We start from the raw sequence: 115343 nt of genomic DNA on the forward strand, positions 1-115343 counted from the left end.
TTGTATATGTATTAAAGGATAAAACAGAAGAACCTACTTTACGTCGAACTATTTTCTGACGTAGACATCGGAAATAATAAAAACATTATAAACGGTCGTAACCCTATAGGTCATATAGAGTTACGACCGTTTAATTGTTTCAGCAATACCTTCTCCTTTATAATTTTCACCGTCTATAGAAGACGTATTACTAGATCATTTTCTATTCTTTAAAACTTCATCCATTGTGGTATGTAAACCTTCTATTCCCTTTTCTATCCCCTATAATTTTCAACACATAAAATTTGATTCGTCTCGATTTTCTTTCTCAATATTGCATCGAATACATCAATCATGTAGCATTACCGTATCGATGTAATGGTTCATCATCTTAAACCTTTCGACTCATTATTGGAGGTAAAGTGATTTAAATGAATAAACAAGAACAATTAAATGTTATTAAAGAAGATTTTATTGATTGTCAAAAAGTATTAGTGGCAATTGGTGATGAAACACGTCAAGCTATTTTGTTAGTTCTAATGGAAACGGAATGTCAAACAGGATTACGTGTAGGAGAAATCACTAAACAAACACACCTTTCTCGACCAGCAGTATCACATCACCTTAAGATTTTACGAGAAGCCGGTATTATTTTAATGCGAAAAGAAGGTACAAAAAACTTTTATTATATTGATATACGTACAAAATTAGGTTTATTAAAAAATCTTGTATTAGATATTGAGAAGCTATTGCAAAACTTTTATTGAAAAAAGATACGGTATTCGGAGGTATAAGAAATGAAAGCAATGATAATTGATAAATATGAGAAAGTCCCAATGCGTATGACAGAGCTACCTACTCCTGAAATAAATGAGTATGAGGTGCTCGCGGAAATTCATGCAGCTAGTATTAACCCAATTGATTTTAAAATACGCGATGGAAAAGTGAAGATGTTACTTAAATATAAAATGCCTCTAACCCTCGGTAATGACTTTTCCGGTGTCATCGTGAAGGTTGGAGCAAAAGTGAATCGCTTTAAAGTTGGTGATGAAATATATGCACGTCCAAGAAAAGATAAGATCGGTACTTTTGCGGAATATATAGCCATCCATGAGGATGATATAGCCTTAAAACCTAAAAATTTAAGTTTTGAAGAAGCGGCGTCGATTCCACTCGTTGGCTTAACATCATATCAAGCATTACATGACATCATGCACTTACAAAAAGGGCAAAAGATTTTGATTCATGCTGGATCCGGTGGTGTTGGTACTTTCGCAATTCAGTTAGCAAAAATAATGGGTGCCACTGTTGCAACGACTGCTAGTGAAGCTGGTGCGAATTTAGTAAAGTCTCTTGGCACAGATAAAATTATTAATTACAAAACAGAGCAATTTGAAGATATATTAAAAAATTATGATGCGGTATTTGATACACTCGGCGGTACAACACTTGAAAAGTCATTCGATATTATAAAAAACGGAGGAAACATTGTTTCCGTTTCAGGAATACCGAATGCTCGATTCGGTAAAGAATTTGGTTCAGGATTTTTCAAAACACTCTTATTTTCATTAGCAAGCAAAAAACTTACTGCACTTGAAAAAAAGCATAATGCTCAATATTCATTTTTATTTATGAAGCCAAGTGGAGATCAATTACGTATTATTGCAAACTATATTGAATCTGGAAAAATCAAACCTGTAATCGATCGAGTTTTTCCTTTTGAAGATGCTCAAAAAGCAATGGAATATTCAGAGTCTGGAAGAGCAAAAGGAAAAATAATTGTAAAAATCAAATAATAACAAAAGCTCCATTTTAATCAATCTTTTTGAAAAATGGAGTTTTTGTATTTGCTGCTAAATAGACACAATGCACTGAAGTCCTTACAATAGATTTCAAGGGGAAATATCATATTATACTTTTCGTTAACTTTACAAAGAATACATAAGTACAAATACATAATTAAAAAATATAAAAAGGAGGAGATAAGATGACTAAAAATAATGAAGCTGGTTGGAATTTAGAAACTAGTTATGCTACATTACCACAATCATTTTATACAGAAATACCCCCAACTCCTGTAAGCTCACCGGAGTTAATTAAACTAAATCATTCATTAGCAATATCTCTTGGTTTTAATCCTGAGGAACTAAAAAAGGAAGCTGAAATTGCCATTCTCGCTGGTAATGCAATTCCAGAAGGAGCTCATCCACTAGCTCAAGCGTATGCTGGACACCAATTTGGCCATTTCAACATGTTAGGAGATGGTCGTGCTCTTTTAATCGGCGAACAAATTACTCCTTCAGGCGAACGTTTTGATATTCAGTTGAAAGGTTCTGGCCCTACTCCATATTCACGCCGTGGTGATGGCCGTGCTGCGCTCGGTCCTATGCTACGTGAGTATATTATTAGTGAAGCGATGTACGCACTTGATATTCCAACTACTCGCAGTTTAGCAGTAGTCTCAACTGGCGAACTAATCTATCGTGAAACAAAGTTACCTGGGGCGATTTTAACTAGGGTTGCAAGCAGTCATATACGTGTTGGAACATTCCAATACGCAGCAGCTCGCGGCTCAATCAAAGATCTCAAAGCTTTAGCTGATTATACGATAAAAAGACATTATCCAGAAGTTGAATCTCATGAAAATCCATACGTTTCATTATTACAAGAAGTTATTAAAAAACAAGCAAGCCTTATCGCAAAATGGCAGCTCGTCGGCTTCATTCACGGCGTAATGAACACTGACAATATAACGATTAGCGGTGAAACGATTGATTATGGTCCTTGTGCATTTATGGACAGTTATGACCAAGGAACAGTCTTTAGCTCTATTGACACACAAGGCCGCTATGCATATGGAAATCAACCATATATGGCTGCCTGGGATCTCGCTCGTTTAGCTGAATCTTTAATACCGATATTACACGATGATGAAGAAGAAGCACTAAAAATTGCACAAGATGAAATTTCAAAATTTAGCGTGCAGTACGAAAACAATTGGTTCCTCGGCATGAAGAAGAAATTAGGACTATTTAGCAACGAGGAACAAGATCAACCACTTATTGAGAAACTTTTAAAAGCGATGGAAAAATATAAAGCAGATTATACAAATACATTCCGTGCATTAACTGACAACACATTAGAAAATGCACCTTTATTTGAAAGTCCTGAATTTAAAGAGTGGCACGAGCTATGGCAATCTCGATTAGAAAGACAAAAAGAATCAAAAGATGATGCCTACAAGCTGATGAAAAATACCAACCCAGTAATCATCCCTCGAAACCACCGAGTAGAAGAAGCACTAGAAGCAGCCGTTAAAGATGGAGACTATAGCGTAATGGAGAAACTTCTTCAAGCTTTATCAAATCCTTATGAATATTCTCCAGAACACGTGGATTACTGCACGCCTCCAGCACCGACAAATCGCCCTTATCGAACTTTTTGTGGGACGTGATTGTTTAATATGTAAAAAGGTGTGTTCATACAAATTGTGTGAACACACCTTTTTTATACATTCCCCTTTCAAAAAGATGCACTAAAGCATCTTATTTTATCCTTACTATATTTCACTATCCACTTCCTTAAACTAAAAATCAAAACTAACTTTATTCCAATTGGTTTAATAATAAATCCACTAAACAAATGTTGAGAAATATAAAACCTCATTTCTAAATATTGTTATTTTTGATATTGTATTTTATAAGAATATTCAAAAAGCGAGGGGATTTCATGAACGTTCAACTACAAGGTAATGAACAAGTTACAAAACTATTTAATGATTGGTATAGAGCTATATTACAACATCAAACTATCCATGCAACAAAACTAAAAAAAGATATCGAGGATAGAATCTCTAGTTCAGAAGAAGATACAAACCTGCAATTATATTATTCACTTTTTAACTTTAGATATACTGTTTTAACAGATGGTTTAAATATCAATAAAGATGCTTTTAATAAAATTGATTCTTTCCCACTTCCAGAGAAGGGCCTACTTTCTTATTATTATCATTTTTTCAAAGCCATTCACAATACGATTATTGGAGACTATAATACAGCAAAACACCTCTTCGAGAAAGCTAAGAAGCTGTTAATCCACATATCTGACGAATTAGAGAAGGCTGAATTTAACTACCGTTTAGCTTCCTATTATTATCAAACATATCAACCACTAGTAGCAATTCAAACTGTAAATGAAGCTAAAGAGATTTTTTCAAAACATATAAACCATGAAATTAATGTAGCTTTATGTGATAACATTTTTGGTTTATCTTGTATAGATTTAAAACAATTTGAACAAGCAGAAATTAGACTCGATTCAGCATTAAATATTCTACAGAAATATTCAGAAGAGACTTTATCATTGAGAGTGAGACACAATTTAGCTTGGTTATATGCAAGTCAAAATCTTTCAGAGTTAGCAATGCGACATATTTCAGAGGTTACAACAAAAAAACCAAATCATTTTAAAGCACTTTTTATTGAAGCGCGTGAATACTACAAACTAGGAGAATATGCCCAAGCTAAAGGATTTATAGAAAAAGGATTAAGTATCTCTAATAAATTAGAAAACAAAGAATTTCAACATCGTTTCATGATTTTACAAGCATTAAATAATAAAACTCCTATTAATGATTTAGAAATGATAATTTTGGAAGGAATTTCTTACTTTAAAATAGAAAACCTTTGGGAGTGTATACAAGAATACACCGATGTTCTAGCAAATATATTTTATGAAAATGAAGACCATATAAAAGCTAGTAAATATTTTCACATGGCCAATCAAGCAAGAAAAAAACATGAAGAAAAAGGAGCTTTGCTATAATGAAAAAAATCAAATTGAGCATCATAGGCTTAGCTGTTATGGGCATCTCAACTCTTGGGTTAGGTTATACTTCCGAAATACCAATAACACAGCAAGGATATGTTGCATTGAATATTGGGGACACCCCCGCACCACAACGGCCTGATTTTTTCAAATCCGTTGACGTAAGTAAAGACTACAACTCAACAACAACTGAAAAATCACTTTAAAAAACGAAAGACCTTCAATTAAGAAGGTCTTTTTAAATACGTTCATTTAGTTAATGTAATCGAATATTTTTTCATAGCCAAATGGTAGTACAAATGAAACTAAACAGCCTATCACAATTGAAGCACCGGATAAAAGAATAAATTTCCGAAAAGATATATCATTCCTCTTGTACCCGGTAAAACAAGCTTTTATTATAACAAAAACAGTCATCATTATGATAATAGCTGAAAAAGCGGCGACTAAAAAGACTTCCAGTTTGTACCCCCTTATAGAATATTCTAAACATAACTTTACCGTTTATATGAATAATAAAACAGATAGATATTTTATAATATAAGGTTTTCCATATACCTCCGACAGGGTTCGAACCGGCGCTCTTAGGCATTTTTTATTTCAAATAAAATATATTTCTACAAAATAAAATCATCCCTTTATTTCATATGAAATCCACTTTCTTACTCTATTTCTTTCATCAAATCAGAAATCCCCCTACTCCCCTCATCACCAACCTTCTCAAGTTCTTCTATAACTAGTCCTCGTCTCTCTAGAGAATGATTTTGACTTAACTTCGCTTTTCCTTCTATTTTATTAATCTTTATCTTAAAACCAACTATCCCCCTACTTAATCCTTCCACATAATTCGGATCTACCTCATTCAGCGAGTAGGTGCTCTTTGGATTTTCATATTTATGTACTAAATCTTGAAGAGAATCTATTAATTCTTGTTCATCTTCAACAGTTTCTAATTCACCATATACATGCACCGCAACATAGTTCCATGTTGGTACTGCTTTATTTGTTTCATACCATGACGGAGAAATGTAGCTATGCGGCCCTTGAAATACAGCTAGCACTTGTTGATTCCCACTATCTTTCCACTGCTCATTTTGGCGTGCAAAATGCCCGTATAAAGTAAGTGTTTCCCTATTTAACAATAACGGCAAATGTGTTGCGTATGGTGCTCCGTTATGCTGAGAAAATAAAGTTGCAAAGCTATTTTGTTCAATAATTTCGTACTTCGTCTCTTCATCTTGTATAGCGAAATGCTTAGGTATGTACATAAACTCCCTCTTTTCTTATCTTCTTATTTCCCATTATATTTATGAGATTTATTATTCAACAGGGGCAGATTGTAATTGTTTTATAAGGTCAGTGCTTATAGAGCAAAACCTCTGTTTCAAAAATAATAGGTGGCATAATATGATTTCTGCCACCTTAGTCAACTTTTTTATTGATACAAACTCCTTTATTTAACTATCCTTCTTAGCTTTTTCTAATACACCTTTAATAAATTCCGTCTTACCTAAACTATAACTCGCTCGATCTTTCATAGTTGCTGCTAATTCTCTCTTTAACTGTCCATATTCGATAATAGCATTAGAATTTTCACGAAGATAATCCCGAAACGCTACATGTCTTCTTAACTCTTCACTATCCTTATCGCATACATATAAATGATGTTCCATCCAAATGGCATTCTTTCCATCCCTCGGAACATATTGATCCTTTCTCCCAAAAGCTTCTCTCCCCTTAAAACTCCACTCTTTTTGATGAAAATACCCTATCTTTTCAAGTTTCTTTATTATTTTAGGAAAAACATCATAATTTTCTATTACAACATCGATATCTAATATCGGTTTAGAAGCAAGACCTTTAACAGATGTACTCCCAACGTGCTCTATAGAAAAAATGAGTTCTCCCATTACGTTATTAAGAAACGTCTGTAATTTACAAAATTCACTTTCCCATTGTGTATTATATTTCTCAACAGTAATAAATCGTTTCAATTGCCCCATCCTTCTCAAATCACTTTTATAACCTCTGAATATGAGTGTCCTTAAAATCCGTCTCATACTTCAATCCATACCCAAGCATTCGATCCATCCCAATATGTGCTGTCCATATTAAACCGACCATTAAAATTGAATCCATCTTAAAATAGACCCCTATTAAAACAAGTAATATGGATATGATATATGTGTGAAATAGATTATAAATTTGTGCACCGACACGATTGTTTATAGCGTACGCTATCATTGCTAAATCAGGCGCCAAAAGTAATACGATAAATAATAACCAACTAAATCCACATAATGCATATATATAAATAGCAGCTAATAAAACGACCAATCCTTCAAGATGTATAATTCGTTTCTCCAAATTTCATCATCCCTTATCTTTTAGCTTAAAAACTTTATTTGGATTCAAAATATTTTGCGGATCAAGAGCTTTCTTTATTTTCTCCATTACCAATAATGCCGCACCATGTTCTTCTTCTTGATACTTTAGTTTTCCTATTCCAACGCCATGCTCTCCCGTACACGTTCCACCACGTTTAAGAGCATACAGTACGATACTTTCGTTTATTTCGTCCGCCTTTTTCACTTCATCTTTATCGTTCGGATCAACCATTAAGAGCACGTGAAAATTCCCGTCTCCTACATGGCCAAGAATACCACCAACAAGACTAACTTTATCTAATGTCTCTTTCGCATGTTGTATTGCGCCAGCTAATTCAGAAATTGGTAAACAAACATCCGTACTCATTAGCTTTTTACCAGGATAACTATGAACGTAAGAGTATGCTAAGTTATGTCTTGCATCCCATAATTTATTTCTCGCCGCTGTTTCAGTTTCAAAAGCAACTTCTCTACACTTATGATCAAAAACAATTTCTTTCGTAAATTCAATATCTTGTTTTAGCCCTGCTTCATTGCCATGAAACTCTATAAATAGCGTTGGTTCTTCTCTATAATTTGTTTCGCTGTAATGGTTTACTTGTTTCATAGATAATTCATCAACAAGCTCGATTCTCGCAATTGGAATGCCAGCTTGCAATATATTTATAACAGCTTCTACTGCATCATTTATAGATGGAAACGACGCTCTCGCAGCCATAACATGTTCTGGTATGCCGTATACTTTTAATGTTAGCTCTGTAAAGCATCCAAGCGTGCCTTCCGATCCTACAAAAATACCATTTAAATGATAACCTGATGATGACTTCGCCGCTAAATTTCCAGTATGTATCACTTGTCCATCAGCAAGAACTACTTCTAAATCACGAACTTGATCACGCATAACACCATATTTCACTGCTGTCGTTCCGCTCGCATTCGTAGCAGCCATTCCTCCTAATGTTGCATCTGCTCCAGGATCCACACTAAAAAACAGACCATACTTTTTCAATTCTTTATTAAGCTGAGAACGAGTCACTCCCGGTTGTACTTTCACAAGAAAATCTTTCTCTCTTATTTCAAGTATTTTGTTCATTAATGAAAAATCAACCGTAATCCCCTTTTCATAAGGAATTATATGCCCCTCTAAACTGGAACCTACTCCAAATGGAACGACAGCCTTTCCATGCTGACTCGCTACTTTCATTATCTCTCTAACCTCTTCGGTCGTTTTTGGAAACACAACTACATCAGGTAAACTACTAGCATGGTAAGATTCATCTTTACTATGTAACTCTCTTACTGTCGTATTAACAACTACTCGATCTTCTGGAAGTACATCCTTTAATTCATTTACTAAATGTTCAATTGTTATTTCCATAACGAGCTCCCCTTTTATATTATTTACTTCACAATAATTATACCATTTTTATACATAATAATCAGAATAGTAAGTTTACGTTACTTGTACATAAAAAAGAACTTGCAGCATACGCTACAAGTTCTTTTTTAACTACATTTTAAATGACTTCTTTATTAAAAGCATAAACCAAATTAATGTGAATGCCATCATCGAATGAGAGAATCCTACAATATAAGTTAATCCTTTAAAGTCCGCTCCATTTAGCTGAAGAAGTCCTCTCGCTGCCAGCGAACCTAACATTAAAGTTAATGCGATGTTATGTAAAACAAACCATTTATTAAATCCTTTCACTTCATGAAACGCGAATACTTTTGCTAATCCTAAAGCAATTAAAAAGAAGAAAAAGCCAAGCACAAGCGTGTGTGTGTGCAAAAGATTTAATAGTGTAGATCCTAAAATCCCTTTATATTTTCCATACTCTCTAGCGAATATTCCCGATAGTAAACCTATAATTAAATAAGTAAACGATGCATTATATAATTTCTTCATTATATACCTCCTTAAGTAGAATGTGTAGTGTGTCATATTTAGTAATAATGATAGTTATATAGTAAAAACTCCTAGTTTCCTAGGAGTCATTGTATAAGCATCTCACTCTTTCCAGTTAATTTTAATTATAAAATATCCTTTTATACAAAACAATCGAATTTTATGTGAACAAGTAGAACTCAATTAAAATAACTTGCACTTTTGTTTTGCACAATCCATACTAATTGTTATAACTTTTAAAGGTGGTGCAATAGATTGATAGTTCGTGAAACTGAACGCCTCATTCTTCGCTGGTTCGATGTTAAAGATGCTTCATTTATTTTCGAGTTAGTAAACGATCCTGCATGGATTCAGTTTATCGGTGATAAAGGGGTTAGAAACTTAGAAGATGCAACAAATTATATTTTAAACGGTCCAGTCGATATGTATAACAAAATTGGCTTTGGCCTTTACTTAGTAGAACGAAAAGAAGATCTCACTCCACTTGGTATGTGTGGTCTTATTAAAAGAGATTCACTAGAAGATGTTGATATCGGGTTTGCCTTTTTAGAAAAATTCCGTTCGAAAGGATATGGCTATGAGTCAGCTTCTGCGGTAATGGAATACGGGAAAAATGAGCTGGGTCTTAAACGAATTGTAGCAATTACTTCTATAGATAACGCTGATTCAGGAAAGCTTTTAGAAAAAGTAGGATTGCGATTTGAGAAAATTATTTCAGGATCTGGAGAAGATTTAAAATTATTTGGGTATAACGCGTAATAAAAAGGTCGCCATTCATGGCGACCTTTTTACTATTTCACTTCTACCGTATAATTCCCTGATCCCCCACCATATTGATATACATGAAAATAATACTTCCCTGGATACGTATAATAACTACCTACTAATTTATTTCCTTGCGGCTGAGCATACGTAACATAATTATTTAAATCTGCTTCTGAATAAAGAACCCAGTTTACTCCGATATTATTTTCCTTCGTTACATTAATTTGAAGGTTTTTCGCAGTTTCTATATTTATTTCAAAGTAATCACTTGTATCACCGTTTCCTAAACTAGCGCGTAGCAATTGATTTAACTGTAGTTTGTTCGCTGTTTTAAATGAATTATTTGGCTCTTGTTCTACACTGTTATCTTCTTTCTTTTGAACTGTTACACTCGTTGTAGCACTAGTAGCTGTTCCTTTATCGTCTGTTACTGTTAATTTTGCCGTATATGTTCCTTCTTTTGTATATACGTGAGTTGGATTTTGTTCACTACTTACAGTACCATCGCCAAACTCCCATTTATAAGAAGCAATTTTCCCATCTTCATCTTTTGATCCATCGCTTTTAAACGAGATTGCTTCGTTCACATTTCCGCTATACGGACCATTTATAATCGCAACTGGCGCTTTATTCACTGCACCTTCTTCTGTATTAATGCCGTGGAATACAACATCATATTCAAATTGCCCTGATGCATTCACACGATAATTCACAAAGTAAGCTGTTACTGTTTTATAGCCTGTCCATTCTTTTGCACTTAAACGTTTTAACGTATCATTAACGTTTTGCGTCATTGTTTTCCAGTCTTCATATTCTCCTTTCGCTGCACCTCCTGTATATGTTCCTTGCAGTGTAAATGTATTAAAGAACTGTGATTTATTTTTCTTTACCGATACATTATTTAAATTTGCTTCCGCTGTAATTTCGGCCGCAATATCTGAAACTGGTTTTGGTGCATGAGTCGCTAAATAATCATCTGATACTAATGGAACGTTATATTTCTCACGATTATCTATTAACATTTGCATATAGTCTTGATACTCTTTGTTTAAATTCGCATCTTTACTTAAAGCAGACCGGTATGCATCATATGCTGTAACATCATTTTTCCTAATAAAATCATGAATTTTATCAAACATATCATATCTCTTATTGTACATATACGATTGTAAAGCAAAGGAATAATTATAGAAATCCCACGTTCCATACTTCGCATATAACGTTCGTTCTGCCGTATAACGTTCTGCTGGATTTGAAGATAATCCTCCTATCATGCTCTTTCTCGGTACAACATTATCCGTTCTCGTTGCGCCTGCAAAAAACTCAGCATTCCCTTCTTCAAACCAAGAAAGTCTCTCATTTTCATAAAACTTACCTTGTCCCCAAAGTCCTGGCACTTCATATCTACCTTGTAAATAATGCGTGAACTCATGTCGGAACAATTCTTCTAAACTATATATACTCTCTTGTGGTGTACGTTCATAAGTAAAGAACGTTCCTGTTCCTTCTATATAAATGCCACCATTATTTGTTTCATATCCGTATAATTGACGATTAAATTGATATTCAGCTGGGCTATTATAAATAACCATCGTTAATACATCATCTGGATTCCCTTTTTCTAAAGGTTGGTCACTTTCAACCGTACGATGGAATTGTGCCTTCACTTCTTTTGCTGCCCAATATAAACGTTTTACTTTTTCCTCAGTCACTTTATCCCCAGCTTTTAAAACAATTGCACCATCATCAAACGTATACGTTTTCGGCAAATACTTTTTCTTACCATCTTCTCGTATTTGATCTAAATTAACAACGTTACCATTTGCATCTTTCCCATCATAATTCGTCGTAATTTGCTCCGCCGCCACGAAATATTGCTCACCTAAATACGGATATATTTTCATCGCATCCGTTACTACTTGTAATCCTTTCGTCTCTGTACTATGGAACGTTCCTAGTCTACCTGTATAATAAATTCCATTATTAATAAGCCATCCGTTTTTCGCTGTAACTGTTCCCATTAACGCAAATCTACTTAACTCATTAATATAACTATCTATTTTTTGATACCACATTGTATCTTTCGGTGCTTTATTCGTATCGTACAAATACGATTGAATATCATAATCGACACCTTGCATAATATCGTAAATCGCATTTCCAGCTGAAAGATTATCTACCAAAGTAGAAAAATTATCATTATATTGTTTAAAAATCTTCGCAGCCGATGTTACCGTTTCCACATCACTAGAAGCGTTTCCTATTAATTTTCCGTATGATGATACAACCCTATTTTGTTCTAACGTACCGAGGTTGAAATTCGGGTTGTTTGCAATCGTTTTCAATGCAGGTAAGCACTTATCATGATAGCTTCGTTCATTAAGTTTACTTAATTCTTCATTATAAAAACCTAAATAAAATCCAGAGCGTAATACCTCTACTAACGTTTCAATCCCTTTTGAATCATCCTTCGTATAAGCTTGTCCTTGCTGCTTCAATTTATCAATAATCGCCTGCATCCTACTATCATTTTGATAGAATGCAAGGCTGTCCTTATTAAACTGAAATAGCCCCGTAATTTGCTCCCAATTAATAGTTACAAGCACATCTACTAACTGCTGATTGCTTAATTGATTCAACTCAGCAATTGTATATGTTTTTGCTGCCGCTAATTGCTTACTTTCTTTTTTTACTTCTGGTGGTCTTTGCGATAAATCAGCTAATTGTAGCCTTTTCTCAAACGATTTGTTTTCTAACACTTTGGATGAATGCGCTAACTCTTGCGCCGGCAATTGTACACCAACCGGCTCCATTTTGAGCACATTTCGATAAGAAACTTGCTCTCCCTTAGTATCCTCTGCCAATATGTTCCCTTGAAAACTACCTAACATTAAACTAGCAAAACTTACCCCTACTAACACTTTTTTTGAATAGCCTTTCATACTCTCCCCTACCTTACATTTTTTTGTGTCCCATATAATTATTTTACTATTCTGATTATTTATCCTGCATTGAGAAAAAATAAGAAAACGCTTACAAATGTATCTATCCAAAGTGAAATTTAATCTTGACTTCCCATGCGATTCATGTCAAAAAAGGATAAATAATAGCGAAATTTCTACTATTACTTATCCCTTTTTTGAACGAATTGCTCTTTCAATACCAATCATTGCTCCTAACAAACCAGCAACACCGATTCATATAATAAAATCAATATCTAAACTCACGAGCACTTCCCCCTTTTATTCATTTTAGAGAGATAAAACAAAAATTATCACATGTATCTATCCATCGATATAAAAGCATTTTATTAAAATATATTTAATATTCCAGTTATTTTATGTTAATATTTTAAATATTAACATAAAATAAAAAACAACCTACTTTTTATACGAAAAACTTTAATTTTTAAAGCCAAACTAATTTTCATTTAAAAACGGAATGTGGATTGCATAAAATGAGGTTGAGAAAGTCAGAAAACGCTTTCATTTCATGCCGCAATTTTTGTGAAATAAAGCATAAATAAAAGGAGCTTACTAACAATGAACGTCTCTTTAATTACACCTACTACTGATTTACAAGAAGAATACTTAGAGTTTTATAACGAATGGAAAGATAGCGGTGAAACGATGATTCCATGGGTTATTTCAAAAGACCCTTCTAACTTCCCAGCTATGATTCAAGAATTACTCGATGCACATAACGGAATAAATATTCCTGAAACTTGGGTACCAGATTCTACTTATTGGCTCGTGACAGATGAAAATAGAGTTGTAGGAGTTGTTAATATACGTCATAGTTTAACTGATCATCTATTTAACGCTGGTGGTCATATCGGTTATGGCATTCGCCCTTCTGAAAGAAGAAAAGGTTATGCTACGAAGTTACTAGAGTTATCACTAGAAAAAACGAAAGAATTAGACATCACGAAAGTACTTGTCGTTTGCGACGAAGTGAATACTGCTTCAGAAAAAACGATTTTACATAACGACGGTCTCCGTGATGAAGATTTTACTGAAGAAGATGGAAATGTTGTAAGAAGGTATTGGATTGAGCTATGAATAGTTCATCAAAAAAGAAACCAGAAAGTGATTAAAATACCACTTTCTGGTTTCTTTTATACTACTTCTATTTCAAACTGTACTGTAATACCACTCGGATCTATTACCGTAAATCCATTTGTAGTTTCATTTATTTCATGTTGTTTTTCTATTAATCTTTCTTTCACTTCATCTAAAGCTTCTTTATGCGGTAATACAATCGTATACACCTTTAATCCAGTTGCATGTGCTGGTGGGTGCGGGTTATTTACCCCATTCCACGTATTTGCACCAATATGATGATGATAACCACCTGCCGAAATAAATAAGCAATCATCTTCATGCTGCTGTACTTCAAAACCTACTGTTTCTACATAAAACTCATGTGATTTCTCTACATCAGTTATTCGTAAATGTACGTGTCCAACGACAGTATCAGCAGGTAATCCACCAAACTCATAATCAACGAGCGTTGCCAGTTCTTTTAAGTCAAGCGGCGTACTTCCTCCTGGTCCCTCTCCCCATTGATCTCGCGGACGGTCTGCATAAATCTCGATACCATTCCCCTCTAAATCTTGTAAATAAAACGCCTCACTATACGTATGATCACTTGCGCTATTAAATCTTGAAATTGGTAAAATTTCATTTGAATATGTATAACGCCCTTCTTGTTCAGCTGGACTATCAATTACGTTCTTATTACGAATCACACCAAAAAGCGCTGAAGCAAAAGCTTCACGAGTCGGAACTAAAAAGGCAACGTGATATATACCCGTCGTACGCGGTTCTTGCAGCGCTGCATCTTCCAACTGCTCAAGAACAAGTAACGTATTCTTACCACCTTTTCCTGCTAAATATGCTTTATTCCCCTCTTGCTTAATTACTTCTAACCCTACTACATTCTCATAAAAAGTAATTTGACGCTCTAAATCTTTTACTTTAAATTCGACATGACCAATACGTGTTTTCGGATGAATTTGTACCATGAATAACTTCCTCTCCAGTTCCCCTTTAGTTTTTTATATAAGTTGATAGGCAATAGCCGCATTCAACAAATACACCTTAATTTTGTTTTTTTGTAGCATCAACTTTTAGCCATTTTTTCGATATGTCACTTAATGTTCCATCTTGCTCTAATTCTTTTAACACTTTATTTATATCTTCTAACTTTTCACTCTTTTTTGCAAATGGAAATGCAATCTCTCCCCATTCAAGTGAACTAAATCCAACTTTCACATTATCTAGTTTCGCCTTTGTTATTGTTGTTTCCACTTGAACTTTATCATTATAATAAGCATCGACGCGCCCAAGTCCTACTTCATTCAATTCCGCTGTACGCCATCAAAATTACTATTCTTAATAAACTGTACACAAAAAACCGGCACTTCTAACAAACTTAGAAATACCGGCTTCAAATCTTATATTTTTATAGCTTATGATATTTATTTCATCTTATGTACTTCAGCAACTAACTTTCCACCTTGTATACCCATATAAAGCTTAACAGGAGCATCATTCGTGTTTTCAAATACTAAGTCTAAATATGGATATGCAATTGTAGCATCTCTTCCTTGTGGAACATAACCTACTGTTTTAGAATGTGTAGTTCTCTCTACCATTGTCAAACCAGCTTGATCTGCTGCATTGAATAAAGTAGATGATGTTTGACAAACGCCACCACCATAACCATCTACTAATTTACCATCTACAATTTCTTTTCCTAATTGATATCCTTTATCTGGCGTTGTATCACCGATTAATGCATTAAAAGAGAAACGGTCTCCCTTCGCTAAAACAACCCCATTTACGCTCGCCGCAGATAAACGAATATTTTCAATTCGGCCACCTGTTGAGCCACCTAAATTCGTTTCATATCTACCAACTACAGTACCACTACCTTGCGCATCACTTAGTGTTGCAGTAGGTTTTTTCTCCACAATTGGTAACTGATAAGAAGAATCCCACATACCTACATTTAATAATTTATCTACTAATTCTTTTTCCATTAATTCATACGAAGGCTTTCCTTCTTGCCAAGTTCCATCAGGCGCTATACGTGAAGGAACCATCTTTGTATCGACGCTCTTCCCTACCTCACTAGCAACCTTCATTACCGATTTTTTGAATTTCGCTTCATCTTCAAAATAGCCTAAGCTTGATAAATCTATTTTTTTCACTTCAGTGCCAGTACGACCATCCACTAAGCTAATGCTATCCTGTACTTCTGCCTTAGCTTCTACAACGTTTCCGCCGATATCACTTACTAATGCCACATCACTCACTTTTGCACCACAACCGCTTACTACAGCTATGCATAGCACCCCTACTAATATACCCTTTACTTTACGTAACAATATACTCTCCCCTTTTTCCTAACATCATTTCTTATGTATTATTTCATTTTTATGTATGTTTTGTTACAATCATTTTACAATATATTTAGAAAATGTTACAAGTTATTTTTACTCTATATAAATTACTCTTTTCTTTCCAAAATGTCTATACATATCCACATAAAAAATTTAAGTTCGATAGAATTGTAACCTTTATGTAACCCTTATATCCAGTATATACCATTAACCAAATTAAATACAATTATAAAACCTCCATGTTCTTAATTTTCCATAAATAATGAACCACTGAAACATTTATAGGTATTTGCCGTGCCATTACTCCGCTTTCGCACATACATTATGATGAATTTACCCCACTTTAAAGAAACGGAGGAGTTTATATGTATCCCTACAACCCATATGATCCATATAACCAATATGAATATCAACCTCAATACGATTTACAAGCACAATATCAACAATATATAGATCAAACAGAGCAAGTTAATCCATATGATCCAAATAGACAATTTCAACTTCCAATCTCTTTTCCTGGCACTGGAAACCGTCAACTAGGACGACGAGTAAATGAGCTTGAACAAAGAGTACGTCAACTAGAAAACACAGTTGAGCGACATACTCGTAGACTAAACCGCTTAAATCAGCGTTTACGTACAGTAGAAAATAGACTTAACATTCCATTTTCAGCATTAGAAGACGGCTTTTAATTTCGAAAATAAAAAATATATAAGGAAGGGACTCTCCCTTCCTTATATAAATTGACGAAAGTTTTTTCCATCTCTATACTGATAAGAGTTAACGAAATGAAACAAGGTGATAAATATGGATTTTGAAATAAATTTCCTTTCCTTTTATGTTGTACAAGTGGAAGGAAAAGGAGAAGCAGTTGATAAACGCTATAAGCATTTTCAAACATTAGATGCGGAAGAGTATGAAGATAGCTCTTTGAAAGAATTTTTGAATGGTGAATTATTAAAAATATCGAAACGAAAAGTAGAACGTCATGCAAAAACAGAACAAGCTCCAACAAAGATCGGTCGCTTTATTGTAGAAGAAGGACATGAATTAGATTCCAACCCTCACTACAACCTTTTTAATCGTATTCGTTTTGCAGAAACGAAAGAAAACTTCAAAGATATGAGCGAACCTCTCGTTTATACATATCTAGACACAAGCGCTGTACGTGGTGGTGTATTTTTAATCGCTCAAGCAAAACTACGCAAATATTTTGATGATCCATTCGTATTCGTTATGAAATGTGACTTCGAACCAAAAGTCGCTTCAATTTCTGATAAATCTACACTTATTCGTAACGTTGAAATGGCTATTACAACAAAGAATATGAAATCTATCCAATACCCATACATGCCTGAAGAAGGTATTGTCGAAGTAGGCGAACTAAAAATACACCAAGCATCACATGCCCGCTACTTTGAAGACTTCTTAAAATTCGTCGAGTACGAACGCTCTATGCCTGAAATTATGAAAACACAAGTAATGGACATGGTATACGACCAAATTGAAGATGTATTTGAAGAAGGTACAGAAGAACGCGAACAATTCGACCAAGCGATGGAAGTATGGGCTGCCAGTCCAAAACGTGAAATTATGGAACAATTTTCAACGGAAGAAGTAATGGAAGCTACTGCTCAGATTGTCGAGCACGCCCCTGAAGTGGAATTAAAGCTAAAAGCAGATCATATCTCCGTAAAAGCACTACTTGCTGATTTCGGAGACCTGATTCATATCGCGAAGGTAAATGACAGATATGTACTCATGATTGAAGCAGACACACTTACGTTTGAAAAAGGTTTCTCTCCGATTGAGTTTCTGAAGCCGGATGAGTTGCAAGACGTGATTGAGCGGATTGAGAAAAAGCAGCAGTTTGGGTATGATCCGAGTGGGATTGAATAGAACTCTGAACGATCAACTGGCTTAAAAAATAAATACTAAAAAACTCCTATATCTATACATGGAATAGGAGTTTTTACATTGCTTACTAATAAATTCTTCTCATAAAAAGAGGACTAGACTTAGCTACCTTAATACATTTACGTTACCTTTCCCTCTTCCTGCGCCTTCTCCATCTCAGCCAAATACTTCAACTGCCTTTCCGCTTTTCTCACCGCCGTACGAAAATGTTTTTTCAGAAGTTCTACTGCAGAGTCACTTATATAATACCTTTCCGTTATACTTTCCCACGTGTCACTACTTTCAAATGTACTCCATACAAAAGGGTGCTCTGTATTTTTTCTCATTTCTTTAAATACCCATTTTCGCATCTTTTTTTTCGCTTTTTCTGTTAGTTTTCCGTTCTTTACAAGTTCAAGCTCACCATGTCTCTTGTATCGCTTATTAATATCTCTCTCGTTATATACTTTAAGAAATATATTTGCTGTATTCTCAGCATCTGCTAAAGCACGATGTTGCCTACCTTCCCATGTTAAACCGAGCTGCTCCACTGCAAATTGTAGACTTGGTGTATGTTCAAACAATTCTTCATACGCCTGGAAAACAAATTTCTGCAAATCAAATCTGCTCTCTTTTTCCATACATGGGCATTCTACACCGTGTAATGTACAATCTTGAGATAGAAAACGATAATCTTCTTTTCCCCATGAAATAAATATAGAATCTTCTCCGATGAACTGAATAAATTTCTCTATAATTTGAGTGAATTTCTCTACACCGATTAAATCTCTCTTTGTAATGCCAGTTAATTTTGTTGTATGACGAGTTAATGGAGCACTTGGTTTTACTAACTCTGAAAATTCTCCAATAACCTTCATTGTACTCACATCTATTTTTACAGCTCCAATATCAACTATTTCTGACGGATCCTCTGATTTATATGGCCTGAAATTCCTTTCAATATCGAACACAATGAAATGTGTAGAGTTTATCAATTTGTTTACCTCTTTCTAATTCCTTTTGATGCCAATTCTTAATTAGCAGTTTCACTTTATTTTCAGTATCTATTTATACATACAGTTTATACATTTAATACGCTTGAATACAAATTGAAAATTCAGTCTTATCTTCGAATGTACATAGGAGGACATTCATTCACCAAAAAAACGCAAAAAAAAGAAGGGCAAGCCCTTCTTTTTTCATAATTACTTCTTGTTTACGTTTGTAGCTTGAGGTCCACGGTTACCTTGTTCTACTTCGAAAGTAACTTCTTGACCTTCTTCTAAAGTTTTGAAGCCGTCGCCTTGGATAGCTGAGAAATGAACGAATACGTCTTCTCCGCCTTCAACTTCGATGAAACCGAAACCTTTTTCTGAGTTAAACCATTTTACTTTACCGTTTTGCATGAAAAAAATCCTCCTACAATGTACCTATATGTACATATTCATTTTCAACCACTTTACAATAATACGTCAGACATTAAAAAACTGCAACCCCCGAAGGAGATTTAACATTGCTATCCTCCTCGGAAGTTACAGCTCATTTAAATCTCTATATTATTAAAAGTAAAATGGTTTAAAGTAACTATATCATATCAATATAATAAAAGTAAAGTTTTTTTTAAGCTATACAACTTTTTTCTTCCACTGCATCGCTTTTGATTCACCTGACCCAGCTACAACATAGCCTTCTTTTTCATTAACAATGCGCCAACCATGCCCTTTAACCGAATCACATACTGTAACAATTCCTTCATCAAGGAGCACACGGCAAACTGTGCTAATTCCCGCCTTATTTTGCGTTGACGTTGTATATAACACATGTTGATCTACACTTAAGTCTAAATAGCTACTAGCTTTTTGCTCATTTTGACATGTATGCCAACATATTTTATCACTCTCAGCACTCTCATCTATTTTACAAAAAGAAATATTCCCACTAATCCCCTTACAAGATCCACTTGCTGCTACTAAATAGGAATTGTGTATAATCAACGCAGAAATCATCTGATTCGTCGCTATTTTAATCCTTTTTAATTTACGTGTCTCTAGATTAAAAAGCCAAACACCACCATATTTAGCATGTATTTTTGTACCGATAAATAAGTAATGTTTATATAAAAATAATGAACGAATAGATGGTGCATTACTACCGTAATCAAGAAATGGATGAATAGTTTCCCAGGTGGAACCAAAATTTGTAGAATGGTACAGTGTTTTATCTCCATGAGCAATTACCGTTCCATTCTCATTACTACATACATTCCAGCTTGTTGCTTTCGTCGGGAAGCGCTGGACCGTCCACGTTTCTCCACCATTCGTACTACGAATAAAAACTCCTTCGTCTCCTACTCCGTAAACTACATTACCTTCGCTATGTAAATCTCGAATTCGTTTTTGAAACTCATTTAAAATCTGTTTCCATTCTCCATCTTGTTCAATGAATAAGCCATTATATGTAGTAGCTAACAAAAGTTTTCCATCCCTTAACTTTGTAATAGCCGTTGCACTTAACATTGTTTCCACGTTGACACTCCTATTCTTAGAACTTCTCTGCAAAAGCAATTGCAAAATTACTACATTTTTCAACGTCCTCTTCGTCTTCCGGAGCCAATTCAATTTTCAATCCTTCTTGTACAAGTTCTGCCCCGCATCCTACAAGACGTTCTTCAAAAATCGTTACAGCTTCACAAAATAGTTCGTACGCCGTATCACCTGATCCAAATACAGCTACTTTTTTACCCGATAAATCTATATTTTCTAACTCATCATGGAAGTCTTCCGCTTCAAATGGTAATTCACCATCGCCCCACGTATAAGATCCTAAAATAATTCCATCATAAGCTAACAATTCTTCAGCATCCATACCTTCCATCTCTTGCAATACTACTTCGTGATCAAAGGCATCTAAACTTACTTTAATTAAATCAGCTATACTCTCTGTATTTCCTGACATACTTGCATACGCTATTAAAATTTTCGCCACTTTGGCATCCCCCTCTTACAATAAATGATTCTCATTCTCATTATATTAATAATGAGAATCAATTTCAATTATTATTTTTCATCCGATTTATATCCTTTTCGTTTATGTTAAAAGAAATAGTATATCTGACTATTACCTTTTCATTTTGAGTATTAACATTCATATTCATCTATTGCCAAATCTGGTCTCTCAACTTATTGTATATACATCCTTTCACATTTAATATGTTGCATATATAATGTGAAAGGCCCTTTACACATTTCATTATTTTCAGGTAACAAACAATTTCGATCTTACAAAAAGAGGAGTCTTTATAATGAAAAAATTTTTTATTAGACTTTTAAAAATATCATCCCTTTTGACAGCACTATTATTAACAGTAGGTGCCATTATTCTATTCGGCACTTCATACGGCCATAATTTACGTGTCATCGCAGCGGAAAGTATTTTAACGTCTCAACATCCGCAATACGCAAAAATCACACTACTGTCTGATAATGAGTTAAATGATATTTCTCAATCCATTACAAATCCAAAATGGAAAAATAGCGATTTTGCTAATATTAAACTTTCAAAACAAGAATTAGAGCGAAAGAAAAATTTACCACTAACTGTTTCGATTGAAACAGTTAAGAAAAAATATAGCGACCATTTTTTCGAAGGTAAATTAATGACTATTAGTAATCCATTAAATGTAAAACTCGTTACACAACAAGGTTCACAGGGAAAAGACGTTGGAGAAAAGATATATGTCATGGCAAAGCGAAATCATGCACTTGCTGCTGTAAATGCTAGTGGTTTTTGGGATGAAACGGGACATGGTGGTGGTAAAACAGGCATCGGTATTGTTATTGAAAACGGGAAAGTTATAAACACACCGAAAGACATTAATACCCCTACTCTCGTAAGTGGACTTACAAAATACGGACAAATGGTTTCAGGAGATTTTTCTGCTAATCAACTGTTAAATAAAAATGTCGTTTCCGCTGCTGGCTTTATGCCTCAACTAATTGTAAATGGCGAAAAAATGATTACAAATGATGGCGGATGGGGCTATGGTCCCCGAAGTATTATGGCTCAGAAAAAAGATGGATCAATTATGTTTTTCATTATTGACGGAAGACAACCTCATAGTATCGGAGCTTCTTTAAGAGACTGCCAAGATATTCTTTATGAAAAAGGGGCCGTAAATGCAATGGCAATGGACGGAGGCTCGTCAGCGACATTGTACGCAATGGGAGATATTTTAAACATCCCTTCAACCTTATCTCATAAATCACGCTATTTACCAGACGCCTGGGTTGTTACCGCGAACCCTAAGCAACAAGTTCATGTAACAATAGACGGCAACCCAGCAAGCTCTCAAAAGATTTCCGAAATGACAGGATCTACTGCTGTAGCTATCAATAAATAAAAAAGAACGGATGACTATACAATCATCCGTTCTTTTTTATTACTTTTTAAAAATACCAAATGGCTTTCCAACTGGTAATACAACTTTTCCGAAGTGTGTATTTAACACTGCTGCTGCTGAACCATAGAAAGATAATAATGAAATACATAGTTCAGAATACGCTGCTAAATTATGCATTGCATGCGGCATAACACCTAATGTACTTAATGAAAGACCAATAAATAAGAAATCAATAAGGACGAAAATCATAAATAATACTTTATGTGTTTCCATTGCACCAATTGTCATAAAAATCGTAAAAATCAAGTATCCGATAAAGGCTACACCAAGCTGTTTTGAATCTGCAGTTTGGGCTAATTTTTCACCAAATACTCCAAGTTGAATTAACCAAGACATTCCAACACCTAACCAAAATAGGCCATAAGCACCAAATGCTGTTGTACCGAACGTATTGTTATGCTTTGCATCGTGAATGCATGCAAAGAGTTGTGCAAATCCTCCTAAAAAGATTGCCCATGGTAATACAAGTGAAACGCCATCTGTTAAGCCTAACTTTTGAGATGATGCTACAAGTGTTACCATCGCTAATCCAAATAGACCAATTCCAGATGGATCTGCTGTTGTCATTTTCACATGATGTGTAGTAGTTTGATTGCTCATATAAACCTCCTGATTATAAACATACTCGAATACAATACTTAAATCAGAAGGCTATGTCAATGGTTTTTTTTGTATGTTGTCAGACCTTCTATTCCATAATAATCGAATACACTTTTTGCCACATCATAAGGTTTTATATTTATATTTAACAACTCTTTTATCGGCATCCATACAGGAATATAGCTCCCTCTATCTTTCAACTCGAACTCCTCGCCGTTACCACTTCCGAACACTCCACCAGTAACATAAGCATCATAATAATACTCGGTACATTTATACTCCACCTTTGCGATAAGGTTTTTCACTTGTATATGTATCCCTAATTCTTCGTAAACCTCTCGCTTCGTTGCTTCTTCAGGTGTTTCTCCTTCTTCAATTCCCCCGCCTGGAAAAACAAAATACATCTCACTTTCTCGAACACGTTTTATAAGTGCGATTTTACCTTCCTGTATAATTATAGCTGCACCGCGATTTCTTCTCATATTATTACCTTAATACCAATTGCAACTGTTCCCCACTCTTTCTCTTGTTCTTTCGTATATATTTTGTATGTACTTTCCAACCTTTCCTCTATACTAACGTTTTCACGATCAAATAATTTTCCATCAATTTGTTCATACATTTCTTTAAAGCTCTCGTATCGCTTTATCTCCGTTACCTTTACAGCAATTATTTCCGCCGTCACAAGGTTAGTAAATACAATTTCATCACCTTGTTTTATTTGTTGACGCTTTTTATCATACAATCTAACTTCAAATACTTTTTTCCCAGAACAAATAGATTGAAAAGGTTCATTATATAGTCTCATTTGATGTCTCATATTTTTTCCTCCTTATAATTTAGTTTAACATGCAGCCTGTATTGTACGAGAACTTGTATATTTTTTCTCATGCAAGAATATCCACCTTCCTTCCCACTTGCATATACTGTTCCATATCCGTTACTGTCGTTGTAAATCGGTTCATAAAAGGCACACAATCATCTCATTTCATTTATAGTAAAAAGTGCTCTATACTATAAAATGTAGACAAACTATACAATGTACGTTGTCCAACAAAATTCCACATATATGGAGAGGAGTTTACTAAACTATGCGCTACGTTATCATAACAGGAACTTCACAAGGTTTAGGGGAGGCAATCGCCGCGCAATTGTTAGAAGAAAACACAACAATCATCTCTATTTCTAGAAGAGAGAATAAAGAGCTTACAAAACTCGCAAAGCAAAAAAACAGCCATTGTATTTTCCATTCCTTAGATCTTCAAGATGTACATAATTTAGAAACTTACTTTAACGAAATCTTTTCATCTATTAAAAAAGACACTGTCTCATCTATTCATTTAATTAATAATGCAGGCACAGTTGCACCAATGAAACCCATCGAAAAATCAGAAAGTGAACTTTTAATTACGAACGTACACATTAATTTACTTGCACCGATGATCCTTACTTCCACTTTCATGAAACATACGAAAAATTGGAAAGTAGAAAAACGTGTTATAAATATTTCATCTGGCGCAGGAAAAAATCCTTATTTCGGATGGGGAGCTTATTGCACAACGAAAGCCGGTGTCAATATGTTTACACAGTGCGTAGCTACTGAAGAAGCGGAAAGAGAATTCCCTGTAAAAATCGTCGCTTTTGCACCAGGTGTTGTTGATACAAATATGCAAAAACAAATTCGCGGGGCTAACAAAGAGGATTTCACAAACTTAGATCGATTCACCGCATTAAAAGCAGAAGGAAAGCTACTGTCACCTGAATATGTTGCGAAAGCTATTCATAATTTACTAGAAACTGAGAACTTCCCGCAAGGCGAGGTTATTCGAATTGACGAATAGTAAAAAGGCACGCTCATAGCGCGCCTTTTTATTTTTCAATAAATATAAGTACAGACTCCATAATTTGCTCATAACCAATTTCTTGATAAATTTTATTAGATGTTGGATTCGCTAGATCGGTATATAATGTAGTCGTTTTGTAACCTTCATCTAACATACGTTGACTAAGTGCGGCTACACAATTAGATGCGTACCCTTTTTTCCGTTCTTCTTTCGGCGTATAAACGAAATTGACTGTTATATTATTTGTAGTCGGTCTCGTTTTTGCAGCTATAGAGATTAGTTTACCTCCCACTTCCAGACCGAATAGACGATTGGTGGTTATTAACGTATGTGCAGTTTGTTTTGCTTCTTCTTTCGTAGTAGGGAGCTTCACGTCTTCACAAAATTGATATACCCATTTTTCTATTAATGGAAGTTCATCGCTATTTATTTCTCGAAAAATCCCATTCCCGTTCCACTTCTTCTTTACTCGTTTTAGTTCATACACACCTTGCTCCATCACAACAGTAGTTTTTTTCTGTTCTAATATCGCAATCTCTTCAGCTAATTTCTGTACGATTTTTTTATTACCGATCAATCCAGGAATATTTGAATATACTTTCGTTAACTCCTTTGCAAGTTCCACTATATCCTCTTCCGAAATTTCAGACGTAGCGACGATCATTTGTTTCTCCACTGTTTGAAGAAATACAATCGCCACTTCTTCTCCTTGTTTCGCTGCCGCCATAAATATCGGTTCTTGAACAACTTGTAATACGCCTAATATTAAATTATTTTCCTGCTCATTCTTTTCTAAAAATGGTATAACATCTTCTTTAAAACGAATAACCTCTTCATATACGTGCAATTGAATCATCGACAATCTCTTCCCTCAATTTTTATTTTAATTAAATATTGGCGATTAATTCATTAAATCCTTCTTTTACGATTCGATAATATTGGAAACTAATGTGTTTAAATCATTTTCAGCTCGTAAAATTCTCCGTTTTTCCTTTTCAAATATCTCTTCTTCACTCCGAAATGACTCTTTACGACTTTTAATCATACGCTCCATTTCTTTTTTACTCGGTCCACCGTATACATTTCTTTTTTGAATAAAAGCTTCTGGCGATATAATTTCTTTCCACTCTTCCTCTAATAAATTCACTTTCAAATTTTCTTGTAAGTATACATTTACGTCCTTGAAATTTAATTCATTCAACTCCTTTTTTTGCTCTAATGACATATTCGCTATAGTACTTGCTGCATGATGAGCATGCCGAAATGGAATTTCATAGTTTTTTGTTAAAGTATCTGCGAAATCTGTTATCGTTATTGCATGTTTATAGGAACGACTTTTTAACGTTTCCTCTTCTACTTTCATCGTTCGAATAACTGCATTCATAATACAAAAAACACGAATCGCATTTTCGATTCCTTTATATAAATACGGCTGCAAGTCATCCTCCGTATCAACAATATCACCAAATGGTGTATTATGAATCATTTGAAATACAGTAAATGCTTCACCTAAAGCGCTACTCGTAATAGCACGGGCATGTTCAATTGAAACTGGATTTCGTTTTTGCGGCATAATACTACTAATTTGCACATATGACTTTGCAACAGTAATACCGTCATACTCTTTCGTTGCCAATAATAAGAAGTCATGAATCCACCTACTCGTATTCGTCATAATTACCATAAGTAACGAACTAACTTCTAATAAATAATCCGCTCCAGCAACGGCGTCATATGAGTTTTCAATTACATTTGTAAATCCAAGCAACTGCGCCACTCGTTCTCTCTTAATCGGAAAACTTGTTGTAGAAAGGGCCGCAGCTCCCATTGGAGACTGATTTAAAAGATGGTACGTTCTTTTCATTCGTTCTAGGTCTCTTTGCATCGTATCGTAAATTGCTAAAGAATAATGACCAAATGTTGTCGGTTGCGCTGGTTGTGTATGTGTATACGCAGGCATAATTGTTTCCATATGTTCCTCAGCAAGTTGGAGCATGCTTTCTTGCAGTAATAAATGGTGCTCTATTAACCGCAATACATATTGCCGCAAACTCATACGATACATCGTTACACCCATATCATTTCTGCTTCTACCGATATGCATATTACTTACAAATTCACACTTCGCTTCTTGAACAATTAAATGTTCAACTAAGAAAAAAAGATCTTCGTGCTGTTCCGTATATCGCAATTGATCCTTTGGAATTGCCTCTACCCTTTTAAGTGCTGTTAATATAACTTTAGCTTCTTCTCTTTTCATTAACTTTTCTTCAGTTAACATAGTAATATGTGCCCTATGCACTTGAAACATATCTTTCAATAAATAATTGCGTTGAAAATCAAATACATGTTGTAATACACAATCCACATATGATTTCCCAGGGAAATCAGCGCCTTCACTCTTTATAAACTCTTCTTTACTCTGTTTCATCACCTTTTCCCCTTTCGCCTAAGTATTACTACCCATCATACCCAGCGATAGCGAAAAAGTGCTTGTACACAAAAATAAACTCGGCGCTTATAGCACCGAGTTTATTTAATAACAGTCGCATCATACTTATCACTTTGCAACACTTGGAAATGTAAATTTGCCAAGTGTTTACGTATTTCAGCGCTGTCATCTTCATTTAAATTATTTGCTAAGAAAACAATTTCTGTACAGTTTCCGCGTTTATCCATTGCATAAACTGCTTTAGTTACCGTCCATGGTGTATAGCCATTCTTTTGTCCAGCATGCCTGAATGTTTTACGATATTTCTTTGCACTCATATCTGTTTCAACGATATTCGCCCACACTTTTTCTTCAGCTTCTGTAAGGCCACCTTTATGATTTGCCTTTTGAAGCAATACCATATAATCATTTGCCGATGCGGCAGGTAATCTATCCGACCAAATTTTATCATATCGTTCCTCTAAATACAGGGGAATTTCCTGCTGTAATAATAATGGCCCCTTCTTTTTTAAGCGTTCATGAATAATCATGGCATACTCTCGATATTGCTCTTGAGACATTTCTTTTAACTTCTTCTCTATTTTATATTTCGGAACATGTAATTCTTTATGCAAATATCCTGGAATATATAAAGATGAAACAATTGGAAACAGTGGTTGGTGTGCAGGGAGCGCTAAGCTTTGTAAATTTCGATTAATATTATCTAACCCTAACACTTCCATTAAATATTCAGTATTTGCATTTGAACTGAACTTAACCATTCCTTTTGCAACTTCTTCTAAAGAAACCGCTCCTTCAGTTATCTTCCCCGTTTTCTGCAAATAATTTTGCCACCTGTCTTGTGCACCACCATCTGTATTTGGTACATAATAACGATTCACATCATTAATTGAGACGAAACTAGACGGATCAATTTTCCCCTCTGTAACTTGTTTCGTATATTCAAGCGCCACAATTAACTTCATCGTACTAGCAACTGGCAATACAACATTTGGATTTACAGAATAAACAACTTTATCATTTCTTTTTATTAGAAGTGCACTATTTTTTTCATCTTTATGTTCTTCAATAAAGGATGCTATATATTGCGCATCATCATTATTTGAACTCCAAACTTTTTTCACCAAAAAGTTACCTGATATTAGCAAAACAAAAATACCCACAATCACTGCGCATACTATAGTTTTTTTCAAGTAAAATTCCTCTCCTATTGTGTAGCTCTTCTCTATTTATCTCTTAATAACAAAATAATGAAGATAATTATTTAAATAATCATCTCCATTATTTTAACTTGTATTTTACTATTATGTCTACGTCATAATTTTCACAAAATCCTCAAGAAACTTTTTATAATGTAAAGACCAACCAATTTTCACCCAATTTTTCAATGCTTTCGAATCAGGATGAGGACGAAAATCAGCGATACTTTCTCCTTTTGCAACTCCAATCGTATCTACATCAACACGGCGATAAACGTAATCTAAAAGAGATGGATTTGCTGCTGCCATCATCGTTACTACATCGTGCACTGGGCTCCCTGTTATTTTAGGATTGAGGTTTTTATAAGCTTTATAATAATACGTGAAAATCGGTTCTATTAATTTCTTAAAATTCGTTTTAGAATGTTTCGTAATGTATTTCACCATTTCCGGTGTAATAATCGCTTCTGATGTAACGTTAAGCGGTATTAATGTCACATTTTTTGCATTTTGCATAACTAATTGTGATGCAATTGGGTCCCCATGAAAATTCGCCTCCGCGACTGGTGTAACATTTCCGGGCATTAAAAAAGCACCGCCCATTATATAATATTCCTTCACATACTTCATCATCGGTTTCTCCAAAATAAATGCCGTCGCCAACGTTGTTGACCGGCCGGCATCAACAATAATTAGTTCACCCTTATATTTTTCAATGATATCAAAAAACTCACAAAAAGGTTTTATATTTGGAGAAAAGGCTTTAGGGGGACGAATCGGACCTAAGCCGTCTGCTCCATGAATTTCTGGGTAATACGTTACAAACTCCCCAGACAAAGGTATTTTAGCCCCACTAATAACAGGTATATCTTCCCGGCCCGCTATTTGCAATAAATACGCCGCATTACTCGTCGCCTTTTCCTGCGTTACATTCCCATATCCCGTTACTACTCCAACAATATCAATATTAGGATGCAACAATCCATACATAATTGCTAAAGAGTCATCAATTCCCGGGTCTCCTAAAAATAATATTTTTTTCACAGACCTCAACTCCATCCCATCAATTGTTATTACTTTATGAATACATGACAGCATACAGAATGAAAAAGAAAAATTTTGTTATATACAAAAAACGTAGAAGCTTCCTAGTAGAAGTCCCTACGTTTTTTCAATTTTATCCCGCTACTTTTTTCATCGTAACCATACTACCAATTATATAAGCAATAAAAGCAAAGCAAATCGGGAAAACAACTGTATGTATACCAAATGGATTAGGGAAACAAAGATGAATAAACATATAGGAACCTACTCCAACTAAAATAGAAGCGAGAGCTCCAGTTGCATTTCCCTTTCTCCAATATAAACCTAACACAATCGGCCAAATGAACGCCGCTTCTAAACCACCGAAGGAAAATAAATTTAACCAAATTAAAAAATCTGGTGGCTTAATAGCTGCAGCGTATACGAGTAATCCTACGATACCAGTAATCCATAGACTACCTTTCTTTATCGTACTATCCGCTGCCTCTTTATTTATGTAATTCACATATATATCCTTAATAATTGACGAACTTACAAGTAATAATAATGAGTTTACAGTAGACATTATTGCTGCCATTGGTGCAGCTAAGAAAACTCCAGCTAACCAAGGTGGCAACACTTCCATCGCTAATAGCGGCATTACTTTATCTGGTACCGTTATACCTGGAAGTACTACTCGTGCAAATACACCCGTTAAATGCATACCAATCATAATTGTACCAACCACAACCGTTCCAATGATTAGCGCCTGGTGCATAGCTTTTGAATTTTTATAAGACATAGCACGCACACTAATTTGTGGTAATCCAACGACACCAATTCCAATTAAAATCCAAAATGATGTGACATATGCTTTTGTTAAACTACCGTCCGCACCGAATGGTGTTATTAGCTTTGGATTAATTTGAACGAGTTCATGCATTATCTTTTCAACCCCGCCACCAGCAATGACAGTAGCAATTAAAATGATTGTTGTTCCGACTAACATGATGATTCCTAATAATGTATCTGATAAAGCGACTGCACGAAATCCACCAATTAACACGTACACAAGTACAGAAAATGTAAATAAAAATAGTGCCGTTGTATAGGAAAGTCCTGTTAGTGACTCAATTAATCGTCCGCCACCAACCCACTGAGCTACTGTTGCTGAAAACAAAAAGATTATAATACATAATGCTGAAAGAACAACTACCGCCTTATTATTGTATCTTCCCTTTAAATAATCAATAAGCGTAATTGCCTCCATCTTCCTAGCGATAATAGCAAACTTTTTACCAATAACCGTTAAAACGATATATCCTGTTACAACTTGAATCGCCGATAATAACACCCATCCAAGTCCCATATTGTAAGCAATACCAGGCCCACCAATAAAGCTACTTGCACTACCGTACGTAGCTATCATCGTCATAGCTAATAATAAGCCGCCAAGCTCACGCCCACCAAGAAAATATTCTTGCAAAAATTTATTATTAGCAGTTGCTTGTACACGTCTTGATGCAAATACACCAATTAAAAACACAACGATAAAAGAAATTATCATTGGAATTATTACATACCAATTCATCTATCATTCCTCACTTTTTTCTTCCTCATCGAGTGAAATATCTTGAAATAAAAAACGAACAACTAAAATAAGCAAAATAACTATTACGATAAATCCAACGATACAGCTATAAAAAAACCATGCTGGAAAACCTAATACATATGTATATTCACTCGGATCCTTACTGCCAAGCCCATAAGCAAATCCATACCATATTATAAAATTAATAATAGCTAGTCCAAGACCAATTAACGCTTCTCTATGGGCAATTCGAAAGCGTGGATCATCATGATAATCCTTCATTTTCTCCCTCCTCTCACGAGGTATAATTGTACCACTGTTCTTCTAGTTTTTCCTACTAGAAAACAAAAACGCGCAGGATTTTTTGTAATTATATAGAATACAATGTTTCATTACATATTTTTTACATTTGTAACACAAATGAAATTTGAATTTTCTGTATTTGTTATTTATGATTTTAAGTAGAGGTTTTTCATCTGGTTCCCACATCCTTGATTTCGGAATAAACGCCGTCTCGTACTGCGTTTACATTATATTTTCAAGGGGGTTATACAATGAGTCAACTAGCTGTAAATCTTCATGAAAAGGTAGAGAAATTTCTTCAAGGTACAAAGAAACTATATGTGAACGGAGCGTTTATCGAAAGCGCTTCCGGAAAAACATTTAAAACTCCTAACCCAGCAACCGGTGAAACTCTAGCTGTCGTTTCTGAAGCTGGTCGCGAAGATATTCATAAAGCTGTCGTAGCAGCTCGAATGGCTTTCGACGAAGGTCCTTGGTCACGTATGAGCGCCTCTGAACGAAGTCGTCTTATGTACAAGCTTGCTGATTTAATGGAAGAACATAAAGAAGAGCTTGCACAGCTCGAAACGTTAGATAACGGAAAACCAATCCGTGAAACAATGACAGCAGACGTCCCGCTTGCGATTGAACATATGCGTTATTACGCTGGCTGGGCTACAAAAATCGTTGGGCAAACAATCCCTGTTTCCGGTGAGTACTTTAACTATACACGCCATGAAGCAGTTGGTGTTGTCGGCCAAATTATCCCATGGAACTTCCCACTTCTTATGGCAATGTGGAAAATGGGAGCTGCTCTTGCAACAGGATGTACAATCGTCCTAAAACCTGCTGAACAAACTCCACTATCTGCTCTATACTTAGCTGAATTATTTGAAGAAGCTGGATTCCCGAAAGGCGTTGTCAACATCGTTCCTGGATTCGGGGAAACAGCTGGACAAGCTCTCGTTAATCATCCACTTGTTGATAAAATCGCATTTACAGGCTCCACTCCAGTCGGAAAACAAATTATGAGACAAGCATCTGAATCATTGAAACGCGTTACATTAGAGCTTGGTGGTAAATCACCAAACATTATTTTACCAGACGCTGACTTATCTCGAGCAATTCCAGCTGCACTTTCTGGTGTTATGTTTAACCAAGGACAAGTGTGTTGTGCTGGATCACGCTTATTTATTCCGAAGAAAATGTACGATAATGTCATGGCTGATCTCGTTCTATATTCTAAAAAATTAAATCAAGGCGCTGGATTAAATCCAGAAACTACAATCGGTCCTCTCGTTTCTGAAGAACAGCAAAAACGCGTAATGGGCTATATTGAAAAAGGAATTGAAGAAGGTGCCGAAGTACTTTGCGGAGGAAACAAGCCATTCGATCAAGGATATTTCGTTTCTCCAACAGTATTTGCTGACGTAAATGATGAGATGACAATCGCTAAAGAAGAAATTTTCGGTCCAGTTATTTCTGCATTACCATTCAATGATATTGACGAGGTAATTGAACGTGCGAACAAATCACAATTCGGTTTAGCGGCTGGCGTATGGACAGAAAACGTAAAAACTGCACATTATATCGCAAGTAAAGTTCGTGCAGGTACAGTATGGGTAAACTGTTATAACGTCTTTGATGCAGCATCTCCGTTTGGTGGCTTTAAACAATCTGGCCTTGGCCGTGAAATGGGATCTTATGCGCTAAACAACTATACAGAAGTGAAGAGCGTTTGGATCAACTTAAACTAACGAGAAAGAACCTGACTGGATAAGTCAGGTTCTTTTCATTATGTATTTCATTTAAACTTGCAATCCGCCGCTAACATGTAATACCTCTCCTGTAATGTACGACGCATACTCCGATGCTAAAAAGGCAGCTGCGTTTGCAATATCCTCCGGTGTTCCGATTCTTCCAACCGGAATCGCTCCAACCATTTTCTCTTTTACTTTATCCGGTATTGTTTTGGTCATATTTGTATCCATAAATCCTGGACAAATCGCATTACACGTAATACCAAAACTTCCAACTTCTTTCGCTGCTGTTTTTGTTAAACCTACGACCCCTGCTTTTGTAGCCGCATAATTTGCTTGCCCAATATTTCCTTCCCTACTAATAGAAGAAATATTAATAATCCGTCCATACTGTTGTTGTCTCATATAAAGAAGTGCTGGTTGCATACAATAAAAAACGCCAGTTAAATTAACTTGTAATACTTGTTCCCAAGCAGACTTCTCCATCTTATGTAACATTGCATCTTTTGTAATTCCGGCGTTATTCACTAAAATATGTAATGCACCAAATTTTTGAACCGCATACTCAATTAATGATTTCGCTTCACTTTGATTACTCACATCACATCGATATAAGCTCACTTCATATCCTTCATCCGATAACTCACGTGTCGTTTCTTGTAGCTTCTCTTCATTTACATCACTAATTAATACTTTAGCCCCAAGCTTCGCATAAACTCTTGCGATTTCTTTTCCAATCCCCTGCGCAGCACCTGTTATAACAGCTGTTTTCCCATTTAAAAAGTCCATCCCTATCCCCCATTTCTATTCGTTATACTGTATATTTCGGCTCTTTGCTTTCCAAATCCTCTTTGTATAAAAAAGTCTATTTGTGTCAAACTAACTTTGTAACGCCGTATAAAACACAAGGAGATTGTGTCAAATGAAAAAAAAGAATGTAGATCAAAACAAAGCTTCTGACGGCATTGATGTTGAGTTCTCACGAGAACTCGCTGACCACAATGACTTAGAAGCAAACGCACGTGCAGATGCCGCTGATGCACGTCAAAAACGCCAGTCAACTGAAAAATAAGGCATTACAATGTTCCTTATTCTTTTCAACAGGGACCTACTACCCCAAAAATAAACCGAGGGGCTACTCTCGGTTTATTTTTTATATTTTTTTATATAATGTGCTAAAGCAAGCAACGGGTATATGTGTCCGTAACTATGATAACGAATATAAAATCCCCCCGGTAACCCTGTACCAGTAGGATATTTTTCATTCATAGTAGGCTTCGTGAGCAAATATGAAATTCCTTTTCGAATAATCGGTGTTTCTTTATCATTGTAAGAAATGAGCGCATCAAGTGCCCAGGCCGTTTGTGACGACGTACTAAAGGGCAAAGAAATAAATCTTTTATCTACACTACTTTGACATGATTCTCCCCAACCTCCGTCTGCATGCTGTACATGCTCGAGCCATGATGCTGCTTTTTTTAATGACGCATGAGTCGAAGAAATTCCTAATGCACGTAAGCCTGTCATCGCTGCCCATGTACCATATATATAGCATATCCCCCATTTCCCATACCAGGATCCATTCTGTTCCTGTACATCCATTAGCCATTTTACAGCTTTCTTTTTTTGCTCCTCTGGCAATTCATTCGGCGCGTATGTGCCGAAAAATTCTAACACCCTACCTGTAATATCTGGTGTAGACGGATCTGTTATCATATCACTCGCGTTTTCAATCGGCAAATTTGCTAATATACGGCTCGTTACCCCTCGTTCAAAAGCTCCCCAGCCTCCATCACTGTTTTGTAATCCTTTTACCCATTCTACGCCTCTTCCCCACGCACTATCTACTTTACCATTCCCTCTACTTCGTGCTAATGCTCTAAGAGCAGCTGTTGTATCGTCTACATCAGGAATCGTCGTATTAACATCTGAAAATCCCCAACCGCCAGCTACGAGTGAAGGTGCATGTACGCTCCAATCTACTTTTTTACTATGCTGTCTTTGCAATAAATACTCTGTCGCCCTTTGAATCATCTTATTTTCATTTGTAACATTGGCCTCTTGTAATGAATAGCTGAGTAAAGCGGTATCCCATACGGTAGAAGGAGAATTTTGCAAGTGACTCCCCCTTTCCATCTTACATGCATAAGACTTCAATCCTGTTACAGCCTTCTCAATAACAGGAGCCTGAATAGAGTGTCCTAATGCAAGCAAAGCATAAATCATATAAAACGTAGCACTCGCGTAACTATACAAAGTTCCATTTTCATCAATACGTTCTTTCATAAAGCGCTCTACTTCTTCATATCCTTTATGGTGTAAAGAAAGCGGATATGATATTACCTTTTTCACATCACCTAAAAACGATTGAAACAGCGGAGACCGCTCCTCGCGAAACCATTGTCCACCCCCGCCAGCAATATGATTTAAATTTGGCAATAACTTTTTCTCTATACGAAATCTCTTATTCATACAAATCATCATCGGAATTAAATGTATCCGTGCTGAGCTGCTTAGCTCAAATATACTGAGGGGGGAGTCATCTTGTAAAAATAAGATCGGCGTTGGGAAGTGAAAAAGAGCAGGATAATCATATTCCCCGTGAATCGCTAATAAAAATTTCGTCATAAAATGAGCACGAGAAACTCCACCGCGTTCCTTAATAAACATTTCAGCTCGCCTCATATTCACATCTTCTTTTGAATACTTTCTTGAAGCAAGTAAAGCAACATATGCTTGAATCGTTGCGGATAAATTCCCACCAGGCTCATCTTCATATAATTTCCATGTTCCTTCATTTGTTTGGAAAGATGCTAACCTTTTCACGAATGGTTCTATTTCATCATCTCGCCCTAACAATTTAAGTAAAAAAATCATATGACAATCCGTTAACGGAGCCCCTTCAAAACAAAATCTCCACGTTCCATCTTGCCTTTGCATCGTTTGAAGTGCAGTCGTTCTCCGCTCAATTTCGTCACGCACTTTGTCATATAGTAGCACTCTATTCACCCACCCTTTCTAAGTCCGTATACGATATTCGAAAGGCCAGCTAAATATGTATGAAAATAAAGAAAAGCAGAATGTGTGTAGTACACATTCTGCTTACAAACAATATCCAACCCCGACAACAATTCCTAATAGCGCCCCGACAACAACTTGATACGGTGTATGTCCAACGAGCTCATTTAACTTTTTATAATCTGTTTGCCTACCGTGAAAGAAATCATTCAATATTTTCGCTTGCTTACTTACCGCAAGTCTTACTCCTGAAGCATCATACATAACAATAATGGCAAAAATAGCGGCAACCGCGAACATTGAACTTTCCACCCCTTCTACAACTCCGACACCTGTAGCAAGTGCCGTAACAGTCGAGGCATGTGAACTTGGCATTCCACCTGAAGCGAAAAACTTTGCAAAATCAAACTCGCCAGTTTTTACTAATTTAAAAACAACTTTCGTTAACTGCGCTAAAAACCAAGAAATTATAGCTGCCATAAGCGGATCATTATGTAAAATTGTTTCCATGTTTTTCAGCTCCTCACTGACTATAATGGAACTTCTATATAATTATAAGTATAAAGAAAAATGCGTAGAAAATACTACGCATTATGATACTTTTGCTGATTTATTTTTAACAAATTTCGGTTGTTTCTGTAGTAAAAACTTTGTTTTCGCTATCGAAAAGACAAATAAAGCAACCCATATACAGAAAAATGCAATCATATGAGTAGATGTGAAATGTTCACCAAAAACGAATACACCTAAAATTAAACTAATAGTCGGTGCAATATATTGTAAAAACCCTATCATATAGAGCGGAATAAGCTGTGCCCCTTTAGCGAAATAAAAGAGTGGTAATGCTGTGACAATACCTGCTCCTATTAAAAGAAACGTTGATGTAGCCGAAATGGAACCGAACGAACCAAAGCCATGCACTCCTGTCATAAACAAATAGATAAGCGCAAATGGCGTCACTATCATCGTTTCCATCGTAAGCCCAATTGTCGCGTCGTAATTTAATAATTTTTTTGTTAATCCATATAATCCAAATGAAAAAGCAAGTGAAAGAGAAACCCATGGAATAGATCCGAAACGTACTGTTAAAATAACAACGCCTACTCCGGCTAAACCAACCGCAACATATTGCCAAAAATTAAGCTTCTCTTTTAAAACAACTGTACCAAGTAAAATACTTATAAGTGGATTAATATAATAACCAAGACTTGCTTCTATTACATGGTTATGATTTACGGCCCATATGTATACAAACCAGTTTCCACTAATGAGTACCGAAGCAATTGTTAATGACATTAATAATTTAGGTCGTTTAAAAAGGGTCACTAACTCCCCACCAAACTGACGAAACCTCTTCGTTACTCCTAAAACTAACAACATAAAAACAAATGCCCAAACAATGCGGTGCGCTAAAATTTCGTCTGCCGGAACTTCCTCCACCCATTTCCAATAAATCGGAAGGACTCCCCACATCGTATACGCACCCGCCGCATATATAATCCCCTGCTTTTGTTGTGCTGTTTGACTCCCCATCTTCCTTGTTCTCCTCTTCTCTTTTTTTCTTCATTATAAGGTCTTACATGCTTACTTTACCAATATCCAATCTGCATTTCTTTCGACATTCCTCTTGCCAATCCCTTATATGTATAAAAACATACCAACTGTTACAATAACGAGCACTGGAATACCGAAGACAAATTTACTTTTATGTGTCTTATGATGAAACATATACATACCAATCCAAGCTCCAACCGCTCCTCCAGCTGCAGCTGATAAAAATAACGTACTTTCTGGCGTTCTCCACTGTTTCTTCTTTGCTTTTCGCTTATCAAGCCCCATCATACTAAATGCAATAACATTGATAATTATAAAATAAATCCATTTCATTTCTTTCTCTCCCTAAAAAAATTCGCTTTATGTTAACACGAAAATAAGGTGTACACAATTTAAAAATGGCTATAGGTTAAAAATAAACCTTTTTTAACCTACAACCATAATTTTAATGCTTACACTCTATTTCTAATATGACTATGTTTTTTTGCGTATATAAAATAGATAAAAATACCTACAATAACCCAAATTGCAAAACTGATTAAAGTGGTTTTAGAGAGATTTAATGCTAAATATAAACAACTTACTATCGCAAGTATAGGTAAGAATGGAACGAAAGGAGCACGGAACGGTCTTTTCAGATTAGGATGTGTCTTCCTTAATACAATTACAGCTATAGATACAAATATAAACGCTGTTATCGTTCCCACATTCACTAAATTTGCCAACAAATTCAAGTCCAATAAACCTGCTAATAAAGCCGCAAGAATACCCGTAATCCATGTATTAAAAAATGGTGTTTGAAAACGTTTATGAACACTTGAAAATCTTTTTGGTAGCAAGCCATCTCGGCTCATCGAGTAAGATACTCGAACAAATGCAAACATAGCAACTAACAGCACTGTCGTTAAACCAGCTATCGCTCCAACTGATAATAGACCAGCAATTCTATCCTCTCCCACAATACGCAAAGCATATGCAACTGGATCAGCTACATTCAGATCCGTAAACGGAACCATTCCAGTTAACACGAATGAAACACCAACATAAAGAATTGTACAAATACATAAAGAGACAAGTAATCCAATTGGAACGTTACGTTGTGGGCGTTTCACTTCCTCTGCTGCTGTTGCAACTGCATCGAAACCTAAAAAGGCAAAAAATACAGTAGCGGCCCCTCCAATAACACCATGATATCCAAAAGGAAGAAACGGCTGCCAATTCTCTGGTTTTACATATTTCGCTCCTACAATAATAAATACTAAAATAACAGCCAGTTTAATAATAACCATTATATTATTTATACGTGCACTTTCTTTCACACCACGACTTAACAAAAATGTAACAACTAAAATAATAATAACCGCTGGCAAGTCAATAATTCCGCCATTCCCCATCCCTGGTGCTGAAGCAACGATTGCCGGAATATGAATATTAAACCCTAGTAGCAATGATTGGAAATAGGCTGACCATCCCGCCGCCACTGCAGAAGTAGCTAATAAGTACTCTAGCATTACACACCAGCCAACTATAAAAGCAAAAATCTCACCTAATGTCATATACGTATACGAATACACACTTCCTGAGACCGGGACTGTAGATGCAAATTCAGCATAACAAAAGGCTACACATGCACATACAATTGCAGCTAACATAAAAGATAATACAATTGCTGGACCAGCATGTTTCGCTGCTACAATACCTGTTAAAACGAAAATTCCTGTACCGATAATTGCTCCAATTCCTAAAAGAGTTAGGTCAATTGCTCCTAAAGTTTGATTCAATACTTTTTTCTTTTCTTCATCCATTGCTTTCTTTATTAATAAACTCATTCGTAGAAACCTCTTTTTCAAAATTATCCCTTACTCATTACAATCTTTATTACTGTTGCTATTACACATTAATAATATTCATGCTTTACTATCACTCCCTATATAAACTCCACAAATTACACGCTTTAAAATCAGAAAAATCAATCTTCTAAAAACGAGCTTGTTAACAGGCATGTTTTTAGAAGATTGATTGAATTTATCACACGATTAATTATATTGTCAACAATATAATTAATTCACTTAAATTGAATAATTATAAATGTAATGATATCTCGAAATATAAAATACAATTCATAAACATTGTTATTTTCACACACTTTATATTATTCGAGAATTGATTTTTATACATCAAATTTAATGTAGATATTGCATACAACTACAATTAAAGCAGATGATTCGTTATATTGAAATAATCACCTAGATTTATAGACTGATCAACTTTCCCACGCATTACACACAGTATTTTCACTAAAAAAAATAAAAAAGCGCAGATTTTCATCTGCACTTTTCATTCTTCCACTTTATTTTCTGCATTATTATTTTCGATGTGTTCCTTTTGAGCTTCTTCTTGCATCTCTGCTGAAATCATTCCATAATAAATTTCTGGATATAATCCAAATATTTGATATACACTTCCTAAAAACGGCATCGGAATCCCTCTTTTCTAAAGTTGTATTGCCATTCTTAAGGATTCCCTTTTCATTCATTATACATTCGTTTTTGGCACTTCTTCATCGTGAACGTGTAATAAATTTTGCCATTTTTTATAAGGTGCACTATTTGGATCCACATACCCTTTCGCATACGAACGATCCCACAATTGTTTAATAAACATCTCTTTCTCTTTCTTCGCAACCATATCTGCACCCGTTCCGTAATAATTTTGGAAATACAGCTCAATTTCATCAAGGAATAGCCTTAACAACTCGTCGGATGTTTCTTCTAGCGTCGGGTCATATTTTGCCTCACGGTCATACATTAAAATCATATCTAAAATATTATGGACGTGCTCTTTACGAAGCCATCTTATATCTTGAGCGCCTAATACAAATGCATGTGTATATAAATGTCCACCTTGTATCATAGCTTTTTCTTGTTCTTCTTCAAATCGTGACAAGATGTTTTCATAAATAAACGGATTATGGAGCAATGCTCTGTGCAATTTATAACTTTCGCTTGATATATTTTTCCCCATCGATTGGATTAAAAAGCTACGCCCGACACCGTTATATTGATACACGAACTGTCCATCAACAGCAACTAAACTAATCCAACGATACATATACGCGTATAGAAGAGCACGATTACACTTATCGTAGTCTAACTTCGTTTGTGTTGCATTCAAGTCTGGCATAAATGCTGGTAAGTGCCAATACTTATCTAAATGCGGCGTCAAACTAGACTTTTTACTATTTAATTTGTTCACACGGCGATAATACGATTGAAAGTAGTCACCTTTATCATTCATAAAACCATTTGCAATATGCCCAGATGAAAGCTTAGGAAAATCTTGTAACGATAATCCGTAATGGGCACGATAACAAATCACTTCAAATGGTGAAAATGCCTCGTTTACCGTATCTTTTTCTTTAAACATTTCTTGCAATAACTCTTCTTGCAATTCTTGTTTTAAAGAAGGGTGTACGCCCCAATATTGTAACTCTCTATGATGAGAAACTTTCGGAACGAACGGACTTGCTAAATGGAAAAGATCTTCAATTTTTTCACGAACGTATTCATCACGATCACGTTTCTTGAAATCTGCTTCTTTTCGCAATGCTTCAACGATATTAAGCTCTAATTTGTCACGATAGCGCACTTGAAGTTCGTCATAACAATAACTCAATATATGTTCACGATAGAAGTCTTCAACCTTTTTCGACTGAATTTCTTCAGTTTTTGCATCACGACAATATTCCCCGTACAAACTCATATAAATTTCTGCTGATATATCTTTCGGTAATACACCTAAATTTAAATGTTGCTGCATATCTTGCCAAATCTTTTCTTGCAATTTCTCTTCAGCTAACACATATACATTCGTCGGATTCGTTTTCCCTTCAAATTCTTTACTTCGCTTTTGAATTTCAAACAATAAATTTTCACGTGTTTCTTGTAAATTATCAAAGAATCTTTCCCAATATTGAATCATTTTATTAACCGCTTGATATAGCGATTGGTACACGAGTTCTAACAACATTTCTTTGCGATACTCACTTAATTTGTGTACATATTGCGTTACGATATCTTCAAATTCTTTTTTGAACAAACGCTGCTGATTATAAAACGTTTTCCCAAACCAACCTTGTTGCTGGGCAATTTCAACGCGGCGAACAGCCGTTACAGTTCCATCAATATTACTCACATTAAATTTCTTATCGTAGTTTTGAATTAAATTACGCTTTTGTTCATTATTTTCATGTAGTCGATTCATCTTCTCTACTAACTGCTTACGAATTTCATACAGCATGAAACGTGCTGCTACTGGATGAACAGGATCCGTTTTCTTTAAAAACCATGTATTTAATTGGTAAGACTGTCCCTCTGAGCCACTTGGTGTAAAACGGTCTGATTCGATCATGTCATATAAAAGGGTAGTAACATGCTCATGTACACGGCTCGGAATCGCATAAGCATATAAACGAACCGCATGATCAACTCTCGCTACTTCACCCTTCATTTGTTCCATCATTTTAAGCTTCGCAGCCGATATTTTGCACTCATGCTGCAGGCGGTTTAATTCCTCATCTTTTTGCACTGTACGGTGTACATAACTCTCTACAGCATCTAAAAACAATTTTGATTTTGCAACACCGAGCTTTCCGCCCTCTGCCCCTTCACGCGTTTCATTGTACATTTGTCTATAAAAAATATGAGCTTGTTCTGGACGAGTAGCAAGATGTTCTAAATCTTCTAAATAACTTTTACCACGCTCCGGCTTTTCGCGCTGCATACCACGTTTTACATCTTGATCGTATCTTTGCTTCTTCTCTTGAAACAGTTGATCTAAATGAAGCCACGATTCATCTAAACCTTGCACCGCCCATTTTAATGCACAATATTTCAAAACATGCTCATACGGATAAATAAGTTTTGCCGTTCCTGCTCCGCAATATCTACCTTTCCCACTTGATTCTGCTAATTGCTGGATTTGATTATCTTCTTGTGCAAAATGATTTGTGGACATCGGACTAAATAACTGTAAATAAATCGTGTTTGCCATTTGCTCCATATAATCCGATAAATTGTGCAAATGGTGCCCATGTAAATTTTCATAATCATATAAGAAACAATAATTATACGGTAAATGATGCTGCTTAATCGTATGATTCGTTCTCCCATCTTCATCCACTTGATCAGGACGATATTCTAATTCGATCGTTACACCGCCGCGTTTTGATAATTCCCCAGTAGACCCGAGCGTAATAGCGTGCAGCTCTTTTAAAGATGCATAGCCGTTCGCTTGCACAGTTTCAAACTCTTTCGCACTAACCGTTCTCGTCTTAACTAAAACATCTGGCATTAAAAATGCACCACGTATTAAAATGTTATGATGCTGCAATTTTTTCCGAAGCATTTCACGTAAATATAATGCGATTTGTAAAAACATCCCTGAACCTGTTCCACCAGCTAGTGACGTTACAATAATAACTCGCACACCATATTCCGTCTGATCGCTTGTAACCGGAAAAATCTTCTCAATTTCTTGCCAAAAAGATGTCAGCTTATCTTCTTTCATCGCTGCACGTAGCGCTAACCGAGAGATAACCCGTAACTGCCCTGCTCCTTCTGTTAACGGTTTATCAAGTATAGTTGGGTCCATCGGGAACCATTCCGGAATCGTTGGATCTCCCGCAATATACTCTCTCGGTGTTTTACTCGAACTCGTTTGCGTCTTAAACTTCCGAATATGATCAAATTTACTCAATGTATTCACATCTGTATCAAATACATGCATCGCTACCTTTTTACGACGCTCCTCAGGTAACTTTTCATATATTTGGTGTGTGACAGTACTACCGATTCCACCTAAGCCAATTAAAATTGTTGGAACTTGTAATGTCATGTGAACCACCTTCCTATTCGTGCTTGTTTGAATAGAAGGATTAAGAGAGCCGAGCCTCCACCGCCCCTCTTATACCCCATCTACTATTCACATTCATACCTGTAAATCTCCTTACCATATCCTCTATCAATTATTAAAATTTCATTTGGATACAATGTTTTATGCTCCATTCCCACTTCTTCCTCTGTAATAAACATCCCGTCAATAATCATCCCAACCACTTGCGATTCTTTCGCTACAAATATAGATTTCGATCCTTTTTTCGCTATTAATGTTACAGATTGCACAGTCTTTCTTTCTGCTCGAAATGGAATGCCAAAATAGTGTTTCCACCATTTATTTCTAAGTAACTCAGGTTCAGATTGGTAAAGCCAATCTTTCGCCACTTCTTGATCCCATTCGTAATATAATAATGCTTTCCGGTGAAACCTCGGACGAACAATCCATCCTAAAATAATAATTCCTACTATGAAAAGTAATACCGTGATAGGAATTACACATTTAAAAATGAGCGCATACTTCTCAAAGAACGGCGCATTTTCAATGTGAAGTGAAATTTTTTCTTTTACTTCTTGTAATTTTGAATCATTGATCGTGATGGTAGCTTCTACGGTGCCTGTATCTGTAAAATTGAATGTGTCGGAGTAATAGGGACGAGGATAAACGTAAATTTGATTACCATGCTGTTTTAATTCGTAGTTGATCGATTGATTAGATGTGACACCAGTAGATTTTAATAGTTTCTTTACAGCCTCTTCTGTCATCGGTTTATCATCTAACTGGGGCTGTAAAATAAATGGTTTACTATTTTCTAAATTTGTTACTTTTTCTTCATAATCTTTCGTAACAGTTTGAAGTGATAATTTCTGTTTTTCAGCTGTATCAATTTTGAATTCTTTCGTCTGCCTATAAAATCCCTTTATATTCATATGAACTTTCCCGCGTACTAACTCTTTTCCAACTTTTATTTCGTAATAAAACACATGCCTTTTATCGTCCCACTTCATCGGATACTGCTTCCCGTCTATTTCTACTTCTGCTTCAAAATAAGAAGACTGAATTGGTAGCTCAGTAGGCTTTGCTTCAATAACTGCCGTTACACCTTCGTACATTTTCTCAACAGTTTTTCTATCTTTATCATCTTTGTCATACGTAGAAACAGTATAATTAAGTGCCGGTTCAACAAGTACTTGTAACCCTTCTTTCTCAATGTCTTGATCCACTTCTATTGTATATGTCCCTGGCTTAATCACTTCCTGATTCATCGTACTTACATGCACTATATTTCCGAATAATTTAGCTTCTCCTGGCGCATGTATGGAAAAAGAAGATTGTAGCTGTAACGGTTTAGAGATTTGCACAACTTGATAGTTAGACAAAGAAGGCGATTGTCGTACAAGTGTCATACGCTTTAATGGAAACGGCGTTGTAATCTCCACTTTTTTTCCGGATATTTTCGTTTTCACAATCGATTCAACAGAAGAAAATGGATCGCGATTTGCAACTAATGCTGCAACTTGATTCACACTTTTTACAATACCATCCTCTCCACTAGATGGCATCGTAACACCATTTATCTCTTTCTTCCATATTTCTTTAAAAGTATTTAGCTGCTCTTTTTCTTGCTGTCCTAAATCTTCTTCCATCGTTATTAAGACTGGATGTAAAGAAGTCTTTTTTAAGTCCATTTCTTTCCTAAACTGTGCTAACTTCTGTGTAATTTGTTCTTTTCCGCCAACCTTATCTTTTTCTAAATCATTAAATGCCCCGTCAGTTAATACAATAAGCCAAAATTCACGTTTCCCATCTATATCCGCTTCCTTTTTTATTGATTGCATTGCCGTTTCTACTGCGCTAAACGGAGTATTTAAATACGTTTTCCACGCTCCAATTCCATCAATTTCTGTTTGCCTTTTATCCTTTGTTAAAGCAATATTTAGCGGATCGTTCGGTCGGCTCATTGGAACGTAAGAAAATTTATCTTTCTCGTCTAATAGTGCAACTAAACTTTGCAAAGCATAATTGGCATACTTCCAGCGATCGTTATTTCTCATGCTGCCCGAATCATCATATACAAGTGAAACGACCCTTTCCTTTGCCTCCTCTCCTTTTGCAAAAGTCCAAAAAGGATGTAACCATATAAATAGAAAAATCATGAATGTGGCACAAATTCGAATTTTCATGATGAGGCTTCGCCACCTTTGTAGACAAATTCCTATGTTTAAATTTATGAGAGGAAACAAGATATATGACTTGTATTTTAGGACAACAATTCACAACAATAACATTATGTAAGAAAAGTTGAAATATCCCATTTTATATTTCGAGTTTTTTCCTTATTATATATCCGAAATAACACATAGCTTTCATACTTTTCCCCTTATAAATTTCACCATAAAGGTTTGATTTTCTACTCAATACAAAAAATAAAGAGCACGCTACTACTAGCGCGCTCTTTATTTCTTCACATATACTTCAACAATCGGATTTTCCTTCTGATCTGCATGTAAACGTATATTCTCTTCACCCGCATTATAAATGCTAGCTAACAGCATAACCGTTAACAAATTAGGTATCTTCGCATCGCTTCCATATTTTCTTTCAAGTGCTTCCTTATATTCAAAATCTAAATCACCCTGCACATATGTATATACCTCAAAACCATCTTCCAAATTACAAACTACTGTATCTATAATATCCGCCCCGACTTGTTTCTTCATTTCACCTCGCAATGCTTCTATAAATTCTTCCCAAGGAACTTCGTACGTCTGAAATTGATCTGTAGATTTCATTTCATTTCCTCCTCACTATATATCCTTTTCATATATTTCCCCTTTCTTATAACAATTATAATAGGTAGGTCATTCATACAAGCCGCACTTGTCCCCCTTACATATCGTATTACTGTAATGCGAAGGAGGAAAGAACATGCATAGACAAAAATGTTATGACACATGCCAACGTTATTTCGGTAAAGTGGTTCGAATTGAAGATCTTGATGGTCGTATCCATTTAGGAAAAATAATAGACGTGACAAATGATTCTGTTTGGATCGAGCCGGTACAAAGACGTTCATCTTTTGATACAGGATTTGGATACAATGACGCATATCCAAACGGTGGTTGTGATATTTGTGGCGGTCTTAGTAGATGTGACAGTTGCGGCTTCGGATTTGACGGTAGTTGGGGCGGCGGTGGTTGCGGCGGCGATGGTTGCAGAGGTGGTTGCGGCGGTGGTGGTTGTGGCTGGGGCGGCGGCTGGGGCTTTGAACTCGGATTTGGTTTTATTTTTGGAATTACTTTGGCTGCATTATTTTTCATCTAACATAGTAAAGAGTTGACTATCTTTAGCCAACTCTTTTTTCTATTTTTCACATATAAAAATACGATGTCCTAAAATATGTTGATACATAAGCAGTACTTGTTCGTGTTGCAACCACGCCTCATACAATTCTTCTGGAATAAACGGTGATACATTCCACTCCGGCTCTTCCATATGTCCTGCAACTGTTTCTGCAATGGTACCGCCACCCGCAATTGTAATTTTTTTAAAATTTGCTACTTTAAATAAATGAATCCACTCATCCTCAGTTAATAATTCTTTCATTCCATATAATTGTACGATTTTTTCTTCCTGATTTTTCCCAATATGGCTTTCGATAATCATTTCAATCACAACAAGCTTTCCATCCTGCTGCAATACCCGATAACATTCCGGAATAACCTTTTCTTTATTCGTAAAAGCGAGTATAGATTCTCCGAGTACAAGCTCAAATGAATCATTTAAACAAGGCAATCTTTCTACATCTCCTTGAATTAATTGTATATCTAAACCTTCAAACAACCATCTATCTTTCGCTTTTTGAATCATAATTTCATTCTTTTCAACTGCTGTTACTTTATAACCAAATGCTTTTGTCATATACGCCGCTGTTTTCCCCGTGCCGCAACCTATCTCAAGAACATTCGCTCCATGTCTAAGTGGCAATTGAGAGAGCAATTGTTTCGTTAGCGTAAAACCACCAGGATGGGCACTCCCTATTCCGTAATAAGCTAGAAAATCGATGTACGTATTTCGTTTCATGGGATTCTCCCTTTTTTATTTTATATATTCCAGGAAGGAAGAAAAGTGCATAGAAAAAGGGCGCATTGTGCGCCCTCTCTCTTACTTATCATCAGAAATATATGCCCATTTGTAGCTGTAATCTCCACCAACTGGGTGGTGAATAATGCCTTTTACTTTTGGTCTTTGAACGATAGCGTCACCACGTTGATATAACGGTGCAATTGCAGCATCTTCAAGTAACATTTTCTCAGCTTTCAGTAAGCCATCCCAACGCTCTTTCGTTTTCGTTAATAATTCGCCCTTCCCTTTTTCTACAATTTCATCATATTTCGGATTTGAATATCCTGTTTGGTTATGAGTGCCATTTGTAACAAACATATCAATAAATGTCATTGGATCTAAGTAGTCAGGTCCCCAACCAGCATAAGATAAATCATAGTCTTGATCTGTTTCTAGCTTTAATTTTTGTTTAAACGGCTGGTTTTTCAAATTCACTGTTAATCCTGGTAAGTTCTTCTCAAGCTCTCCTTTTAAGAATTCCCCTACTTTTTTTGCGTTATCGCTATCATAGTTTAATAACTCTACCGTTACTTGGTCTTTTCCAAGTTCTTTTTTCGCTTTTTCCCAATGCTCTTTTGCCTTTTTCACATCTGTTTTTAAAATATCTCCGTTATCTTTACGGAAGTCTTTTCCATCTGGACTTTTCGCAAATTCTTTTGGTACTAAGTAATCTGCAGGTGTAGATCCGTCATTTAAAATAACATTTGTTAAGCCTTTTTTATCATACGCCATCGCAATCGCTAAGCGTAAATCTTTGCTCTTTAATACTGTATCTTGACCACCACGTTTTTGGTTCAAACGTAAGAAGTACGTTGAAGGTGTTTTTTGTGTAAAGAAATCCGGATTTGATTTATATTTGTCAACAAATTCAGATGCAAGTGCCGCACGATCAATTTGTCCACTTTCATATAAGTTTACACGTGTACCGCTATCTTTTACGACATTAAAGTTAATTTCTTCTAACTTAACTGTTTTATTATCCCAGTATTGTGCATTTTTCTTTAACTTCCAACCTTGTTCATGTTGCCAACTTGCTAATGTAAACGGCCCGTTATATATCGTTGTATCTGCTTCTAAACCGTATTTTTCTCCTTTTTCTTTTACGAATTTTTCATTTAACGGATAGAATGTTCCGAATGAAGTTAATTCTACAAAGTAAGGAACTGGATTTTCTAATTCTACTTCTAATGTGTAATCATCTACAGCTTTTACTCCTAAAGTATCAAGCTCTGCTTTTCCTTCATTAATTGCTTTTGCGTTCTTTAAATCAAACATAATGTATGCATATTCTGCTGCTGTATTTTTATCTACCGCACGTTTCCAAGCAAACACGAAATCCTTCGCTGTTACAGGTTCTCCATTTGACCATTTCGCATTTTTATTTAATGTAAATGTATACTTTTTACCATCATCACTCTTTTTATATGATTCAGCAACTCCTGGTGTTGCTTTATTATCTTTATCCAGTCGATATAAACCTTCCATTACGTTGTTTAAAGCAAGAAACGATACTTGGTCTGTCGCTTTTGAAGAATCCATAGATGGAATCTCTTGGCTATCTGTTAAATTAAGTACTTGCTTTGCTGCTAATTTTCCGCCTTCTTTTTCACCACTTTTTGGCGTTGTGCTTGCCTTATCTTTATCACCTGATCCCGAACACGCTGTTAATGCCATACTCATTACTAAAACTGGTGCTACAACCGCTGTTAATTTTTTCATCTTTTTTTTCTTCATTTTTTTGTACCCTCCCCAATTATATGTACGCTACTAACTTTGAGAGATTTCCTGTTAACTTTCGTTATCAGAAAATTCTTATTAATTAATATTCTACTAATTTTTTAAGCTTTGTAAAGTATTTTTGTAAATTTTCTAAAAATTTATTTTTTTATGATAGTAACTTGTTATTTTACTATTACTACTATATGAATTATCCCCCATCTACTATATGTAAACATACCTCCTCTTATTCTTCTCTATTGCTAAGTTCTATATTTTTCTTATCAATATGAAATCTCTACTTAACATTCATCTAACCAACTACCGCATTCCTTCTAATATCCTACAGTAGAATTTTGAAAATAATCTCAAATTTCATGGGCCTTATTCTCTTATACATACTAAAAAAAGCATTTCAAAAGCAGCTTAGCCACTTTTGAAATGCTTTCATATTATTTTTTCCCGCCATCCTCAGTTACATACGCCCACTTAAAGCTATATTCTGGACTAATGTTATGTTTAACGATTCCTTTTACATTCGGTTTCATTACATACGCTCTTCCTGTTTGATATAAAGGAACTAACCCTGCATCTTCTTCAAGGAATAATTTTTCTGCTTTTCCTAACGTTTCCCAACGTTTCTTCGCATCACCCATTAATTCATTACCTGCTTGTTCTACCATTTCATCATATTTTGGATTTGAATAACTCATTTGGTTGTATGGACTCTTCGATTCAAACATATCAATAAATGTCATTGGATCCGCATAGTCTGGACTCCAACCTGCATAAGAGATTTCATAATCTTGTGCAGTCTCTAATTTTAATTTTTGTTTGAACGGCTGAATTTTCGTATTAATCGTTACACCCTTTAAATTTTTCTCAATTTGATCTTTAACATAATCAGCAATCTTTTTCGCAGTTCCATCATCATAGCTTAGTAATTCAATTGTAACTTGATCTTTTCCAAGTTCCTTTTTCGCTTCTTCCCAGGCTGCTGCGCCTTTTTTCGGATCATATTTCAGACCATTTTTAAATGTATCTTGGTAATCTTTACCGTCAGGTCCTGTCGCAAGCCCTTTCGGAACCAATTGATCCGTTGCTTTTGATCCATTATTTAAAATTACATTCGCCAATCCTTTTTTATCAACTGATAATGCAATTGCTTCACGAAGTTTTTTGCTCTTTAACGGTGTATCTTGTCCGTTACGCTTTTGATTTAAACGTAAGAAGAATGTACTTGATTCTGCATACTCACCGTATTCATCTTTATTCGATTTATATTTATCTACGAATTCTCCTGATAGTAATGTAAAGTCAATCGATCCTGTATCATATAAATTGACTTTTGTAGCTACTTCTTTTACAACACTGTAATTAATTTCTTCTAATTTCACAGTCTTGTTATCCCAATACTTATCATTTTTCTTCAACTGCCATCCTTGTTCATGTTTCCATGAAGACATAACGAACGGCCCGTTATACACTGTTGTATCCGCTTCCAAACCGTATTTATCCCCTTTTTCTTTTACGAATTTTTCATTTAACGGATAATATGACGGGAATGCTAATAAATTTAAGAAGTACGGTACTGGTTTTTCTAATTCTACTTCTAGCGTGTAATCATCTACCGCCTTTGCTCCTAATTCAGTTACAGGTTTTTCTCCTTTATTAATCGCTTCTGCATTTTTAATATAGTAAGCGATAAACGCATATTCTGCAGCGGTGTTTTTATCAAGTAAGCGCTGCCATGCAAACACGAAATCTTTCGCTGTTACAGGATCACCATTCGACCATTTCGCATCTTTACGCAGTTTAAATGTATATTTTTTGCCATCCTCACTTTTCGTACTAGATTCTGCCGCAGCTGGGATTGGCTTATTATCTTTATCAAGACGATATAAACCTTCCATCGTATTCCCTAAAATTTGTGACCCTAACGTATCAGTAGATTTAGAAGTATCCATCGTCGGAATTTCTTGGTTTTCCGTACGATTTAACACTTGCTTCGCTGCATATTTAATATCAGACTTTTTATCTTCCCCACCACTAGACGTCGTAGTCGTTTTCTTCTCCCCACCAGATCCAGAACACGCAGTCAACGCCATGCTCATTGCTAAAACTGGTACTACAACTGCTGTTAACTTTTTCATTTTTTTTCTCTTCATTTTTGTATCCTCCCTAATTATATGTACAATACCAACCCTTGAGAGATCCCTTACTACCAAATAATTTTCAGAAAATTATAACTAATATTATTCTACTCTTTTTTTTACATTTGTAAATAGTTTTATTTTAAATATTCTGATTTTCATCTTCGTAATTTAGTATGATTTATCCCCCATCTACTATATTCCTTATTCTTCTCTATTTACCTATGCTATAAATTAGGATTTTAAGCTCAATAAAAAAAGCATCTCAAAAGCAGCTTAGCTACTTTGAAATGCTTTTTCAACTCTATTATTTTTCAGTTACATATGCCCACTTAAAGCTAAATTCTGGACTGATATTATGTTTTACTACACCCTTTACATTTGGTTGTAAAACATAAGAATCCCCACGTTGATATAAAGGTACAATCGCTACATCTTGTTCAAGTAATAATTTTTCAGCTTTCCCTAACTCTTCCCAACGTTTTTTCGCATCACCCATTAATTCAGTACCAGATTTTTTAATCATTTCATCATATTTAGGATCAGAGAAACTCATTTGGTTATGAGAATGCTTAGACTCAAACATATCTAAGAATGTCATTGGATCTGCGTAGTCAGGATTCCAACCACCATATGAAATATCATAGTCTTGCTCAGTTTCTAATTTTAGTTTTTGCTTAAATGGTTGAAGTTTAATATTTACTGTTACGCCTTTTAAGTTTTTCTCAATCTGATCTTTTACATATTCTCCAACTTTTTTAGCATTACCAGTATCATAGTTTAAGAATTCAATTGTAACTTGATCTTTACCAAGTTCTTTTTTCGCTTCATCCCAAGCCGCTGCTGCTTTCTTCGCATCTGGTTTTATACCATTTTTAAATGTTTCTTGGAAATCTTTACCGTCTGGTCCAGTTGCTAGGCCTTTCGGTACTAAGAAGTCAGCTTCTTTTGATCCATCATTTAAAATTACATTTGCTAAATTCTTTTTATCAATTGATAGTGCAATTGCTTCACGTAATTTTTTGCTCTTTAATGGTGTGTCTTGTCCAGCACGTTTTTGGTTCATACGGATAAAGTACGTACTTACTTGTGAATATGTGCCAAATTCATCTTTCTTATTTCTATATTTATCAACAAACTCTCCATTTAATAAAGCAAAATCAACTTGTCCGCTATCGTATAAATTGATTAGAGTTGCTGGCTCTTTAACAACACTGAAGTTAACTTCTTCAAGTTTTACAGTCTTTTTATCCCAATATTGATCATTTTTCTTTAATTGCCATCCTTGTTCATGCTTCCAATCTTTAAGAACGAACGGTCCATTATAAACTGTTGTATCAGATTCTAAACCGAACTTCTCTCCTTTTTCTTTTACGAACTTTTCATTTAATGGATAGTATGATGGGAATGCCACTAAGTTTAAGAAATATGGTACTGCTTGTTCTAGTTCAACTTCCAGCGTATTGTCATCTACCGCTTTCACTCCTAATTCAGTTACAGGTTTTTCCCCTTTATTAACCGCTTCTGCGTTTTTAATTGGGAATGCGATAAAAGCATACTCTGCTGTTGTTTTTGGATCTAATAGACGTTGCCAAGCAAATACGAAATCTTTCGCAGTTACTGGATCTCCATTTGACCATTTTGCATCTTTACGTAGTTTAAATGTATATTTTTTACCATCTTCACTTTTCGTACTAGATTCTGCCGCAGCTGGAATCGGCTTATTGTCTTTATCAAGACGATATAATCCTTCCATCGTATTCCCTAGTATTTGTGAAGATACTGTATCTGTTGATTTTGAAGAATCCATCGTTGGAATTTCTTGTGTTACTGTTCTATTTAAAACTTGTTTTGCTGCTAATTTTTCCCCTGACTTGCTATCTCCACTTGAGTTTGTACTTGTCTTTTTATCTCCACCTGATGTAGAACATGCTGTTAATGCCATGCTCATTGCCAAAACCGGTACTACAACTGCTGTTAGTTTTTTCATTTTTTTCTTTTTCACTTTCTGTACCCTCCCTAATTCTAAACGATATCTATTCAAGAATTTTCTGATAATTCTGTTTTTCTTTATATATTTATCAGACGATTCTTATTAATTCTTATTCTACTAATTTTTTAAATTTTGTAAAGTATTATTATTGAAAATTTTTAAAAAATTATTTTTTTACAGTAATATTCATAAAAATTCCATATAATGTTCAAAACCTATTTCCCATCCATATAAATGTACCGATTTAATAGTCTTTACTTTATTTACAGATTAAGCCTCTGTGAATTATTGTTAATAAATAATGTATATATTTAGAAACTTCTTTCCTACAAAAATAAAAAAAGTCAGCAAAGCTGACTTTTTTATCCGGCTATTCTCTCTCTCTTCATTTCTTCTAACACTCTCGTATACTTCTCATCATTGAATTCATTTTCACTTTTTGCAACAACTATAGTCGCAATACCGTTACCAATTAAATTAACGATTGCTCGCGCTTCTGACATAAAACGGTCAACCCCAAGTAAAAGCGCTAATCCTTCTAATGGGATAACATTCATCGCAGATAAAGTAGAAGCTAATACAATAAATCCTCCGCCCGTTACCGCTGCTGCCCCTTTCGATGTAACTAACAAAATAGCTATTATAGTTAATTGTTGGCCTAGTGAAAGATCGACATGAAAAACTTGCGCTAAAAATATTGTTGCCATAGATAAATAAATCGTTGTTCCATCTAAGTTAAAAGAGTAGCCAGTTGGAATAACTAAGCCTACTACTGGCTTTGAACATCCGAAGTCTTCCATCTTTGTCATCATACGCGGTAATACAGATTCTGATGAAGATGTTCCAAGAACGATTAATAGTTCTTCTTTAATATGTACTAAGTATTTCCATAAGCTAAATTTATAAAGCTTACAAATAAAATTCAAAACGATAAAAACAAATAATGCCATTGTCGCATATACGCAAATCATCAATTTACCTAGTGGTATTAAAGTACCTATACCGTATTTCCCAATTGTAAACGCCATTCCACCAAACGCTCCAACCGGTGCTAGTTTCATAACAATCGATAAAATATTAAAAAACACTTTCGATAATCTTTCAAAAAAGTCGATAACAGGTTGACCGTTTTTTCCAAGCATCGTTAAACCTGCTCCAAATAAAATGGAGAAGAACAACACTTGTAAAATATCACCTTTTGCGAATGCCTCGAACATATTAGAAGGCACAATATGTAAAAAGAAATCCATCCATTTCATTTCTTGTCCACTTTGTACATATTGCGAAACATCACCGCCCTTTAGCTTTGAAGGATCTAACCCATCGCCAGGACGTATGACATTCGCTACGATAATACCAATAATAAGAGCAAAGGTTGTAACAATTTCAAAATATAATAACGCTTTCCCACCAACGCGTCCTACCTTTTTCATATTCCCCATACTTGCAATACCAAGCACAATTGTTAAAAAGATAATCGGTGCAATGACCATTTTAATCATATTAATGAACGTCTCACCAATTGGTTTCATTTGCTGTCCGACACTAGGCCAAATCGCTCCTACTGCAATACCACAAATAATTGCCACAATAACTTGGAATGTTAAATTCTTTACAATTTTCATTTTCAATACTCCCCTGTTTCTTTCATTTCTCCCATACTATTTCAATTAATGATAATCATTTATTCTATGTGATAGCCCCCTTGCCATTTAACTTGAACCTCTTTATTATGTTACACTATTATATAAAATTTTTAAATAGTATATAACATTAAAATGTAAATGTTATACTATTGAATAAAATAAAAAGCAGATATAACATCTGCTTTAATTTCCCTCAATTTGCTTCTCACTTAATCCAAGGTGGATTCTGAGTGTATTACTCAAATTTTGTAAGTCTGTTTTATTAGGATTATAGTAATATACACGTTGTCCATTTGGACCATTAGGTAAATATAAATCATCACCAGCTAGTTGAATCTTCTCAACAGAACAATCTAAACCATATTTATAAAAAGATAAAATATCCTCCAATGCCAAATTTGTTTTAAAATCACCATCGACAGCCTCAACCATTTTCTCCAGTTTTGTAATAGACCCTACACTTTTTAATTTACTTAAAATCGCTTCAATGACAAGTTGTTGGCGCTGCCCCCTCATTGCATCACTATCAATATGACGAGTTCTCGCCAAAGCAAGTGCTTCTTCTCCCGTTAATTTTTGAACCCCTTTTTTCAAGTGAATCGCATCAGGTTCATCTTTACTATTTTGTTCAGTAAATTCAACAGGGACATCTACTTCAACACCATCGAGCCCATCAACAATTTTAATAAATGACCCAAAATTAAATTTCACAAAATAATCTACCGGTACTTGCAGTAACTTTTCTACTGCCTCAACAGATGCTTGTGGTCCTCCATCTTTTCCGTTTTTAACGAAACCACTTCCATATGCGTGTGTTATTTTATCTTTTTTCTTTTCGATTGGAACATATGTATATGTATCTCGTGGTATACTAGTTAACTTCACTGTCTTATCGTCTTTATTAAAAGTAGCTAACAATAATGCATCTGTATGAAATGCACCGTTATACTCCTTTTGACGTTCTTGATTTTCATCAATTCCCATAATTAAAATTGAAACGTTGTGTGTAATTGGCTTTACAGCTTTCTCGCGTAAATTTGATTTTTCACCACGCGCTAAATTCAAATTTGATTTTTGTACGAGATTAGAAGTCTTCATATATACATAGGTACCATATCCAACTCCGCCAAATAGTAATACTCCTAACAATACACTTATTATCGTTGTCTTTTTATATTTTCGTTTATTTTTCTTTTCTCTTGAAGGAGAAGTATTCTCCATATAATTCCCTCCGTTTTCTATTCATCTAATATGTTTTTCAACTTTTCATAATTAGTGCTATCCTTTTGAAATACATTCTCTTTCAATCCTTTGTTTATTTGTATCCATTCAGTCGTAATCGAATATTGAATCATACCTTCATGAAAACTAAGGAACTTCAACATAATTCCTGTATTTTTCTCTACAACCATTTCAAACTTCCCTCTCAAATCTTCAGATGTACTTATAGGCATCTCTATGTTTATTACCCCTTCTATTTTGTAGCAATCTAATCCAAGATACTTCGTCTCTCTATAATTCCAATCTTTATACCGAATTAATAAATCAGCGAATTCTGATTGAATACTATATTTAGCTTGCCCTACATACTCATCGTCGTATCGTTTTTTCTCACCTGATTTTCTAAATAACCTTTCCGTAGGACTTAATTTTAATAGTTCATTATTTCTTTCTTTTGGGCTCCATCTCGTCTCTTTATACGTATTATTCCCATCATTAAACTCTTTTTTTCTGCCCTCGTTATATATAATCGTTCTTTTTTTCGACAGTTTATCTTCTTTAGATGAAATACCACTCTGTTTCTCCGTATCAATCGCATATTTATATGTTGTAGCAATTCTTGTAGAGCTAGAATATTCCTCGAATTGCCCTGAAACATTTTGGAAATGATCAATTGAATCAAGCATCTTTTGATGAATCTTTTCCTTATCTGGATAATTAACGTTCGACTTTATTTCTTCTTCATTCTCATAATCAGAAAACGCATTCTTCTTTACGTAATTAAACACTCCTCCATTTTGTGCAAAGCTCTGTATAGAAAACTCAGACATAGATACAATTGACAGCGTTAGAACAGCGGCACTAATAAACATCATATGTACTCTATAACCCTTTCTTTTTACAGGAAGATTATGAAGTGTATCATTAATTTTTTCGTTTAGTGCCTGTGGCAATACGGTATTATCCTTCTCTATTCTCTTTTTTAATTTTTCATCAAATGATTTTTCTTTATCCATTTTAACCACCTCCTACTCCATCTTTAATCGCTCTTCTAATTGTTCCCTTGCACGTGACAATCTTGATTTAACCGTGCCTTTTGGAATTTCTAAAAGCGCTGCAATACTTTCTTGATTCATATCTTCATAATAATAAAGTACGGTTACAGCTCTTAGTTCTTCCGTTAAAGACTGAATAGCATTACAAAGATCAATATCTTCATATCGATCGAAGGCCACCATATTACTATCATAATCCTCAATTACTATTACTTTTTTATAAGAGCGAATTATATTGTTACACTCATTTATTAAAATTCTAATTAGCCAAGTTTGAAAAAACTCTTCCTTTTTCAGTTTTTTTATATTTTCATAAGCTTTTAAAATTGTTGCCTGCATCGCATCCTCTATATTCGTCTCATCATGTAACATCGCCTTCGCAATGCGATACATCTTCACTTTTTCTGTATGTATAAGTGCCATGAAAGCCTCATGATCACCCTTTTTAGCTAAAGAAACATCCGTTTCTTCTTTTACAATCATCTTATATAAAGGAATTACTTTCACAATTGGTCCTCCTGTTTCAGCCTCTCTTCAAATTCAACTTTACACTTATTAGACGGAGTAGCCTATAAAAAGGTTCACTTTTTCGAATATTTTCACAAGAATAAAGGCAAGCATTCAATTTTGACTATCTACTTAGATATTACTCTAAAAAATATCCCTTTGAATTTACAAACAAAAAAGCCCACTTTCACAGTGGACTTTCTAATCTACAAAGGTAAATCCCTCTTCCTAAACACTACAATTGCTATTATAAAGAGACAAAGCGCTCCGGCAGTTAAACCTATGCTTACTGGCCATATATTATATGTTCCTTCAGCAATTTCTTTCGGGCGAAACAACGTAAATAATGATATATTTCTCATCCATTCTAACTTATCACTTAATTTCCCTACCATATCTAACATGAAAAATAAGATTGTTAAACTTGCTGAGTAGCTAAGTGCTTTTCTTTCATCATTACATATACAAGAAAATAAAAATGAATAGGCGCTAACTACTAAAAACACAAGCCCTCCGACTATATTTATTTTTAAAAATAACTCTTTATTTAAGTTATTATCTTTTAAAAACCATTCTGCACCTAATATACCCGCTACGTAAGTAACAAATACAATAATTAGTAGCCCCAATATGAGAACCGTAGCTTGTGTAATTGCAATTTTCACCCTAGATACAGGTGTTGCTAGCAAGTATGCCATCGCTCCTTTATCTACATGCCGAGCAATTAAATGTGTTGCAACCGTGACGCAAAAAATTGTTAAAATGATAATAAACAATAGGCTATAGTACTCACCAGCTAAAAAATCCATTACATTTTGAATTGGGCTTTCCATACCAACGATTTTTTTTACACTATCAGGCATAGCACTTATTAATTCATTTAAGCCTTTCGCTGAAACCATCGATGGAAATATCCAAATTAATAACCATAAATAAAGAGCTGCACCAGTAGCATAACTCCATATACTTTTTTGCGTTTCTTTCAAACTAGCTAAGAATAGTTGTTTATTCATGCTTTACCCCTTCTTTCTGATCGTAATAATGCATAAATAAATGTTCTAAATCCGTCGCTCTCGTTTGAAGTGCCGTTACATTATAGTTTGATAGTATTTGTAAAACAGTTTGATAGTTTCCTTGCACAATAATTGATGCTGTTTTCCCTTTCACAGCCTCGAATTGTAAATTTGATTGTGTAAGTGACTGTACTTCATCTTGAGATGATACTGTTACATCTATTACTTGTCTTCGCATTCCTTGTAAATCGTGAATATCTTCAACCGTTACGAGACGTCCATCTTTAATAATAGCTACTCGGTCACATGTACGTTCAATTTCAGTGAAAATATGCGACGACATAAGAATCGTTTTCCCTCTTTGTTTTTCTTCTAATATTAAATCTATGAATATTTGCTGCATAAGTGGATCGAGCCCTGATGTTGGTTCATCTAAAATTAATACTTCTGGATCATGCATAAATGCAGCAACTATTCCTACTTTTTGTTTCATTCCTTTAGACATTTTTCGGATCGGTGTTTTCACATCAAATTGCAGACGTTCTATTAATTCATCGCGTCTCTTCGTTTCCTTTAACCCGCGCATACCTTGCATCAAATTTAAAAACTCTAGTCCATTCATTCCTTCAATAAAAGAAATTTCTCCTGGTAAATAACCAACTTCTCTTTGAATTTTCGCTGCCTCATCCCAGCAATCTAATCCGAAAATTGTTGCTCTACCAGCTGTCGGTTTTATAAACCCCATTAAATTACGAATAGTTGTTGATTTTCCAGCTCCATTTGGCCCTAAGTAACCGAATACTTCCCCTTCTTTCACTTCAAATGTAATATCAAACAAGCCTTTCCCATTTGAAAACTGTTTTGTAACATTTTGAACTGAAATCATAAACCCACCTCATTTTTTGAAATATTTGATTGATGATATTTCAAAATCATTGTACTCCTCATCCTTCATATTCGCAACAACTTTTTGAAATATTTATATGTCCATATTTCAAAAATATTGTTTTCAATTATCTTTTCTTGTATATTTTAATTGAGGTGATTAAATTGAATGGCTTTGAAAAAGTGAAAGAAAAGAAAAAACGTGCCATTAAAGATGCGGCCTTCGAATTATTTTCTGAACGTGGATTTAATGAAGTGAAAATAGAACATATCGCGAAAGAAGCAAACGTTTCTCAAGTGACAATTTATAACCATTTCGGTAGTAAAGATGCCCTATTTAGAGAGTTAATTCAAGAATTTATACAAAGTGAGTTTCAATACTATACAGAGCTTGCTGATGAAAATTTGCCTTTTCACGAATTGATGCAAAAAATGATCGTAAGAAAAATGGAAACTGGCGGATTATTTCAACCTGATATGCTACTACAAGTGATGCAAAGAGACGAAGAACTTCGGAAATTTGTTTATAGCTATCAAAATGAAACTATACTCCCTTGGTTTTTAGAAATACTAGAAAAAGCGAAGCAAAAAAATGAAATTAATCCTCACCTTTCAAAAGAAATGATGCTACTTTACATTCAAATGTTTACTAAGTTAGGTGATGACTTCGGAGCAAAGCTTCTTGAAGGAGATCGAGAAAAACATATACAAGATATCGTCACAATGTTCTTTTACGGGCTTTCCGTTCCCCAAAAATAAAAAAAGACACGAAATCGTGTCTTTTTTTATTTCACTGAAATTGCTCTGCCAGTTTCACTACTTTCAATTGCTAATTGAATAAGCTTAATAACTTCCAAACCTTCTTCAGCTGTTACTGGTGGCTCTGCACCATTTAATATACTATTTCCAATCTCTTTATAATACATTTCATAACAGCCGACTTCTGTTGGAATACGTTCTAACTTTTCTTCCGTTTCTAAAATAGCAAAGTTCGCTTCTTTATCTGTTCCGTAACCACTATCGCCCGGCTTTATACCATTCTTTAATTGTTCTTCCTGCGAATCCATACCGTATTTCACGATAGAACCTTTATCTCCATGAAGTGTAAAATGTGGGCCTGCTTGTTTTACGTAACTACTACTATGTAAAATAACGCGCTTTACTCCATAGTGAAGTACAACATGGAAATAATCATCTATTTCCGCACCTGGTCGTTGTTTTATTACATCTGCACTAATTGCATCTGGTTTACCAAATAGAGATAATGCTTGATCCATTAAATGTGAACCTAAGTCATATAAAATTCCTGACCCTGGTAAATTCTTTTCTCTCCAGCGATCACGTACATGTGGACGAAAACGGTCAAAATGCGCTTCATATGCATATACGTTCCCTAATCTTTTTTCTTGTAATAATTTCTTTATCGTTAAAAAATCATTATCAAAACGACGATTGTGATACACACTTAAAACGACATTATGTTGCTTCGCTAATGAAATCAGTTCTTCGCCTTCTTCAATTGAAACAACGAATGGTTTTTCCACAACAACATGCTTACCGTGTAAAATTGCTTCTTTTACATATGGAAAATGAGTTGTATTCGGCGAAGTAATGACAACTAGGTCAATATCCCCTCGATTTACTAATTCATCAATTGTGCCAACAACTTCAGTATTTGGTAATGCTTGTTTCACTACTTCTTCTTTTGATGATAAAATAGCACGAATATCATATGCTTCTATCGTTTGTAATAACGGGATGTGAAATGTTGTACTAGAAAATCCAAACCCTACAATCCCTACACCAATTTTTTTCATGCTGCCCCTCCATTTATGAGAACGATTTCATTACATTATTATAACAAGATTATTTTCATATACATAATAATTTGCTTTAGAAAAAAGGAGCCCTAAATTAATCTTTTTCAAAAAATAAAATAGTATATGAGCGCTTTTTCAAATATATCGTTTTACCGACACAAACTGACAGTAACGTATTAATAAGAAAAGGATGTTCCAAAATAACTTTTGGGACATCCTCTTCCTTTATTCCGGTCTTTTCTTCGTCCACGTTTCCACTACTTCACCAGTATCATTAACATCTAGTACTAAACTACCATTACTATACCGGTCTTTATTTCGAAACGCCTTCGGATCAATTTCTTCTACAATGTGTTTCTCTGTCTTCATGTAAACTAATTCATCATCTCGAACAATTTCAATACCGACAATGCGGTACGGATTACGTTTTAACTCTTTGAAAATAACAAGGCCTCGCTTCGCCCTCGTTGATTTCTCAATTTCTGATGCCTTTATACGTTTCACAGCACCTCGCTGCGTAATGAGAATAAGTTGATCTTTGTCACCATTTAACGGTTTACCAGAAGCAACATAGTCATCTTCTTTTAAATTAATTGCTTTCACACCAGCCGCCCTTACACCAACTGGACTTACTTCTTCTTCATTGAATACAAGTGCATATGCACCATGTGTTGCAAGAACAATATCACTTGTCCCATCTGTCGCAAATATATCGACAACTTCATCATCTTTTTTCAAGTTTACAGCAACAAACGCCCGTGAATAACGCTGAACTTTATATTGATTTAATTCTGTTTTCTTAATCATACCGTTTCGTGTAACAAATACGATAAATCGTTTTTCTTCCTCAAAGTTCGGTACGACTGTCGCCCAGATAATCATTTCATCCCGCTCGAGTGATACAAGATTCGCAACGTGTTGACCTAAATCTTTCCAACGAATTTCCGGCATTTCATATACAGGAAGATAAATATAATTTCCTTTGTTCGTAAATAAAAGAATGGTTTCTGTCGTGTTTGTATCGAAACGCTCAAGTAAGATGTCACCCTCTTTCATACCGAAGTCTTTCCCGTTCGATGCATTATGCGAACGCCAACCTGTTCGTTTCACATATCCTTCTTTCGTTACAGTAACGATGACATCTTCTTGCGGAATCATAACTTCCACATCGATTTTAATTTCTTCAATTTCCTCTTCAATTATCGCACGGCGATCATCACTATATGTTTTCTTTACTCTCTTCAAATCTGTTTTAATGACTTGAAGAAGTCTTTTTTCACTTTGTAAAATTGACTGTAACTCTATAATTTTCTTATTAAGTTCAGCTGCTTCTTGCTCTAACGCTGTAATATCTGTATTCGTTAAACGATATAGTTGCAGTGAAACAATTGCTTCTGACTGCGCCTCTGTAAATCCAAATTTCGCACTTAAATTATCTTTCGCATTACGCTTATCTTTAGACCCACGGATTGTTTCAATCACTTCATCTAAAATTGATAATGCTTTCTTTAAGCCTTCTACAATATGTTGACGACTTTCTGCTTTTCTTAATTCATATTGCGAACGTCTCGTAACAACTTCTTTCTGATGCCCAATATATGCATCCAAAATCTTAGGTAATGTCATAAGTGTTGGACGACGATTATTTATCGCTACCATATTAAAGTTGTATGGAATTTGTAAATCTGTATTTTTATATAAATAATTTAAAATACCTTCAGCATTCGCTTCTTTTTTTAATTCTACAACGATGCGAAGACCTGTACGGTCTGTCTCATCACGCACTTCAGCAATTCCATCTAGCTTTTTATCTAGACGTAATTCATCCATTTTCTTAACAAGGTTCGCTTTATTTACCTCGTACGGAATTTCTGTAATAACGATTTGTTGCTTCCCGCCACGAATCGTTTCAACTTCTGCTTTTCCGCGAATAATAATTTTGCCTTTCCCTGTTTCATACGCTTTTTTAATGCCATCTATCCCTTGAATAATACCACCTGTAGGGAAATCTGGTCCTTTAATAACTGTTAACAAGTCATCCACAGAACTATTCGGTTGATCGATACGCATCATTGTAGCATCAATTACTTCTCCAAGATGATGCGGTGGAATTTCTGTTGCATAACCAGCGGAAATCCCTGTAGAACCGTTCACTAATAAGTTCGGGAACATTGCCGGTAATACAACTGGTTCTTCACTCGTATCATCAAAGTTTGACACAAATTCTACTGTTTCTTTATCGAGATCACGTAATAACTCTGATGCGATTGGTGATAAACGGGCTTCTGTATAACGCATTGCCGCTGCTGGATCCCCATCAACACTACCGTTATTTCCGTGCATTTCAACTAAAACATTACGTACTTTCCAAGTTTGACTTAAACGGACCATCGCCTCATATACAGAGGAATCACCATGTGGATGGTAATTACCAATAACGTTACCAACTGTTTTAGCTGATTTACGAAACGCTTTATCATGTACGTTTCCTTCTACATACATAGAGTATAAAATACGTCTTTGTACCGGTTTTAAACCGTCACGCGCATCTGGAAGCGCGCGGTCTTGAATTATATATTTACTATAACGTGCAAAGCGGTCACCTAACACGTCTTCAAGCGGGAGGTCATGAAACTTCTCTGCCTGCATGTTATTCCACCTCCGTCTCCATAATCATTTCGTTTTCTAAAATATTTCCTTCTTCTTGCATACCAAATTGTACATTACGCTCAATCCATTTACGACGCGGTTCTACTTTATCACCCATCAATGTAGTCACACGGCGCTCCGCTCTTGCTGCATCATCAATTTTCACTCGGATTAATGTACGCGTTTCAGGGTTCATTGTCGTTTCCCATAACTGATCGGCATTCATTTCACCAAGTCCTTTATAACGCTGCAACATATAACCTTTGCCGACCTTTTTCGTTACACCATCTAATTCGTCATCAGACCATGCATATTCAATTACTTCACTTTTCCCTTTCCCTTTACTTACTTTATATAAAGGTGGAAGTGCGATAAATACTTTACCAGCTTCGATAAGTGGTTTCATATATCTGTAGAAGAAAGTTAATAACAATACTTGAATATGAGCTCCATCTGTATCGGCATCGGTCATAATAACAACTTTATCGTAGTTAATATCTTCAACAGCGAACTCATTTCCTACGCCGCCACCAATTGCATAAATAATTGTGTTAATCTCTTCATTCTTAAAAATGTCAGCGAGCTTTGCTTTTTCCGTGTTAATTACTTTACCACGTAATGGTAGCACCGCTTGGAAACGGCGATCTCGCCCTTGCTTTGCTGAACCACCAGCCGAGTCACCCTCTACTAAATACAATTCGTTTTTCTGAGGATTACGTGATTGTGCAGGTGTTAACTTCCCGCTTAAAGTACCTTCTGATTTTTTCTTCTTCTTACCAGTACGTGCTTCTTCTCTCGCTTTACGAGCAGCCTCACGTGCTTGCGCTGCTTTAACTGCCTTTCTCACAAGAAGTGTAGCTACATCCGGATTTTCTTCTAAAAAGTAAGCTAAATGCTCAGATACAATGGCATCAATTGAAGAACGCGCTTCACTTGTACCCAGTTTCCCTTTCGTTTGCCCTTCAAACTGAAGTACTTCTTCTGGTACACGTACAGAAACGATAGCCGCTACACCTTCACGAATATCTGTACCTTCTAAGTTTTTATCTTTTTCTTTTAATAGTGAAACTTTACGAGCATACTCATTAAACACACGTGTCATCGCTGTTTTAAATCCAGCTTCGTGTGTTCCACCGTCTTTTGTACGTACGTTATTTACAAACGAAAGAATGTTTTCTGAATAGCCATCGTTAAATTGAAATGCTAGCTCTGCCTCAATTCCATTTTGTTCACCAGTAAAATATACAACCGGATGAATTGAATCTTTTTCTTCGTTTAAGTATGAAACGAAAGCTTCAATTCCTGTTTCATAATGAAAGACATCTTCTAAATCATTTCGTTCATCTTTTATTGAGATCTTCATCCCTTTTAATAAGAATGCAGATTCGCGTAATCTTTCACATAATGTTTCATAATTATAATTTGTTGTGCTGAAAATTGTTGTATCTGGCTTAAAGTGCATTGTCGTACCAGATTCTTTCGTTTTTCCGATTTTCTCTAACGTCGTTGCAGGAATACCACCATTTTCAAAGCGTTGTTCATAAATGTTACCATCACGCTTAATCGTTACTACTAACCATTCTGATAAGGCGTTTACAACTGATGCCCCAACACCGTGTAAACCACCACTCGTTTTATAGCCTCCTTGGCCAAACTTACCACCAGCATGAAGTACAGTTAAAATAACTTCAGGTGTTGGTTTCCCAAGTTTATGCATTCCCGTAGGCATTCCTCGCCCTTTATCAATAACACTAATACTATTATCTTTATGTATTACGACAGAAATTTCGTCGCCAAATCCCGCTAACGCTTCGTCAACGGAGTTATCTACTATTTCATATACTAAATGATGCAATCCACGGCTATCCGTACTCCCGATATACATACCCGGGCGTTTTCGAACGGCTTCAAGTCCTTCTAACACTTGAATTGCATCTTCATTGTATTGGAACTGATGCTTCGCCAAACTCCTTGCCCCTTTCCTAATCAAATCAGAACATATGTTTCTATTATAGAATAACGCCTCGACTATAGTTTTGGCAAGTTATCTTATCTCTTTTATATACCATTTTCAATAGAAAAATCCTTGTTTTTTCACAAGGATTCCTCTAGGCTACTATTTCAGAAAAATAATCGTTTGTCAACGAGAAATGGATATGTATTCCAAGATTACACATTCCAAACCTTAATTATGATCCAAATGATCAATATCCAAAATGGGATAACAAGTAACAATCCCCAAAAACAGCCTTTAAAAAATCTCATGATGAACACCTCGTTCATCGGCCCTATTCATATATATATAGGGCTGAATCAATCTTTCTATCTTTAAAATCTATACTATTTTGTCATCGCATGCTCTACTTTAATACAACGATCCATTATTACAGTATAGCCTTTTTCTTGTAAAAGTTTATATGTATCTTCATCTTGTACTCCTAATTGTGCCCAAAAAACATCTGCATCAATCTCTACAAATTCTTTTGCAACATCCATTAAAAATTCTGAACGACGAAATACATTTACGATATCAACATGTTCTTTAATATCAGTCAGTGAAGAAACGGCCTTTTCTCCAAGCACTTCATCTACTGTTGGATTTACTGGAATAATGCGGTACCCAGCATCTTGCATTGCTTTTGAAACCATATATGATGTACGTTCTGGCTTATCTGATAATCCAACAACTGCAATCGTTTTGCTTTTTTTCAATACCTCACCAATTTCCGTACGAGTTGGGTTTTCAATTGTCATAATTAATCCCTCCTATACCTTTAGTATATCCGATAAAGAAAGTCTCTTTCAACATGAAAGAGACTTTCTTTTATTGATTCTTAGTAGCTGTATTATCTGCTAATGTAGCTGTTTTCGTCATTTTTTGACCATTTCGGTAGAATGTAACGTCTACTTTCTCTCCTACTTTTTTCTTTTCATATAAGTATTTACGGAATTGAAGTGAATTTTCTACTTTTTGATCATCTAATGCTACTACAATATCATATTGCTCTAAACCAGCTTTTTCTGCCGGAGATATTGGATAAATTTTACCTAATACAACTCCATTTGTTACTTCTTTTGGCACTTTTAATTGATTTACTGCATAAGCTTGCACATCTTCTAATGAAACTACACCGACTCCAAGTGCTGGACGTTTCACCACTCCATCTTTTTCAAGTGATTCAATAACTGGTTTTGCGATGTTAATTGGGATTGCAAAACCAATACCCTCTACTGATTGCTGAGCTATTTTACTTGAGTTAATACCGATTACCTCACCGTTTTGGTTAAATAGCGCACCACCACTATTACCAGGGTTAATCGCTGCATCTGTTTGAATAACTTGTGCTTGCCAATCCGGACGTTTATCACCATCAATATCAACTGGAATTTCACGCTCTTTACTACTGATGATACCTTCCGTTACACTTCCATCAAATCCTAATGGGTTACCGATTGCAATTGCTTTCTCACCCGCACGAATTTTACTTGAATCACCTAAACTTGCAACTTTATTCACATTAGATCCATCAATCTCTACAACAGCTAAATCTAACCAAGGATCTTTCCCGACTAATTTTGCATCTACCTTTTTACCGTCGCTTAGTTTAACAGCAAGCTTATTCGCCCCATCTACTACATGGTTATTCGTTACGATATATGCTTTATTTCCTGCTTTTTTATATATTACACCTGATCCTGAACCAGCTTCTTGTTCTTGTTCTTGACCTGTCGGTTGCATTGCAAATGGATCGACGCTTTGCTGCATATTAATTACTCCTACGACAACATCCTTCGCACCTTCAATCATACCTGGTAAATCAGTTTCATTTTTCGCTTTATTTACAACTGGAACTACAGTTCCTTCTACTTGTTTATTAGAATTAAATGACGAAACAGCCGCACCATTATTTTGCACCCATGGCATGTACGGTGCTGCAAAACTAATTGAAACAGCTCCAACTACAGCTCCAACTAAACCTGTGAAAAAATATCCTTTTTTACTACCTGATTTTTTCATTTCTCTCATTTCACTTTGCTCTTCATTTAAATTCGGTCCGTCGTAATATCCCATGTTTTTTTCCCCTCTCTGGTGAATTCGTACTTTCAGTATAGTCACATTTTGTGTCCTTCTTGTGAACTCATCGTGAAATCCAATTAAAAAAATACTCCTATCTACCATTGTAGACAAGAAAAGTATTTTTTGTACATTCCACCTACAAAGGAGAGTGTAAATTTGCTATATTCCCAAGCTAAAGTTCATAGTAACTTAAAGATTATTCTTCAAATTTGTAACCGACTCGAATGACAGTACCGATATGCTTCGCTTTATCTCCTAGCTTATTTCGCAGTTTTTTAATATGTGTATCAACCGTTCGATCATCACCGTAATAGTCATATCCCCATAACTGATCTAATAAATGTTGGCGTGACAACACAATTCCCTTGTTCTCCATTAAATAAACGAGAAGTTCAAACTCCTTATGTGTCAATATAATTTCTTCTCCATCTACTAAAACTGTTCTAGACAATCGATTCACTTCTATTCCAGCAAAAGACATAGCATTTTCCTCAGCTACTCCTACCGCTCCATCTGCACGTTTCAATAACGTCTTTGCGCGAGCTACTAACACCTTCGGGCTAAAAGGTTTTGTTACATACTCATCTGCACCTAGTTCAAATCCTAGTAATGTATCATCCTCATCAGAACGTGCAGTCAGCATAATAATTGGTACCGCTGACTCTTTTCTAATTCGTCTACAAACCGACCAACCATCTATTTCTGGTAACATAATATCTAACATAATTAAATCAATTGTATGTTCAGCAAATAATTCTAGCGCTTTTTTTCCATCTTCCGCTTCGATTACTTCAAAGCCCTCATTACGAAAATAATCACTAACAATTTCACGTAATCTTCTTTCATCTTCAACAAGTAATACTGTTTTATTCATCTGACCTATCCCGCCTTTTTACTCTTGCAATCGAATAATACGTTGATTGGAGCTTCCGCGAAATGGAAGTGTTAAATCTTTTTTATTAAGTTCAAATCTTCCATCGACCAGAACGTCCCCATAATGTAACAACTCTATCATATCATTATTTTGGGCACTCTGTATCTCTTCTAACGTATAACCTGTATAAATCCATAAATTTTTTTTCAAATCTTTCACTGCTTTTGCTACTTTTTTCACTTCAGCAGCTTGAAAAAATGGATCTCCGCCTGAAAATGTTACATCGGTTAATGGATTTTTTTCAATCTCTTTCACAATTTCTTCTACCGTCATTTCAGTTCCGTTGCAAACATTCCAAGATTTCGGATTATGACAACCGATACAACGATGCGGACAGCCCGCAAAAAACACGACTGTCCGCAATCCTTCTCCATCTACTACACTATCATGAATGATATTCATAACTTTCATTTATGCTTCACCCGATCCATCTCTTCACTACGTTTCGCACTATTCCACTTCGACATATCTCCTACAAGATATCCTGTTATACGGCGAATTCTTTCTATTTCATTCTCATCTTCATTTCCACAGCTCGGACATTCATTCCCGATAATGCCATGATAACTACAGCACTTACAACGATCAACAGGGTGGTTAATTGAACCGTACCCTACTCCATACTCTGCCATCGCTTGTACAATTTGTTTTAACGCCTTTTGATTATGCACAGCTGCACCATCTAGTTCAATATACGTAATATGTCCACCATTACATAAAGCATGAAACGGTCCTTCTAATCGAATTTTATTTATCGCTTGAATATCATAATAAACCGGCACGTGGAATGAGTTTGTATAATAATTATGATTTGTCACACCACTAATTACACCAAATTCTTCTCTATCTTTTTTCACAAACTTTCCTGATAGCCCTTCTGCTGGCGTTGCAATTACAGAGAAATTGAGTTGATGTTCTTCTGTCGCCTTATCCATTCTCTCCCTCATAAAGGAAATGATTTCATATCCAATCTTCCACGATTCTTCATCTTCTCCATGGTGCTTCCCAGTTAAAGCTACTAAGCATTCCGCAAGACCGATAAAACCAACACTTAACGTCCCTTGTTTTAAAATCGGTGCCACAGCATCTTCAGGGCGTAACGTTTCTCCACCACGCCATACACCTTGTGAATATAAGAACTGAAAATCTCTTGCTCTCTTTGTACATTGATAAGCGAATCTCTCTAATAATTGCTTAATCCCTAAATCTAAGTAATAACTTAGCGCTTCAAAAAACGCTTCTTTTGAACCGCTGATTAGCGCTAATTTCACTAAATTAATTGAAGTAAACGATAAATTACCTCTTCCGATTGCTGTTTCTTCCCCATGGATATTAGACATAACACGAGTACGACATCCCATATAACATACTTCACTTTCAGGTCGGCCATCATAATGCACAGCATTAAACGGAGCATCTAAAAACGAAAAGTTAGGGAATAATCGCTCAGCTGTCGTTTCCAACGCTAATTCAAATAAATCATAGTTCGGATCACATTCTTCAAAGTTCACACCTTTTTTCATTTTAAAAATTTGAATAGGGAAAATCGGTGTTTCCCCTTTTCCAAGTCCAGCTTGCGTCGCCTTTAAAAGTTGTTTAATTAAAAGTCTTCCCTCTTTCGATGTGTCTGTTCCATAATTAATTGAAATAAACGGTACTTGTCCCCCGCCCCTACTATGCATACTATTCGAATTATGAACGAAAGCTTCGCACGCCTGATACGTATCATTTTCAGTTTCTTTCCATGCAAATTCCTCTATTTGTTCTTTCGTAAGCGGATATGACTGTAATCGTTTTTTATGTCTCTCTACTGTTTTTCTTACATATGGAGCTAAATCAATATCAAAGAGTGCAAACGATTGACCACCGTGTTGCATATTTTGATTCGCCTGAAAAATAATTGAAGAAAGCGCCAACGCACTTTTAATATCTTGTGGTTGTCTCATATGTCCATGTCCAGTATGAAAACCGTTAGCAAGCATTTGTGCTAACGGAATTTGTGAACAAGTCGTCGTTCCTGTCGCATAAAAATCTAAATCATGTGGATATAATATATTTTGATCTATCGCTTTTTTCACTTGATCTGATAGTAAATTTTCTACTGCATAATATTTCGCACTCTCAGATGCGAACGTTCCCATTACGCCCATTGGAGATCGGCCATCTACATTTGCATTTTCCTGCATTAAATCTTGTTCATTACCGTGGATAATTGTCTCAAATACTTTCATTAATTCTTCTCCACGTACATTTTGTTTCAACATTCATAACCCTCCACCAACATGTTGTTGTCTTTTGATTAAAATCATACAACATATAGTCTTATTGTTTCTGTGAGAAATGTAACATTCCTGTGAAATTTTTTTCACGAAATAATGAATTTTTCATTTACAAAAAAGAAATGTGCTCTTTACAAATGTATGGTACAATATACGGGAAAAACTCTTTTTACCCTTTATCAACACATTTGAATAAAGGAGACTGAACTTATGGTTACTACATATCTTTTATTTATCGTTGCCTACTTACTTGGCTCGATTCCATTTGCACTAGTCGTTGGAAAAATCGGTTATGGAATCGACATTCGTGAGCATGGAAGCGGTAATTTAGGCGGAACAAATACATTCCGCACACTAGGGAAAAAAGCAGGTTTTATCGTTACAATTGCTGACATTTTAAAAGGTACTTTAGCAACAAGTCTACCGATTATTTTCGGGTTAGATATTCACCCACTATGGTTCGGATTAGCAGCGGTTCTTGGACATGTATATCCAATCTTCGCAAAATTCCGCGGGGGGAAAGCAGTTGCAACTTCTGCTGGGGTACTATTATGCTACTCACCAGTTGTTTTTGTAATATTAGCTGTTATCTTTTTCAGCCTTTTATTTACAACAAGATACGTATCACTTTCTTCTATGGTAACAGCTGTTGCTGCTGTTATTGCATCCATTGTTAGCGGGGATAAAATCTTCATTATTGCGATGTGTTTATTAGCAGGTATGGTTATTTATAAACACCGTGCAAATATCGGACGAATTATAAATAAAACTGAACCAAAAGCAAACTTTTCAAAAAAGCAAAAATAAGATCGTAGCCCACATAACGCAAAAAGAAAACGTGAAGCATATTAATAGCGTCTTTTTGCGTTATTTTTTATACTTAAGAAAAAGCAACATAATTTGGAGGAACTATACATGAATCTTTCCGTAACAAAAGAAGCAGCACAATGGTATAAAGACGAATTAAACTTACAATCAGGTGAAACACTACGCTTTTTCGTACAATACGGTGGTTGCAGTACTGTGCAAAAAGGACTTTCTTTAGGAATTCGTAAAGATGACCCTGCACATCCTGCTGTTCAAATTCAAGAAGAAGGTATTAATTTCTTTATTGAAGGCGATGATGAGTGGTTCTTCGATGGACATAATTTATTAGTTACACTTAATGACGGTGATGATTTCCCTCAATTTAATTATGAAAAATAAAAAAGCGTGGCTACTGCCACGCTTTTTTTATTTCTTTTTAATTTCCTCATATTTCGCATACCACTCAGGATATAATTTTTTAAATGATACAGGGCGAAAACCTTCTTTTTTCGCACAAATATTCGTTGTACTTGCCGTAATACAAAGCTCACCATCGCCGTTATAAATTTCATATCCATATACAACACGAAGTGGACTCACAGTATCGATCCATGTTTTCACAATGGCCTTTTCTCCGTAACGCATCGCTTTACGGTATGAGATTTGCAAGTCTAATACAGGAGAGATAACTCCATCTCTCTCCATTTCAACATATGAAAATCCTAATTCTTGTATAAGTTTCGTGCGTCCAAGTTCCAGCCACACTAAATAGTTTGAATGGTAAACAACACCCATTTGGTCTGTTTCCGCATAGCGGATTTCAATTTCATGTTCTGCTACAAACATTTCTATTCGCCTTCTTTCACTTCTGCTACCTTGCATACATTTAATCATAATACAGCGGAATCAAAAATAAAATAAAAACAGTGAATCTTTTATTGAAAGGGGCAAGCACATGATTCAAATTGTAACTGTTCGTAGCGGTGATAGTGTATATAGTTTAGCTTCAAAATATGGATCTACACCTGAAGAGATTGTAAAAGACAATGGCCTAAATCCATCCGAAACACTCGTTGTTGGTCAGGCACTTATCGTTAATACGAAAGGCAATAATTATTATGTACAGCCTGGTGACAGCCTGTATCGAATTTCTCAAACATATAATGTTCCTCTCGCTAGTTTAGCTAAAGTTAATAACCTTTCATTAAAATCTATTCTCCACGTCGGACAACAATTATATATACCAAAAGGGACAAAAAGAGCAGCAGAATCCATCGCTTATTTACAACCTTCAACAATTCCAATAAAAGAAAGTTTAGTAAGTGCTACACGTGCTATCAACCCATTTTTAACCTATTTAGCCTACTTTAGTTTTGAAGCAAAAAGAGACGGTACTTTAAAAGAACCAACCGAAACAGCTAAAATCGCTAACCTTGCAACGCAAGGTAAAACCATCCCTATGCTCGTTATTACAAATATCGAAAATGGAAATTTCAGTGCCGATCTGGCATCTGTTCTTTTACGCGACGCAACCATCCAAAATAAATTTATTACAAACATTTTGCAAACAGCTGAAAAATATGGCATGCGAGACATTCATTTTGATTTCGAGAATGTGGCGCCCGAAGATCGTGAAGCATATAATCGTTTTTTACGAAATGTGAAAACACGCTTACCGAACGGGTACACATTAAGTACAACTCTCGTACCAAAAACAAGCTCCACTCAAAAAGGAAAATTTTTTGCAGCCCATGATTATAAAGCACAAGGGCAAATTGTTGATTTCGTCGTTATTATGACATACGACTGGGGTTGGCAAGGTGGGCCACCGATGGCAATTTCTCCTATTGGTCCTGTAAAAGAAGTACTTCAATATGCAAAATCTCAAATGCCTCCACAAAAAATTATGATGGGGCAAAATTTATACGGTTTCGATTGGAAACTACCGTTCAAACAAGGGAATCCACCCGCAAAAGCAGTTAGCTCTGTCGCAGCTGTTGCACTAGCTCGTAAATACAATGTTCCTATCCGCTATGATTTCACAGCTCAAGCTCCACATTTTAATTACTTTGACGAAAACGGCGTACAACACGAAGTATGGTTTGAAGATTCAAGGTCCGTACAAAGTAAATTTAATTTAATGAAAGAGCAAGGTATAGGCGGCATTAGCTATTGGAAAATTGGTCTACCATTCCCACAAAATTGGCGTTTACTCGTTGAAAACTTTACAATCACGAAAAAGGGCTGACTTCCGTCAGCCCCTTTTTTTGTATATTCTGTTAAGATTCATCTTTTATTTCACTTTTAAATGAATCAATACTTTCTAAACGTCTTTGATTTTTCGCTTCAATAGCAGCACGATCTTTTTCATTAGAAAGTTCCGCTGTTTCTTTTGCTTCATTAAAATTATCAATCGTATTTTGTACCATTTCTTGTAATTTTTCAGCGTTGTCACTTCGATTGTCTGGATTCGGCATGTTATTCCCTCCTAATTATATATACTATCTTAAATTACCTATACTCCTTCAAATTTATACATAAAAAGGAGAATGCAACATTCTCCTTTTCTTTAACCGTTATCTACAATCGGTTGTTTGCCAGTTTGGTCTTGCATTTGCTTCCCTTTATTTCCACCAGCTTTTTTCGATTGTGTTCCAATTTGGTTTGGTGCAAAGTCTTTTGAATTCTTTTTCGGATTACCCATTACTATCGCCTCCTTAATACTAGTATCGTACTAGTGTTAAGAATTATTCAGCCTGCTTAAAAAGTTTCATTTCATAACGTTTTTCAATTCGCTCTTCAATTCGATCGATTGCATCACGATCGCTTAATAATTGTTGTTTATTTTCATTTACAAGTTCTTCAAACGACTTGCGGCGACTTCTTCTCATGTTGCTCACCCTTTCTCCTTCGCTTTCTTACTACATAGTATGAGCAAATGAAAAACTCTTTAATCAGATTTGTAAGAAAATTTTATGTTTTGATAAAAAATCCCATGCGCATATTTTACGCATGGGATTTTTTACACCATCATATTTAAATACTTTTTAATTTCTTCATCTGCATTTACTTTATTTGCTCTATATTCATCCAGCGCTCGTAATACCGAATCGTATTCTTCTACAATGTAGCTCTCTAACTTCAAAATGTCCTCTACACTGTCAATCATAATTCTCGTGTTGCCAATCTCACTTTTCAATGCTGCCTCACATGTTAAGCTCGTACAAATTTCTCTTACATCGTCTTCCATTTTTTCTGTTAACACATATTTCTTTCGCCCTTTTACCTTTAACCTTATAATTGGATAAAAAGCCTTTATATCTAAATAACTCCCGACATTCATACAACGAATCCATTCAATATCACGTTTATTTCGCACAAGTATTTCTTTTACCGCTTCAAATACCGCTGTGTCATCCAGTACTTCTTTCTTTGCTTTTCTCTTTCCTTCTTCTTCAACTGATGCACATCTTTGATAAACAGCTGCACATGTAATACAATCGTCAAATGCATTATGAGAACTTAAGCGAATTCCAAGCATTCGTTTTAACGTTTCCAGTTTATGATTAGGCGCATGCTTCATATATTTTTTCGCTAAAAAGACAGTATCAATAACGTTATTTTTAGGCTCAGGTAGTCCCATCATATTTACATTACTCTTTAAAAAACGCATATCAAAAGAAGCATTATGTGCCACAATAATATTTGTATCTAGAAATGCTAAAAATAAAGGTAATACTTCTTCAATTGTTGGTGCGTCTGAAACACGATAATTTGTAATACCTGTTAAGCTCGTAATTCGGCTTGGAATTGGACGCTCTGGATTCACATACGATACAAATTGATCAATCAGTTCATGATTACGGTACTTCACAGCTGCTACTTGGATAATTTTATCATTATAGGGATTAAACCCTGTCGTTTCAAAATCAATTACAACATAATCTAATGGTAAGGATACATTCCCCAATCCATACACTCCCTCATCTGTTATTAACGGTTATCTTTCTTTTATCATATCACGAAGTCATCACTCCATGAAAAAGAAAAGGCAGAAATGGCCAATATCCATCTCTGCCTTTTTACTTATTATTTCAATTTCGCAATCCGTTTTTCCATCTCTTTTTGTGTCATCGGTCCGATAAACTTATCTTGGATGACACCTTTTGTATCTATAAAATAAGACGTTGGGATTGTAATTACTTTATACGCTGTCGTCACATCAATGTTCTTGTCCAATAAAATAGGAAAAGTAATTCCTTTTTCCTTAGCAAAATTTCTTACCTTCTCTTCTCCCCCACCTTTTTCTGAAGGAGTATAATTTATAGCTAAAATTTCTACGTTTTCTTTATGCTCTTTATAAAAGGCCTCCATATCAGGCATTTCTTGCTGACATGGCCCACACCACGTTGCCCAAAAGTTTAAAATAACTTTCTTCCCTTTTAAATCAGATAATTTTATATTCGTTCCATCTATCTTTGTTAATTCAAAATCTGGTGCGCTCTTTCCAATTTCAATACCGTTCCTTGCGATAATCTCTTTCATAGCAGCTTCACTTTTTTCTTGCTTCCCTTGTACTGCCTGATCCTTTTTACCAAACTGTTCATACGCTGCATATCCCGCTAAACAAAGTAACACTACAATAATGGTAAGTTTCCGCCACATATTATATCACCCTTACGTGTTTATCTTCTTGTAACATAATTACCTAAATACTATATACCTTATTTTAGCTTATACGGACAAGCTTGGAAATATTCACATTCGAAATAGTTAGAATATTTATAGACAATATGGAATATTTTCCTTTTTATCATATAATTAGAAATACATACAAAACCTGTGAGGTGATATGTATTTTACAACTACTTATCAACCCATTTACTTTTGTTTTCTTCACTTTACCCTTACTATGTATTTTTTTTAGTTGCTTACTATACAAATTCAAATGGGCTGCTATTATTATTTCTTTTACTGTTCCACTTATATTTTTTATTATCGTCTCTGGATTTGATATATACCTAGCTTTACAAAACTTAGATGCTTGGATTGTTTATGGTGCTGTTTATTCTGTACTTTCCTATATAACGGCAGCGCTAATACGAAGAAAACTGCACATATAGAACTTTCAAAAAGGGAGGTATTTTTATGAATTTATTCGAAAAAATACTATTATATATTCTTAGTTTTATATTTTCCCCAATCGGAATTATCACTTGGATTATCTCGCTCTTCAGTAAAGATCCTGAAAAAAAGAAAGTTGGACGTATTTGTCTCTATATCGCTTTAATCTCATTTATCCTTTTAGCAGGCCTCGGTATTCTTAGTTTCTTCACAATGACTATCACCACTACTACACAATAGTTGCAGAAAGGATGATTTTTTTTTGGAGAACACCCTATTAGTAAAGAACTTCGCTATATACGAATATGTTTAGTTATTTTAGTAATCGTTCTTTTATTTTTCAACGGTGGAAGAGTCGTTGAAATTTCTACAAATCATGATTCCATAGAAAGTGCTTCCACCAGTAATATGACACAGATTGCTGAAAATACATTTGCTATTCAAGAATATAATCCATCACTAAGTAGCGAACATACGATCAAAATTTTCAAATATAACCCAGATACAAATCAACTTACTTTAGTCAAAGAATTTAGTACTAGCGATCCTGAGTCTTATACGTATCAACTTAATAAGACTGAATAAAGATAAGAGCGCTACGCAGCTCTTATCTTTTTGTTTGCATCTCTTTGAACAATGAGTTGCAATTTAATAATCCTCTAGGATTCCCACATTCCACAATAACTCCATTCTTCATTACAATAACCCGATCAGCTATCATCGCCCTTTCTACATCATGTGTCGTCACAATTTTCGTTACGTTTTCTCCCAACCCTTCAATCATATTCCAAACAGCTTGTTGATTACCTGGATCCAATCCAGCAGTCGGTTCATCTAAAATAACAATATTCGGCTCTGTTACAATCGCTCGCAGTAACGCAAGACGCTTTCTTTCTCCTCCCGAAAACTCTTCTCCACTTTTGTGCAGTACAGTATGGATTCCATCTGATAAGTTTTTTAAGATTGTCTTCATATTTACAAGCTCGATACTTTTTTTAAACTGTTTTTCTATAATATCTTCTTGAAAATGTATATTCTCTTTTACTGTCGCCCGAAAAAAACGTGGTTCCTGCCATACAGTAGTCATACGAGCTTTCTTACCGTAATAAGCAACCGTACCACTTGAAGGCTTATATAATCCTGTTAATAACTTTAATAAAGTTGTTTTTCCAGCACCACTTTCTCCCACAATGATAACAAGTTCACCAGGAGAAATTTGCAAATCAATATTTTTAATTCTATACTTCTCCTCACCGTTCTCTTGAAATGAAACATTTTTCAACTTCATTCCCATCGCTCTTTCTACATTTCTATCTTCAGCTCGTATATCTAAAAAGCAAAAAACTCGATTTGCCGATGCAACAGCAACTTGTGTCATCATTAATAAATCACTCGCATAACGAACAGGGAAAAATAACGTCTCAATTGTAGCTAATATCGCAACGAGTGATCCAACTTCCATATCCCCTTTCATTATTTTTTGTGCTCCTATAATAAGAACAACTATATATGCTCCTGTTTCTATTACCGTTCCTACTATCCCAATACAATGTTGTATCATAGTCTTTTTTACTTCCGTTTTATAAGACTTTGTTGTCACTCCTTTAAATAAACCAATTGCCCAGCTCTCTTTTTGTAAACTACGCAAATCTTGTATACCCCTTACAAACTGTGACATCATCTCTACAACACTTGAATGATTTTTTTGAGCAATACTCGCTACATTTCTCACCTTTTTCGTCGTAACTATCGGAACAATCGTACTTAAAAATAAAAACGGAGTAACCCACCATATAAACTGTATATCGATATGCTGAAGCGCTATTAATGCCCCTATAAATTGCGCGATTGCATGAATGTATTCAATTAATATAGATCCATATAACCTTACCCAACTCGGAATATCAGAAATGACTAATGTTTCTAATTCTCCTTGTTTTACCTTCTCACTTTCTTCAAATGGTAATGACAAAAAGTGACGTAATAAATCTATACGCTTCTCTCGTAATATACGTTGACTCGCTTTTGTACTTATATAACCAAACAAAAGTGTATTCGTCCACATCAAAAACCAACTACCTGCAAATAATGCAATGTACATATACGCCCATTCTAACTCTCGCTGAATAAGGTTATCTACAATTAACCCCATTAAAAGAGGTCTAGATAAATTTAAAATAGCAGCTATCATCCCACTACATATCGCAGTAATTAGCAACAGCTTTTCTTGCAACAGTGGCAACACAATTTTTCTATACTCATTCATCATCATTCCTCCAAATTTGCATAAAAAAAGGAAAGGGATGAAACCTAATGGTTTCATCCCTTTCCTCTGTACATAAAGTAAGAAAGCTAACATATGTCAGCTTCCTTATCATTCATTACAATTATTTAGTTCGATACTTTAGACTCTTCGATTTTCTCACGAAGAACCATTTGTAAAATACCACCGTGACGATAGTAGTCAATTTCAACTTCACTATCGAAACGAGCTACTACTTCGAATTGTTTTTCTTTTCCTTCTGCATCGATTGCAACTACTTTTACAAGATCGCGTGGTCTAACCGTTTTGTCAATTTGAATTTCAAATGACTCGTTACCAACAAGACCTAATGTTTCAGCGCTTTCGCCATCTTTAAATTGTAATGGTAATACACCCATTAACACTAAGTTACTGCGGTGAATACGCTCGAAGCTTTCTGCGATTACTGCTTTAATACCTAATAAGTTTGTACCTTTCGCAGCCCAGTCACGAGAACTTCCCATACCGTAATCTTTACCAGCAACAACTAGAAGGCCTGTGCCATCTTCTTTATATTTCATAGCAGCATCATAGATAGATGTTACTTCACCAGTTGGCCAATATGTTGTATATCCGCCTTCTGTTCCTGGTGCGATTTGGTTTTTAATACGGATGTTTGCGAATGTACCACGCATCATAACTTCATGGTTACCACGACGAGAACCGTAAGAGTTAAAGTCAACTGGTTGTACGCCATTTTCTAATAAGTAGCGTCCAGCTGGTGTATGCTTACCGATTGAACCTGCTGGTGAAATGTGATCTGTCGTTACAGAATCACCAAATTTACCAACTATGCGTAAACCTGATAACGTTTCAACTTCACCAGGTTCTTTAGATAATCCTTCGAAGAACGGTGGGTTTTGAATGTATGTTGAATCATTATCCCAAGTATATAAAGCTTCATTTGAAGTTTGGATTTCATTCCAGCGCTCATTGCTGTTAAATACTTGTGCATATTCTTTCTTGAACAGTTCAGATGTAACAACACTTTGAACTACATCTTCAATTTCTTTAGCTGATGGCCAAATATCATTAAAGTAAACAGCATTGCCATTTGCATCTTTACCGATTTCATCATTTTTCAGGTCAATATCAACAGTACCTGCAAGTGCATACGCCACAACAAGTGGTGGTGATGCTAAGTAGTTTGCTTTTACAAGTGGGTGAATACGACCTTCAAAGTTACGGTTACCAGATAAAACAGATGTTACTAATAAATCATTTGCTGCGATTGCTTCTTCTAATTCCTCTGCTAATGGACCAGAATTACCGATACAAGTCGTACAGCCGTAACCAACTGTTTGGAAACCTAATTGATCTAAATACGTTGTTAAACCAGATTTATCTAAGTACTCTGTAACAACTTTAGATCCTGGTGCTAATGATGTTTTCACATAACTAGGTACTTCAAGTCCTTTTTCAATTGCTTTTTTCGCAACTAGACCTGCTCCAATTAATACGTATGGGTTTGATGTATTTGTACAGCTTGTAATTGCAGCGATTGCAATTGCACCTGTATTCATCGTTACTTCTTTATCTTCTAATGTAACCTTCACTTCTTTATCGAACTCTTGCTCATTAAATCCAAGTCCTTGTGTTCCAACTGGTGCTACAACAGCTTTGTGGAACGCATCTTTCATATCTGAAAGTGGAATTAAATCTTGTGGGCGTTTCGGTCCAGAAAGGTTAGATTCGATTGTATTTAAATCAATTTCAACAAGATCAGTGTAAATTGGATCTTTACTGTCTGCTGTATAGAATAAACCGTTCGCTTTACAGTATTCTTCAACAACGCGAATTTGCTCTTCATCTCTACCTGTTAAACGTAAGTATTCTAATGAAATATCGTCGATTGGGAAGAATCCACAAGTTGCGCCGTATTCTGGTGCCATATTTGAAATTGTTGCACGGTCAGCTAGAGGCATGCTCTTTAGTCCATTACCGAAGAACTCAACGAATTTACCAACTACACCTTTTTGACGTAATACTTGTGTTACTTTTAATGCAACATCAGTTGCTGTAGTACCACTTGGAAGTGTGCCAGTTAATTTCACACCGATTACTTCAGGTACTGGGAAGTATGAAGGCTGTCCAAGCATTCCTGCTTCTGCTTCAATACCACCAACGCCCCATCCAAGAACACCGATACCGTTAATCATCGTTGTATGTGAGTCTGTTCCAACTAATGAATCTGGGTATGCAACTAAGTCACCTTCAGCATTTTTCACCGCATGAACAACTGGTGCTAAATATTCAAGGTTTACTTGGTGTACAATACCTGTTGCTGGTGGAACTGCACGGTAGTTATCAAATGATTTTTGTGCCCAGCTTAAAAATTTATAACGTTCTTCATTACGTTTAAACTCTAAGTCCATGTTGAATGCAAGCGCGTCTGCCGTACCCGCTCTATCAACCTGTACAGAGTGGTCAATTACAAGGTCTACAGTAATTTCAGGATTAATTTTATCAGGATCCCCGCCCATGTCTGCCATCGCTTTACGAAGCGAAGCCAAATCTACAACAGCTGGAACACCTGTGAAGTCTTGTAAGATTACACGAGATGGTTTAAATGGAACATCGATATCTTGAACATCTTTCGTTCCCCATTTCGCTAAATTTGTAACATGCTCTTCTGTAATTACGCGTCCGTCTACTTGACGAAGTACAGATTCAAGTAAAACTTTCACGGAATATGGTAATTGAGATACGTTGCCAACCCCTGCATTTTCAAGCGCTTTCAATTGATAATAATGATACGTCTTTCCATCTAATTCAAAAGTTGCACGTGATTGAAATGGATTATGTTTGACCATTATGTTTCCCCCCTGTTAAACGTGACTAATTTGTCTGAATATAAAATGTAGACAAACTTTTCAATACCTTACGATAATATCTTATTACAACTTTCTAAATAAGTAAATAATAAGAAACTTATAGATTATAATAAGTTTTCTTTATCTTTCTAAATTTGAATAGTGTCCATGCTCCTTATAAATACTATTATTGTAAAGTAAAGCACTCTACTTTACGTTCATATATGTTATGAGCAACTCATGTTTCATCTATAAAAACATTATAGAGGTGAGAAAAAATGGGTAAACGAAAAGCGAATCATACTATTTCAGGAATGAATGCAGCATCCGCGCAAGGACAAGGAACTGGTTATAACGAAGAATTTGCAAATGAGCCTTTAACAGCTGCGCAGCGACAAAATAATAAGAAGCGAAAAAAGAATCAGTAACGAAAAATCCCAAAAGGTTCACCTTTTGGGATTTTTTTTAATGCTTATAACGTAATAGCTCCGAAACCTTCACAAATCGATATCCTTGCTTTTTAAGCTCTGGTAAAATTTTCGCCAATGCCGCCACTGTTTGACTACGATCATTCCCCCCGTCGTGCAACAGTACAATATCTCCGCTTTTAGCATTTTTCACAACATGATTCACGATAGATTCTGTACCAGGGTTTGCCCAATCACGAGGATCTTGATGCCATGACCATAAAACAATTTGATAGCCAGCTTCTTTTGCTGTTGTAAATACAGCGTCATTAATATATCCACCTGGTGGACGGAACAATAAAGGTTCTTTTACCCATGCTTTAAAATATTTTTTTCCATCTAAAATGTCATTTTTCAACTTTTCATCTGAAGAACTATTTGCATACAAATGATTCATCGTATGATTTCCAATTTCATGTCCCTCTTTTAACACTCGCTTTACTAAGTATGGATTACGCTGAACTCGAAAGCCAATCATAAAAAAAGTCGCTTCCGCTTTATATTGACGTAATAAATCTAATACTTGCGGTGTATAAGTTGGATCCGGTCCATCATCAAATGTAATCGCAATGATTTTCTCATTATTAGGTACTTCCCATGTTACATAACCAGTCGGTTCTAACTCTTTCCTTAACAACATTTTCGCTTCCACTTTGTCCACTTGAAATATATGTACTGCACACATTAAGGAAAAAATTAAAATAAAAATTTTTCGTTTCAGCATAGTAGCACTAAGAGTAATGGGGTTGTTGAATTCACAACAACCTTCCTTTACTTTTCTAATTGATCTACATTCTGCATAATATTTTGGAGATTACTTTCATATTCCTCAAGTTGTGGACGTTGTGTTTCTGATGCTACTTCAAGTGCATTTTGAATCTGTTCGTATGCCTCCTGAACTTCTTGGCGTAGTTCTTTTAAATCATGACCGTAATTCGGATCATTTTTCACAATATTATTAAATACATTTTCCGCTTGAACAAATCCTTGCTGCGCGGCCTGAAAAGCTTGTTGCTTATTTTTATGATATGGCATAATACTTTCCCCTTTCTATATTAGTTAGTCCTACTTATCTTTACCCTTTTCTCTAAAAACATTCTCGTATAAATTCGCAAACTTCTCTCATTCTAAATAAAAAGAGGAGGTGTAAAATACAATGGGTAAAAACAATAATCAATCTAATCGTCAAAACGAGAAGAAAGGGTACTCTTCTGGGCAGCCTGAACCTTTAAGCGGGTCTCATAAAGTAAAAAACCGTAACCATTCACGCCAAAAAAATCATGCACATCATGATATGTAAAAAAACATTCACACTAGCTATATTTGTCACATACACTGTTTATATTTTTCATTTATTCTTCACCCCTACTTCATTCATGCATAACATAGTATGAATTGAGCTTTTACGGAGGGTGTCGTACATGGGCAAGAAAAAGAAGAATTGTCTTTTTCATGTTGATGGTTTCGAAGAATGGATGGATCAATTTTGTTCCGATTCTTATAGTAACTTTAGTTTTCCAAATCAAATTCATATTGACCTTTGTGAAACAGAACAAGAATACATTTTGGAAACAGATGTACCAAATGTAACTGAACAGAATGTACTCATAAAAAAGATGGAGACAGGCCTAAACATTTGCATACTTCATAACAATGCTTCTTTACAGCGAATAATTCCCTTACCTGCTAATATTATTTACAAGAAGATGCTAGCCTGTTTAGAAAATGGATTTTTAACCATTCATATTTCCAAAAATGAAGTTGCTAATGAGCATGAAAAGAAAGTCTTTTTTTCGCATTAAGGATCGATATAAATACAAACAGAAGCCCGATCAAATTTTTCGTTTGCTCGGGCTTCTGTTATTTCGCATGTATTTCTATTTTAGAATTTCTAATATATCTTTTTTTCAATAAACCTTTTGTAACTAAAAGGACTGGAAATGCTACAGTTGAAAATATGGCTAATATGAAAAATACGAAAAAACCATTTTGATATCCATAGTAATCGAGGAGTATCCCGCCAAACCAAGGACCAATTACTCCGCCAATTCCAGAGAAGCCCATCGCTCCGAAATATGTACCCTTTAGATTTGAAACAGCTATATCATCTATAAATACATCTGTCATTGAGAACATTAGAACTTCTCCAACTGTAAAAACAATTGTACAGATGGCAGCACCTAGTATGGATTCTACTATTCCAAATCCAAACAATCCCCCGCTCACAAACAACGTTCCGACTATAATAGACGCTAATGGCGTATACCTTTTACACATTTTAATAACAGGGTATTGAATGGCCACTACTACGATTGCATTTAAAGTTAGCATATATGAAAATAACTTTACTCCATCTTGAAATATATGTGCGTTTGCAAAGTATTGAGATACTGTCGTCGTTAAATGTGAAAAGCCACAATTACTCAAAATAATACCGACTAACGCAACTAAAAATACTATGTCTTTTCGTAAAATACGAATTGCATTTAACATCGTGACGGGTTTTTCTGTATTTATTTTCTTCTTTTCAAGTGTGTACTTCTTAAATTGCAACGCTAATATCGCTGTATATAGAATGTATACTCCAGCGGCTACTAAAAACGGAATTGTTGATTTGGCACTTCCAATTTGTAATCCAACAAGTGGACCAATCGCTACCCCAACATTTATTGCACCGTACCGTAAGTTATAAACGAGTAAACGATACTCTGGTTTCGTTAAATCTGATAATAACGCTCTTGATGTTGGTTCAAAAAATGAACGACACAATCCATTCAAAGCGTTTAATAGAAAAAAACTCAAAACATGATCTGCAACTGAAAATCCTATAAATACAAAAATCCAAACAATCATGGACCATATTATTATTATATTTCGGCCAAATCGGTCCGATAAATTCCCCCCAATAAAACTAGCAAACACTCCAACAAGTGCACTCGTTCCAATAATAGCACCAGTCATTCCAGCCGATACGTCTTTAACGGTTGTTAAATAAATCGCTAAAAAAGGAATACTCATTGAAGTGGCGAATCTCGCAAATAAAGTCCCTATAATTATTGTCATGCCTAGCGGATGAATCTGTTGTAACTTCCCCTTCATCTTTAGATCTACTCTCCCTTTTTCTACATAGAAAAAGAAAGCAAAGGATCTGCTTTCTTTTTCCTTTTTCTATACTTGAGATGTTTACACCCGAGCTGTTCTCGTTATATCCATATCAATTCCATATGTAAACTGTAATTCTTTACAAACATCTTTAATTAAAATTACAACATTATACTTTTCATTAAACTCTAATACAATGCTTTCTACTTCTTCATATGTATACTTATATTCGCCAGTAATTACACTTTTTAAATCAAAGCATTCATTAATACATAACTGGACAAGTAATTGATCATACTTCTCTATCACATCTTCTTTTTTCCAAAGTAACTCTTTTACATATAACCGATCAAATTTCACACTTTCTCGATTACATTCCGTTAAAATCCGGGTCATTTCATTTAATTCTCGATATAATTCAGAAATATTTCTGTTTAAACTAAGCAGTTTATCTACGCCGTTATCATACAGCATTTCTTTCCACCCCCGCATTTTCTTTTTCTTATTATAGCAAGAAAATTCTAAAAATAGTTTCTTTCTTCTGAAATATTAGGAAACTTATTTCGATTGCTTTACAATGAAACTAGTGAACACGAAAGGGGAAAACAAATTGGAACAAAAATTATATTACAACGACGCTTATCAGCAAGTCTTTACAACTAAAGTTATAAAACAAGATATTGATTCAGCAGGAAACTTGTACGTTGTTCTAAATGAAACTGCATTTTATCCAACAGGTGGCGGACAACCACATGACACTGGAACTTTAAATGACATTCCGGTAACTAATGTCGAAGAGGTAGATGGAGAAATTCGTCATTTCATAGTAGAACAACTACATACAGAAGAAGTAGACGGGAAAATAGATTGGCAACGTCGTTTTGACCATATGCAACAACATACAGCTCAGCACATTTTATCTGCTGCTTTTTGGGATCATTTTAACATACCAACAATTGGGTTCCATCTTGGAAAAGAAACAGTGACAATTGATTTAGAGGCGGCTAACCTTTCTACAGAGACCATTGAAAAAGCAGTACAAATTGCTAATCAAATTGTCTTTGAAAATCACCCTATTCGTATTGAATGGATGACCTTAGAAGAAGCGCAAAAATTACCCCTTCGTAAAGTGCCAGCTATGACAGAAAATATACGCGTTGTTATCATCGAAAACTATGACTACAACGGTTGCGGTGGAACACATCCGAAACATACAGGTGAAGTAGGCCCTATTCAAGTACTTAGTTGGGAGCGCAACAAAGGTGGTATACGTTTAACGTTTATCGCTGGTTGGCGCACACTTAAATTAATTAGGCAGCACCAACAAATTATTAAAGATGTTTCTAAACAATTGAACAGTAGCGAAACTGATATTCCAACAAAAGTAGTACAGCTTCTTACCTCTCAAAAAGAAAACGAAAAAGCTATACAAACAATGAATGAAAAACTATTATTTGTAGAAGCAAATGAATTATTACAACAATCAGAAGAACTACATACTGGAACACTTATCTCTAAAGTATTTACAGATCGCTCAATGCCAGAAATCGCAAAACTGTCTGCTATCATTACAGAACAACAAGAACAGGCAATTACATACTTCGTCATTGAAAACGAAGAAAAACTACAATGCATCCTTACTTGTGGTAAGGCAGTGACACTCGATATGAATACACTTTTAAAAGATGCCCTCCCTTCTATTGAAGGAAAAGGCGGAGGAAATAAAAAGAGTGCTCGTGGCGGTGGGAAAGCAATTATGACTGGAGATGAGTTTTTAAATCAACTTGTTTCTTCTTTACAATCTGCAGTGTAGATTATTTTATGAATGGGATGTCATTGAACTGGATGACATCCCATTCCCTTTTCTGCTTCGTACATAGTAATACAGTAAATGAAATTATATGAACGATTTTTCTAATATATCAACGATTCTATAAGAAATACCGATTTACCCACAAAATACAACAACAATCGCAACTTATATAGTAAGAGGAGTCTGTTCCAAAATAACAGCCTCCTCTTATGTTTACAAACCAATATTTTGTTTTAATCCTTGATAACTCCCTGCGTTTAGAAATCCTTCAGACACAAGTTTAATGAAAACCCCTGAAAAACCATAATTACTTAGTTTCTCTATCTCTACCATTTGTACATCATGAATTGGATTGTGATCAAATTCATTAGAAGGAAGCGTAAGTTCCCCTGTAACCCTTTCAAGTAGAAATGTAATATGTAATAAAGATGGTATAGTACCTGGTTTATCACAAACGTAAAGTAATTTCTTAATCTTAGTTTCTAATCCTGTTTCTTCTCGCATTTCTCGAATCATCGCTTCTTCTAACATTTCACCATTCTCTACTCTTCCTCCGGGTAAAGACCAATTCCGATTAGCGACTTTTTGTTTTACTAATAATACTTTTTCATCTTCAATTAAAATTCCCGTAACACGAACTTGCATTAAATTAGTCATACTCTCTCTCCTACTCCTATTAAATTTACAAATTAACCCTTCCACAAAAAGAACATACGTTTTATAATTAAAGGAAATTATGGAAGAAAGAAGTTGTTACATTCATGCGTCCACCTTTAACAAAAGCTATACCACTCGAAGATTTTCAAAATTATTATTGGTTAAAAGCAGCACTGCAAACATTTTGTCGTGAGCATGATTTACCCTCAAACGGCTCTAAAACTGAGATTTCTGAACGTATTACACACTTTTTGACTACAGGTAAAATATTAAAGAATTGTTCTAATCAAAAAAAGAGTAAAAACTCCCTCTCCTATAAAGATCTTTCTCTTCAAACGATTATTACTGAAAACCACCGCTGTAGCGAAGATGTCCGTGCTTTTTTCAAAGAAAAAATTGGAGCAAACTTCCACTTTACAGTAGCCCTTCAAAAGTTTTTTAAAGAGAATGCAGGGAAAACATATGAGGATGCTGTAACGTTTTGGTATGAAGAAAACGAACGTAAAAAAGACCCAGCATATAAAACAAACATCGGTGCACAGTTTGAATACAATCGTTTTACTCGTGCTTTTTTCGAAGATCCATGCAACAAAGGAAAATCAAAAGCTGATGCTATCGCTGCTTGGAACGAAATAAAATCAAAACCTGGCAGTAATGCATATGTCCCTCAATAAGTAGAAAACTAGTTCCTTGCTAGTCTTCTACTTTCTCAAATAATAGAGCAAGCCCAATTCCACCCCCAATTCCTAATGTCGCAATTCCATATTTCATACGTTCTCTTTGCGCCTGATAATACAAGCGTGTTACAAGCATAGCCCCAGACGCACCGTACGGATGACCAAGTGCAATTGCACCACCATTTATATTGAGCTTCTCATATGGAATTTGTAATTCCTTTGCACAAGCAACAATTTTCGAAGCGAATGCTTCATTCATCTCGATACAATCAATATCTTCTATTACTAAATTCATTTCTCTGAGTAGTTTTTGTACTGCGAATATCGGACCAGTTCCTGGGAGATTCGGGTCCACTCCAACTACAGCACTGTGAACGAACCGAAGAACAGGCTTATATCCTAATTTTCGAGCTTGCTGTTCTTCCATTAAAAGAACAGCACATGCTCCATCATTTACACCACACGAATTTCCTGCCGTCACAGTACCATTTTGTAAAAATACAGGCTTTGTTCTCTTAATTATTCTTTCATAATTCATTTCTCTCTTTATTGGTTCGTCCAACATTCCATTAAAATCCTCAGATAATATTTCCTCTTGTAAATATCCTTTTTCTAATGCTTGCAGCGTCCGTTTATAACTAAGACAAGCGTATTCATCTTGCATTTCTTTTGTTATGTTATACCGCTCTGCAACATACTCAGCCGCCAATCCCATATCAGGGTCTCCAATTGTTTCAGGTGAAAACCGCGCTCTATTTTGAAAAGGTGACGTACTTGTACTCTCTACTCCTCCAGCAATATAGCAATTACCGGCACCACCTTGAATAAGATGACACGCAGTACGAATTGATTCCAATCCAGCACCACATTGCCGGTCAATCGTTACACCAGGTATATGATAACCAAGTCCAGCTTCTAATGCAGATAATCTTGCAACATTACCTCCTGGTCCAACGACATTACCTAATATGACATCATCTATTTCACTCTCAATCCCTTTACTTAAAAAAGTAAGAAGCGGTGCAGCTAATTGCTGAACTTCATAATCTTTGAACATCCCATTCTTTTTGCCAATAGGCGTCCTTTTCGCTTCTACAATAACCGCTCTATTCATATATTTTCTCCCGTTTTTCGAATATACTTTTTGCTGCAATGCGAGCTACTTTCCCGCTACTCGTATAAGGTATTTCATCTACAAAACACCATTCTTTAGGTATTTTAAAAGATGATAGTCGTTGTAAGCAGTAGCTCTTTAATTGTTGCTTTGTAGCACTTCCTTTGACTATTGCGACAGGCTTTTCACCCCAATAACTATCTTTTATACCAACAACAACAATTTCTTCAACAGCTGGATGCGTATATAACACACTTTCTATCTCCTCTGGGTAAATATTAATTCCTCCAAATAGAATCATATTTTTTTCTCTACCAACTATATATATAAAACCTTCCTCATCTTGATAGCCTACATCATGCACTGTCATCCAACCATCTTTGGTCAATTGCGGGATTATAGTTCCATCCGATACATAGCCCATAAAAAACTGATCACTTTTTACATAAACAGTTCCTACCTCGCCTACCTGTATTTCTTCTCCTGCTTCATTACCTATTCGAACTTGTACATTATGACAAGGTTTCCCTACTGAATTCGGCTTTCTTTCACTCTCTTCATTGACCAATGCTGTTACAAAACTTAGCTCAGACGCACCATAAAATTCATATCTTTTTGCATAAGGAAACATATTCATTATCTTTTCTTTCGCTTCAGCTTCCCATTTCGCTCCTGACGAAATAATTTTCATTTCACTTTCAATTTCTTTATTTTCTTTATACAAAGACTCAAGCATTGTCGGGACTGTATACATTACGGAAATATTCTCAGTTTCTAACTTGCACAACACTTGATCTGGAATAAACTTTCTCATAACGTGTACCGTTTGACCTAAATACAATGCACTTATTGCACCATATAAGAAAAGAGAATGAACAAGTGTTCCAGCTATTAAAATAGAATCTGTCTTTTTCATATGAAAGTCATGTACATTACAATGAAAACTATGGACCCATGATTGTTGTGCACGTAAAAACGCTTTTGCTTTTCCTGTTGATCCTGATGTAAATCCCATATAAAAGGGAGCATTTTGTACATTTTCTACAAGATGATATGCAGGAAGATATTTCTCTATCATTTCTTTCCATTCATCAATCTCAACTACTCTTTCTTCTTCCCCCGGTATATCATTTAACTTATACTGTTCCGTCACAATAATATCCGGGTTACTAATTGCTATTCTTTCCTCAAGCTCACCCTGTTTCCACTTTATATCTAACGGTACACAAATCCAACCTGCCATCGCTGCTCCGGCAAATATTTGTAAAAATTCAATACGATTTTCTAAAACTATTGCAACTGTTTTATTCTTCGATTCTTTTTCATTCAACCAATTTGCTACTCTACAAACTGACTCGAACCAATCTTTATATGTTAAAACTCTATCATTTTCTTTAATCGCTATTTTATTCGGTTGTAAAGAAGCATATTTTTTGTATTCTTCTGTAATTCCCATATGAGACTTCCTTTCTTTACAAAATAACAAAAAGAAACACGCAATTAACGTGTTTCTCCTCTTTCTTATCCCGCATTTGTAAATTTTCTATTTTTCAAAGCAGGCGTAATAATATGTTTCAATGAACGATGTAATTTTGTCACGAGAATTGCTGCTATAATCGCTTTTATGCAATCACCTGGTAAAAACACGACACTTACTTTCATCGTTTGCCATATGGAAATATCCATTACGAAAGCTTGTACAAGAATACCAAATACATAAACAACGAAAATACCACCAATTATATTTATGCATAATACTTTTATAATAGAAACTTCACGTAAACGCTCAATTAAATAACCAATTACAAATGCTCCTACAATATAACCAAGTAAATATCCTGCACTTGGACCAACAAATACTCCTGGACCTCCACGCCCGCCAGCAAGTAGTGGCGCTCCAGCACCTACAATAAGTAAGAAAATAAGCTGACTCAGTGCACCAAGACGTGATCCTAACAATCCACCCGCAAGCATAACTCCAAGTGATTGTAATGTAATAGGAACTGGTGTAATAGAAAGAGCAATTGGAGGTATTAACCCTAGCACTCCCATAATAGAACTAAATAAAGCGACGAAAACTAAGTTTTTTGTATTCATGTTTGCTTCTCCTATTTGTAAACTTAAAAATAATTTAAGATAACATATTACAGGTGTTATCTTATCTTTCTACTTACCTTTTGTCAACTTAATTATATTATAAGTTTACAAATGGAGATTTCCTTTTCAAATTCATTTACCTTTATGCAAATGCTCAAGCTCTTTCCTAAGCGCCTGTTTTAAAAACTTCCCAACAGATGTTTTCGGTATTTCTTCCATAAATACAATATCGTCTGGCAACCACCATTTTGCAAACTGCGGTTTTAAAAACTCATATAGTTCTTCTTTTGTAACAGTGCTATTTTTCTTTTGAACAACGCAGGCAACTGGACGCTCCTGCCACTGCGGATGAGGTACTGCAACGACAGCCGCTTCAAATATAGCGTCATGTGCCATTAAAGCATTTTCAAGATCAACTGAGGAAATCCACTCTCCCCCGCTTTTAATAACATCCTTCGTACGATCAACAATTTTTACGCAACCTTCCTCATCGACTGTAACGACATCGCCAGTATATAACCATCCATCACGGAACCCTTCCACCGTACGCTCATCGTTATAATAGCTTGCAGCGATCCAAGGTGCTCGTAAACATAGTTCTCCCATTTCAATACCATCCCACTTCACTTCACCCTCTGCACCAACTACCTTCATCTCTACACCAGGGACAAGATATCCTTGCTTCGAACGAATCTCCAGTTGTTCTTCATACGCCAAATCTGTTTCGTAGCTTTTTAGACGCGCAAGCGTTACAAGTGGACTTGTTTCAGTCATGCCATATGCATGTACGAAAGGAACATTATATTTTTGCTCAAATGCTTTAATAACACTTTTCGGTGCAGCTGCGCCTCCGCATAGTATTCTCGTAATACTAGATAAATCGTAACTATTATTTTCTAACTCTTGTAAAACACCGAGCCAAATTGTCGGCACGCCCGCAGCTATCGTTACTTTTTCCGTTTGAATCATTTCTAATAAAATTTTCGGAGTAAACATCGGTCCTGGAAGAACTTGTTTTGCCCCAAACCAAGTAGCTGCAAAAGGAAGTCCCCAAGCATTCACATGAAACATTGGTACAATAGCCATCGCTGCATCACTTTCCGATAAAGCTGTCGTATCTGCTAACCCAAGTGCCATACAGTGCAGCACTGTACTACGATGTGTATATACAACACCTTTTGGATTTCCTGTAGTCGCTGACGTATAACACATACCCGCAGGTGTGGTTTCATCAATATCTTTTACAAATTGGAATTTCGGATCGCCTTCTGCTAAAAGCTTCTCATAATGGAATACAGGATGAAGTGTAGTTTTCGGAAGTTCATCTTTATCAGTCATAATAATATATGCTTGTACAGTGGATAATTCAGATTGGATATTCTCAACGAGCGGTACAAGATCTTCATCAATAAGTAAAATGCGGTCTTCTGCATGCTGAATAATATATGATATATGTTGAGGAGATAAACGAATATTAATTGTGTGCAAAACGGAAGCAATACCTGGAATAGCAAAATATGCTTCCACATGTCGATGATGATTCCACGCTAATGTTCCGATGCGCTCACCTTCTTTAATCCCAAGATTTGTTAGCGCACTTGAAAGTCTTCTTGTCCTTTCTCCTAGCTGCTTATACGTCAATGTCGTAACTGTATCATGTGTCCGTGAAATGATTTCTTTCTTCGGGAATAGTTTTTCTGCCCTTTCCATCATAGAACTAATTGTTAGCGGTACATTCATCATCATAATGTTTACAGCCTCCCTTTAAAGCGTTTTCATTTCGTTCATTATAACAGACTTCTACAAATATTTACGATATTTTTCTGTATTTTCTGAATTATTTCTTTGGAAATAATTCAGAACAATAAAAAACATGTTTTGAATACAATGATCCAAAACATGTTTTTTCATATTTATAAATTATCTACCTTTTTTCTCACTTTCTTTTTCAGTTTAAAAATGAAACGATTACTATATTCTTTATTTTCCACTAAAATTCTGTACGTTTCTAACACTCCCAAAACACGAACAAAAAGATAGAAACCAATCGCAATAAGTACAACACAGTACGGATAATACTGTACTAATTCTCCTGAAGTGATATGCTTTTTCTCGAACAAAAATGGTATTGCCCCCGCTGCTATAAAACAAAATCCAACGATCACTACTGCAGCATACTTCTTCTTAATAGTCGCATATCTTTTTGTCAATTCTTTTAGAAAGTTTTGATCAAATAGTAGTTCTTCCTTTTTCAATACATTGTATCGACTCTCTTCTATCGTTACAGGTACCATCATTGCTCCAATTCCAAGAACTGCAATAATAATTACAAGGAATGTAGACATCGTTACATTTTCCTTAAATAGTAAATACGGTATTGTGGATAAAATGAGCAAACTAAATCCTAACGCGATATATTTAGAAATTTTTTGTCCATACACTACATACCCTTCTGCCATTTCCTTACTTACGTAATAGCCATGTTCCTTTTCATTACTTTGCTCAGCTGTTTCTTTTAATAAGTAATCAAGAGATACTTCAAATACATTTCCAATCATTATTAACTTTTCAGTTTCAGGAAAACCTTGACCGTTTTCCCATTTACTAACCGCTTGCCTTGTTGTGTTTAATTTCTCAGCTAACGCTTCTTGAGAAAGGCCCTTTTCCTTTCTTAATTTAAAAAGTTTTTCACCAAATCCCATATGTGTGTCCCCCTTTGTTTTCTTAACTAAATTGTATGTAAACATTGCTTTTATCTCTATCTTCCTGCGGTTGCACTTTGTCAACTTACGGTTGCGATTGTGTTATATAGCGGTTTTATATACGAGTTAGCTGTTTTTCTTCTATGATTATGGCGTTTAAAAAACAACACCCTCAATAACCAATTATAACAATTAAAGGGAAATATTGTTACATAAATAAAAACTCCCTTATTCATTTAAAGGAGTTTTTGCTATGGAATATTTTATTTGTTCATATATCTATCTCTGGATATACAATATCTTTTCGTATCGCGATACTTGCCTTTAACGAACAAATCCTCTTTAATCGTACGCTCATACTCCATATTTAATCGTTTCATTAATCTTTCAGATGCTTCATTTTCTGAATTGCATCCTGCTTCAATGCTATTAAGATGTAACTCATTAAAACCATAGCTAAAAAAAGCTAACGTAGCTTCGGTAGCTAATCCTCTTCCCCAATATTTTCTTAATAAGGCGTATGCAATTTCTGCTTTATGTGTAGTTTGATCATATTTTATAAATCCACACGTTCCTAAAAGTTTTTGTTCCCCTTTTAATACGATTCCAAGGGAGCTACTTTTTCTTTTTCATATTGACTCACAATTTCTTCTATAAATTTGTATGTGTCATGTAACGATTGATGAGCATCCCATACAGTATAAGTTGTCAATTCGTTGTCTGAGGCGTATTCATATATATGTAAAGTATCACTCATATCGATCTTCCTTAATAGAAGACGACTTGTATGCAGAGTTGGATATAGCCACTTCTCAACAATCATAACGGCTTTTGTTTAAACTTTTCATAATTTCGTACTTTTAATAAAAGGATATGACCACAATCCGTACAAACGTAAGCATCTACCGGAGATGATGTAAACATCGTCTCTTTTTTCCGTATTTGTGCATAACCGACAAACTCACCTTCTCCTATATTATGAGAACCGCAATTAGAGCATGTCTGCACGTCGTTCTTCCTCATGAGAGCACCACCTTTAATCTATTTCTACTCCCTTCGACAGTGCACTTCCAATTCCCTTCCAAAAAACCTGTTGTTCTCTTAAATTGCAACAGGAATCCTAGCACAAAAATCGTATTTATACTATGTATTATATTTATTGATGGAGGAATTTTATGACTACTATTATGACACTCGATATAGCAAAAGAAATTGAAAGCGCAGAAATTGATATGCTCTCTTCTAGATTAAAGGCATTACAAGCGATAGCAGAAAATCCAATGCAAGTACAAATAGAAAAATTCGGAAGTGCAACTGCATTCTCATCAAAAGTAATCTCTGGTCCTACTTTTAATACAGTAAAAGGCATTACATTTACAAATACAAATGAGATAGATGAAATCATCTCTTATTATCGTTCACTACAAATCCCTTGCCGTTTTGAAATTACACCAGCTCAAGCCACAACTGGACTATTTCAATATTTATCACAAAAGGGATTTTTTCAATCTAGCTTCCATACAACTTTATATAATAAACCTAGACAAAATTCATCTCCTCTTCCTTCTAATATTTCGGTACGCAAACTCAAAGAAAATGAGTTTCATACTTTTGCAGACATTTATGTTCGAGGATTTAATATGCCATCATTTACAAAAGATGGCGTTCGTCAAAATAACGAAATTCTTTATAATCAGCAGGGATGGCATTTTTTCATAGCCGAAGTGCAAAATATTCCAGCAAGCATCGGTGTCATATATATAAATAAAGGCATTGCCTCACTAGCTGCTTCTGCTACTTTGCCAGAATTTCAGTGTAAAGGTTGTCATACTGCATTAATTCAGAAACGAATAGAAACAGCTATAGCAACAAACTGTCATTTAATAGTCGGACAAGCTCGATTTGGTAGCAGTAGTCAAAATAACATGGAACGCGCTCATTTGAAAATCGCTTATACAAAATCAATATGGACTGCGAAATACTTATAATTAACTTTCTTTTTCTTACCATTACGAATGTATACATTTTATGACAATTATCTTTCTATATCGTTAATCGTTTGAATATTTAAATCAATCCCTTTACACTAATAGTAGATACATCATTCAACTTGCAATATGAAAAGTTCATATTAATCAAACTACAAGGAGGAGAAATGTATGACAAAGCATGAGCATGGTTTAAAAGAAAAAGTAGAAGGTACCATTGATAAAGTAAAAGGCGAAGTAAAGGAAGTTGTCGGGAAAGTAACAGACAATAAGAAATTACAAGCTGAAGGAAAATGGGATAAGATAAAAGGTACTGCCAAAATTACTGTCGGTAATGTAAAAGAAAAAGTACATGAATATAAAGAGCATAAATAATAAAAACACGTTAGATGCATTTTCATCTAACGCGTTTTTTATTTCATAAAGTTTAACCCATACTCTGTATACATAATATACTAAATAACATACGATATATTTTTATTTCTCTATACTCTTTGTAAGTGGTTCTTTAAATGCATTTCTATTCCACACAGCAAAAACAATAAGAGAAATAATAAAAAATACAACAAGATATATACCCAAATAATCAAAATTAACTACCTGTATGAGATTCCAAAACGGTCCCTGTAAATTATAGCTTTCAATAAGCAAAGATAATAGTTGATAACCTCCTATTAAAAAAGCCGTTATAACAGATATTGAGGTGATTAATACATTATACGAATTTCTTATTCGACTATTTTCCATTGCCCACTTATAATTCGTATTCATGAATGTACTATCTAATGTATCCATCAATGACATTCCTGCAGCAAACAAAATGGGAAAAGCAAATATACTTACAAGTGGAATAGATTGACTTGTTGCAGTTACTGTAGAAAGAGCAATTAATCCAATTTCACTTGCTGTATCAAAACCAAGCCCAAATAAAAAGCCGATCATATACAATTGCTTTTGACTATCAATAAACCTAAATAAGCGCTGCGTGAAACGGTATATAAATCCTAAGTTTTCTGGCTGCTTATCCTCTTGGCTTCGTAAGACTTTAATAAGATACAACAGATTGGTAAGACCGATAATAATAAGGAATGTGCTAGAAACGATTGTACCGATAATACCGCCTATAGTAGAAAAACTCTCCATTCCATGTTTTGCCGTTTTTCCAATTAAAGCAATTAATACTATCATCACAAATACTACAGTAGAGTGTCCTAATGAAAAGTAAAATCCCACCCCCTGTGAGTTTTTACCTTTTTCAATTAATTTCCGAACAGTATTATCAATTGCGACAATATGATCACTATCAAACGCATGACGCAATCCTAAAGAATATGCAATAATAGCCATTCCAATTATGCTATTACCTTTATATAGTGCAGGTAATAATAAGAGAATCCCAAGCACATGAAGAAATATAATAATAACAAAAAAGTTAGTTGCTTTTTTCAATTCACTTTTCCACATAGTTACTAACCCTTTCTACTTTAAATTGAATACTCCTAAAAAAGAAAAGTGCCATAATAAAAACTACAATTGTTATAACAGTCGCTAAAATAATTACAAAATTATTTAACACGTCTGTATGATTTGTGAGTGTCAATAGAGCTGGTATCGTTGCAGTAATCCAAGATTCAATGAAGCAAACAATCCCTACATAAATATGAATCTTCTTTTTCAACCCATCTTGCAGGAAAAATAAAAACCAAAGGAACGCCCAAAAGAACCAAATTATTGTACTTTGTAGACTTCCACTCTCATGTAATTGATTCACTATTCCCATAACCGTCGCAATAATCGCAACCCAAAGAGAATAGTAACCTACACCTGAAGAATCAAGTTTTAATATATTCGTAAGACCAACATATAAATACGTAAAACCAAATAAAAAAATAGTTCCATTAGATAGGATAGTCCACTCATCGGATTGACTTCCTGTAAATAATAAATATAATGGTGTCAAAGTTTGTAATGCCCCTACAAATAAATTGAAGTACCCTACACTTTTGCTATCAATGAGTTTAAAAGCTGCTAGTGAATTCATAAATAGAACTGCACCGACAAACAATAATCCCACATTAGTCATAGTATCCCCTTCTCCTACTTAATATTTTCGATAGGATGTTAATTCTTCATGCAAACAGTTCTCCCTAACAAAACGATGACACTGAAAAAATATAGACTCCATATCCTCTGTATTATGACTAAGTATGCGTATGACAAAGCCTTTACATGGCATGGAAGATATTCCAATCTTCATATTATTGGTGTTAGAAAGCGACGTTTTCAATGTTGCAATTAAATCATTTGTAATGTTCTCATTAATAACTATAAAAGTACCATAATGGGAATATTGATTTAATATTCCCATTTGATCTAATGACTCTTTGAAAGGGTTTAACAATAGATGATCGTAAACTACAAGTTTATTTTCCATATATATTTTTGTTAGCGAATCAAAATATTGGTATGTAAACTTCTCCATATTTGGAGACCAACCAGGCGTAACTGAATCACATAAAATCAATGTAGAATTCCTTTGCATATATATATTTGTTTTTTGCTTATATGCTGCATCCTTGTACATAATTAACGGATCTGGTAAATACTCCATAACAGCATTCTCACCAATATAAAAATTCAATTCTTGCAAAGCATAACTATTTGGGGTCTTGTAAACTTTCGTTGCTGATTGGCTTGTTATATATGTTTTCGCATCTTCACGAACATTTATATTTATAGAATAGAAATCCCCTTTTAAATAACCTCCACCAGAATTCATGATATAGTAATACGCTCTACCATAATCGTCCAAATAAATTGGCTGCGTTACTTTTAAGGCATCTTTATGATAAACCTTAATCGGTACGGTTTTATGTCTCTTTTCCATCACATCAATGTTTAAGACACCTGTAGGAGCTTTCATTTTTTCAATCCTTCTAACATGATGTTTTGTCGCATCCAATTTATTAATTCCTGTAAGCCTTCCTCATCCTTCAAATTTGTAAAAAAATATGGTTTGTTATGTCGGTAATTTTTCGTATCCTCTTCCATAACCCTAAGATTAGCCCCTACATAAGGTGCCAAATCCGTTTTATTAATAACAAATACATCAGATTTGATCATTCCTTGTCCACCTTTACGAGGAATCTTTTCTCCTTGCGCCACATCAATAATATAAATGGAAAAATCCACTAGCTCTGGACTAAATGTAGCAGCTAAATTATCACCCCCACTTTCAATAAAAATAATATCTAAATTATTATGTCTAATCATGAGTTCTTCAATTGCTTCAAAATTCATAGAAGCATCCTCTCGAATTGCTGTATGTGGACACCCTCCCGTCTCTACACCAATAATTCTATCTTCTGGTAAAACACCTGTTTTCAATAAAATCTTTGCATCTTCTTTCGTATAAATATCGTTTGTAATTGCTGCAATTTCATAATCTGTATTTAGATATTTTGTTAACTTTTCAACTAACATTGTTTTCCCAGCACCTACCGGGCCACCAATACCAATTTTAATAGGCTTTATCATTTTATTTTTCCTCCCTATGACATGAAGACTCTTACATTTACATCTTCATGTTGCATTTGATTTATTTCGAATTCAGGATCATTCAATCCAAAATCCTCTAATGAAAGTATTTGAATTCTATCAATAGATTCACAGATCAATTCATGGCATTCTTGTAATAGTTTTTGACCATCTGTTTGTCCAAGAGGAATGGCTCTCACACCATTTTGAATTATGCTTCCAACACTTGAGTATAAGAAAACTAAGAGCGTTTCTTCTATTGTCATTTTCAATTCCGCCCCTAATATTCCGTATACGATACTCGGATGGCCTTGTAATTTATTTCCAAAAATATTTTCTTTGTATATATTTAAATTTGCAAATGAAAACAGTTCACACAATAGTTTAGAAGTACTTTTACTAATCATTCTATTTGCCTTTCTACATTCAAAAGGCAATGTTTGTGCTGTTATTAAATCATCTAAAAATGTAATTTGTTTTCCAGCATTATTCTTAATGGCTTCGTAAGTATATTTGCAAATTAAGCCGTCAGTGTGTGTTAATTGCACTTTTACATATCGATTAATCCATTTGAAAAATTCGCCTTTATTTGTAACTTGCCCCTCTTGAATAAATGTTTCTAATCCAAAAGAGTGACTAAAACTTCCTGTTGGGAAGTTCGAATCACTAATTTGGAGTAGGTTAAGTAGGTTAAATATGTTTGTGTGAAGCATGCTTGAACGGTTTTGATAATACTCTATTTTCTTTTTGATAAGGAACACCTTCCTTTTTGAGTAACTCTTCTACTAAATAGTCGTTGGCCAAAATCATACACCCTTCATCAAATTGCGCTGGTAAATGTCTATTTCCTAAATTGTGCGCAATAATTCCCATCTCTTTTATTGACGTTGGAGTAATTACAATTACCTCTTCTGGTAACACTTCAATATATACAATACGATTTTCATCTTCATATAAAACATCACCGTTCTTTAATGTTTCTCCATTATCTAAAGACACCCCAATTTCAAAACCAGCTTCTGAATATAATTTCTGAACCCTCTTTAGTAATAGCTCACTAGAAATCAATATTTTATCAAGTTGCTTTTTTGTATTTGCAAAATCATTCATGTTGCATACGTTGTTATTAATTTTTTCAATAATCATTTTATCTCCCCCGTTATATCAAAATAAAAAATACCTTTGAGCCATAGGTAATACATCTACTGCTTCACACGTGATAACTTGTCCATCAACTTTAACTTCATATGTCTGCGGATCCACTTCAATTTCTGGTGTTGCATTATTCAGCTTCATATCTTGCTTAGAAATCTCTCTCGTATTTTTAACAGGTAATACAACTTTATTTAAACCTAATTTTTCTTTAATTTTATTCTCATAAGCTACTTTAGATACAAATGTAATCGAACTTGACTGTACTGCTTTTCCATATGCACCAAACATCTTTTTTTCATAATATGGTTGTGGTGTAGGGATCGAAGCATTCTCGTCTCCCATTAATGCCATCACTATCATCCCATTTTTCAAAACCATATCTGGCTTAACACCGAAAAATTGTGGATCCCATATTACAAGGTCTGCATACTTTCCTACTTCAATAGAACCAACATATTCTGAAATCCCATGTGTAATAGCTGGATTAATTGTATACTTAGCTATATAACGTTGAATTCTATTATTATCGTTATATTCTTTATCTCCCTCTAAACTACCAATCTGCTTTTTCATTTTATCGGCGGTTTGCCAATTACGAATAATAACCTCTCCAACCCTTCCCATCGCCTGTGAGTCAGAGCTAATCATGCTGAAAACCCCTAAATCTTGCAAAATATCCTCTGCCGCAATTGTTTCTTTTCGAATCCTTGAGTCCGCAAACATTACATCTTCTGGAATATTTGCTTTTAAATGATGACATACCATGAGCATGTCTAAATGTTCATCCAGCGTATTCACTGTATATGGCAAGGTCGGGTTCGTTGAAGAAGGTAAAATATTATTCAGTGCAGCAATCTTTATAATATCTGGCGCATGCCCACCACCAGCCCCTTCAGTGTGGTACGTATGAATAACACGATTATCAATAGCCTTTATCGTCTCTTCCACAAAACCACATTCATTTAACGTATCAGTATGAATAGCAACTTGAATATCATATTTATCAGCAATCTGTAATGAGTGATTAATTGCTGAAGAAGTCGCTCCCCAATCTTCATGAATTTTCAATCCGATAGCCCCTGCAAATATTTGTTCTTCCAGGGCAGATAAACTTGAACTATTCCCTTTCCCTAAAAACCCAAGATTTATAGGAAAAGCTTCTGCTGCTTCTAGCATTTTTCTTAAATTCCAAGATCCAGGCGTTATTGTAGTTGCCTTAGTACCCTCTGCTGGTCCTGTCCCTCCACCAATTAAGGTTGTTATACCTGAAGCTAATGCTGTATCAATTTGCTGCGGAGATATGAAATGTACGTGTGTATCGATACCTCCAGCTGTAACGATTTTCCGTTCACCAGAAATTACTTCTGTTGATGTTCCAATAATGATGTCAATATTGTCCATAATTGAAGGATTACCACTTTTACCAATTGCTGAAATCTTTCCATCTTTTATACCAATATCCGCTTTATATACCCCTGTATAATCAATAATAATTGCATTGGTAATAACAACATCCACAACACCCTGCTCTCTTGTAAATTGCGAATTTTGCCCCATACCATCTCGAATTGATTTCCCTCCACCAAAGACAGCTTCATCACCATATACGGTGTGATCTCGATCAATATGTGCGAATAATTGTGTATCCGCTAAACGAATAGAATCTCCTGTAGTTGGACCATATAAATCAGCATATTGTTTACGTGACATCTTAAAACTCATGCTATCTCCCTCTTTTTTTGTAAGATTGAATATCGCCATCCACTTTATTTTTAAATCCATATACTTCTTGCTTCCCTGAGTATGGAACTAATTCAATCGTTTTTTCATCCCCAGGCTCGAATCTTACCGCTGTACCCGCTGGAATATTTAAATGTTGTCCAATTGCTACACTACGATTGAACTTTAACGCCTCATTCACTTCATAAAAGTGGTAATGAGATCCAATTTGAATAGGTCTATCTCCCTGATTTAACACCTTAACTTTCGTTGCTTTTTTATTTCCATTACATACTATGTCTTCTTTCGCAAGGATATATTGCCCTGGGATCATAACATTCACTTCCTTTAATGAATTGGTTGATGAATAGTTACTAATTTTGTTCCATCAGGAAAAGTTGCCTCAACTTGAATATCTGATATCATGTCTGCAATACCATCCATAACATCTTCAGCACTTAAAATGTTTTTTCCAAGCTCCATTAATTCCGCTACATTTTTACCGTCTCTTGCCCCTTCTAAAATTTCATACGTAATAATAGCGATACTTTCTGGATAGTTTAACTTAAGCCCTCTCTCCTTTCGTCGATAAGCTAAATCAGCCGCAACAACTACCAGCAGTTTATCAATTTCTCTTGGCGTTAATCTCATTTCACTCTTCCTTTCTGAAGTATTTTAAAACTAAGAATATTCTAAAAACAAAAAGTGTACTTCCAATGTCCTTTTCGTGTTTTCTCCATGTTTTTTTGCTGCCAATCAAATAAAAAAAGACTAGAATTTCTAGTCTTCTTTTATTTCCCTTCATTCTTCTCTAACACATACAAATCTTCTTCAATATTAGATAGTTTTTCAGTTACAAGTTTTCTTGCATCTCCAATTGCTTGATTGTATGCAAATGGTCCTACTAACTTTATCATTTCTTCTATTAAACGTTCTGCTTGGAAACGTCCAATCTCATCTAAATCTTCTTCAACGAAAAACTGCTGGATTTGTGCTACAAGCTCTTCTTTTTTATCAGTCGGTATTTTTATATTCATCATCATTCGTTACTCCTCTATATTTAAGATAATACTTTTCTTAACTCTACCATAGAAAAACGATTTCCTGGACAAGTTTTTGTAACTCCTTCTAATTCACGATGGCCAAGTATATTTTCTTTACTTATAGAAAATTGATTCATTAATGTCTTGCATAAAGAATATAGTGAATTCATTTGCGCAGTAGTAGGATCGTATGTATCAAAATTTCCCGTCATACATATTCCAATTGTATCTCTATTATTATCTTTCGCATGTGCCCCTATATGTAAACCTCGTCCTTCGACTACAGTTCCATCTTCTTCAATAAAATAATTGTAACCAATCCCGCTCCACCCTCTTACTTTTTGATGAAATTCGTGAGTTTTATACACATCCCATCCATCTTCTGACGTATGGTGGATAATAAGTTTATTTACTTTTTCTAAAGGAACTAACTCATCTTGAAATGTTAAATTTGCACATTTAATTTCCATGTGAACGTCCTCCTCTTAAAAGTCGATCATAATAACTGTTTTATCATCTGGTCTTATTCTGTTTTCCCCTTCTAACTCTTCAATGATTGCTACATATTCTTTTATACTATTCTTTCTTATATATGCTACAGTTTGTTCTAGTGGCCAATCTGGGTGAAACAATCCGTCCGAACAAATAAAGATCCCACTTACTTCAGCTACCTGTAATTCCCCATGTTGTAAATAGGTCATTGCTTCCTTCATACCATTTGCAACTGAGTAACCATTTGGCATATTCGCAAGATAACGATTGTATTTTAACTGCTCTCGAACATCTTGAAATACGTGTTCTTCAGGTACAGATAACCCTTTTTTACGGTCTTCTTCTCTTTTCTTTTTTGCGCGTTTACTAATTCCTTTAACTGTATCTTTCGTTAATACTTGCATCGTTCCATCTTGATGTATCGCAACAATCATACAATCACCTAACTGCACATATTCAAGTTTCTCGCCATCTACTCGAACTGCTGCAATACATGTACACCATAAATGATCTTTTTTTCCGGTATAAACCTTATATTCTAGCATTTTGTTCTGTAATAATTCATTCGCTTTTGCAACTGCAACTTGTAAACTGATATTCTCCCGTAACGAAGTAAAATGACTTGCAAATAAATGCGAAGCGATGTGTGCTCCATTATGTCCTTCTTCATCAACAAATGGGACAAGTGGCGTTGCGCCATCACATACACCGTAAACTATATTATCTTCATTACAAAAAAATGAATCCTCACATTCTTGTTTTAAAGGACTTTTCTTTTGATACGTTGTTACCTTCATTTTTGTATCCCCTTCCAAATCATTGAATACTCAAATTCTTTAGATTAATCTAATTTCCCAAAATAAACTGTTTTCCCCTAAAACTTTTAATTTCATATATAATCTTGAAATAATATGATTATTTACTGAAGGACGGGAAAAAGATGGTCAGATTTCTTGGTGTTATTTTTGGTTCTATTATTATTGCAATTGCCTTTAATCTTTTCCTTATCCCCCATAAAATTTTAAGTAGTGGAATTGGCGGAATTGCTATTATTTTAGGAATTGTAACCCCTGTAAACACAGGTATTATTAACTTCGTATTGAACTTACCAATCCTCATTTTAGGATACATAGGTCTTGGAAAAAAAGTAATTTTTAACACAGTTGTCTCTGTAATTGTATTATCTGTTGCACTATATTATATTCCTGTAAAAGTCGTAGCAACAGATCCACTTTTATCATCTGTATTTGGAGGTGTTATCGCCGGAGCTGGTATTGGCCTTGTCTTCAACTGCCATGGTTCAACTGGTGGTTTTGATATTATCGGTATGTTGTTATCTCGTAAAAGAGATATTAAACTTGGCGGTTTCCTTATTCTGTTAAACACAGTTGTTGTTGTCATTGCAGGATTTTTCTTCACCTGGGATGTTGCACTAACAAGCTTACTTTCAATTTATGTAACTGGTAAAGTAATTGATGCTGTTCATACGAAACATCGTAAAGTTACACTTATGATTGTAACAAATCAAGCAGAAGAAATGAAAAAGAAACTCCTTTCTACTGTTGTACGTGGAATTACACTTCTTGACGGCGAAGGTGCTTATTCAAATGAGAAAAAACGTGTACTTATGACTGTTGTTTCACGAGAAGAGTTAGCAAGTATGAAACTAACTATTTCTGAAATTGATCCTCATGCATTCGTTAATATTACGGAGACGGTTGAAGTATTAGGATTGTTTAGAAAAGCGTAAAAAACTAGGTGGAACTTCACCTAGTTTTTATTTTGCATAAATTCAATTCTATTTCCAAATGGATCTGATACATAAAATCTAATTACATCTGGGCGTGCATTATCATCTATTACCTCAATACCTTGTTGTATTAATTCTTGTTTAAATTCGTCAATTTTAAAAACATAAAAAGCTGGATGCGCCTTTTTAGCTGATATAAAGTTTTGCTCGACTCCGATATGAATTTCTTGATTTCCACACTTAAACCAACATCCGCCACGCTTCTTTAACTCTTCTGGCTTCGGAATTTCCTCCATACCAATTTTATTACCATAAAATTCTCTTGCTTCTTCCTCACATCCTACAGGTGCCGCTACTTGTACATGATCAATTCCTTGAATATAACTTTTCATTTTTTCTCCCCCTCTTCTATTCTAATGTTATAACGAAAACACATTCATGTAACTTACAGAAAATTAATAAAGCAATATAAGATTCTCTTATTACTACCTTTTATACCTTCTACTAATAAAAAAAAAGAAATTTTATTATGTAATTTCCATTTTTTATAGAAATACATGTCACACCTATATTATAGTTATTAATAGATCCATCTTTTTTAGATGCTAATTGTACGGAGGAAATATTATGAGTCGTAAAAAATATTCATCTACTCAAAAAAAGCGTCATCCGAATGTATCTGGACGCTTGCGAAACCATATACAAAGTCGTTCTTTAGCAGAAATGTACGCCTCTCTTTTTGAACATAATCCTGATAGTATTATTTCATTGAGTTTAGAAGGAGTTATTTTACATATTAATCCCTCTGCTGAAAGAATATTAGGTTACACTTCTCACGAATTAGAGCGTAAAACAATCACTTCTATTTTAGAAGCACATATTTCTGATCAAGTGCTACAATACATAAAAAATACTGTAGCTAATGATCAAAAAGAGTATATTATCTCTATTTATCATAAAGACGGATATTTACTAGATGTCGTAACAAAATTAGTTCCTATTTTTGTTGAAAACCGTTTAACAGGTGTATACGCCATTATGAAACCCCTTGAAAAATCAGATAGAATTGAGAAAGTATTAAAAGATAGTGAGAAACGATTGCGCACATTAATGAATTCAATGCCTGCGTTTGTTATATTTAAAGATCATGAAGGACGCTGGCTTGAAGCGAATGACTATGCACTTTCTTGCTTCGATTTCCATAATGTACCCTATCACGGAAAGAAAGATGGGGAACTCATTCAATATAACGAAGCGTACCGAGAAGCTTTTTTACATTGTGAAGAAGTTGATGAACTAACATGGCAAAAAGGACAAATTCTTCACGGTGAAGAATTTATTATACATAGAGATGATTTCGACCTAATTTTAAGTATTTCAAAAGTCCCACTCTTCCACCCTGATGGCTCCCGCAAAGGTCTTATAGTGATGGGAAGGGATGTTACCGAACTAAAGGAAACTGAAAAATTATTACGAAAATCCGAAAAGCTTGCAGTAGTAGGACAACTGACAGCTGGGATTGCACATGAAATTAGAAACCCGCTAACTTCATTGAAAGGATTTTTAACATTATTACATCCAGAGATAAATGAGGAAAATAAATGGTATGTAGACGTTATGCTAAGTGAAATTTCACAAATGGAATCCATAACAAGCCAATTTATGGCGATGTCTAAACCACAAGTGCTTGCTATTCATACTTGCAACATACAAACATTAATTGAAGAAGTAGTAACTTTTATTTTACCAACTGCTATTATGCATAGCGTTCATATCATTATGGACCATTTTAATCATACTTCTGACATTCAATGTGACAGTAATCAATTAAAACAAGTTTTTATTAACATATTAAAAAATGCCATCGAGGCGATGCCAAATGGCGGTAACATCTTCATCCAAACAACATCGTTAGAAAATGATTTTATTTCAATACGCATTATTGATGAAGGATGTGGAATACCTGAAGAGCGCATGTCACGTCTTGGAGAACCTTTTTATAGCTTAAAAGAAAAAGGAACTGGTCTCGGCTTAATGATATGCTATAAAATCATCCAAGAGCATCACGGAAAATTATTCATTTCAAGTGAATTAAACAAAGGAACAACTGTTGATATCCAATTACCCATCGCTGCATCTCAGCCTGTAACAAACTCTTAACTATGCTATATCAATATAATAAAAGATACCTACTAGTTGTTATAAGTATTTCAGTTATTATGGAAAACATCTAAAATAACACGCTAAAAAGCTCAAAGTCCCTATATGACTCTGAGCTTTTTTTGTATAAAACGCATTTCATTACATCCATTCTCTTCCATGTTCACGAATGAATTTAATATCGGTTTCATAATGTTCAAGGTGTCCTTCATCTATCATTTTTTGAAAGTTCCTATCGCCTTCTTTAGCTTTTCTTTTCATGTATTTACATAACCCTTCTAATCGGAGTAATACCATCTCCAAATAATCTTCTTCCATATCATCACCGTATGATTCAAAAAACAATTTAACTCTTTGCTTTATACGACCAGCATGCTGTAATGAATTATAATAAACTGCCTCACCTGTTTCTGTATAATAAACTCTACTTAAAGGGACACAAGTGTAAAGAGTATACGCTATGTCCCAAAGTCTTGGACCCGGAGCAGCAACATCAAAATCGATAATACCTACTGGTTTTTCGTTATTAAAAATAATGTTGTATATTGCAAAATCATTGTGGCATACAACCTCTATTTTATTTGGAGTATTATCCATCGGTTTCCAATCATCTAATAACGGAAAGTCACTCACAGCATCATGATAAAGACGGAGCATCTTCGCTATCTCTTTTAAAACATCATTAGACCTCATGTATTCTTTTAAAGGATAATTACCAGCTTCTCCTTCAAAAAATGATAATATCTCTCTATCTTTTTCATCAATCCCTAAAAACTTTGGTGCATAACTAAACCCTTTGTTTTCCAAATGGTTTAATAGTTTATGAATTTTGGTACTGCCCTGCTTTAATTCTCGTCGAACAGTATCTTCCGAACGATATACGTTTGAGACATTCCCTCCCGTTAGCATTTCTTCATTTTCGTAGTTTGACATCTAATAATTCCCCTCCATATTAAAAAATCGACACTCTTAAAACAAATTGCCGATTTTTCTACACTCCTGCTCATTAACACAACAGGAACCCCTTTACTTTTCTTCATATTTTAACATAACTTTCCTGTTCTTTTTAACACCCTGAATAGCAACAAAAAAATCGAGTATAAAATCTTTATGATTTCACACTCGATTTAGCCTATTATTTATGCATGCGGAAACACTCTTTCATACCACTCTGTTGCTTTTTCTACTTCATTAATCGTTAATTGATGCCCTCTATTCTCCCAGTGCATTGTTACACTAGCATTCGCATTTTCTAGTAACGCCTTTAATTCCTCTGACTCTGCTGATGAACAAATCGGATCATTTGTTCCAGCAGCAATAAACACTTTTTTCTCTACTAAATTAGGCAGTTCTATCCCTCTTCTCGGTACCATTGGGTGGTGAAGAATGGCACCTTTTAATGCATTTTCGTAATGGAATAATAAACTCGCTGCAATATTTGCTCCATTTGAGTATCCAACAGCTACAATATTATCTCTATCAAATCCATATGTTTTTGCTGCTTCATTCAAAAATTCATTCAATTCCTTCGTACGGAAAACGAGATCCTCTTCATCAAAAATACCCTCTGCTAATCTACGGAAGAAACGAGGCATTCCATTTTCTAACACATTCCCACGAACACTTAATACAGAAGATTCTGAATCAATTCTTTCGGCAAGCGGTAATAAATCTAATTCATTTCCACCCGTACCATGTAGCAATAATAGTGTTGGTTTTGACGCATCTTTTCCTTTTTGAAAAACATGTTTCATCATTATCCTTTATCCCCTTTCAATCACTTATATAATTAGTCTAATTCTCTTACTTCAATTGGTAATAGTACTTGTTCAATCTGTTTTCTATGTGGTTCATATCGCTCAGGAAGCATTAATTCTTCACCCATCGTTGCTTGCGTTTCATCATGTGCAAATCCCGGAGGATCCGTTGCAATTTCAAATAAAATTTCCCCGTGCTCTCTAAAGTAAATGGCATTAAAATAATTTCGATCTTGAACAGGAGTAACACCATATCCGAAGCGTGAAACATGTTCTTTCCAGTCTAATTGATCAGCATCATTAATAGCTCTCCATGCAATATGGTGAACCGTACCAACACCCATTTGCCCGCGTCCAATAGAATTTAACTTTAAATCAATTACATTTCCAATTTCAGCTGAAGAACGGAATCGAACAAACTCTCCCTCTTCTCCAACTTTTTCAAGCCCCATTACATGTTCTAACAGTTCGGCAGTTTTTTGAGGCTGTGCAGATAAAAGGACAGCACCACCAAATCCTTTAATCGCAACTTCTGGCGTAACTCCTCCAAAACTCCAATTATTCGCTTCGCCGTCTTCTCTTTCAACAATCTCTAGATGCAAACCATGCGGGTCATCAAATTCTAAATACTGTTCTCCAAAGCGGGTCATTTTTGTATATGAAATATCGAAGTGCTCTAATCTCTTTTCCCAAAATCCTATAGTACCTTTAGGTACAACGTATGAAGTTATTCCTACTTGCCCATCTCCTATGACACCTTGTTGAGCACCTGCCCAAGGAAAAAATGTAATAATTGTTCCTGGCTTTCCTCCTTCATCCCCAAAGTAAAGGTGATACGTACCTGGATCATCAAAATTCACTGTTTGTTTTACTAAACGCAAACCTAATACACCTGCATAGAAATCTACATTTTCTTGTGGATGACCTACGATTGCTGTAATATGATGAATCCCCATTGTTTTCTTTTCCATTTCGCCCACTCCTTTTTTTATTTCATTTTTAAAGAACTGCTATACGCTAAAATTCATTATTCATTTTGTCCATTTGATTAAGTTCAATCCGTAATGTCATTTTATCTCGAATTTGAGATATCCCTTAAAAACTCACACATTCCACCCTATTTAAAATTATCTCGAATTCGAGATAATTAACAAAAAAAAACTACAGTTCCTACAATATGCTTAGTTTACTATTATATAAAATATCGGTTTTACTATTTAGAATACCTTCGAAATTATCTTGAATTCGAGATTTATTATAATCTAATTATTTTTCATTGTCAATGAGGATCCCGTTTAATTTTTTCATCAAAAATATTTTTCTGACAACTGCTGTATATTAACTATATATTATAAAAGGTACAAACGACAAGCGGAAATATTCGAGCAATATTTTTCTAACTTCCCTATATTCCTATAATCAAAAAAGCCATACAAATGTATGACTTTTGACCAACATTTTTTATTTAGCTACATCCTTACACATTTACTTCTCGCTTACGTCGGGAAACAATTCCGAAAGAGAAATCACCCTCCCAGTCTCATCTTTAAACACAATATGCTCTCTCGTTAAATGGCGCGGACTCTTTACTCCCGCTGCCGCCGCTAATGAAAACAAACTATATCTCATACTAATTATATAGTTCATTACTCGCCATTTCTTCTCATACGGATCTAACGCTTTTTGATAGTGAGGATTCGTTGTCGCAACACCTGATGGACATTGTCCTGAATTACATTGAAGTGCCATAATACAGCCGCTTGCCATCATAAATCCACGGGCTGAATTTACAGCATCTGCTCCAATTGCTAAAGCGATTGCCACTTTATCTGGTGTGACTAATTTCCCGGAGGCAAACACCTTTAATTTATCCCGAACCCCATAATGATTCGCTGTATCAATAAATGTAATTAATGCTGGAATAAGTGGAAGCCCCATACTATCTGCCATCGATTTATACGTTGCACCTGATCCACCTTCTGAACCATCGATTGTAATAAAATCTGGATAGATGTTTAATTCTTTCATTGTTTTCAATAAGTCTTCCAACGGCTCCTGTTGACCAATTACAATTTTCATACCGACTGGTTTACCGCCGTTTTCTTGCAAATTTTGAATAAAATATAAAGCCTCTACCGCATTATTAATAAATGAAAATCGATTTGGCGAATTAATCGTCTCTCCTTCTCGTACTTTCCGAACGGAAGCAATTTTCTCATTTACCTTCTGTCCTTCTAAATGACCACCACGTATTTTTGCTCCTTGCCCAAATTTCAACTCAAATGCTTTAATATTGCTTTCTCTCGCTTTTTCAATAAATTCCTTCATTGAAAAATTACCTTCCTCATCACGATATCCGAATAACCCTGGACCAATTTGTGCAATAATATTTGCACCTGTATGTAAATGTTCCGGTATTACGCCTCCTTCTCCAGTATTAATCCATGAACCACCTGCCATTTTCGCTCCAAATCCAGTTGATAAAATATAATTTTCTCCAATTGCACCGTAAGAAGTCGCTGATGCACCGAACATGCCATGTAGTTTCCATGGATATTTACGATTTTCACCGACTATAATTGCATCGTCTTCTTCGTATAACCAAAGGTTTGTTGTATCCGCTGTCAATTTCTCTCTTCTTGAAAATAATCCCTCTTTTTGAATCACATACTTTTTTCCCTCACGCTCTTGCGTTAGATTCACACTTAATTCATCTGTTAATGTTGGAAATAATGTATTAGCAATATAATAGCCAGAAGCATCAAAATCTCGTTTTGATCCAAAACCAAGTATTTCAGAACGATATTTTGCTAAAAACATAACACTTTGAAAATCGTAACGCGAAAAAGGTTTTCCATCAGTATCATGGTCAAACCAATATTGCCGGAATTCCGGTCCTATCTTTTCAAGTAAATAGCGCATCCTTCCTAAATATGGATGCAATTTTAAGATAGAATGATGCGTCCGTTTTTTAATAAAAAATGTAATGATAAAAAAGATAATTAGAAGTAGCATCAAAAAGAGCAATATACTAATAATAACGAGTAGCGCTTCATTCATTCTGCTTCCCCCTATATATGAAGTTCCATAATAAAAAGAGAACACTCGATGTGTTCTCTTTTTATCCTTATTCACACTAACGTAGCAAGATGCTCTTTCGCATCATATTCGACTAAACTTTCAGCATTTTTAATTCGATGAACAAAATCTGGGTTCGCAATTAACGGTCTTCCAAATGCCGCTACATCAATTGTTCCCTCTTGCAATGCTTCTTCTGCCTCTTTCGGATTCAAATTCCCTACTCCTACGATAGTACCATCCCAATATTTTCTTACTAATTGATGAAAATTCTTTCCGTCAGCAATAACTGCTGTATAATTCATCGTTGACGGATGGATCATTGTTAATCCAACTTCTTTGAACATATTTACAAAAGTCTCAATCGCAAGTTCTGGATTTTCCCACATATAAGTAGGGTTATCACCTTTAAAGGCAGAGAAGCGAAGAAGTGTTTTATCAGCTCCAACTGCTTCTATAACAGCCTCTGTTACTTCTTTCATAAATGTTAGCCTTTGCTTTAAGTCTCCACCGTATTTATCTGTTCGCTTATTCGCGAATTCATAAGTGAATTGATCAATTAAATATCCGTGTGCACCGTGAATTTCAACGCCATCGAATCCAGCTTCGATCGCATTTTTCGCAGCTTGTGCATATTGACCGATAACTTCTTTTATTTCTTCTATTGTCATTGCTTCTGGCGTATCAAACGGTTTTCGGAAACGCGGAACATTTCCCTCTGCAGCGATTGCTGACGGTGCTTGCGGCAATTGGCCACCAATTATTTCATGATGACTCATGCGTCCGACATGCCATATTTGCGCAATAATCGTTCCGCCTTCTTTATGTACTGCCTCTGTAACAGGCTTCCAAGAATTCACTTGCTCTTTCGTATAAATACCTGGTACTCCTGGATTCCCTTTTGCTCTTGGGCTAATGACGATTCCCTCTGTAATAATTAATCCAATCCCATCAGCAGCACGTTTTCGGTAATACTCTACTACGTCAGCACCAACTACTCCCGTCTCATTATTTGCAAAACATCTCGTCATCGGTGCCATCGCTATGCGATTACGAAGAGACCAAG

General features: G+C 35.1%; 116 protein-coding genes and 3 pseudogenes (1 of these 119 running past the window's edge). 29 read left to right on the forward strand and 90 right to left on the reverse strand.

Annotated features, from left to right (window positions below):
• Positions 1-410 precede the first annotated feature (410 nt).
• From VK90_RS06120 to VK90_RS06140, 5 genes are all read left to right on the forward strand, one after another.
• Positions 411-746, forward strand: coding sequence for an ArsR/SmtB family transcription factor (locus VK90_RS06120; RefSeq protein WP_025148134.1), 336 nt, complete (start codon positions 411-413; stop codon positions 744-746).
• Between the two features lie 30 nt (positions 747-776).
• Complete coding sequence (locus VK90_RS06125; RefSeq protein WP_048371277.1) at positions 777-1775, forward strand: NADP-dependent oxidoreductase; 999 nt, start codon at positions 777-779, stop codon at positions 1773-1775.
• Between the two features lie 191 nt (positions 1776-1966).
• Positions 1967-3433, forward strand: a complete 1467-nt coding sequence (locus VK90_RS06130) for a protein adenylyltransferase SelO (protein WP_048371279.1) — start codon at positions 1967-1969, stop codon at positions 3431-3433.
• Positions 3434-3708: 275 nt separating this feature from the next.
• Positions 3709-4803, forward strand: a complete 1095-nt coding sequence (locus VK90_RS06135) for a response regulator aspartate phosphatase (RefSeq protein ID WP_048371281.1) — start codon at positions 3709-3711, stop codon at positions 4801-4803.
• Entirely contained in the window at positions 4803-5012 is a 210-nt protein-coding gene (locus VK90_RS06140) for a hypothetical protein (protein WP_025148130.1), read from the forward strand. The genes VK90_RS06135 and VK90_RS06140 overlap by 1 nt, the downstream gene beginning before the upstream one ends.
• Positions 5013-5058: 46 nt before the next feature.
• Here the strand turns inward: VK90_RS06140 and VK90_RS30545 are convergent, their stop codons facing one another.
• The 6 genes from VK90_RS30545 to VK90_RS06165 form a co-directional block, all read right to left on the reverse strand.
• The gene (locus VK90_RS30545; protein WP_081806652.1) at positions 5059-5268 is read right to left on the reverse strand and encodes a hypothetical protein; all 210 of its coding nucleotides are present in this window, start codon (positions 5266-5268) and stop codon (positions 5059-5061) included.
• Between the two features lie 200 nt (positions 5269-5468).
• Positions 5469-6074 (reverse strand): FMN-binding negative transcriptional regulator, encoded by a 606-nt coding sequence (locus VK90_RS06145; protein WP_002172808.1) that lies wholly within the window; start codon positions 6072-6074, stop codon positions 5469-5471.
• 189 nt (positions 6075-6263) lie between these two features.
• Positions 6264-6800: a GrpB family protein gene (locus tag VK90_RS06150; protein WP_025148128.1), complete on the reverse strand. Its 537-nt coding sequence runs from the start codon at positions 6798-6800 to the stop codon at positions 6264-6266.
• A gap of 25 nt (positions 6801-6825) precedes the next feature.
• Entirely contained in the window at positions 6826-7173 is a 348-nt protein-coding gene (locus tag VK90_RS06155; RefSeq protein WP_048371285.1) for a DUF4260 domain-containing protein, read from the reverse strand.
• Between the two features lie 6 nt (positions 7174-7179).
• Positions 7180-8571: an FAD-binding oxidoreductase gene (locus VK90_RS06160; RefSeq protein ID WP_048371287.1), complete on the reverse strand. Its 1392-nt coding sequence runs from the start codon at positions 8569-8571 to the stop codon at positions 7180-7182.
• 132 nt (positions 8572-8703) lie between these two features.
• Positions 8704-9102 (reverse strand): DUF2871 family protein, encoded by a 399-nt coding sequence (locus VK90_RS06165; protein WP_025148126.1) that lies wholly within the window; start codon positions 9100-9102, stop codon positions 8704-8706.
• Positions 9103-9357: 255 nt separating this feature from the next.
• Here VK90_RS06165 and VK90_RS06170 point away from each other — a divergent pair, with 255 nt between their 5' ends.
• Positions 9358-9861, forward strand: coding sequence for a GNAT family N-acetyltransferase (locus tag VK90_RS06170; protein WP_048371288.1), 504 nt, complete (start codon positions 9358-9360; stop codon positions 9859-9861).
• A 32-nt stretch (positions 9862-9893) separates the two neighbouring features.
• On the opposite strand, the gene colA is transcribed toward VK90_RS06170, so the two are convergent.
• Together colA and VK90_RS29775 are read right to left on the reverse strand one after the other, a co-directional pair.
• Entirely contained in the window at positions 9894-12809 is a 2916-nt protein-coding gene (gene colA, locus VK90_RS06175; protein ID WP_048371290.1) for a collagenase ColA, read from the reverse strand.
• Positions 12810-13001: 192 nt separating this feature from the next.
• A pseudogene (locus VK90_RS29775) lies at positions 13002-13094 on the reverse strand (MgtC/SapB family protein); the annotation flags it as partial.
• Between the two features lie 315 nt (positions 13095-13409).
• Here VK90_RS29775 and VK90_RS06180 point away from each other — a divergent pair.
• On the forward strand, positions 13410-13928 hold the full coding sequence (locus tag VK90_RS06180; RefSeq protein WP_048371292.1) for a GNAT family N-acetyltransferase: 519 nt from the start codon (positions 13410-13412) through the stop codon (positions 13926-13928).
• Between the two features lie 56 nt (positions 13929-13984).
• On the opposite strand, the gene VK90_RS06185 is transcribed toward VK90_RS06180, so the two are convergent.
• The 3 genes and pseudogenes from VK90_RS06185 to VK90_RS06195 form a co-directional block, all read right to left on the reverse strand.
• Positions 13985-14893 (reverse strand): VOC family protein, encoded by a 909-nt coding sequence (locus tag VK90_RS06185; protein ID WP_048371294.1) that lies wholly within the window; start codon positions 14891-14893, stop codon positions 13985-13987.
• Between the two features lie 76 nt (positions 14894-14969).
• Positions 14970-15242: pseudogene (locus tag VK90_RS06190) on the reverse strand (transporter substrate-binding domain-containing protein); the annotation flags it as partial.
• Positions 15243-15349: 107 nt separating this feature from the next.
• The gene (locus tag VK90_RS06195; RefSeq protein WP_048371296.1) at positions 15350-16261 is read right to left on the reverse strand and encodes a VanW family protein; all 912 of its coding nucleotides are present in this window, start codon (positions 16259-16261) and stop codon (positions 15350-15352) included.
• Positions 16262-16641: 380 nt separating this feature from the next.
• Between VK90_RS06195 and VK90_RS06200 the strand changes: the two genes are divergently transcribed.
• Both VK90_RS06200 and VK90_RS06205 read left to right on the forward strand, forming a co-directional pair.
• Positions 16642-16968, forward strand: coding sequence for a hypothetical protein (locus VK90_RS06200; RefSeq protein WP_002172828.1), 327 nt, complete (start codon positions 16642-16644; stop codon positions 16966-16968).
• Between the two features lie 115 nt (positions 16969-17083).
• Positions 17084-18175, forward strand: coding sequence for a DUF3900 domain-containing protein (locus VK90_RS06205; RefSeq protein ID WP_048371298.1), 1092 nt, complete (start codon positions 17084-17086; stop codon positions 18173-18175).
• Between the two features lie 137 nt (positions 18176-18312).
• Here VK90_RS06205 and VK90_RS06210 read toward each other — a convergent pair whose 3' ends face one another.
• The 4 genes from VK90_RS06210 to VK90_RS06225 all read right to left on the reverse strand — a co-directional run bounded on the left by VK90_RS06210 (position 18313) and on the right by VK90_RS06225 (position 21157).
• The gene (locus VK90_RS06210) at positions 18313-19167 is read right to left on the reverse strand and encodes an exonuclease (protein ID WP_048371300.1); all 855 of its coding nucleotides are present in this window, start codon (positions 19165-19167) and stop codon (positions 18313-18315) included.
• A gap of 210 nt (positions 19168-19377) precedes the next feature.
• Complete coding sequence (gene cspB / locus VK90_RS06215) at positions 19378-19578, reverse strand: cold shock-like protein CspB (protein ID WP_001179148.1); 201 nt, start codon at positions 19576-19578, stop codon at positions 19378-19380.
• A gap of 219 nt (positions 19579-19797) precedes the next feature.
• The gene (locus VK90_RS06220; protein WP_048371303.1) at positions 19798-20697 is read right to left on the reverse strand and encodes a WD40/YVTN/BNR-like repeat-containing protein; all 900 of its coding nucleotides are present in this window, start codon (positions 20695-20697) and stop codon (positions 19798-19800) included.
• Between the two features lie 16 nt (positions 20698-20713).
• On the reverse strand, positions 20714-21157 hold the full coding sequence (locus tag VK90_RS06225) for a flavodoxin (protein ID WP_048371306.1): 444 nt from the start codon (positions 21155-21157) through the stop codon (positions 20714-20716).
• Positions 21158-21473: 316 nt separating this feature from the next.
• Between VK90_RS06225 and VK90_RS06230 the strand changes: the two genes are divergently transcribed.
• Positions 21474-22571, forward strand: a complete 1098-nt coding sequence (locus VK90_RS06230) for a phosphodiester glycosidase family protein (protein WP_048371309.1) — start codon at positions 21474-21476, stop codon at positions 22569-22571.
• Positions 22572-22610: 39 nt separating this feature from the next.
• On the opposite strand, the gene VK90_RS06235 is transcribed toward VK90_RS06230, so the two are convergent.
• Genes VK90_RS06235 through VK90_RS06245 form a run of 3 tightly spaced genes read right to left on the reverse strand, consistent with a single transcriptional unit; the run spans position 22611 to position 24051 of the window.
• Positions 22611-23231, reverse strand: coding sequence for an acetate uptake transporter (locus VK90_RS06235; protein ID WP_048371311.1), 621 nt, complete (start codon positions 23229-23231; stop codon positions 22611-22613).
• Positions 23232-23287: 56 nt separating this feature from the next.
• Entirely contained in the window at positions 23288-23713 is a 426-nt protein-coding gene (locus tag VK90_RS06240) for an NUDIX hydrolase (protein ID WP_048371312.1), read from the reverse strand.
• The gene (locus VK90_RS06245; protein WP_048371315.1) at positions 23710-24051 is read right to left on the reverse strand and encodes an ASCH domain-containing protein; all 342 of its coding nucleotides are present in this window, start codon (positions 24049-24051) and stop codon (positions 23710-23712) included. The genes VK90_RS06240 and VK90_RS06245 overlap by 4 nt, the downstream gene beginning before the upstream one ends.
• Positions 24052-24322: 271 nt before the next feature.
• Between VK90_RS06245 and VK90_RS06250 the strand changes: the two genes are divergently transcribed.
• Complete coding sequence (locus tag VK90_RS06250) at positions 24323-25072, forward strand: (S)-benzoin forming benzil reductase (protein WP_048371318.1); 750 nt, start codon at positions 24323-24325, stop codon at positions 25070-25072.
• Between the two features lie 28 nt (positions 25073-25100).
• On the opposite strand, the gene VK90_RS06255 is transcribed toward VK90_RS06250, so the two are convergent.
• From VK90_RS06255 to VK90_RS06280, 6 genes are all read right to left on the reverse strand, one after another.
• Entirely contained in the window at positions 25101-25937 is an 837-nt protein-coding gene (locus VK90_RS06255; RefSeq protein WP_048371320.1) for a GNAT family N-acetyltransferase, read from the reverse strand.
• A gap of 60 nt (positions 25938-25997) precedes the next feature.
• Positions 25998-27506 carry an argininosuccinate lyase gene (gene argH, locus VK90_RS06260; protein WP_048371322.1) on the reverse strand — a complete coding sequence of 503 codons (1509 nt, stop codon included), beginning with the start codon at positions 27504-27506 and terminating at the stop codon, positions 25998-26000.
• 101 nt (positions 27507-27607) lie between these two features.
• On the reverse strand, positions 27608-28720 hold the full coding sequence (locus VK90_RS06265) for a serine hydrolase (RefSeq protein WP_002172848.1): 1113 nt from the start codon (positions 28718-28720) through the stop codon (positions 27608-27610).
• Between the two features lie 117 nt (positions 28721-28837).
• A complete protein-coding gene (locus VK90_RS06270; RefSeq protein ID WP_048371324.1) occupies positions 28838-29770 on the reverse strand; it encodes a nucleoside hydrolase in 933 nt (310 codons plus the stop codon).
• Between the two features lie 133 nt (positions 29771-29903).
• Positions 29904-31340, reverse strand: coding sequence for a sodium/pantothenate symporter (gene panF / locus VK90_RS06275; protein WP_025148106.1), 1437 nt, complete (start codon positions 31338-31340; stop codon positions 29904-29906).
• Between the two features lie 3 nt (positions 31341-31343).
• Positions 31344-31622, reverse strand: a complete 279-nt coding sequence (locus VK90_RS06280) for a YhdT family protein (protein ID WP_002172851.1) — start codon at positions 31620-31622, stop codon at positions 31344-31346.
• 272 nt (positions 31623-31894) lie between these two features.
• Between VK90_RS06280 and dhaS the strand changes: the two genes are divergently transcribed.
• A complete protein-coding gene (dhaS, locus tag VK90_RS06285) occupies positions 31895-33379 on the forward strand; it encodes an aldehyde dehydrogenase DhaS (RefSeq protein ID WP_048371327.1) in 1485 nt (494 codons plus the stop codon).
• Between the two features lie 51 nt (positions 33380-33430).
• On the opposite strand, the gene fabG is transcribed toward dhaS, so the two are convergent.
• Positions 33431-34171, reverse strand: coding sequence for a 3-oxoacyl-ACP reductase FabG (gene fabG, locus VK90_RS06290; RefSeq protein WP_048371330.1), 741 nt, complete (start codon positions 34169-34171; stop codon positions 33431-33433).
• A 133-nt stretch (positions 34172-34304) separates the two neighbouring features.
• On the opposite strand from fabG, the gene VK90_RS06295 reads away from it, so the two are divergent.
• Positions 34305-34454, forward strand: coding sequence for a YfhD family protein (locus VK90_RS06295; protein WP_048371332.1), 150 nt, complete (start codon positions 34305-34307; stop codon positions 34452-34454).
• 74 nt (positions 34455-34528) lie between these two features.
• On the opposite strand, the gene VK90_RS06300 is transcribed toward VK90_RS06295, so the two are convergent.
• The 9 genes from VK90_RS06300 to VK90_RS06340 all read right to left on the reverse strand — a co-directional run bounded on the left by VK90_RS06300 (position 34529) and on the right by VK90_RS06340 (position 46641).
• Positions 34529-36382 (reverse strand): terpene cyclase/mutase family protein, encoded by a 1854-nt coding sequence (locus tag VK90_RS06300; protein WP_048371334.1) that lies wholly within the window; start codon positions 36380-36382, stop codon positions 34529-34531.
• 102 nt (positions 36383-36484) lie between these two features.
• Entirely contained in the window at positions 36485-36910 is a 426-nt protein-coding gene (locus VK90_RS06305) for a divergent PAP2 family protein (RefSeq protein ID WP_002172856.1), read from the reverse strand.
• Between the two features lie 81 nt (positions 36911-36991).
• Positions 36992-37933 (reverse strand): EamA family transporter RarD, encoded by a 942-nt coding sequence (gene rarD / locus VK90_RS06310; protein ID WP_048371335.1) that lies wholly within the window; start codon positions 37931-37933, stop codon positions 36992-36994.
• A 105-nt stretch (positions 37934-38038) separates the two neighbouring features.
• Positions 38039-38287, reverse strand: coding sequence for a DUF1294 domain-containing protein (locus tag VK90_RS06315; protein ID WP_002172858.1), 249 nt, complete (start codon positions 38285-38287; stop codon positions 38039-38041).
• A 119-nt stretch (positions 38288-38406) separates the two neighbouring features.
• Complete coding sequence (locus tag VK90_RS06320) at positions 38407-39783, reverse strand: APC family permease (RefSeq protein ID WP_048371337.1); 1377 nt, start codon at positions 39781-39783, stop codon at positions 38407-38409.
• 508 nt (positions 39784-40291) lie between these two features.
• Positions 40292-40432: a hypothetical protein gene (locus VK90_RS06325; RefSeq protein ID WP_002172860.1), complete on the reverse strand. Its 141-nt coding sequence runs from the start codon at positions 40430-40432 to the stop codon at positions 40292-40294.
• A gap of 57 nt (positions 40433-40489) precedes the next feature.
• Positions 40490-43849, reverse strand: coding sequence for a tubulin-like doman-containing protein (locus VK90_RS06330; protein ID WP_048371339.1), 3360 nt, complete (start codon positions 43847-43849; stop codon positions 40490-40492).
• Positions 43850-43932: 83 nt separating this feature from the next.
• Positions 43933-46032, reverse strand: coding sequence for a vWA domain-containing protein (locus tag VK90_RS06335; RefSeq protein WP_048371341.1), 2100 nt, complete (start codon positions 46030-46032; stop codon positions 43933-43935).
• Positions 46033-46305: 273 nt separating this feature from the next.
• Positions 46306-46641 (reverse strand): hypothetical protein, encoded by a 336-nt coding sequence (locus VK90_RS06340; protein ID WP_002172863.1) that lies wholly within the window; start codon positions 46639-46641, stop codon positions 46306-46308.
• A 136-nt stretch (positions 46642-46777) separates the two neighbouring features.
• Between VK90_RS06340 and VK90_RS06345 the strand changes: the two genes are divergently transcribed.
• Positions 46778-47173 (forward strand): hypothetical protein, encoded by a 396-nt coding sequence (locus VK90_RS06345; protein ID WP_048371343.1) that lies wholly within the window; start codon positions 46778-46780, stop codon positions 47171-47173.
• Positions 47174-47212: 39 nt separating this feature from the next.
• Here the strand turns inward: VK90_RS06345 and VK90_RS06350 are convergent, their stop codons facing one another.
• From VK90_RS06350 to VK90_RS06395, 10 genes are all read right to left on the reverse strand, one after another.
• Positions 47213-47932, reverse strand: coding sequence for a class I SAM-dependent methyltransferase (locus VK90_RS06350; protein ID WP_048371345.1), 720 nt, complete (start codon positions 47930-47932; stop codon positions 47213-47215).
• Positions 47933-48013: 81 nt separating this feature from the next.
• Positions 48014-49708, reverse strand: coding sequence for a peptide ABC transporter substrate-binding protein (locus VK90_RS06355; protein WP_048371347.1), 1695 nt, complete (start codon positions 49706-49708; stop codon positions 48014-48016).
• A 434-nt stretch (positions 49709-50142) separates the two neighbouring features.
• Positions 50143-51858 (reverse strand): peptide ABC transporter substrate-binding protein, encoded by a 1716-nt coding sequence (locus VK90_RS06360; protein ID WP_048371349.1) that lies wholly within the window; start codon positions 51856-51858, stop codon positions 50143-50145.
• A gap of 292 nt (positions 51859-52150) precedes the next feature.
• Positions 52151-53848, reverse strand: coding sequence for a peptide ABC transporter substrate-binding protein (locus VK90_RS06365; RefSeq protein WP_048371351.1), 1698 nt, complete (start codon positions 53846-53848; stop codon positions 52151-52153).
• 350 nt (positions 53849-54198) lie between these two features.
• On the reverse strand, positions 54199-55461 hold the full coding sequence (locus VK90_RS06370; RefSeq protein ID WP_048371353.1) for a dicarboxylate/amino acid:cation symporter: 1263 nt from the start codon (positions 55459-55461) through the stop codon (positions 54199-54201).
• A gap of 204 nt (positions 55462-55665) precedes the next feature.
• Positions 55666-56703 carry an LCP family protein gene (locus VK90_RS06375; protein ID WP_002172870.1) on the reverse strand — a complete coding sequence of 346 codons (1038 nt, stop codon included), beginning with the start codon at positions 56701-56703 and terminating at the stop codon, positions 55666-55668.
• Between the two features lie 17 nt (positions 56704-56720).
• Positions 56721-57719 (reverse strand): hypothetical protein, encoded by a 999-nt coding sequence (locus tag VK90_RS06380; protein WP_048371355.1) that lies wholly within the window; start codon positions 57717-57719, stop codon positions 56721-56723.
• A gap of 12 nt (positions 57720-57731) precedes the next feature.
• Positions 57732-58265: an RNA polymerase sigma factor gene (locus VK90_RS06385; RefSeq protein WP_048371357.1), complete on the reverse strand. Its 534-nt coding sequence runs from the start codon at positions 58263-58265 to the stop codon at positions 57732-57734.
• A 206-nt stretch (positions 58266-58471) separates the two neighbouring features.
• A complete protein-coding gene (locus tag VK90_RS06390; protein WP_048371359.1) occupies positions 58472-59278 on the reverse strand; it encodes an ABC transporter permease subunit in 807 nt (268 codons plus the stop codon).
• Positions 59271-60164 (reverse strand): ABC transporter ATP-binding protein, encoded by an 894-nt coding sequence (locus VK90_RS06395; protein ID WP_048371361.1) that lies wholly within the window; start codon positions 60162-60164, stop codon positions 59271-59273. The genes VK90_RS06390 and VK90_RS06395 overlap by 8 nt, the downstream gene beginning before the upstream one ends.
• A gap of 155 nt (positions 60165-60319) precedes the next feature.
• Between VK90_RS06395 and VK90_RS06400 the strand changes: the two genes are divergently transcribed.
• Positions 60320-60922 (forward strand): TetR/AcrR family transcriptional regulator, encoded by a 603-nt coding sequence (locus VK90_RS06400; RefSeq protein ID WP_231595830.1) that lies wholly within the window; start codon positions 60320-60322, stop codon positions 60920-60922.
• Positions 60923-60948: 26 nt separating this feature from the next.
• Here VK90_RS06400 and VK90_RS06405 read toward each other — a convergent pair whose 3' ends face one another.
• The 8 genes from VK90_RS06405 to VK90_RS06440 form a co-directional block, all read right to left on the reverse strand.
• On the reverse strand, positions 60949-61980 hold the full coding sequence (locus tag VK90_RS06405; RefSeq protein ID WP_048371364.1) for an oxidoreductase: 1032 nt from the start codon (positions 61978-61980) through the stop codon (positions 60949-60951).
• A 228-nt stretch (positions 61981-62208) separates the two neighbouring features.
• The gene (gene parC, locus VK90_RS06410) at positions 62209-64632 is read right to left on the reverse strand and encodes a DNA topoisomerase IV subunit A (protein ID WP_048371366.1); all 2424 of its coding nucleotides are present in this window, start codon (positions 64630-64632) and stop codon (positions 62209-62211) included.
• Position 64633: 1 nt separating this feature from the next.
• Positions 64634-66598: a DNA topoisomerase IV subunit B gene (parE, locus tag VK90_RS06415; RefSeq protein ID WP_048371368.1), complete on the reverse strand. Its 1965-nt coding sequence runs from the start codon at positions 66596-66598 to the stop codon at positions 64634-64636.
• Positions 66599-66972: 374 nt separating this feature from the next.
• Entirely contained in the window at positions 66973-67386 is a 414-nt protein-coding gene (locus VK90_RS06420; protein ID WP_048371369.1) for a CoA-binding protein, read from the reverse strand.
• Positions 67387-67456: 70 nt separating this feature from the next.
• Positions 67457-68704, reverse strand: a complete 1248-nt coding sequence (locus VK90_RS06425; RefSeq protein WP_048371372.1) for a S1C family serine protease — start codon at positions 68702-68704, stop codon at positions 67457-67459.
• A 202-nt stretch (positions 68705-68906) separates the two neighbouring features.
• A complete protein-coding gene (locus tag VK90_RS06430; RefSeq protein ID WP_048371373.1) occupies positions 68907-69584 on the reverse strand; it encodes a response regulator transcription factor in 678 nt (225 codons plus the stop codon).
• An 18-nt stretch (positions 69585-69602) separates the two neighbouring features.
• Positions 69603-70055 (reverse strand): anaerobic ribonucleoside-triphosphate reductase activating protein, encoded by a 453-nt coding sequence (nrdG, locus tag VK90_RS06435; protein WP_048371375.1) that lies wholly within the window; start codon positions 70053-70055, stop codon positions 69603-69605.
• Positions 70052-71908, reverse strand: coding sequence for an anaerobic ribonucleoside triphosphate reductase (locus VK90_RS06440; protein ID WP_048371377.1), 1857 nt, complete (start codon positions 71906-71908; stop codon positions 70052-70054). The genes nrdG and VK90_RS06440 overlap by 4 nt, the downstream gene beginning before the upstream one ends.
• 225 nt (positions 71909-72133) lie before the next feature.
• On the opposite strand from VK90_RS06440, the gene plsY reads away from it, so the two are divergent.
• Together plsY and VK90_RS06450 are read left to right on the forward strand one after the other, a co-directional pair.
• Positions 72134-72730: a glycerol-3-phosphate 1-O-acyltransferase PlsY gene (plsY, locus tag VK90_RS06445; protein WP_048371379.1), complete on the forward strand. Its 597-nt coding sequence runs from the start codon at positions 72134-72136 to the stop codon at positions 72728-72730.
• A gap of 108 nt (positions 72731-72838) precedes the next feature.
• Entirely contained in the window at positions 72839-73129 is a 291-nt protein-coding gene (locus VK90_RS06450; RefSeq protein WP_025148079.1) for a HesB/YadR/YfhF family protein, read from the forward strand.
• A 27-nt stretch (positions 73130-73156) separates the two neighbouring features.
• Here VK90_RS06450 and VK90_RS06455 read toward each other — a convergent pair whose 3' ends face one another.
• Positions 73157-73576: an acyl-CoA thioesterase gene (locus VK90_RS06455; protein WP_048371381.1), complete on the reverse strand. Its 420-nt coding sequence runs from the start codon at positions 73574-73576 to the stop codon at positions 73157-73159.
• 109 nt (positions 73577-73685) lie between these two features.
• Between VK90_RS06455 and VK90_RS06460 the strand changes: the two genes are divergently transcribed.
• The gene (locus tag VK90_RS06460) at positions 73686-74978 is read left to right on the forward strand and encodes a glycosyl hydrolase family 18 protein (protein WP_048371383.1); all 1293 of its coding nucleotides are present in this window, start codon (positions 73686-73688) and stop codon (positions 74976-74978) included.
• 31 nt (positions 74979-75009) lie between these two features.
• On the opposite strand, the gene tlp is transcribed toward VK90_RS06460, so the two are convergent.
• The 5 genes from tlp to VK90_RS06480 all read right to left on the reverse strand — a co-directional run bounded on the left by tlp (position 75010) and on the right by VK90_RS06480 (position 77395).
• Complete coding sequence (gene tlp, locus VK90_RS06465) at positions 75010-75207, reverse strand: small acid-soluble spore protein Tlp (protein WP_025148077.1); 198 nt, start codon at positions 75205-75207, stop codon at positions 75010-75012.
• A gap of 92 nt (positions 75208-75299) precedes the next feature.
• Positions 75300-75434 carry an acid-soluble spore protein SspN gene (gene sspN / locus VK90_RS06470; protein WP_000527988.1) on the reverse strand — a complete coding sequence of 45 codons (135 nt, stop codon included), beginning with the start codon at positions 75432-75434 and terminating at the stop codon, positions 75300-75302.
• Between the two features lie 43 nt (positions 75435-75477).
• Positions 75478-75621 (reverse strand): FbpB family small basic protein, encoded by a 144-nt coding sequence (locus tag VK90_RS27550; RefSeq protein ID WP_001254699.1) that lies wholly within the window; start codon positions 75619-75621, stop codon positions 75478-75480.
• Between the two features lie 131 nt (positions 75622-75752).
• The gene (locus tag VK90_RS06475) at positions 75753-76700 is read right to left on the reverse strand and encodes a 3'-5' exonuclease (protein WP_048371385.1); all 948 of its coding nucleotides are present in this window, start codon (positions 76698-76700) and stop codon (positions 75753-75755) included.
• A 119-nt stretch (positions 76701-76819) separates the two neighbouring features.
• Positions 76820-77395 (reverse strand): TlpA family protein disulfide reductase, encoded by a 576-nt coding sequence (locus tag VK90_RS06480; protein ID WP_048371387.1) that lies wholly within the window; start codon positions 77393-77395, stop codon positions 76820-76822.
• 483 nt (positions 77396-77878) lie between these two features.
• On the opposite strand from VK90_RS06480, the gene VK90_RS06485 reads away from it, so the two are divergent.
• Together VK90_RS06485 and VK90_RS28145 are read left to right on the forward strand one after the other, a co-directional pair.
• Positions 77879-78094 (forward strand): hypothetical protein, encoded by a 216-nt coding sequence (locus tag VK90_RS06485; protein WP_025148074.1) that lies wholly within the window; start codon positions 77879-77881, stop codon positions 78092-78094.
• A gap of 36 nt (positions 78095-78130) precedes the next feature.
• A complete protein-coding gene (locus VK90_RS28145) occupies positions 78131-78439 on the forward strand; it encodes a YmzC family protein (RefSeq protein WP_082147819.1) in 309 nt (102 codons plus the stop codon).
• 22 nt (positions 78440-78461) lie between these two features.
• Here the strand turns inward: VK90_RS28145 and VK90_RS06490 are convergent, their stop codons facing one another.
• Positions 78462-80177: an ABC transporter ATP-binding protein gene (locus tag VK90_RS06490; protein ID WP_048371635.1), complete on the reverse strand. Its 1716-nt coding sequence runs from the start codon at positions 80175-80177 to the stop codon at positions 78462-78464.
• A gap of 68 nt (positions 80178-80245) precedes the next feature.
• Entirely contained in the window at positions 80246-82969 is a 2724-nt protein-coding gene (gene acnA / locus VK90_RS06495) for an aconitate hydratase AcnA (protein WP_048371389.1), read from the reverse strand.
• A gap of 278 nt (positions 82970-83247) precedes the next feature.
• On the opposite strand from acnA, the gene sspO reads away from it, so the two are divergent.
• Positions 83248-83397, forward strand: coding sequence for a small acid-soluble spore protein O (sspO, locus tag VK90_RS06500; RefSeq protein ID WP_025148070.1), 150 nt, complete (start codon positions 83248-83250; stop codon positions 83395-83397).
• Positions 83398-83434: 37 nt separating this feature from the next.
• Here the strand turns inward: sspO and pdaB are convergent, their stop codons facing one another.
• Complete coding sequence (gene pdaB / locus VK90_RS06505) at positions 83435-84160, reverse strand: polysaccharide deacetylase family sporulation protein PdaB (protein ID WP_141548764.1); 726 nt, start codon at positions 84158-84160, stop codon at positions 83435-83437.
• A gap of 47 nt (positions 84161-84207) precedes the next feature.
• The gene (locus VK90_RS06510; protein WP_025148068.1) at positions 84208-84471 is read right to left on the reverse strand and encodes a hypothetical protein; all 264 of its coding nucleotides are present in this window, start codon (positions 84469-84471) and stop codon (positions 84208-84210) included.
• A gap of 121 nt (positions 84472-84592) precedes the next feature.
• On the opposite strand from VK90_RS06510, the gene VK90_RS06515 reads away from it, so the two are divergent.
• Both VK90_RS06515 and VK90_RS06520 read left to right on the forward strand, forming a co-directional pair.
• On the forward strand, positions 84593-84736 hold the full coding sequence (locus tag VK90_RS06515) for a small acid-soluble spore protein P (protein WP_002172897.1): 144 nt from the start codon (positions 84593-84595) through the stop codon (positions 84734-84736).
• Between the two features lie 121 nt (positions 84737-84857).
• A complete protein-coding gene (locus tag VK90_RS06520) occupies positions 84858-85238 on the forward strand; it encodes an Hsp20/alpha crystallin family protein (protein ID WP_048371391.1) in 381 nt (126 codons plus the stop codon).
• A gap of 58 nt (positions 85239-85296) precedes the next feature.
• Here the strand turns inward: VK90_RS06520 and VK90_RS06525 are convergent, their stop codons facing one another.
• Positions 85297-86535: an MDR family MFS transporter gene (locus tag VK90_RS06525; RefSeq protein ID WP_048371393.1), complete on the reverse strand. Its 1239-nt coding sequence runs from the start codon at positions 86533-86535 to the stop codon at positions 85297-85299.
• An 84-nt stretch (positions 86536-86619) separates the two neighbouring features.
• Positions 86620-87012 (reverse strand): hypothetical protein, encoded by a 393-nt coding sequence (locus tag VK90_RS06530; protein ID WP_002172900.1) that lies wholly within the window; start codon positions 87010-87012, stop codon positions 86620-86622.
• Positions 87013-87148: 136 nt separating this feature from the next.
• On the opposite strand from VK90_RS06530, the gene VK90_RS06535 reads away from it, so the two are divergent.
• Positions 87149-88351, forward strand: a complete 1203-nt coding sequence (locus VK90_RS06535; protein WP_156185369.1) for an alanyl-tRNA editing protein — start codon at positions 87149-87151, stop codon at positions 88349-88351.
• A 213-nt stretch (positions 88352-88564) separates the two neighbouring features.
• Here the strand turns inward: VK90_RS06535 and VK90_RS06540 are convergent, their stop codons facing one another.
• On the reverse strand, positions 88565-89008 hold the full coding sequence (locus tag VK90_RS06540; protein ID WP_002172902.1) for an NUDIX hydrolase: 444 nt from the start codon (positions 89006-89008) through the stop codon (positions 88565-88567).
• Between the two features lie 104 nt (positions 89009-89112).
• Between VK90_RS06540 and VK90_RS06545 the strand changes: the two genes are divergently transcribed.
• Positions 89113-89682, forward strand: a complete 570-nt coding sequence (locus tag VK90_RS06545) for a DUF6434 domain-containing protein (RefSeq protein ID WP_048371397.1) — start codon at positions 89113-89115, stop codon at positions 89680-89682.
• A gap of 19 nt (positions 89683-89701) precedes the next feature.
• Here the strand turns inward: VK90_RS06545 and VK90_RS06550 are convergent, their stop codons facing one another.
• The 7 genes and pseudogenes from VK90_RS06550 to VK90_RS06580 form a co-directional block, all read right to left on the reverse strand.
• Positions 89702-90799 (reverse strand): acetyl-CoA C-acyltransferase, encoded by a 1098-nt coding sequence (locus tag VK90_RS06550; protein WP_048371398.1) that lies wholly within the window; start codon positions 90797-90799, stop codon positions 89702-89704.
• Positions 90792-92255, reverse strand: a complete 1464-nt coding sequence (locus tag VK90_RS06555; RefSeq protein WP_048371399.1) for an acyl-CoA synthetase — start codon at positions 92253-92255, stop codon at positions 90792-90794. Before VK90_RS06555 ends, VK90_RS06550 begins: the two co-directional genes overlap by 8 nt.
• 65 nt (positions 92256-92320) lie before the next feature.
• Positions 92321-92896, reverse strand: coding sequence for a biotin transporter BioY (locus VK90_RS06560; protein WP_048371401.1), 576 nt, complete (start codon positions 92894-92896; stop codon positions 92321-92323).
• 132 nt (positions 92897-93028) lie between these two features.
• The gene (locus VK90_RS06565; protein WP_048371403.1) at positions 93029-94642 is read right to left on the reverse strand and encodes a long-chain fatty acid--CoA ligase; all 1614 of its coding nucleotides are present in this window, start codon (positions 94640-94642) and stop codon (positions 93029-93031) included.
• 167 nt (positions 94643-94809) lie between these two features.
• Complete coding sequence (locus VK90_RS06570) at positions 94810-95598, reverse strand: helix-turn-helix domain-containing protein (RefSeq protein WP_048371404.1); 789 nt, start codon at positions 95596-95598, stop codon at positions 94810-94812.
• Between the two features lie 263 nt (positions 95599-95861).
• Positions 95862-96421, reverse strand: a pseudogene (locus VK90_RS06575) (GNAT family N-acetyltransferase).
• The gene (locus VK90_RS06580) at positions 96418-96621 is read right to left on the reverse strand and encodes a hypothetical protein (RefSeq protein ID WP_048371406.1); all 204 of its coding nucleotides are present in this window, start codon (positions 96619-96621) and stop codon (positions 96418-96420) included. The pseudogene VK90_RS06575 and the gene VK90_RS06580 overlap by 4 nt, the downstream one beginning before the upstream one ends.
• Positions 96622-96773: 152 nt before the next feature.
• On the opposite strand from VK90_RS06580, the gene VK90_RS06585 reads away from it, so the two are divergent.
• Together VK90_RS06585 and VK90_RS06590 are read left to right on the forward strand one after the other, a co-directional pair.
• Positions 96774-97586 carry a hypothetical protein gene (locus VK90_RS06585; RefSeq protein ID WP_048371408.1) on the forward strand — a complete coding sequence of 271 codons (813 nt, stop codon included), beginning with the start codon at positions 96774-96776 and terminating at the stop codon, positions 97584-97586.
• Positions 97587-97757: 171 nt separating this feature from the next.
• Positions 97758-97961, forward strand: a complete 204-nt coding sequence (locus VK90_RS06590; RefSeq protein ID WP_048371410.1) for a CsbD family protein — start codon at positions 97758-97760, stop codon at positions 97959-97961.
• 102 nt (positions 97962-98063) lie between these two features.
• On the opposite strand, the gene VK90_RS06595 is transcribed toward VK90_RS06590, so the two are convergent.
• From VK90_RS06595 to VK90_RS06650, 12 genes are all read right to left on the reverse strand, one after another.
• Positions 98064-99050: a HoxN/HupN/NixA family nickel/cobalt transporter gene (locus VK90_RS06595; protein WP_048371412.1), complete on the reverse strand. Its 987-nt coding sequence runs from the start codon at positions 99048-99050 to the stop codon at positions 98064-98066.
• Positions 99037-99669 (reverse strand): AmiS/UreI family transporter, encoded by a 633-nt coding sequence (locus VK90_RS06600; RefSeq protein ID WP_048371414.1) that lies wholly within the window; start codon positions 99667-99669, stop codon positions 99037-99039. The genes VK90_RS06595 and VK90_RS06600 overlap by 14 nt, the downstream gene beginning before the upstream one ends.
• Positions 99670-99687: 18 nt before the next feature.
• A complete protein-coding gene (locus VK90_RS06605; RefSeq protein WP_048371415.1) occupies positions 99688-100509 on the reverse strand; it encodes an urease accessory protein UreD in 822 nt (273 codons plus the stop codon).
• Positions 100506-101123 carry an urease accessory protein UreG gene (gene ureG, locus VK90_RS06610; RefSeq protein ID WP_048371416.1) on the reverse strand — a complete coding sequence of 206 codons (618 nt, stop codon included), beginning with the start codon at positions 101121-101123 and terminating at the stop codon, positions 100506-100508. The genes VK90_RS06605 and ureG overlap by 4 nt, the downstream gene beginning before the upstream one ends.
• A gap of 14 nt (positions 101124-101137) precedes the next feature.
• Entirely contained in the window at positions 101138-101836 is a 699-nt protein-coding gene (locus VK90_RS06615; protein WP_048371418.1) for an urease accessory protein UreF, read from the reverse strand.
• Positions 101814-102269: an urease accessory protein UreE gene (locus VK90_RS06620; RefSeq protein WP_048371420.1), complete on the reverse strand. Its 456-nt coding sequence runs from the start codon at positions 102267-102269 to the stop codon at positions 101814-101816. The genes VK90_RS06615 and VK90_RS06620 overlap by 23 nt, the downstream gene beginning before the upstream one ends.
• Before the next feature lie 18 nt (positions 102270-102287).
• Positions 102288-104000, reverse strand: a complete 1713-nt coding sequence (ureC, locus tag VK90_RS06625; RefSeq protein WP_048371422.1) for an urease subunit alpha — start codon at positions 103998-104000, stop codon at positions 102288-102290.
• Between the two features lies 1 nt (position 104001).
• A complete protein-coding gene (locus VK90_RS06630; protein ID WP_000612162.1) occupies positions 104002-104331 on the reverse strand; it encodes an urease subunit beta in 330 nt (109 codons plus the stop codon).
• Positions 104332-104345: 14 nt separating this feature from the next.
• Positions 104346-104648 (reverse strand): urease subunit gamma, encoded by a 303-nt coding sequence (locus VK90_RS06635; protein ID WP_001241327.1) that lies wholly within the window; start codon positions 104646-104648, stop codon positions 104346-104348.
• Positions 104649-104788: 140 nt separating this feature from the next.
• Positions 104789-105040, reverse strand: coding sequence for a DUF2164 domain-containing protein (locus VK90_RS06640; protein WP_002111161.1), 252 nt, complete (start codon positions 105038-105040; stop codon positions 104789-104791).
• Between the two features lie 17 nt (positions 105041-105057).
• Positions 105058-105510, reverse strand: a complete 453-nt coding sequence (locus tag VK90_RS06645) for a peptidoglycan recognition protein family protein (RefSeq protein WP_048371425.1) — start codon at positions 105508-105510, stop codon at positions 105058-105060.
• Positions 105511-105525: 15 nt separating this feature from the next.
• On the reverse strand, positions 105526-106329 hold the full coding sequence (locus tag VK90_RS06650) for a protein phosphatase 2C domain-containing protein (protein WP_048371427.1): 804 nt from the start codon (positions 106327-106329) through the stop codon (positions 105526-105528).
• Between the two features lie 143 nt (positions 106330-106472).
• Here VK90_RS06650 and VK90_RS06655 point away from each other — a divergent pair, with 143 nt between their 5' ends.
• Positions 106473-107282: a YitT family protein gene (locus VK90_RS06655; protein ID WP_025148053.1), complete on the forward strand. Its 810-nt coding sequence runs from the start codon at positions 106473-106475 to the stop codon at positions 107280-107282.
• 20 nt (positions 107283-107302) lie between these two features.
• On the opposite strand, the gene VK90_RS06660 is transcribed toward VK90_RS06655, so the two are convergent.
• Positions 107303-107674: a VOC family protein gene (locus VK90_RS06660; protein ID WP_048371429.1), complete on the reverse strand. Its 372-nt coding sequence runs from the start codon at positions 107672-107674 to the stop codon at positions 107303-107305.
• 235 nt (positions 107675-107909) lie between these two features.
• Between VK90_RS06660 and VK90_RS06665 the strand changes: the two genes are divergently transcribed.
• Positions 107910-109442 (forward strand): BA3702 family sensor histidine kinase, encoded by a 1533-nt coding sequence (locus VK90_RS06665; protein ID WP_048371431.1) that lies wholly within the window; start codon positions 107910-107912, stop codon positions 109440-109442.
• A 141-nt stretch (positions 109443-109583) separates the two neighbouring features.
• On the opposite strand, the gene VK90_RS06670 is transcribed toward VK90_RS06665, so the two are convergent.
• From VK90_RS06670 to VK90_RS06690, 5 genes are all read right to left on the reverse strand, one after another.
• Positions 109584-110375, reverse strand: coding sequence for a phosphotransferase (locus VK90_RS06670; protein WP_048371433.1), 792 nt, complete (start codon positions 110373-110375; stop codon positions 109584-109586).
• Positions 110376-110581: 206 nt separating this feature from the next.
• Positions 110582-111199 (reverse strand): alpha/beta hydrolase, encoded by a 618-nt coding sequence (locus VK90_RS06675; protein ID WP_053081357.1) that lies wholly within the window; start codon positions 111197-111199, stop codon positions 110582-110584.
• 32 nt (positions 111200-111231) lie between these two features.
• Complete coding sequence (locus tag VK90_RS06680) at positions 111232-112170, reverse strand: ring-cleaving dioxygenase (protein WP_048371435.1); 939 nt, start codon at positions 112168-112170, stop codon at positions 111232-111234.
• A gap of 514 nt (positions 112171-112684) precedes the next feature.
• Complete coding sequence (locus tag VK90_RS06685; RefSeq protein WP_002172920.1) at positions 112685-114259, reverse strand: FMN-binding glutamate synthase family protein; 1575 nt, start codon at positions 114257-114259, stop codon at positions 112685-112687.
• A gap of 71 nt (positions 114260-114330) precedes the next feature.
• Positions 114331-115343, reverse strand: the 3' portion of a protein-coding gene (locus VK90_RS06690; protein WP_048371437.1) for an alkene reductase. Its footprint extends 115 nt past the window's final position; 1013 of the gene's 1128 nt are visible here — the last part of the coding sequence; its start codon lies off the right edge, out of view — the gene reads right to left on this strand; the stop codon is at positions 114331-114333.

Source organism: Bacillus sp. LK2 (assembly GCF_001043575.1).
Taxonomy (GTDB): Bacteria; Bacillota; Bacilli; order Bacillales; family Bacillaceae_G; genus Bacillus_A; species Bacillus_A paramycoides.

Excerpts from the sequence above, each read along its gene's own strand:
- VK90_RS06120 (WP_025148134.1), top strand. The coding sequence starts at position 411 with ATGAATAAACAAGAACAATTAAATGTTATTAAAGAAGATTTTATTGAT.
- VK90_RS06125 (WP_048371277.1), top strand. The coding sequence starts at position 777 with ATGAAAGCAATGATAATTGATAAATATGAGAAAGTCCCAATGCGTATG.
- VK90_RS06130 (WP_048371279.1), top strand. The coding sequence starts at position 1,967 with ATGACTAAAAATAATGAAGCTGGTTGGAATTTAGAAACTAGTTATGCT.
- VK90_RS06135 (WP_048371281.1), top strand. The coding sequence starts at position 3,709 with ATGAACGTTCAACTACAAGGTAATGAACAAGTTACAAAACTATTTAAT.
- VK90_RS06140 (WP_025148130.1), top strand. The coding sequence starts at position 4,803 with ATGAAAAAAATCAAATTGAGCATCATAGGCTTAGCTGTTATGGGCATC.
- VK90_RS06145 (WP_002172808.1), bottom strand. The coding sequence starts at position 6,074 with ATGTACATACCTAAGCATTTCGCTATACAAGATGAAGAGACGAAGTAC.
- VK90_RS06160 (WP_048371287.1), bottom strand. The coding sequence starts at position 8,571 with ATGGAAATAACAATTGAACATTTAGTAAATGAATTAAAGGATGTACTT.
- VK90_RS06165 (WP_025148126.1), bottom strand. The coding sequence starts at position 9,102 with ATGAAGAAATTATATAATGCATCGTTTACTTATTTAATTATAGGTTTA.
- colA (WP_048371290.1), bottom strand. The coding sequence starts at position 12,809 with ATGAAAGGCTATTCAAAAAAAGTGTTAGTAGGGGTAAGTTTTGCTAGT.
- VK90_RS06180 (WP_048371292.1), top strand. The coding sequence starts at position 13,410 with ATGAACGTCTCTTTAATTACACCTACTACTGATTTACAAGAAGAATAC.
- VK90_RS06185 (WP_048371294.1), bottom strand. The coding sequence starts at position 14,893 with ATGGTACAAATTCATCCGAAAACACGTATTGGTCATGTCGAATTTAAA.
- VK90_RS06200 (WP_002172828.1), top strand. The coding sequence starts at position 16,642 with ATGTATCCCTACAACCCATATGATCCATATAACCAATATGAATATCAA.
- VK90_RS06205 (WP_048371298.1), top strand. The coding sequence starts at position 17,084 with ATGGATTTTGAAATAAATTTCCTTTCCTTTTATGTTGTACAAGTGGAA.
- cspB (WP_001179148.1), bottom strand. The coding sequence starts at position 19,578 with ATGCAAAACGGTAAAGTAAAATGGTTTAACTCAGAAAAAGGTTTCGGT.
- VK90_RS06230 (WP_048371309.1), top strand. The coding sequence starts at position 21,474 with ATGAAAAAATTTTTTATTAGACTTTTAAAAATATCATCCCTTTTGACA.
- VK90_RS06235 (WP_048371311.1), bottom strand. The coding sequence starts at position 23,231 with ATGAGCAATCAAACTACTACACATCATGTGAAAATGACAACAGCAGAT.
- VK90_RS06240 (WP_048371312.1), bottom strand. The coding sequence starts at position 23,713 with ATGAGAAGAAATCGCGGTGCAGCTATAATTATACAGGAAGGTAAAATC.
- VK90_RS06245 (WP_048371315.1), bottom strand. The coding sequence starts at position 24,051 with ATGAGACATCAAATGAGACTATATAATGAACCTTTTCAATCTATTTGT.
- VK90_RS06250 (WP_048371318.1), top strand. The coding sequence starts at position 24,323 with ATGCGCTACGTTATCATAACAGGAACTTCACAAGGTTTAGGGGAGGCA.
- argH (WP_048371322.1), bottom strand. The coding sequence starts at position 27,506 with ATGAAACAGAGTAAAGAAGAGTTTATAAAGAGTGAAGGCGCTGATTTC.
- panF (WP_025148106.1), bottom strand. The coding sequence starts at position 31,340 with ATGAATTGGTATGTAATAATTCCAATGATAATTTCTTTTATCGTTGTG.
- VK90_RS06280 (WP_002172851.1), bottom strand. The coding sequence starts at position 31,622 with ATGAAGGATTATCATGATGATCCACGCTTTCGAATTGCCCATAGAGAA.
- dhaS (WP_048371327.1), top strand. The coding sequence starts at position 31,895 with ATGAGTCAACTAGCTGTAAATCTTCATGAAAAGGTAGAGAAATTTCTT.
- fabG (WP_048371330.1), bottom strand. The coding sequence starts at position 34,171 with ATGGACTTTTTAAATGGGAAAACAGCTGTTATAACAGGTGCTGCGCAG.
- VK90_RS06295 (WP_048371332.1), top strand. The coding sequence starts at position 34,305 with ATGAAAAAAAAGAATGTAGATCAAAACAAAGCTTCTGACGGCATTGAT.
- VK90_RS06305 (WP_002172856.1), bottom strand. The coding sequence starts at position 36,910 with ATGGAAACAATTTTACATAATGATCCGCTTATGGCAGCTATAATTTCT.
- rarD (WP_048371335.1), bottom strand. The coding sequence starts at position 37,933 with ATGGGGAGTCAAACAGCACAACAAAAGCAGGGGATTATATATGCGGCG.
- VK90_RS06315 (WP_002172858.1), bottom strand. The coding sequence starts at position 38,287 with ATGAAATGGATTTATTTTATAATTATCAATGTTATTGCATTTAGTATG.
- VK90_RS06320 (WP_048371337.1), bottom strand. The coding sequence starts at position 39,783 with ATGAGTTTATTAATAAAGAAAGCAATGGATGAAGAAAAGAAAAAAGTA.
- VK90_RS06325 (WP_002172860.1), bottom strand. The coding sequence starts at position 40,432 with ATGCCGTTTTTAGGAAGTGTATATCAAATATTTGGATTATATCCAGAA.
- VK90_RS06330 (WP_048371339.1), bottom strand. The coding sequence starts at position 43,849 with ATGACATTACAAGTTCCAACAATTTTAATTGGCTTAGGTGGAATCGGT.
- VK90_RS06335 (WP_048371341.1), bottom strand. The coding sequence starts at position 46,032 with ATGAAAATTCGAATTTGTGCCACATTCATGATTTTTCTATTTATATGG.
- VK90_RS06340 (WP_002172863.1), bottom strand. The coding sequence starts at position 46,641 with ATGAAATCTACAGATCAATTTCAGACGTACGAAGTTCCTTGGGAAGAA.
- VK90_RS06345 (WP_048371343.1), top strand. The coding sequence starts at position 46,778 with ATGCATAGACAAAAATGTTATGACACATGCCAACGTTATTTCGGTAAA.
- VK90_RS06350 (WP_048371345.1), bottom strand. The coding sequence starts at position 47,932 with ATGAAACGAAATACGTACATCGATTTTCTAGCTTATTACGGAATAGGG.
- VK90_RS06355 (WP_048371347.1), bottom strand. The coding sequence starts at position 49,708 with ATGAAGAAAAAAAAGATGAAAAAATTAACAGCGGTTGTAGCACCAGTT.
- VK90_RS06360 (WP_048371349.1), bottom strand. The coding sequence starts at position 51,858 with ATGAAGAGAAAAAAAATGAAAAAGTTAACAGCAGTTGTAGTACCAGTT.
- VK90_RS06370 (WP_048371353.1), bottom strand. The coding sequence starts at position 55,461 with ATGAAAATTGTAAAGAATTTAACATTCCAAGTTATTGTGGCAATTATT.
- VK90_RS06375 (WP_002172870.1), bottom strand. The coding sequence starts at position 56,703 with ATGGAGAATACTTCTCCTTCAAGAGAAAAGAAAAATAAACGAAAATAT.
- VK90_RS06380 (WP_048371355.1), bottom strand. The coding sequence starts at position 57,719 with ATGGATAAAGAAAAATCATTTGATGAAAAATTAAAAAAGAGAATAGAG.
- VK90_RS06390 (WP_048371359.1), bottom strand. The coding sequence starts at position 59,278 with ATGAATAAACAACTATTCTTAGCTAGTTTGAAAGAAACGCAAAAAAGT.
- VK90_RS06395 (WP_048371361.1), bottom strand. The coding sequence starts at position 60,164 with ATGATTTCAGTTCAAAATGTTACAAAACAGTTTTCAAATGGGAAAGGC.
- VK90_RS06405 (WP_048371364.1), bottom strand. The coding sequence starts at position 61,980 with ATGAAAAAAATTGGTGTAGGGATTGTAGGGTTTGGATTTTCTAGTACA.
- parC (WP_048371366.1), bottom strand. The coding sequence starts at position 64,632 with ATGCAGGCAGAGAAGTTTCATGACCTCCCGCTTGAAGACGTGTTAGGT.
- VK90_RS06420 (WP_048371369.1), bottom strand. The coding sequence starts at position 67,386 with ATGACAATTGAAAACCCAACTCGTACGGAAATTGGTGAGGTATTGAAA.
- VK90_RS06425 (WP_048371372.1), bottom strand. The coding sequence starts at position 68,704 with ATGGGATATTACGACGGACCGAATTTAAATGAAGAGCAAAGTGAAATG.
- VK90_RS06430 (WP_048371373.1), bottom strand. The coding sequence starts at position 69,584 with ATGAATAAAACAGTATTACTTGTTGAAGATGAAAGAAGATTACGTGAA.
- nrdG (WP_048371375.1), bottom strand. The coding sequence starts at position 70,055 with ATGAAAGTTATGAATATCATTCATGATAGTGTAGTAGATGGAGAAGGA.
- VK90_RS06440 (WP_048371377.1), bottom strand. The coding sequence starts at position 71,908 with ATGTTGAAACAAAATGTACGTGGAGAAGAATTAATGAAAGTATTTGAG.
- plsY (WP_048371379.1), top strand. The coding sequence starts at position 72,134 with ATGGTTACTACATATCTTTTATTTATCGTTGCCTACTTACTTGGCTCG.
- VK90_RS06450 (WP_025148079.1), top strand. The coding sequence starts at position 72,839 with ATGAATCTTTCCGTAACAAAAGAAGCAGCACAATGGTATAAAGACGAA.
- VK90_RS06455 (WP_048371381.1), bottom strand. The coding sequence starts at position 73,576 with ATGTTTGTAGCAGAACATGAAATTGAAATCCGCTATGCGGAAACAGAC.
- VK90_RS06460 (WP_048371383.1), top strand. The coding sequence starts at position 73,686 with ATGATTCAAATTGTAACTGTTCGTAGCGGTGATAGTGTATATAGTTTA.
- tlp (WP_025148077.1), bottom strand. The coding sequence starts at position 75,207 with ATGCCGAATCCAGACAATCGAAGTGACAACGCTGAAAAATTACAAGAA.
- sspN (WP_000527988.1), bottom strand. The coding sequence starts at position 75,434 with ATGGGTAATCCGAAAAAGAATTCAAAAGACTTTGCACCAAACCAAATT.
- VK90_RS27550 (WP_001254699.1), bottom strand. The coding sequence starts at position 75,621 with ATGAGAAGAAGTCGCCGCAAGTCGTTTGAAGAACTTGTAAATGAAAAT.
- VK90_RS06480 (WP_048371387.1), bottom strand. The coding sequence starts at position 77,395 with ATGTGGCGGAAACTTACCATTATTGTAGTGTTACTTTGTTTAGCGGGA.
- VK90_RS06485 (WP_025148074.1), top strand. The coding sequence starts at position 77,879 with ATGAATTTATTCGAAAAAATACTATTATATATTCTTAGTTTTATATTT.
- VK90_RS06490 (WP_048371635.1), bottom strand. The coding sequence starts at position 80,177 with ATGAAACCATTAGGTTTCATCCCTTTCCTTTTTTTATGCAAATTTGGA.
- acnA (WP_048371389.1), bottom strand. The coding sequence starts at position 82,969 with ATGGTCAAACATAATCCATTTCAATCACGTGCAACTTTTGAATTAGAT.
- sspO (WP_025148070.1), top strand. The coding sequence starts at position 83,248 with ATGGGTAAACGAAAAGCGAATCATACTATTTCAGGAATGAATGCAGCA.
- pdaB (WP_141548764.1), bottom strand. The coding sequence starts at position 84,160 with ATGCTGAAACGAAAAATTTTTATTTTAATTTTTTCCTTAATGTGTGCA.
- VK90_RS06510 (WP_025148068.1), bottom strand. The coding sequence starts at position 84,471 with ATGCCATATCATAAAAATAAGCAACAAGCTTTTCAGGCCGCGCAGCAA.
- VK90_RS06515 (WP_002172897.1), top strand. The coding sequence starts at position 84,593 with ATGGGTAAAAACAATAATCAATCTAATCGTCAAAACGAGAAGAAAGGG.
- VK90_RS06520 (WP_048371391.1), top strand. The coding sequence starts at position 84,858 with ATGGGCAAGAAAAAGAAGAATTGTCTTTTTCATGTTGATGGTTTCGAA.
- VK90_RS06525 (WP_048371393.1), bottom strand. The coding sequence starts at position 86,535 with ATGAAGGGGAAGTTACAACAGATTCATCCGCTAGGCATGACAATAATT.
- VK90_RS06530 (WP_002172900.1), bottom strand. The coding sequence starts at position 87,012 with ATGCTGTATGATAACGGCGTAGATAAACTGCTTAGTTTAAACAGAAAT.
- VK90_RS06540 (WP_002172902.1), bottom strand. The coding sequence starts at position 89,008 with ATGACTAATTTAATGCAAGTTCGTGTTACGGGAATTTTAATTGAAGAT.
- VK90_RS06545 (WP_048371397.1), top strand. The coding sequence starts at position 89,113 with ATGCGTCCACCTTTAACAAAAGCTATACCACTCGAAGATTTTCAAAAT.
- VK90_RS06550 (WP_048371398.1), bottom strand. The coding sequence starts at position 90,799 with ATGAATAGAGCGGTTATTGTAGAAGCGAAAAGGACGCCTATTGGCAAA.
- VK90_RS06555 (WP_048371399.1), bottom strand. The coding sequence starts at position 92,255 with ATGGGAATTACAGAAGAATACAAAAAATATGCTTCTTTACAACCGAAT.
- VK90_RS06560 (WP_048371401.1), bottom strand. The coding sequence starts at position 92,896 with ATGAATACAAAAAACTTAGTTTTCGTCGCTTTATTTAGTTCTATTATG.
- VK90_RS06565 (WP_048371403.1), bottom strand. The coding sequence starts at position 94,642 with ATGATGATGAATGTACCGCTAACAATTAGTTCTATGATGGAAAGGGCA.
- VK90_RS06570 (WP_048371404.1), bottom strand. The coding sequence starts at position 95,598 with ATGGGATTTGGTGAAAAACTTTTTAAATTAAGAAAGGAAAAGGGCCTT.
- VK90_RS06580 (WP_048371406.1), bottom strand. The coding sequence starts at position 96,621 with ATGAGGAAGAACGACGTGCAGACATGCTCTAATTGCGGTTCTCATAAT.
- VK90_RS06585 (WP_048371408.1), top strand. The coding sequence starts at position 96,774 with ATGACTACTATTATGACACTCGATATAGCAAAAGAAATTGAAAGCGCA.
- VK90_RS06590 (WP_048371410.1), top strand. The coding sequence starts at position 97,758 with ATGACAAAGCATGAGCATGGTTTAAAAGAAAAAGTAGAAGGTACCATT.
- VK90_RS06595 (WP_048371412.1), bottom strand. The coding sequence starts at position 99,050 with ATGTGGAAAAGTGAATTGAAAAAAGCAACTAACTTTTTTGTTATTATT.
- VK90_RS06600 (WP_048371414.1), bottom strand. The coding sequence starts at position 99,669 with ATGACTAATGTGGGATTATTGTTTGTCGGTGCAGTTCTATTTATGAAT.
- VK90_RS06605 (WP_048371415.1), bottom strand. The coding sequence starts at position 100,509 with ATGAAAGCTCCTACAGGTGTCTTAAACATTGATGTGATGGAAAAGAGA.
- ureG (WP_048371416.1), bottom strand. The coding sequence starts at position 101,123 with ATGATAAAGCCTATTAAAATTGGTATTGGTGGCCCGGTAGGTGCTGGG.
- VK90_RS06615 (WP_048371418.1), bottom strand. The coding sequence starts at position 101,836 with ATGCTTCACACAAACATATTTAACCTACTTAACCTACTCCAAATTAGT.
- VK90_RS06620 (WP_048371420.1), bottom strand. The coding sequence starts at position 102,269 with ATGATTATTGAAAAAATTAATAACAACGTATGCAACATGAATGATTTT.
- ureC (WP_048371422.1), bottom strand. The coding sequence starts at position 104,000 with ATGAGTTTTAAGATGTCACGTAAACAATATGCTGATTTATATGGTCCA.
- VK90_RS06630 (WP_000612162.1), bottom strand. The coding sequence starts at position 104,331 with ATGATCCCAGGGCAATATATCCTTGCGAAAGAAGACATAGTATGTAAT.
- VK90_RS06635 (WP_001241327.1), bottom strand. The coding sequence starts at position 104,648 with ATGAGATTAACGCCAAGAGAAATTGATAAACTGCTGGTAGTTGTTGCG.
- VK90_RS06640 (WP_002111161.1), bottom strand. The coding sequence starts at position 105,040 with ATGATGATGAATATAAAAATACCGACTGATAAAAAAGAAGAGCTTGTA.
- VK90_RS06645 (WP_048371425.1), bottom strand. The coding sequence starts at position 105,510 with ATGGAAATTAAATGTGCAAATTTAACATTTCAAGATGAGTTAGTTCCT.
- VK90_RS06650 (WP_048371427.1), bottom strand. The coding sequence starts at position 106,329 with ATGAAGGTAACAACGTATCAAAAGAAAAGTCCTTTAAAACAAGAATGT.
- VK90_RS06655 (WP_025148053.1), top strand. The coding sequence starts at position 106,473 with ATGGTCAGATTTCTTGGTGTTATTTTTGGTTCTATTATTATTGCAATT.
- VK90_RS06660 (WP_048371429.1), bottom strand. The coding sequence starts at position 107,674 with ATGAAAAGTTATATTCAAGGAATTGATCATGTACAAGTAGCGGCACCT.
- VK90_RS06665 (WP_048371431.1), top strand. The coding sequence starts at position 107,910 with ATGAGTCGTAAAAAATATTCATCTACTCAAAAAAAGCGTCATCCGAAT.
- VK90_RS06670 (WP_048371433.1), bottom strand. The coding sequence starts at position 110,375 with ATGTCAAACTACGAAAATGAAGAAATGCTAACGGGAGGGAATGTCTCA.
- VK90_RS06675 (WP_053081357.1), bottom strand. The coding sequence starts at position 111,199 with ATGATGAAACATGTTTTTCAAAAAGGAAAAGATGCGTCAAAACCAACA.
- VK90_RS06680 (WP_048371435.1), bottom strand. The coding sequence starts at position 112,170 with ATGGAAAAGAAAACAATGGGGATTCATCATATTACAGCAATCGTAGGT.
- VK90_RS06685 (WP_002172920.1), bottom strand. The coding sequence starts at position 114,259 with ATGAATGAAGCGCTACTCGTTATTATTAGTATATTGCTCTTTTTGATG.